Raw genomic sequence first — 107,669 nt, forward strand, 5'->3', positions numbered from 1 at the left:
GTGGTCGCGGTAGCGTTGTGCAAGCTGCGCCCGCTGTTGCAGCGGCTGCCATGGCAACTGCCGTATGCGGGCGTATGGCTGGTGATGGTGTTGATCGTCGCCAGCGCCAGCGCCATCGTCCATTGGCTGGACGGCGCGCTGGAAATGCAGCTGCTGGGCGACAACGCCCGCACCTTCGTGGCCTACAACAGCGCCATTGCCGCGCTGCTCGGGGCGGCGATGCTCCGCTACTTCTACCTGCAGGCCCAATGGCAGACGCGCCTGGCCGCCGTGGCTACCGCGCAGGTCGCCGCGCTGCAGGCGCGTATCCGCCCTCACTTTCTGTTCAACAGCATGAACACGGTGGCGGCGCTGGTGCGGGTGGACCCGGCCGCGGCCGAGCGCACGGTGGAGGACCTGTCTGAATTGTTCCGCGCCGCGCTGGGCGAGCACGGCACCCGCGACGGCACCCTGGGCGAGGAACTCATCCTGGTCGAGCGCTATCTCGCCATCGAACAACTGCGCCTGGGCGAACGCCTGCGCGTACGGCGCGAGCTGGATGACCTGCCGGCGGCGTTTCCGTTGCCGCGCCTGCTACTGCAGCCGCTGGTGGAGAACGCCGTGCGCCATGGCATCCAGCCGTCGCGCGAGGGTGGTGAAGTGATCCTGCGCGGCCATCGCGAGGGCGACGGCGTCGTCATCGAGATCGACAACCCCTGCCCGGCCGAGCCCGCTCCCGGCGGCCACGGGCATGGCCTGGACAATGTGCGCCAGCGCGTGGCCTATCGCTATGGGGCGCGCGCGCGCATGAACGCCGGCCCCGCCGATGGCCGCTTTATCGTCCGCCTGCAACTTCCGGAACCCGAGCATGCGCGTCCTGATCGTTGACGACGAACCCCTGGCCCGTGCACGCCTGGCCGCTTTGCTGGGCGAATGCGCCGAGGTGGAAATCGCCGGCAGCGTGGGTGACGCGGAAACCGCGCTGGGCCTGCTCGGCGACCTGTCGCCGGATGTGCTGTTGCTGGATATCAACATGCCCGGCATGAGCGGCACCACGCTGGCGCAACGCCTGGGTGCGCGCAAACGACCGCAGGTGGTGTTCTGCACCGCCTATGAGAACCACGCCTTGCACGCGTTTGAGCTTGGCGCCGTGGACTACCTGCTCAAGCCCGTGCGCCTGGAACGGCTGCAAGAGGCTTTGCAGCGCGCTCGCCAACGCCTGGCGCAAACACCGCGCGAGACGGTGAGCTACCTGCATGGCCGCCTTGGCGGCGAACAGGTGCGCGTGGCCTTGAGCGACGTGGTGTGCCTGCTGGCGGAGGAGAAATACGTGGTCGTGCAGCATCGTGGCGGCCAGTTGCTGCTGGAAGAGTCGCTGCGCCAGTTGGAGGAGGCGCACCCGCAGGAGCTGATCCGTCTGCATCGCAACTGCCTGGTGCCGTCGCAGCGCCTGATCGGCCTGAAATCCCTGTCCGACGGCCGCGTGCTCGCTCGCTTGAGCGGCACCGAACTCACCCCCGAAGTGAGCCGCCGCAACCTGCCCAACCTGCGCCGCCTGCTGCGCATGGGGTGAGTACACGCCGGTGCGGCATGCGACCTCATGTTGCATCCTCCCCCCTGTGCGTGGCCCGTATTTACGCGACAATGCAGCCCCCACGTCGCGCATGTGCGGCGCCCCTTGAGATATCCATGACCTCATCGATCCTGCGCATCGCCACCCGCAAAAGCGCGCTCGCCCTCTGGCAGGCCGAACACGTCGCCGCCGAGTTGCGCATCGCCCATCCCGGGCTGCAGGTGGAGCTGGTGCCGATGTCCACGCGCGGCGATGAGATCCTCGACAAACCGCTCGCCACCATCGGCGGCAAGGGGCTGTTCCTCAAGGAACTGGAAGTCGCCATGCTGGAAGGGCGCGCGGATCTTGCCGTGCACTCGCTCAAGGACGTGCCGGCCGAACTGGAACCAGGCTTTGCGCTGCCGGCGATCCTGCCGCGAGCCGATGCCGCCGATGCGTTCGTGAGCAACGACTACGCCCACCTCGGCGCGCTGCCGCTGGGTGCGCGCGTGGGCACCTCCTCGCTGCGCCGGCAGGCCCAGCTGCGCGCGGTACGTCCGGACCTGACCCTGCTCGACCTGCGTGGCAACGTGGGCACGCGCCTGTCCAAGCTCGATGCCGGCCACTACGACGCCATCCTGCTCGCCTGCGCGGGGCTGGAGCGCCTGGGCCTGGCCAGCCGCATCCGCAGCCGCCTCACCGCGCCGGACTGGCTGCCGGCACCGGGTCAGGCGGCCATCGCCATCGAAGCGCGTGCCGATCAACCGGCCGTACTCGAGCTGCTCGCCGCACTGGACGATGCACAGACACGCCTGGCCGTGACCGCCGAGCGCACCATGAACCAGGCGCTGGGCGGCAGCTGCACCGTGCCGGTGGGCGCGTGGTGCACGGTTACCGAGCGTGGCCTGCACCTGCGCGGCATGGTCGGCGACGTCAGCAGCGGCCGGCTGCTGCTGGCCGAAGCACAGGCCGACGGCGACCGCGCCACCACGCTGGGTCTGCAGGTGGCCGACGCGTTGTTTGCGCAAGGTGCGCGGGCGCTGCTCGATCATTGAGTGCCGCCCGTCGGGGCGCAACAAAAAGCCCCGCGTCGCCGCGGGGCTTTTTGCATATCAAGGGCGTGCTGCCTTGGGCAGCGCTGGGCAAAGCCAAGGCCCTTTCAACGCTTGTCTTAGAAGTTGTAGACCAGGTTGGTGGTCAGCAGCGTGTCGGTGTGCTTGGTGTTGATCTGCACATCGCTGTTGTAACGCACCTGATAGCCCAGCTTCAGCGCCATCTTGCGGGTCATGCTGACCGACAGGCCAATATCGTTCTGGTAGTACTTGTTCTTCGAACCCGCTTCGAGGAGCAGGGTGTCTTCCAGCGCGGTATTGTCGGTAATGCGGTACTTGTAGTTGATCAAACCGCGGCCGACGACTTCGCTCTGCGAATCCTGCTGCACCTTGACGGGAACGCCACCCACGTCCTCGGAGAGATCCGCCGGGCGATAGCGCTTGTAACCAGGACCGACTTCGAAAGACAGCTCCGTACGCTCGGTCTTCAGGGCGATGTAGCCGTAACCGACTGACACGATACCCTGCCACAGGTTGGCGCCGAAATCGTCATGCTCATAACGCGCGGCGGTCACGATGTAGCTGCGCGGGTCGAGCTTGTAGCCCACCGACGCGCCGGAGTCGTAGCGGTTGGCGGTGGTGGTGAGGCGGCCGACCTCGGCACCGGTGGACTGGTCCACCACCTGCACTTCACCCTTGGAACGCAGGCCGTTGAGGAAGAAGTTGTTCTTCCACAGGTCGTTTTCCTGGCTCAAGCCAAGCTTGGCATTGATGTTTTCCGAACGGGAGTTGCCGTAGGACGAGGCGAAACCGAACTCACCCGAACCCGTCCAACCGCCGTTGTCGGCCGGATTGGCAGCGGGCGCCGGAGCATCATCGGCCTGTGCGCCAAAACTCACCAGCGCGGCGAGCAGAGCGCCCGCCATCAGGGTCTTCTTCATGGGGATTTGTTCCTTTTTCGTTAAACAACAACAGGCCGCCACCTTAACGGGGCGGATTGAACTGCCTGTGAACGGGGCGGCCTTGGACCGGTGCGGTGGCGCCGGAAAGCCACGTCAGCGGTCGCTGGGAAGGGCCGCCAGGGCCTCATCATACAAACTCAGCTCGATCCCCATACCCCAAAGGCAGCTCAGGGCGGCCACGCCGGCCGCCAGCAGGCGACCATCGTCAAAGCTCGCCAGCAACAGGGCCGCACAGGGCACGGCGTACTCCAGCACCACCGCCAGGTAGCGTCGCGGCTGCAGCTCCATGCGTGGATGCAATCCCGGCAGGCGCATCAGAACGGACTGCCAGCGCAGGTTCTCCACCAGACCACGCAGCAGCGCCAGCATCAGCAGCAGGATGATCCAGTTCATGGAGGCATCATCAGTGCCGTCGCTGTCCTGACCGGCCACGCACAGCCACAGCCAAAGGCCGCCGCCGTAGGCCGCGGTAATGACGCGACTGAGCGGCAATTGCGTCGCGAGACGTAAGTCCATCGCCGGGACACGGCGTCGGGCATCGCCGAAGGCAGTGATGATCAGGCTGGTCAAACTGCAAACCGCCAGCGCTGTCGCCGCCAGCCGGGTGACCCAGAACGTATTGTCGCCGCGCGCCAGACCCGCCACTGCCAGCACCGGCAGGATGGTGGCCAGCGCGATCAGCGCATCGCGGGTGGGCCGCGAGCCCGCACCGATGCGCCAGCCATGCCAGTTCGGCATCCATGGCGCATGCAGGCACGCCGACAGCAAGCCCGTGCCAATCAGCAGCCCGCCCAGCGCCAGTGGCACCAGCACATCGCCCCGTCCCGCCGGGTACACCCCAATGGCCAGGGACAGCCCAAGCAACAGCCACACGCCAAAGCCACCCGAGGAGGCGACATGCAGCAACGTGGTCTGCAACGGCCGTGGTTGCACGGCCGAGGCGCGACGCTGTGCATCGTCGGTGCCCTCGGAATGGAGGTCGTTTGGCTGCTTCATGAGGGTTCTGTCGTCTGTGCGTGAAGGGCGGATCATGGGCGCATGACTACGGCGTGATGCCGTGTGCTTCCACCGTAGGTTGTACTTGCAGCGGCCGCCAACGGTGCGCATGCTACGCGGAGGCTGCCGTCGAAAAACATTTCATGGATCGTTACGAGCGCATTCTCACCTTGCACCGGCTGCTGAAGTCGGCGCATTACCCCGTGCCCCTGCCGCGTCTGATGGACGAGCTGGAGTGTTCGCGTGCGACGCTTTACCGCGATGTGGCGTTCCTGCGCGATGCGCTGGGCGCCCCGATCGAAAGCGCCGGTGGCGAGCACGCCGCGTTCCGCTACGCGGTGGGCGAGGGCGAGCGCTTCGAACTGCCCGGCCTGTGGCTGACCTCGGACGAGCTGGCCGCGCTGCTGGCCCTCAATGAGCTGATTGGACGCAGCGGCCCCGGCGTGCTGGCCGGTGCGCTCGCGCCGTTCAAGGCACGCATCGAGCATCTGCTGTCCGACCAGGGTAGCGGCAAGGCCCTGCCTATCGAGCGCATCCGGGTGATCGCCTGGGGCGAGCGCAAGCTCGACCAGCAGGTTTTCCGCGTGGTGGCCGGCGCCGTGCTGGAGCGCAAGCAGCTGCGCTTCCGCTATCGCGCGCGCACCACCAACGCCGACAGTCATCGCCGCGTGTCGCCGCAACGACTGACGCACTACCGCGACAACTGGTACCTGGATGTGTGGGATCACGATCGCGAGGCCCTGCGCAGCTTCGCGGTGGATCGCATCGCCGAGCCGCAGGCGCTGGACGACGCTGCGCGCGACGTGCCCGAAGGCGAACTCAACGATGCACTCGCCTCCAGCTACGGCATCTTCGCCGGCAAGCCCAAGGCCTGGGCCACCATCCGCTTCTCCCAGCACGCCGCGCGCTGGGTGGCGGACGAGCATTGGCATTCGCAGCAGAAGGGCGAGTGGTTGCCCGATGGCCGCTACGAATTGCAGGTGCCGTACTCCAACTCCAAGGAGCTGCTGATGGACGTGCTCAAGTACGGTCCGGATGCGGAAGTGGTCGCGCCGCTGTCGCTGCGCGAGGAAATGAAGATCCAGCTGCAGCTCGCCCTGAGCGACTACCAGTCGTCTCCGCGCTGAGTCATCGGCAAGGCTTGCCAATACGCCGTACCGGGGCGAGGCTAGGGCGGTTTCCCGTTGCCCAGGCACACGTTCCATGAGTACCACCGACATCGCCGAATCCTCTGCCTTGCCTGTCGAAAGCATCGCCACTCGGAAACCGACCGTGGCGCTCGCGCTTGGTTCCGGAGGTGCGAAGGGTTTGGCGCATATCGGTGCCATCGAAGAGATCCAGGCCCAGGGTTACGAGATCGTCGCCATTGCCGGCACCTCGATGGGCGCGCTGATCGGCGGCATCTACGCCGCCGGCAAGCTGGAGGTGTACCGCGACTGGGTGTCCGCACTGGCCAAGATCGATGTACTCCGGCTGGTGGACTGGACGCTCTCCGGTGGTGGCCTGATCAAGGGCGAGCGCATCATCGACACCTTGCGCACGCTAATCGGCGATGCCTTGATCGAGGAACTGCCGCTGGCCTTTACCGCCGTGGCGACCGACATGGAACGCGAGCGCGAAGTATGGCTTACGCGCGGCTCCCTGTTCGACGCCATTCGCGCCTCCATTGCCATTCCCACCGTGTTTCGCCCGCATACGCTGTCCGAGCGACGGCTGGTGGACGGCGGCCTGTTGAACCCGGTGCCGGTGACGCCGCTGATCCGCGAAACCGCCGACTACCTGTTCGCGGTAAGCCTGGATGGACCGCCCGACCTGGCCACGCCGGAGGAGTTGCCCCTGCCGGAAGCGCCTGCGCCAGACAGCTACCGTTCGCGCATCGGCGACTTCATCGGCAAGCTCATCCCGCATGGCGCCGAGAAGCCGCGCGAGCCGGGCATGCTGGAGTTGCTCACGCAATCGATGGACCTGATGCAGGCCAATCTGTCGCGCCTGCGCCTGGCCGCGTACGAGCCGGATCTGTTGATCCGCATGCCGCGCAACGTCGCCATGGTCTACGAGTTCTACCGGGCCCGCGAATTGATCGAACTGGGCCGCGAACAGGCACGCCGTGCACTGGGCAACTGGCAACCCGCGCACCGCAATCCCTGAGCCGGCCGCCTCGGCGCATTCACTACACGCCATGGGCCTTCAGCATGGCCTCCAGGTAGCTCTTCAGCGCCACCGCGTTGTTGTGCTCTTCATCGCGCGCGCCGTAGAGCAGTGTGACGCGATGACGCGATGCCTGGGTCAGCAGCGGCCGCCAGTGTTCGGCGGCCGCATCGAGCTCGCTGGCATAGCGATGACGAAAGCCCTCCCAGCGCGCGGGGTCGTGGTCGAACCATTTGCGCAGCGCAGCCGAGGGCGCCAGCTCCTTGCTCCAGGCATCGAGCGCGGCGTCTTCTTTCTTGAGGCCGCGCGGCCACAACCGATCCACCAGTACGCGATAGCCATCGCCTTCGCTTGCGGGTTCGAAGATGCGCTTAACGGCGATACTCATGAGACGGGCGGCCTCCGGCAAAGGAGGATCAAGAGCATACGCCGATGAAGACACCGTCGCGCAACGGGCCCGCGTGCGGCGCGGGCCACGCCATCAGATCTCTTCGACCTGGGTCACCTTGCCACGGCGCATCAGCCAGGCGACGCCACGCAGGTCGGCAAGGCCCACCCACAGGCGGTCGAGCATGCCGTACTTGGAACTGCCCGCCGTGCGCGGACGATGGCCCACCGGCACGCTGGTGCTCTGAAAGCCCGCACGCTTCACCAGCGCCGGCAGATAGCGGTGCATGTGGTCGAAGTAGGGCAGGCGCAGGAACACTTCGCGATCGAACAGCTTGAGGCCGCAGCCGGTATCGGGCGTGCTGTCCTTGAGCATGCGCGAGCGCACCGCGTTGGCGATCTTGGAGGAGATGCGCTTGTTGAAGCTGTCGCGGCGCGTGGTACGCCAGCCGGCGAACAGGCGCACGTTCTCCAAGGCGCTGGCGCGCGAGGCGAGCAGCTTGGGGATATCGGCCGGGTCGTTCTGGCCATCGCCATCCAGCGTGGCGATCCACGGCGAACGCGCGGCGCGCACGCCGTTCCACACGGCAGTGCTCTGGCCGCTGCGGGTGAGGTGGCGCACGATGCGCAGCTCCGGGTACTGCGGCTTCTCCGCAGCGAGCACGGCCACGCTGTCGTCGCTGGAATCGTCATCCACGTAGATGATCTCGAAATCGATCTTGCCGCGCAGGGCGGCCGCGATCTCGGCGAGCAACGGCGGAATGTTGTCGCGCTCGTTGAATACCGGCACGACGACGGACAGTTGGGGCATGGAGGGGGCCTTGTCTAAAACACGGGGCGTGTGGCGCCAGGGCGCCATTCTAGTGGGTGGAAGGCTTGGCGTCAGGGGCGCGCGTGACCCCGTGGGCCCGCCAGAGCCAGCGCGGCGAGCCCCCTCCGGGGAGAGGGGGTGGAAGGGCCGAGTCTGCCTCAGCCCCCGCGACATCCACTCAGCGGATCTTGCCGAGGATGCCTTCCAGCTCGTCGTTGCTGTGGTAGTGGATGACCAGCTTGCCCTTGCCGCCGCGGCCCTGGGCCAGTTCGACGCGGGTGGCAAAGCGATCGGCCAGTTCGCGCTCCAGCGCGTCCACATTGGGATCGCGGCCGGATGCGCTCTTGGCCTTGCCCTTGGGCGCGGTCTGCACGCGACGGGCGGCTTCTTCCAGCTCGCGCACGCTCCAGCCACGGCGCGAGGCTTCAAGCGCCAGGCCTTCGGCCAGGCTCTCGGGCAGGGTAATCAGGCAGCGCGCGTGGCCCATCTCCAGCTTGCCCTCGTCGAGCAGGCGCTTGATGGTTCCGGGCAGCTCGGTGAGGCGCAACAGATTAGACACGGCGGCGCGCGAGCGGCCGACGGCATCCGCTGCCTGCTGATGGGTCAGGTCAAAATCGTCGATCAGGCGCTTGAGCGCATCGGCCTCTTCCAGCGGGGTAAGGTCCTGGCGCTGGATGTTCTCGATCAGCGCCATGGCCGGCACGGCCACTTCCGGCACATCCTTCACCAGCGCCGGCAGCTCGGACAGCTGCGCGCGCTGGGCGGCGCGCCAGCGGCGCTCGCCGGCGATCAGCTCGTAGCTGTTCTTGCCGATGGCGCGCACCACCACCGGCTGGATCAGGCCCTGGGCGCGAATGGAGGCGGCCAGTTCGTCCAGCGCTTCATCGTTCCAGTGGCGGCGCGGCTGGTACTTGCCCGGCTGGATCTGCTGGATCGGCAACGTACGCAGCTCGCCTTCCTGCTCCAGCACCGAGGGCTTGCCCGGTTCGTCGGCACCACCACCCAGCAGCACATCGAGCCCACGTCCCAGGCCCCGTTTTTTCGCAGCGGACATGCTTACTCCTGATGGATGTCGACGGTGTCGTCGAGCGTCTCGTCGGCGTCGTCATGCAGCACCGCGCTGACATCGCCCGCGTGGTCGCTGGCGGCCGCCAGGTGCTGGCCGCGCTCGCGACGGATGATCTCGCCGGCCAGGCCAATGTAGGCAATCGCGCCGCGCGAGCTGCGATCGTAGAGATGAATCGGCTGGCCGTGGCTGGGTGCCTCGGCCAGGCGCACGTTGCGCGGAATGATCGAGCGCAGCACCTTGTCGCCGAAATGGTGGGTGAGCTGGGCCGACACCTCGTTGCCGAGGTTGTTGCGCACGTCGTACATGGTGCGCAGCAGGCCTTCGATCTCCAGGGAGGGATTGAGCCGCTGGCGCACGGCCTTGACCGTATCGAGCAGGCTGGAGAGACCCTCCAGCGCAAAGTATTCGCACTGCACCGGAATCAACAGGCCGTTGGCTGACGCCAACGCGTTCAGCGTGAGCAGGTGCAACGAGGGCGGGCAGTCGATAAGGATGGTGTCGTAGCGATCGGCCACCAGCGCCAGCGCATCCTTCAAGCGGGTCTCGCGGGCGATCGCGTCCATCAGCTTGAGTTCGGCGGCGGTGAGGTCGCCGTTGCCGGGGAGCAGATCGTAGTGCGCTTCGGTCTTGATGATGGCCTGGTCGATGGGCGCTTCATCCAGCAGCACTTCGCAGCCGTTGGGCTTGGCCACGCGCTTGTCCACGCCCGACGCCATGGTCGCGTTGCCCTGCGGGTCCAGATCCACCAGCAGCACGCGGCGCTTGGCGGCCGCCAGCGCGGCAGCGAGGTTGACGGCGGTGGTGGTCTTGCCGACGCCGCCCTTCTGGTTGGCGACAGCGATGATGCGGGCCATGGTGTCGTCGATACCGTGCGCGAATGTAAAGGGGGGCTAGATTAGCAGCCTGATCCGTGGCCTGTCCGGCCGATCACCACGAGATGACGCTCGCCGCCCACGTCGGGCACCTCTAGACGGTGGATCGCACGCACTTCGAAACCGGGCGGCACGCCGGCCAATTCCTCCTCCGGATGCTTGCCCTTCATGGCGAGCCAGGTGCCGTTGTTGGTCAAAAGATGACCACCCCAGGCCAACATGTCCGCCAGGCTAGCGAAGGCGCGCGCGGTGATGCAGTCGAACTGGCCTTCCACCTCTTCCACCCGCGATTGCGCGGCGCGCACGCCCTCCAGCTTGAGCGAGCGAATGGCTTCGCGCAGGAAGCGCACCTTCTTCCCGTTGGAATCCACCAGCAGGATCTCCCGACCCGGCGCCGCAATCGCCAACGGGATACCGGGCAGGCCCGGGCCGGTGCCCAGGTCAGCCAGGGTCTGGCCTTGTACGTAGGGCAGGATCGCCAGCGAATCCACCAGATGACGGCTGACCATGTCGGCCGGGTCACGCACGGCGGTGAGATTGTAAGTGGCGTTCCAACGGGCCAGCAGAGCCTGATAGTCGAGCAGGCGCTCCACCGACGCAGCCGGCAGTTGCAGGCCCAGCGAGGCGATGCCGCGTTCCAGCCGGGTTTGCAGTTCGTGGCGCGAGCTCATGGGAAAACACCTTGGAAAATCGAGGGTCGCAAGTATCCGGGCCAGCGGCCCGCGACGCCAGCGCGGACAAAGAAAAACCCGCCGTAGCGGGTTTCAAGGGACTCCCCTGTGGCGGGCGCTCTGAAGGCAGCCTTCGCCATGGCCTGACCAGCGCAACGTCGGTCAGGCAAATTCCAGTTCCACACGGGTAACCATCATGCCCCGCTCACGCAGCGCGCCATTCATGCTCTGCTTGAGGCGGCTGCTCAGGTCACGACGGTCGCTGGCATAGGCCTCCGGCTCCTGCCGCAGCGCCGCCAGGGCGCCGCCACGGATCAGCTGGTCAGCCTGCTCGATCACCGCGTCGGCGCGCTCGGGCTCCAGCACCTGCCAATACACGGTGCCGCGCACATCGTGGGCGTTGGGCAGCGGTTCCTCAAAGCGCAACACCTGACCGCTCAACTGGATGCGATGCTCCACCCGATCGATCAGCGGCAACGCCACATGCAGGCCAGGCTGCAGCAGGCGGTACGGCTTGCCTCGACGGTAGAGGCTATGCACCTGGTCGGCCGGCACGCGCTTGAGCGCGTTCGCGAGCATCGCGAACAGGGCCAGGACAACGAGCGTAATCAGGGCATTCATGTCATTTAATACAAGGACTTAGGGGTGAACTCTTGCAAGGAGCTGTAAGTTGATGATACAGCTGGTTGCACCCGTTTAGATTAATCCCAATTTAACGATGAACTAATGTCTTTTTACAAGGCGCTGCCGGGGCTACCTCGTTGATGGAGTGAACCTGGCGGCAGGCACGGATGGCGTTGCATCGATCGGGCCAGCCGTGCCGCCGCGCCGGATTCCCCCTACGGCAAACGGGTTAACGGCGGAGCAAGGTCGGGGCTTGAGCGAAAGCAATCAGTCGCGGGCCGAGGTAGCGCGTGGCCAAGCGGCGCCGGGCGAATGCCGGCACGGCACAACGCACGGGCCGCCCCGTGCGGGGCGGCCCTTGTAGGGCTAGAACTTGCCGGCGCGGAAGTCGGCAATGGCTTCGTGGATCTGCTCGGGCGTGTTCATCACGAACGGTCCGTAGCGGGTCACGCTTTCATTGAGTGGTTGACCGGCCACCAGCAGTACCCGGGCGGCGGTGTCGAGGCCGCGAATGTGCAGCGTTCCGCTGCGCGAGAGCACCGCCAGTTCGCTGCGCGCCAGCGGCTCGCCGGCCACCTCAGCCTCCTTGCCGTCGAACACGTAGGCAAAGCCCGCGTGACCCTCGGGCAGCGGCACGTTGAGCGAAGCCCCCGGCTGCACGGCGATATCCAGGTAGATCGGCTGGGTGAGAATCCCGGCCACCGGGCCGGTAACGCCGTCGAAGCCGCCAGCGATCACCTTCACTTCCACGCCCTCGGCCGGATGCACCACGGGGATGCGCTCCGGACCAATGTCCTGATAGCGCGGCGCGATCATCTTGTCCTTGGCCGGCAGGTTCACCCACAGCTGGAAGCCCCACATCAGGCCGTCTTCCTGCACCGGCATTTCCGAATGCAGGATGCCGCGACCGGCGGTCATCCACTGCACGCTGCCCGGCGTGAGGTCGCCGCTGTTGCCGTGGTTGTCGCGATGCTTCATGTGGCCGGCCAGCATGTACGTCACGGTCTCGAAACCGCGATGCGGATGCTCCGGGAAACCGGCGATGTAGTCACCGGCCTGATCGGAGCGGAACTCGTCCAGCAACAGGAAAGGATCGAGCATGTCCAGACCGGGCTGGCCGATGACGCGCTTGAGCTTGACGCCTGCACCATCGGAGGTGTCGGTACCGCGGATGCGGCGAAGAATGCTGCGTTCGGTCATGGGAGTCTCCAAAGGTTTGGACTGCCCAGCATGATGACGCCGCACGGCGGCGCACCCAAGACCCGAAACGGGAACGGATTGTTCGCTTGGCGACGGAAAACGCCTGACGCGGCGGCGTGGCCTTATCGCGCGCGCCGCGCCACGGCATTCATACCAACCTTCAATGCACCCAGTGACCGCTGCGATGACGCGGCGGCGGGGTATCGGAGCCGGTATCGCTGGCCACCTGCACGGCGGCTTCCAGCTCGGCCTGGGTAACGGGATGCGCTTGCCAGTATTGGTTCACGGCATTGAGAACGACGGGTACCTGGGTCAGGCACTCGTCGTATTCATCGTCGGTGAGTTTCTCGAACTCCGCATCCGCATTGAGTACGCCTTCGTCCACCGCCAGCGCCATCACCGGCCCCAACAGTTCCATCAGGTGCGGGTCATCGGCCAGACGCTTTTCCCACAGCCCGGCGTGCAGGTCGATGCCGCGGCTGAAGCCTTCGCACCAGCCCGCCGCCGACAGCACCGGCCCGGTTTCGGTATCGATTTCACCCAGGATGGGTTCGTACGCATCGACGTCGAGCTCGGCGCCGATGGAATCGTTGAGCTTGGCCAGCAGGGCGAGCACGCGGTTGCCTTCGTTTTCGTCGGCGAACGGCTCGTGCAGCACCTCCGGCAGCCATTCTTCCGGCAGCACCTGGATGGGGCCCACGGCCAGCGCGGAAAGCAGGCCGTGCACGCCATCGAGCAACAGATCGCCTTCGCCGACGTGAGCGCGCAGGTAGAGGTCCAATTCGTCGAGTTCGCTGTCGTCCAGCGAACTGGGCCAGTCGGTCTTGGGTGTATTCATCTGTTGCCTTGTTACTGGATATCCAGATCCACCGTCACCGGTGTGTGATCGGACGGTCGCTCCCAGGTGCGCGGCGTGCGGTCGATGGAAGCCGCGATCGCCTTGGACTTGAGTGCGTCGCCGATCAGGATCAGGTCGATACGCAAGCCCATGTTGCGCCGGAAAGCACCTTGGCGGTAGTCCCACCAGCTGTAGTGTTCGCCGCCGCTTTCGAATAGGCGGAAGCTGTCGTGCAGGCCCAGATCGGTGATGCGGCGAAGGGCTTCGCGCTCTGGCGGCGAGCACAAAATGTCCTCGCCCCAGGCGTCCGGATCGTGCACGTCGCGGTCGTCCGGTGCGATGTTGAAATCGCCGAGCACCACCAGCTTCGGATGGCGCGCGATCTCGCCCGCGAGGAACTCGCGCATCTTGGCCAGCCAGTCCAGCTTGTAGGCATATTTTTCATCACCCACGGCCTTGCCATTGACCACGTACAGATCCACCACGCGCACACCGCCAATGGTGGCGGCCAGGATGCGCCGCTGCGGATCGTCCAGGTTCGGAATGTCGGTGACCACGTCCGCAAACTCGCCATGCACGTCGGCGCGCGCCAGCAGCGCCACGCCGTTGTAGGTCTTCTGCCCGGAGTACACGGCGCGGTAGCCTGCCGCGGCGAGTTCATCGACCGGGAACTTCGCGTCCTCCAGCTTGGTTTCCTGCAGCGCGACCACATCGGGCTTGGCGTCGGCGAGCCATTGGGTGAGGTGCGGCATGCGCACCTTCAGCGAATTGACGTTCCACGAGGCGATTTTCATGCGGGCATTGTAAGCGATGAAGGCGCCGCCGCCCCGAAGGGAGCGGCGGCGGTCACGCTCAGGCCAGGCCGTGGCTCTTGAGCAGCGCATCCGGCTCCGGTGCGCGGCCGCGGAAGGCCATGAAGCTTTCCAGCGCGGGACGGCTGGCACCCACCGCGAGCACTTCGCGGCGGAAGCGATCGCCGGTGGCGCGATCGATCACGCCATGTTCCTCGAACTCGCCGAAGGCATCGGCGCTGAGCAACTCGGCCCACAGGTAGCTGTAGTAACCGGCGGCGTAGCCGCCCGCAAAGATATGCGAGAACGCATGCGGAAACCGCTGCCACGCCGGTGGATGCAGCACGGCGACGTCATGGCGCACGTCTTCCAGCACCTGCATGGTGCGCGCACCCTGGGCGGGGTCGTACTCCAGGTGCAGGCGGAAATCGAACATGGCGAATTCCAGCTGACGCACCAGGAACAGGCCGGCATGGAAATGCCGCGCCGCCAGCATGCGCTGGAACAACTCGTCGGGCAGGCGCTCACCGGTTTCGTAGTGGCGCGCGAACAGATCGAGCGCTTCGCGATTCCAGCCGAAGTTCTCCATGAACTGGCTGGGCAGCTCCACCGCATCCCACTCCACGCCGTCGATACCGCCGATGGAAGGCAGCGCGATTTCAGTGAGCAGGTGATGCAGGCCGTGGCCGAATTCGTGGAACAGGGTGAGCACGTCGTCGTGGGTGAGCAGCGCGGGACGGCCTTCGGTGGGGGGCGCGAAGTTGCAGGTGAGGAAGGCCACCGGCAGCTGTTCGTGCTCGCCATCGCGGAAGCGGGCCCGGCATACGTCCATCCACGCCCCGCCACGCTTGCCGTTGCGTGCGTAGAGGTCTACATAGGCCCCGGCAAACACGCGACCGTCGGCGTCGCGCACGTCGTAATAGCGCACGTCCGGATGCCACACATCCACACCGTCGCGCGCGCTGAGCGTGATGCCATACAGGCGCTGGGTCAGGCCGAACAGACCATCGATCACCGCCGGTAGGGGGAAATAGGGTTTGAGCTGCTCTTCGTCCAGGTCGTACTGCTGCTGGCGCAGCTTCTCCGAGGCGTAGCCGACGTCCCAGGATTCGAGGTTATCGAGCTTCAGCTCGGTGGCGGCGTACTCGCGCAGCTTGGCCAGCTCGGCGCGCGCCACCGGCTTGGCGCGGTTGGCCAGGTCACGCAGGAATTCCATCACCTGCGCGGGCGAGCCGGCCATCTTGGTCGCCAGCGATTCCTCGGCGGCATTGGCGAAGCCGAGCAGCTGCGCGGCCTCATGGCGCAGCGCCATGATGCGTTCGATGCGCGCGCTGTTGTCGTACTTGCCGGCCTGCGGGCCCTGATCGGAGGCACGCGTTTGATAGGCCCAATAGACGCGCTCACGCAGGCCGCGATTGTCGGCATAGGTGAGCACGGCCTGCACGCTGGGCTGCTTGAGCGTCACCAGGTAGCCGTCGAGATCCTGCTCCTTGGCGTACTGGCGCAGCACGGCCAGGCTGGATTCGGGCACGCCGGCCAGATCGCGCTCATCGGTGATGTGCTCGTGCCAGGCATCGGTGGCGTCCAGCACGGCATTGGAGAATTCGGTGGACAGGCGGCTCAGCTCCACGCCGATGTCGCGATAGCGCGACCGTGCCGGCTCTTCCAGCGCCACGCCGGACAAGCGGAAATCACGCAAGGCGTGTTCCACCAGCGCACGCTCGGGACGCGGCAGGCCGGCGAAATCCGGCGCATCGGCCAGCGCTTGCACCGCCTGGTATAGCGCTCGGTTCTGGCCCACCTCGATGGCGTGTTCGGTGAGTTTTTCTTCCGCCGGTCCATACACTTGGCGCAAGGCCTCGCTGTCGGCCACCGAATGCAGATGCCCCACCGGCGCCCAGGCGCGCGCCAGGCGTTGCTCCAGGCGTTCCTGGGTGAGCATCACGCTGGCGAAATCCTGCGCCGCACCGGGGGCGGTGAGTGCCTCGATGCCGGCGCGGTAGTCGGCCAGCAGGGTGTCGATGGCAGGCGTCACCTGTTCGGGACGGATTTGCGAAAACGCCGGCAAGGTGTCGTCGGCCAGCAGCGGATTGTGTTGTTCCATGAAATCTCCTCGAGTCGCCCGACCGGCCGCCTGCGGCGTTGCCTGCGGGTCGTGCGCCAGCGTGGCGACCGCCCCGGGTGAAATCAAGCCGCGCGCATCGGCCAACGCTCACGAATTGTCATCAGGCGCGCCGTACCATCGCCCCCATGTCGACACCTGATTTCTCCGCCCTGCTGCGTCGAAGCGACGTGTTTGGGCACCTGGGGGACGAGGCGCTGGCCGCGCTGCTCCCTGAACTGCAATGGTTTTCCCTGCCCGGCGGCCGCAGCCTGTTCCATCAGGGCGACCCGGCCGACGCGCTTTACCTGGTCGTCAGCGGCAGCCTTGGGATATTCGCCGGGCCGGCGCAGCGCGTACGCCTGGTGGCCGCCGGTGACAGCCTGGGCGAGATCGGCCTTATCACGGGCGAAGGCCGCCAGCACACCGCTCGCGCCCTGCGCGATTCGGAATTGTTGCGGCTGGACCTGGCCGCCTACGAGGCGCTGGCGCGACGTTATCCACAGGCCATGCTCGGGGTGGCGCGGGTAGCCATAGGCCGCCTGCAGGAGCGCATGCGCGGCGACGAAAGCCCCGGCACCGCGCGCACCTTCGCCCTGCTGCCGGTAAGCGCCGATGTACCGGCCCGCTCGCTGGCCATGCAACTGGCGATGGAACTGGAACACTGGGGCAGCTGCGCGGTGATCGATGCCGAGCACGGCGCCAACCGCGGCAGCGACTGGTTCGCCGAGCGCGAAGCGCAGGCGCGCTTCGTGATCTACCTCGATTGCATGGGCGACCCCGTGTGGCGGCAGCGTTGCCTGCGCCAGGCCGATGTTCTGCTGTTGCCGGCAATGGCATCGCAAACGGCACGCCCCTGGCCGGACGCCGCCCCCATGCAGCCCGAGCGCGCCGGTCACCGCCCGCGCCACCTGATTCTGCTGCACCCTGGTCGACAGCCCAGCCTGGGCGCCGCCCAACGCTGGCGGACGCAGTTCGAGGGCGACCTGCAGCACCATCATGTGGGCGGTCGCGACGACCTGGCGCGGCTGGCGCGGCTGGCAAGCGGCAACGCGCGCGGACTGGTGCTGGCCGGTGGCGGGGCACGCGGCGTCTCGCACCTGGGCGCACTGCGTGCCTTGCGCGAGGCAGGCCACACGTTCGACGCCGTGGGCGGCACCAGCATCGGCGCCATCATCGGTGCGGGCGTGGCGGCCGGCTGGGAGCTGGAAGCGATGGTCGAATCGTTTCGCCGCGATTTCGTGGAAGGGCGCCCGCTGTCGGACTGGACCGTGCCCGTGGTAGCGCTTACCCGTGGTCGACGCGCGGCGGCCATGCTGCGACGAACCTTCGGCGCACTCGATATCGAGGACCTTTCGCTGCCGTTCTTCTGCATCTCCACCAGCCTGTCGGGCGAGGGCATGGTGGTACACCGACGCGGTCCGCTCTGGCTGTGGCTGCGCGCGTCCAGCGCGATTCCGGGCGTGCTGCCGCCGGTGCTGCATCGGGGCGGGGTGTACGTGGATGGGGCCCTGGTGAACAACCTGCCCACCGATGTAATGACCGAGGATGGGGTGGCCCACGTAACGGCCATCGACATTCGAGCGGAGATTTCCCTGCTTACCACCGCCGAGGAATTCGCCACGCCGCCATGGTGGCGACTGCTGCTCGGACGCGGCGCGATCCAGCGGCCGGGGCTGATGTCCACCCTGGTTCGCGCGGCCATGGTGAACAGCGAAGGCCCCAGCGAGCACCGCCGCGAACGCGCCGATCTACTGATCACGCCGCCGCTGGAACATATCGGCATGCTGGACTGGAAGGATTGGCAGCGCGCCATCGAGGCCGGCTACCGGCATACGCTGAAGGTGCTGGAGACGCTGGCATGACGCCAGCGGCGTTAAACTCCAGCGATGGAACCCATTCGCAAGTACAAGGGCATCTGGCCCACCCTGCATCAGCGCGTCTATGTTGACCCCGCCGCCAGCGTGATTGGCGCCGTGGAACTGGCCGACGACGTCTCCATCTGGCCTGGCGCGGTGTTGCGCGGCGACGTGCACTACATCCGCGTGGGTGCACGCAGCAATGTGCAGGATGGCGCCGTCATCCACGTCACCCACGATGGTCCGTATTCACCCGGCGGCTTCCCCACCGTGATCGGCGAAGGCGTCACCATCGGCCACGGCGCGGTGATCCACGCCTGCACCATCGAGGATTACTGCCTGATCGGCATGCACGCCACCGTGCTCGATGGCGCGGTGGTGAAGAAGCATGGCTTTGTCGGTGCGGGCAGCCTGATTCCGCCGGGCAAGGTGGTGGGCGAGGGCGAGCTGTGGCTGGGCAATCCGGCCAAGCTGGTGCGCGTGCTCAGCGACAAGCAGATCGAGCAGCTGCACTATTCGGCCGATCAGTATGTGCGCCTGAAAGACGAGTACCTCGCCGCGCTGTGAGCACGCATCGCGTCCGTTTTCCGTGCAGCCGACACCAGCTGCACTAGCCAACGCGTCGATTCAGAGCATCGAACCGGTATTGGCGGAGTGCTGCTGCGCCTGCATTGCCGCCGCGCGTGCTTCGTCCTGGCGAATCTGGATCTGTCGTTGCGCATCCAGCTTGCCACCGAGCAACGAGAGAATGTAGTTGGTACTGTCGAATTCGCGCAGCAGCGACAGCTCGCGTTGCGCCTCATCGAGATTGCTGTCGTTGATGGCGCGCTCCACCTCGGCCGACGCGTTGGGGAACGACTCGTGCAGCTGCTCCAACGCGACAGCGTTGCTCGGGTCCAGCTGGAGCACGCTGAGATAGAACTCATACGCGTTGCTGCCGGCTGGCGCCACCAGGCGATGCTCGCTCACGGCGGTCTTGGCCAGATCCAGCAGGATGCCCACGCCACTATCGTCCTTGCCGCCGGCCGCCTGCGTGCTTGCGCTCGATGCGGCCGGCGCGCCATGCGAACCGAGCAGCCACCAGCCGGCCGCCACTGCCACGCATAACGCTACAACGGACACAGCCAAGAGCGCCCGCTTGCGCGGCGCGATAGATGCAAACCGAGACATGACACCCGCTGTCGAATGAGTACCGCACGCAGGAGTCTCTGTATGCAGCTCTCCCGGCGGGACTGTCACGCTATCGACATTTCATGTCAGGGATATGACTTGGAATGGCCGTCCAAACGGTGGCGCACTGTCAAATGTGATTCGCATCACACTTGACTCAAAGCCGGAACTCGATGCGCTGGCGCACCTGCGCGGTCACGGCCTTGCCATCCTGCGTGCTCGGGGTGAACTGCCAGCGCGACACCGCCGCCAGCGCCGCCCGATCAAACACATACTTGGGATCGGCATCGGCCACGCTGGCACCGCTCACGCTGCCATCGGGCTGCACGGTGAACACCACGTCCACCCAGCCCTGGCGACGGGCTCGTCGAGCCTCCGCCGGGTAGGCCGGCTCGACGCGACGCGTCAGCACCGGCGCGGCACTGCCCGTGGCATCGGCCAACGCGGGCGCGCGCGGCTTGGCGACCTGGCGAGGCGCAGCCTCCACCGATGTCGATTCGACATGCAGCTTGGCCAGCGGTGATTCCGCCGTTGCCTTCGCCGGCACCGGGTTCTGCACGATCGGCGCCGCCGTGGGCGCGGTCGCGACCGCCGGTGTCGGCACGGGTGCCGGTGCACTGGGCGATACCTCGTGCCTGACCGGTGCGGGCGCGGCCGCGCGCGGAGCGGATGTCTGTGCCTGCGCGTCCTGCTGCGCCTGCAACTTCGCTCGCAACAACGTAAGGGTGTAATTCTGCGGGTCGGCGCGCGTGAGCAGATCGATCTCGCGCTGAGCTTCCTCCGCGTTGCCGGCATCGATGGTCTGCTCGGCCGCCTGGGCGGCGAACGGGAACGTTTCACGCAGCGCATCCTGCGCGATGCGGTTGTCCGGTTCGCGCTTGAGCACGGCCAGATAGAACTCGAACGCATTGCTGCCGGCCGGCGCAAGCAGCCGTCGGCCCGCCATGGCGTCACGCGCGTGTTGCAGGAGTTCCTCGGTGCCGGCGCCTTCGCGCACCACCGGGCCGGAGGTTACCGCCGTCGTCGGTGCGGGCATATCCGCGTCGGCCAGTGCCCGCAGCCGCCAGTAGATGAACGCGCCACCCAGCACCATCAATACCAGCACCATCACAAACGTATAGCGGGCAATACCTTGGGTACGACGCGGAGCAGCGGAGGACATGGGCGGCGCAACTAATGAGGTGAACGCGGGCGCAGCCAAGCGCCCGCAGGGCGCGCCAGCATAGTGGGGCCATATTGCGAAGATGTTGCCCCGCAGCACTCCCTGTGAGGCGGATCACAGTCGCAGCCATCAGGGCGCTACGACTGTCATCCGCCGGTGCTGCTTAATGACCCTGCAGCAGGCTGCTATCAGGTGAACCATCGGGACGAGCGAACCACGACACACGGTTCTGCTGATCCGGACAGCCCTTGCCGGTGCGATAGCTGGCGAGCGCACCCGCTTGCGTGGTCAGGTCGGTGCGATAGCAACTGCCGCGCGTGTCATGGAACGCATAGGTCTGCGCACTCTGCTGCCCGCTGTGGCTGCTCAAGGCACCTGAGGCATCGAACACCAGGGTATCGGCGCTATCCATCTGGTTATGCACGTCGTAGCCATAGACCGGAAGACCAAACAGACGCTGCTCGCCGCGCTGCGTATAGCCCTGGTGGATGGTGCTGGCCGCGGTAGTGCTGCCATCGCTGCCGATGACCTGGTTGTAGTCGAGCGTGAAGGGATACTCATAGCGTTGGCGTCGCTCGACCGGCGGCAAGCCGCCGACGCGGCTCGCACTCACGCTTTCCACCCAGGTGCGCTGCCAGGTTTGTTGACGATACGTGCTGGTGTTGATGGTGAAGGTCTGACGATCGTCGAAGCCCACATTTTGCGTCACTGTGCTGGTCACACGGCCATGCGAAGTCTGTGCATAACCTTCGATGACGAAGCGGCGATCCAGCTTGGTGGTAATCGCACCGGTGGTATTGCCACTGCTATCGGTGGCCAAGGTGCTGCCGATGACCGGCGTGGGTGCCTGGCCTACCAGGGTGTTGCGCGTCACCTTGCCGGTTACCTGCTTGGCGTGCGCGTCGCGATACACCAGCAGGGCCGCGGTGGCCGAGAACGAACCGTTGGCACCGGCTACCTGCAGGGCGATCTGATGCGGCGCACCGTCGCTGAGCTGGCCGGCGAACGGACTGAGGTCCACGCGATACGGCATGAAATTCAGCGTCTGCACACCCGGTGTCGGGCGCCACAGATACGGATCGATGCCGCCGGTATAAACCCACGGATACACCGGGGCCACGCCGGCCGGCTGCCCGTCGATGCTGATTTCCGCTTCGCGGAAATTGCCGCCGCCGCATTCCTGCACCTGCGCGGCATACGTATTGGGCACGCAGGTGTACCAGAACTCATCGCCGCCCTGGCTCTGGGTAAATACATCCAGATACAGGCGTTCCACATTGAGCGGCAAAGTAAGCGTGCGCGTGAGCGTGTCGGTGGGCGTGTTGAGGCTCACGGTGCCGCCCACCGGGTCACTGCCCAGCGGAACCACGGCATCGGGTACCTCCGCCGCGCGAGCGCGCGCGGAAGCGGGGTAGAACAGCAGGCGCGCGCTACCGTGGATCACGCCGGTGTAGGTGCTGTTGACCAGGTTGCCGATGATCGCCTGACCCTGGCCGGTGCCCTTGAACAGATTGGCATAATCGGTGAGGTCGCGCTCCACATGCCACGCCGGCGAGACCGTGGAGGACGGCTCTTGCGTGGTGCCGAAATAGAGATTCACGCCATTGAGCCACACGGTGGCGGTGCGGTCGTACTGGCGACCGGCGGTCACCGAGAAATCCGCTTCCAGCACTACCTTGGCCCACGGTCCACCGCATGAAACAGGCGGTGTATAGCTGAAGGGTCGCGTACCGAAATCATCGAAGCTGTCGTTGGTGAACAAATTCACCACGCAAGGCTGTCCGGGCGGTCGCGGCACGCCAGGGTCGGCCACGACCAGATTGGTCGAACCCACCACCGGATCCGCGTTCGCCGGCGCGGCAACGCCGCCAGCCAACACACACAAAAGTACGGCAGCCGCCAGGCGATGGCGGACGAAACCCTCAGGCAACATGACGTTCACTCCCCGCAATGTGCCCCCTGTATCGCGCACGCTAACACGAGCGGAACACCGGTGAGCGTTCAGCCGTATGGATCGCCATTTCCGACCATCACGTCGGGACGAGTTCGTCAGCGCTAACACGTCGTGGTGGCGGCCGTGCGTGCCATGCACGTTGGTGCCGGGCTTGGCACGGTCGACGCAGAGTCTTGCGGCGGCAGTCGTGCGTCAGTTGTGCGCAAGGCGCCATGGCCAGCTTGCCGTAGGGCAGGCCGGGCATGGGGCAGAGGCGCGGCTACTGGTCAAACCGTTGCCGCGCCATGGCACTCAGCCGTACTGCTGGCGCAGTTCGGCGTAGACGGGGTCGGTATCCGGACGCTGGCCGTGCCACAGCTCGAAGGCATCGGCCGCCGTCTCCACCAGCATGCCCAGGCCGTCAAAGGCGTAGCGCGCACCGGCGGTGCGGGCCCAGGCCAGGAAATCGGTGGCGGCTTTGCCATAGGAGAGGTCGTAGCACAGCGCGCGATTGCCCACGATGGCGAACGGCAGCTCCAGCGACTTGCCCAACACACCGGCCGAGGTGGCGTTGACGATCAGATCGAACGCGCCAAGGCCGGGGAGGTCTTCCCAATAGCGCGTGTGCGCACGCGCGGGCTCGCCGATCGCATCGGCCAGTGCATCGGCCGCTTCCGGCGAGCGATTGACGATGGTGAGCGTTTCCACGCCGGCATCCATCAGTGCCCAGGCCACGCCGTGCGCCGCACCACCCGCACCGAGCAGCAGGGCGGTGTGGCCGCGCAGATCCACGCTATGACGCTCGGTGATGTCGCGCACCATGCCGTCGCCATCGGTGTTGTGCGCGGCCAGGCGACCATCGGCCAGCGCGGTCAGCACATTGGCGCTGCCTGCACGACGCGCCGCTTCGCTGCTTTCATGGGCCAGCGCAAACGCCGCGCCCTTGTGCGGCAGGGTGACGTTGGCGCCACGGCCACCGTCGGCAAAGAACTGGCGCACCGCCGCTTCGAACGCGGCCGGTGCGGCATCGATGGTGCGGTATTCCAGTTCCAGCCCGAACTGTCGGGCGAAAGCCTGGTGAATATGCGGCGACAACGAATGGCTGATGGGGTGGCCAAACACCGCGAACTGTCCTGCACTCATGCGAACTCCTTGGTGATGTCGATGCCCGCAGAGTGTGTCCCCGGGCCCGGCTGACCCACCATTTTACCCGGCCGCGCCAACTCATGCCGCCCCGCCAGGCCGCGTCGTTACGCCCATCGCAGCTTTTGAGATCGGCCGCCGGCAGGCTGTGCCCAACGCCACTCACCGGACTTTCGCCATGCGCCGCAGCACCGATGCCACCCACCACGAACGTCTGCTCGGCGGGGCCTTGCTGTGGCTGCTGGCTGGCACGTTGTTGCTGCTGACCACGCTGGTGCCGGCGCATACGCGCCTGCTGGGCTGGACACCCGCGTTCTGGCTGGTGGGTGCCCCTCTGGTGGTGCTGCTGGTGCTGGAACCGGGACTGCCACGACAACTGCTGACGCTGCTGCGCCCCCGGCGCCGACGTCATGCACGGCTGATCTGGAACTGAGTTTTTCCAACGAATTCACTTGGCAGTGGATGCCGCGGCCGGAGCGCCGCGGCGTGGGGCCCCGCGCGATGGCCTTGGATGGCTGGGCACCTCGCGGGGGTAGCGCGATGGATCGCGCTGGCGTGACGGCAGTCCATGGAAGGCCTGCCGGAATCACCCCACCACAGGTTTTCTCAATCGACCATGCCCGAGCGCTTGCGCTCCATGCGCCGCAGGAATTCCCGCATGATGCGTCGATACAGCTCATCGCCCAGGTGCTCGTCTTCGACGCCCGCATCGATTGAGGGGTTGTCGTTTACCTCGATCACCACCGGCTTGTCGCCCACGCGCTTGATGTCCACGCCATACAAGCTGTTGCCCACCGCCTGGGTGGCCTTGAGCGCCAGCTTGACCACGTCCGGCGGCGCTATTTCGATCGGGATGGTTTCCGAATCGCCGGTCTTGGACGCGCCCTTGGCGCCATGGTTGTAGATCTGCCAGTGGCCACGCGACATGAAATATTTGCAGGCGTATAGCGCTTCGCCGTTGAGCACGCCGATGCGCCAGTCGTATTCGGTGTAGACGAACTCCTGCGCCAACAACAGCGAGCTGTGCTGGAACAATTCGGCGCTGGCTTTGCCCAGCGCCTGTTCGTTCTCCACTTTCACCACGCCGCGCGAGAACGAACCATCGGGAATCTTCAGCACCAGCGGGTAACCGAGCCGGGCGGCAACGTCCTTCAGGCCCTTGGCATCGTCACGGTAGAGAATCTCGGTGCGCGGCACCGCCAGCTTGCGCGACACCATCAAATCATTGAGGAAGATCTTGTTGGTGCAACGCAGGATCGAGGTGGGGTCGTCGATCACCACCATGCCTTCGCGCTCGGCGCGATGCGCGAAACGATAGGTGTGGTTGTCGCTGGCGGTGGTTTCGCGAATGAACAGGCCGTCGTACTCGGCCAGCCGCTGGTAATCGTTCTTGCCGATGGGATCGACCTCGATGCCCAGCTCCTTGCCCGCCGCAATGAAGGACTTGAGCGCCTTCTTGTTGGACGGCGGCATCGCTTCGGAGGGATCGACCAGCATCGCGATGTCGTAGCGGAACTGCTTGCGTGCCTTGGGCTTGCGCCACAGCTTTTTGCTGAAGCGGTCCAGCTCCTCGGCAAAGGCGTCTTCCTGCTGATCGACCAGCGTATGCAGGCCCACCGGCTTGATCGCGCTCACCTGCCACATGCGGTCGCGCTCGAACTCGATGCGCAGCAGCGGGCAGGGAAACATTTCAAATACCTGGCGCGCGAGGTCCTGCAGCGCGGGGTAGGCGGTCTGGCCGAAGTACACCAGGATGCCGAAGTCGGTGGTGTCGCGTCCGCCCGCCGGCAGGAAGTGGGTCAGCTTGCTGCTGAGGTCTTCGATGTCCAGGCCATACAGCGAGCGGCGGCGCAGGTCGTTCACCGTGCGCACCGAAGGCATCACGCGGTGGCCGCGCGCCTCGGCCAGCAACGACACGTAGTAGCCGGTGCCCAGGTATTTGTAGCTGCGGCACAGGTTGATGACGTGCGTGCGCTCATCGTCCGCGCCGACCGGCTCGCGCAGGTAGTCCATCGCGGTAATCACGTCGACGGACGGATAGTAGGAACTCCAGTCGGAGGCCTTCTCGACGACAATGACGAGACGGGTCATGACACCTCTGTCGAAGCAAACCCAGGAGTGTCGTCACGCAGGGGAACGGGGCGGCACCGCACAAGGGCCGCAGTGTGGCACAGCCTGCGCGCGGTACAAGGCGTGGCACTGAAGCGCGCATAAATAAGCCCAAGATCGCGATTGCCCCCCGGGGGCTCGAGGACTAGAGTGCGCGCCTTGTCTCGCCTGCCCACGGGATGCTTCACCGATGACACCCCTGCCCGCGACCGCACCTGTGCGTGTGCGCCGTGCCGAACTCTCCGACCTCGACGATCTGGTGGCACTGGAGGAGCGCAGCTTCGCCACCGACCGCTTGAGCCGTGCGCAGTATCGCCGCCATCTGGATAGCGAAACCGCGCAGGTGCTGGTGGCCAGCGCCAACCATCGGCGCTTTCTCGGCACCGCGGTGGTGTTCTTTCGCAAGGGCACGCAGGTGGCGCGCCTGTATTCGATTGCCACGCACGCCGAGGCACGCGGCAAGGGCGTGGGTTCAGCGCTGCTGAATGCGGCCGAGCACGCCGCGCGCCGCCGTCGCTGCAAGGCGCTGAGACTGGAAGTGCGCACCGACAACGACACGGCGATCCGGCTGTACGAACGCCTGGGCTATCACCGCATCGGTCACTACACGCGCTACTACGGCGATGGCGCCGATGCCTGGCGCTATGAGAAAACGTTGGACTGAAGGCAGGCTGCGGGCGTTGTCGCCGGAGGTGCGCTGACCGCGCTCAGAATGGCTGCGCGATGCGCTGCTGGGTGGCATCGTCCGGACGTGCCACCAGTGCCCCGGTGCGCATCAGGCTGACCGAGTAGTGGCCCTGGTCCACCAGAGGCAGGTAGACGCCGCTGCCGAACAACGCGTCCACCGCCGGCACCCACGCCGGGTATTGCTTGTGCAGATCGAGCAGGTCAAAGTCGCCCGCTTCCTTGAAATCGACCACGGTGCGCGGCGCCTGGGTTTCCTGCGCGGCATCGTCATAGCGGCCGGACAGGCGATCGAGACGGTAGAGCGGCGGCAGGCCGGCGAGCAGGGCGCCGCTTTTCCACTTCAGCACCACCGCCTCCAGCCGCCAGGCGTCGCCGGCGACTTGCACCTCGCGCGTGGCGCCATCCGGCCAATGCAGGGTGAGCGCCCAGCGTTGCGGCGAGAGAATGCGGGCATCGATATCCACCACCGGCGATTCTTCCGACCATAGGCGGTAGCCGCGCAGCGCCACACCCATGCCGGCGAACATCAGCGTAAGCGCGAAGGCCACCAGCACCAGCACGGCGCGCGCGGCCACCGCCACGGGTTGGCCACCGTGCAGACGCTCGCGCAGCGCCACCAGTTGCACCAGGGTGAAGATCAGGGCAATCGCCGCCAGGATCAGCAGGATCGTCGTCGGCAGGCGCAGCAGGGCGGTCCATTCCATCGTTATGCTTCGTAACTTCTGTACCGCACCGGGGCGGCGACGGCCGCATGATAGCGGTTGCCTTGCCGCCTGCGGGGTGGGTGCGCAACTCGCGGCGCGTAGGTGGCTTGCCTATACTCCACCGGTCCCTGTCGGAAACCCTTTCCATGCGCCGAACCCTGCTCCTGCTCCCGCTGTGCTCCGTGGTCGCCCTGCTTGCCGGCTGCGGCAACAAGGGACCGCTGTACATGCCCAAACCGACCCCGGCACCCGCCGCCGCACCGGTGCAGCCGGCCACGCCCGTGCAGTCCGCCAGCCCGACCACGGCCATCGTGGTGCATGGCTTCGTCACCGACCTGAAGGCCTTCGATGCGTTCGTGGCCACGCATCCCACGCCCGAACGGTTCCGCGCCACTTATCCGGATGTCTTGCTGGTGACGCCGGGCATGCCGAGCACGCGCGAGCTGCGCAACAACAACAGCCGCTACTTCGCGGAGCTGGATGAGCAGGGCCGCATCGTCGGCGGCAAGTTCATGTAATGGCGCTGCACTTCACCAAGATGCATGGCATCGGCAATGACTTCGTCATGCTCGATTGTCGCCAGCAGCCGTTCGCGCTGGACGAGGCGCAGATCCGCGCAATCGCCGATCGCCACGCCGGCGTGGGGTTCGATCAGCTGATCAGTATCGAACCGCCACGCGATCCGTCGTGCGCGTTCTACTACGGCATCTGGAACGCCGACGGCTCGCCCTCGGGCCAGTGCGGCAACGGCGTGCGTTGCGTGGCGGCATGGCTGCACCGGGCGGGCGAGCTGTCCATCGGCGATACGGTGCGGCTGGAGAGCCCCTCCGGTCCCGTCACCGTGCGTCTGCTTGGGCCCTGCGAAGTCACCGTGGACATGGGCGTGCCGGTGTTCGAGCCGGCACGGATTCCGTTCCAGGCCGAGACCGAAGCGGAGCGCTACCCCCTGCTGGTGAACGGCCACACGCTGGAGATCGGCGCGGTGTCGATGGGCAATCCGCACGCGGTGGTGGTGGTGCCCGATCTGCAGGCACCTGAACTGGCCGCGCACGGCCCGGCCGTGACCAGCCATGCGCGTTTTCCACAGCACACCAACACCGGCTTCGTCCAAGTGGTGAGCCGCGACCAGCTGCGCCTGCGCGTGCATGAGCGCGGCGCCGGCTGGACCCGGGCCTGCGGCACCGGCGCTTGCGCGGCGATGGCGGTACTGCATCGGCGCGGGGTGGTGGGCGAGCGCGTGCGGGTGGCTTTGCCTGGCGGCGAGCTGACCATCGACTGGGCCGGCCCCGGCCACACGCTGTGGATGACCGGCCCGGCCGCCTTCGTGTTCGAAGGTGAATGGCTCGATTCATCCGCCGTACGTTGAAAGCCGGCGCGCGAACATCGACACTCGGCCCTGCAATGCACCGTTCCAGCCCACCGGTTTGAGGTAACGCGCATGTCCGACACCGCAATCGCCGACACCCTGAGCGCCAGCGATGTGGCGGCCTACCTGCGCCGCCACCCGGAGTTCCTCAGCGAATTTCCCGAGTTGGCGGCCCAGTTGAAGCTGCCGCGCGAGCAGGGGCCAGTGGCCTCGCTGGCGGTCTATCAGCTGCAAAGCCTGCGCGAGAAAAACACCGAACTGGAGCGCCAGCTGGCCAGCCTGGTGAGCATCGCCGCCGACAACGAGCGCCTGATGCAACGCGTGCACGACCTCAACGTGGCCGTGCTGCGCGCGACCACGCCGGCAGTCGCCGCACGCAGCGTGGTGGCGCGACTGGCGGAAGATTTCCAGACGGATCAGGTGCGCCTGCTGCTGTTCGGGCCGATCAGCCTGCCGCCCGCCGATTGGCTGGTGCACGTGCCGGCCGGACGCGCCTCGGTGCCGGAGTTCAGCGACTTTCTCGCCAACCATGAGCCCGTTTCCGGGCGGCTGTCGGCCGAGCGCCTGTATCGCCTGTTCGGCGACCATGCACCGGAGATCCGCTCCTCGGCGATCATGCCGCTGGGCGAGTTCGGCATCCTGGCGATTGGCAGCGGCGATCCCGACCACTTCCAGCCCGGTATGGGCACGCTGTTCCTGAAGATGATCGCCGCCACCGTCACCGCGGCGCTGCGGCGCTCGCACGAAGGCATCTAAGCCGGAGCCTTGGGATGTCTGCGCAGGCACAGGTCGACGCCTGGCTCGCCCGCCTGGCGGGCGAACGCCACGCTTCCGTGCATACGGTGGATGGCTACCGCCGCGACCTGACCAAGCTATTGCGCTGGATGGAAGCTCAGGGCGTGGATCGCTTCGACGCGCTCGATGCGCACGGCATGCGCGGCTTTGTGGCCACCCAGCATCGCGGCGGCCTGTCCCCCAAGAGCCTGCAGCGCCTGCTCTCCTCCTGCCGCAGCTTGTTTCGCCACCTCACCCGCGAAGGCCTGCTGGCACACGATCCGCTGGCCGGTGTGCGCGGCCCCAAGGTGCATCGCAAGCTGCCACAAGTGCTGGATGTGGATGAGGCCGCGCAACTGGTGGAAGCGCCGGGCGAAGGCGCCTTGAACCTGCGCGACCGCGCCATGCTGGAGCTGTTCTATTCCTCCGGCTTGCGCCTGTCCGAACTTACCGGACTGCACTGGCTGGACCTGAACCTGGAGGCAGGCGAGGTGCGTGTGCTCGGCAAGGGCGCCAAGACCCGCATCGTGCCGGTGGGCCGCCATGCCGTAGCCGCGTTGCATGCCTTGGGCGAAGCCGAGGGCATGACACCCGAGCAGCCGGTGTTCAAAGGGCGGGGCGGCGCGCCGATCAGCCAGCGCGCGGTGCAATTGCGCCTGAAAACCCTCGCGTTGCAGTTGGGCATGCCCAAGCGCGTGCACCCGCATCTGCTGCGCCACACCTTCGCCAGTCATATGTTGGAATCCTCCGGCGACCTGCGCGCCGTGCAGGAGTTGCTTGGCCACGCCGACATCGCCACCACGCAGATCTACACGCATCTGGATTTCCAGCATCTGGCGCGCGTCTACGACGCCGCCCATCCACGGGCGCGACGCAAGCCCTAGCACCAGCGGGTTCGTCGTCGATTAATGCGGCGGCGGCTAGCATCGCGGCTTCCCTTGCTCGCGCATTCACGACGGCACCCTTGGACCGGCGCGGAGTCTACGGGGATGCCATGCCGTGCCCCGAAGGTTTAGCGATGCTGCCCTGGTTCTTTTTGTTGATCGGCTCCGGCCTCGCCGCCTTCACCATCAGCGCGCTCAGCGGCGGCGGGGCGGGCTTGATGTTGTTGCCGATCCTGCGGCTGGGCCTGCCGGCGGCGCAGGTGCCCGCGGCCTTGTCGATCGGCACGGCGGTGAGTTCGGCGTCGCGCATCGCGCTGTTCTTTCGGCACATCCATTGGCCCGTGGTGCGCTGGTTCGTGCCGGCGGCGATGCCCTGCGTGTGGCTGGGCGCGTGGCTGCTTACCTATGTGGAACCGGCGTACCTGGAGGCGGCACTGGGCCTGTTCCTGCTCGGCAATCTGCCGATGCTGCTGCGCCGGACAGCACCGGTTGCCGTATCGCACGAGCAGCCGCGCTGGACACTGGCCTTGATCGGCGGCGCGGCAGGCTTCGTGTCCGGCCTTACCGGTGCGGTCGGATTGATCTTCAACCGCTTTTATCTCAGCTATGGCTTGAGCAAGGAGCAGGTGATCGCCACCCGCGCGGCCAACGAGATCATCCTGCACCTTATCAAGTTGCTGCTGTACGGCCTGTTCGGCCTGCTCACACCCGAGGTGCTTGGGGCAGGCGCGGCCGTGGCGCTGGCGGCGCTGATGGCGAGTTGGGTATCGCGTCGCGTGCTGCCTTACCTCAGCGAGGTGCTGTTCAAGCGCATCGGCTACGCAGCGATGGTGTTGTCCGGTGTGTTCATGTGCAGCAATGCGACAGCCGTGTTGGCCGATCGCCATCAAGTGGCGCTGACCGGCAGCGCCTCGCGCCAAGGTTTCCAGACGCGACTGGATTGGGCCGAAACCCGGCTCACCATGGAGTTCAAGTACCAGGAGGGCTTCGAGTTCGAGCAGGTGATCGACTGGAGCGAATTGCCGCTCGATCAGCAGCAGCGCGCGGCGTCGCTGATCAAAGCAGCCGATCGCGTGGTGGTGGAAGAAGTACGCACATTGCGCCAGCGCTCCTACGAGCTTTACGTGTACCGCGACGGTCAGCTCGACAAGTACAAGCTGTAACCCTTTCGATACATCCCCGCGGGGCCTCGCTGAATCGCATTCAGACGCTGCCGGGAATACGCGAACGACTTGGATTTGCCGGCAGCGGCCCCACCTCTGGCGGATTCACAGTCTGCGGAGCCCTCCATGGAATCCTTTCACGCCACCACCATCGTCTCGGTGCGCCGCCACGGCCGCGTCGTGATCGGCGGCGACGGCCAGGTCACTCTCGGCAATACGGTGATGAAGGCCAATGCGCGCAAGATTCGTCGCCTGGGCAAGGGCGACGTGCTGGCGGGCTTTGCTGGCGCCACCGCCGACGCCTTCACCCTGTTCGAGTTGTTTGAGCAGAAGCTCGACAAGCACGGCGGCAACCTTACCCGCTCAGCGGTGGAGCTGGCCAAGGAATGGCGCACCGATCGCCGCCTGGGCCGGCTGGAAGCCATGCTCGCGGTGGCCGATAAGGATGCTTCGCTGCTGATCTCCGGCAACGGCGATGTGCTGGAACCCGAGCACGGCCTGATCGCGATCGGCTCCGGTGGTCCCTACGCGCAGTCCGCGGCGCTGGCCTTGATGGAGAACACCGACCTCGATGCCCGCGCCATTGTGGAGCGCGCGCTGAAGATCGCCGGCGATATCTGCATCTACACCAACCACAACACGTCGATCGAAGAGCTGTAAGCGCCTAGCGCGACGGCTATTCCGGCGTCGTCCCGGCATCCGCTGGAATGACGACAAACCCCACTTTCCGGTGAACTCATGTCCGAACTCACTCCCCGCGAAATCGTCAACGAACTCGACCGCTTCATCATTGGCCAGCACGACGCCAAGCGCGCCGTGGCGATTGCCTTGCGCAACCGCTGGCGCCGCATGCAGTTGGAGCCGGCGCTGCGCGATGAAGTAACGCCCAAGAACATCCTGATGATCGGCCCCACCGGCGTGGGCAAGACTGAGATCGCGCGTCGCCTGGCCACGCTGGCCAATGCGCCGTTCGTCAAGGTGGAAGCCACCAAGTTCACCGAGGTGGGCTACGTGGGCAAGGACGTGGAGTCGATCGTGCGCGACCTCGCGGACGTGTCCTACAAGCTCACCCGCGAGCAGGCCATGAAGCGGGTGCGCACGCAGGCGGAAGACCGCGCCGAGGATCGCATCCTCGATGCCTTGCTGCCGCGCCGCCAGCAGCCCACCGACTGGACCCACGACGCCGCATCGCCCAACGACACGCAGAACGATACGCGACAGAAGTTGCGCAAGCAGTTGCGCGAGGGTGCGCTGGACGAACGCGAGATCGACCTGGATTTCTCCGCCAATGTGGGCGTGGAAATCATGTCGCCGCCGGGCATGGAGGAAATGGGCCAGCAGCTGCGCCAGATGTTCCAGAACCTGGGCGGGGCCAAGACCCAGCAGCGCAAGCTGGCGATCAAGGTGGCGCGTCCGCTGCTGATCGACGAAGAAGCGTCCAAGCTGCTCAACGACGAGGAAGTGCGCTCGCAGGCCATGCAGGCCGCCGAGCAGAACGGCATCGTATTCATCGACGAAATCGACAAGATCGCCCAGCGCTCCGATTGGGGCGGCGCTGGCGTCAGCCGCGAAGGCGTGCAGCGTGACCTGCTGCCGCTGGTGGAAGGCTCCACCGTGTCCACCAAGTACGGCCCGATCAAGACCGACCATATGCTGTTCATCGCATCGGGTGCGTTTTCGCTGGCCAAGCCGTCGGACCTGATCCCGGAGCTGCAAGGCCGCTTGCCGATCCGTGTAGAGCTGTCGGCGCTGTCGGTGGACGACTTCAAGCGCATCCTGCGCGAGCCGCACAACGCGCTGACCAAGCAATACGTCGCCCTGCTGGGCACCGAGGGTGTGACGGTGGATTTCACGGAGTCCGGCATCGACCGCCTGGCCGAGGTCGCCTTTCAGGTGAACGAAAGCACCGAGAACATCGGCGCCCGCCGCCTGCACACCGTGATGGAGCGCCTGCTGGAGAAGATCTCCTACGAAGCTGCTGACAAATCCGGCGAAAACTACCGTATTGACGACGAATATGTCGATAAAAACCTGGGAACCCTGGTCAAGGACGAGGATCTCAGCCGTTACATCCTGTAAACAAGGGGAAAGCCCCCAGCTGTTAAAATTCTACCCATGGGAAATGTGATTGAACTCAAGACGACCGGCCAGCGGGCTCAGTTGCGCGAAGCGCAGCAGCAGAACCAACTGGTGCGGTTGTGGCGCGGCGAACTCGAACACGGCAGCTTTTGCGGCTATGTGGGCGGGGTGGGCCGTGAATTCTTCCTGCTGTGGGTGGTCGGCGACGGCATCACCTATGACGGCATGTATGTGATGCGTCATCGCGACGTCTCCGAGCTGGAGGCGCCGGACAAGCACGCCAACTTCATGGAGAAGGCGCTGGCGCACAAACACCTGATGCCACGCACGCCGCGCGGGTTCCCGCTGGATGACATCCGCGGGGTGATCCAGGCCGCCGCCGCGCAGGCTCCGGTGATCGGCGTGCATGTGGACAGCGAGGACGAAGCCGAGGTGTGCTACATCGGCCGTCTGATCAGCGTGGAAGAAGATGGCTTCAACATGCAGGAGATCTCGCCGGATGCCGAATGGCTGCGCGAGGCCTCGTTCTTCTCCTGGGACGAAGTCTCCACCGTGAGCATCGAGGATGGCTATGCCACCTCGCTGCTCGCCGTGGCAGGCAGCCCGCCGCCGCTGGAGCAGGGCGACTCGGGTGTGGGTCACGCCAACTGATCCCATCCAATAAAAAGGCCGGCTGCGAAGCCGGCCTTTTTATTTACCCAGGCCTTTGCTTGCCCAGGGACGCTCCGATTGACTCAGCGCGTGGTGGCAGGCGCCGGTGCCGGCATCGGCACGGGTGCGGGCGCCTTGGCCTCGCGCACTGACAGCGGCGCGCCCTTCACCTGTTGCTGGAAGAAATTCTCGATCAGGTGATAGACGTGGCTGCGCTGGCCAGGCAGGTTCAGACCGTGCTTGGCACCCGGATACGCCATGAACTGGAACTGCGTGCCGCGCTTCTGCATTTCCGCCATCAACTCGGTGGAGTTGAGAAACAGCACGTTGTCGTCCGCCATACCGTGCGCCAGATACAACTTGGCGGTGAGGCCGTCCAGCCAGGCCAGCGGCGAGCTGCGCGTGTAACCGGCATCGTTGTCCTGCGGACGACCCAGGTAACGCTCGGTATAGAAGGTGTCGTACAAGCGCCAGTTGGTCACCGGCGCCACGGCCACGCCGCCCGCCAGCTGATCGGAGGCCTTGGCCAGCATCATGGTGGTCATGTAGCCGCCGTAGCTCCAGCCGAATACGCCGATGCGGCGGCCATCCACCCACGGCTGCGACTTAAGCCACTGGATGCCGACCAACTGGTCGTCCACCTCGGCCACGCCCAACTGCTGGTAGATCGGCGCTTCGAAGGCATGACCGCGACGCGCCATGCCACGGTTGTCCAGGGTGAACACCACAAAGCCCTGGTTGGCCATGTACTGGTTGAAGTAGTCGCCCCACGCATTGGTGACCAACTGCGCATGCGGACCGCCGTAGTACATGTCGAATACCGGGTACTTCTTGGTCGGGTCGAAGCCGGCCGGCTTGTACACGCGGTAGTACAAGGTCTGTCCATCGTCCGCCTTGAGCGTGCCGAATTCCGGCTTGATCAGGCTGTCGCGGTAGTTCCAGAACGGATGCTTTTCATCCAGCTTGTTCGGCTCGATCCAGGTGACGAAGCTGCCGTCGGGCTTGTGCACGCTGACCTGCGGCGGGGTATCCACGCTGGAGAAGTTGTCCAGGTAGAAACTGCCGTCGTGCGCGAACTCGGCCAGGTGCGTGCCCGCCCCCTGACTGATCCGCTGCGGCGTCTTGGCCGTGCTGCCATCCAGCTTCAGCGCATAGACCTGGCGCTCGGGCACGGCGTCTTTGTTGGAGCTTACGTAGACCACGCCAGCGCGCTCGTCCACCGCCAGCACGCCATCGATGGGCCAGTCGCCTTCGCTCACCGCGTGCTTGAGCTTGCCATCCAGGCCGTACAGATACAGGTGGTGATAGCCGCTGCGCTCGCTGCCCCACAGGAAGTTCTGGCCATCGGCGAGGAAGGTGAGGTCATCGTTGAGGTTGATCCAGTTGTCGCTGGTTTCGCTGAGCAGGGTGCGCTGGGCCAGCGTCCTGGCATCCACCAGGCGTAGGTCCAGTCGCTGCTGGTTGCGTGGCATGCGCTGATAGGTGAGGTGCTTGCCGTCCGGCAGCCAGTTCACGCGGGTGAGGTAGATGTCGCTGTCCTTGCCCAGGTCGATCCAGCGCGCCGCGCCGCCCGCAGGCGCCACCAGGCCCAGCTTCACCGCCACATTGGGCTGGCCCGCGCCGGGATAGCGCTGATCGACCACTTCGGTGTGATCGGCGTAAAGCTCGGTGCGCTTGGTGACCGGCACCTTGGCTTCGTCGTAGCGCTCAAAGGCAATGGCCGAATCGTCCGGCGCCCACCAGTAGCCGGCACTGCGATCCATTTCCTCCTGCGCAACGAACTCCGCCTCACCGTTGTGCACGGTGCCGCCGCCGTCACGGGTGAGCTGACGGGTTTCATTGGTGGTGAGGTCGATCACCCACAGGTTCTGGTCGCGCACGAAGGACACGTAGCGACCCTTGGGCGAGATCTTTGGGTCGATCACGTTATCGCCGGCGTCGAGCGGCCGGGGAGCGGCATCCGGCGTGGCCAGCGAGTACACGTACAGCTTGCCGTTGAGCGGAATCAGCAACTGCTTGCCGTCCGGCGACCACTGGTAGCTGACGATGCCGTGCAGGCCGGCGGTGCGCTCGCGCTCGCGGCGCGCCTTTTCCGCATCGGAAAGCTGCTCGCCGTTGGGTTCGAGCTTTTTCGAATCCACCAGCAGGCGCGTCTTGTTGCCCTTCAGCTGGTATTCCCACAGGTCGAGCTGGGACTGGTCGTCCGGCCGCGCGCGCAGGAAGGTGACACGGCTGCCGTCGGGCGATATCTGCAAACCGCGCGGCGCGGCACCGGCCAGGCCGCCGCCGTCGAAGATGCGTTCAATGGTGAGTTTTTCGGCCATGGTCGGCAGGGCCACCAAGCTGAGGGCGGCAAAGAAAAGGGCGCGCATGGGACTTCCTTGGGCGACGCGGCGTACGCAACTACATGCGGCGATTAGAACGCGTCGAGCGTAGGGATGCCAGCGTTTTCCACACGATAGAGCACAGCGAAGCGGGCAACGCGTGTGCCCGCTCGCACGGCCCGCTCACGCCGGAGCCCTGGTTTTCAGTGCTTTGCGCCCTGCCCAAACAGCACCTTGCGCGCCGCCTCATCGGTGGACAGATCGAACTTGCCCTTGATGTCCTCGCCCAGCGCATAGGCGCGCTGGGTGGCGGGCCGCTCGCGGATCGCTGCGAACCACTGCTGCAGATGCGGGAAATCCTCCAGGCGCATGCCCTGGTTCTCATAGGGCACGATCCACGGATAAGCGGCCATATCGGCGATGGTGTAGTCCTTGCCGACGATGAAGGCCCGCCCTTCCAGCCGCTTGTCCAGCACGCCATACAGGCGGCGCGTCTCGTTCACATAACGGTCGATCGCGTAGGGAATTTTCTCGGCTGCGTAGTGGCTGAAATGGTGGTTCTGGCCGAGCATCGGGCCCAGTCCGCCCACCTGCCAGTACAGCCACTCCAGCACGTTGTAGCGGCCACGCACATCGCTGGGCAGAAAGCGCCCGGTCTTTTCGGCCAGGTACTGCAGAATGGCGCCGGACTCGAACACGCTCACCGGCTCGCCGCCATCGGCCGGCTGGGTGTCGACGATGGCGGGCATGCGGTTGTTTGGCGAAATGGCCAGGAAACTCGGCGCGAACTGCTCGCCCTGGCCGATATTCACCGGCTTGATGGTGTAGGGCAGGCCCGATTCCTCCAGGAACAGGACAATCTTGTGGCCATTGGGCGTGGGCCAGTAATAGAGCTCGATCATGGCGACTTCCTTGGGGCGGATATGTCAAAGAGGTTCGGGGCAAAGCGCGGCGATTCAAGCCACACACCGCCAGCGCCCGTCAACGCGCCGCACCGCCGCCGCGTTCCCGGGCAGGAGTTCCCACCGGAGTGACGCCATGAATCGCCTTCCCCGCGTTGCCGCCCTCATGCTTGGCCTCGTCTTGGCTGGCGGAGCGCTGGCCCAGCAGACGTCGTCCCCTGAATCGGCCGCCAGCGAGAAGGGCGCACCATCACGCGCGCATGCACCCAACGCACAGCAGCAGTTGCAGCGCATGACCAAGCAGCTCCAGCTCAGCAGCGATCAGCAGGCCAAGCTCGGCCCGATCCTGCAGCAGCGCGACCAGCAGGTGCAGGCCTTGCGTAGCGACAGCAGCCTCAAGCCCGCCGATCGCCGCGCCAAGATGATGGGCCTGATGCAGGACACCAACGCCCAGGTCGACGCGGTGCTCACCCCGGCCCAACGCGACCAGCTCAAGGCCATGCGCGAGAAGGCCATGGAGCGCGCGGAGGAACGTCGCGCCCAACATGCGCCGGCGTCCTCGCGCAGCAGCGGCTGAAGCCGCTCGGCGGCAGCCCGCGTACCTTCGGCTGCCGCCTTCACGTATGCTCCTGCGCTTATGTCCAGCGCAAGAACGGAGCAGGTATGACGCGCGTCGTCGTGGTCGGCAGTATCAACATGGACCTGGTGACGCTGGCATCGCGTTTCGCCGCCCCCGGCGAAACCCTGCTCGGCGAACGCTTTCTCACCGTGCATGGCGGCAAGGGCGCCAATCAGGCGGTGGCCGCCGCGCGCCTGGGCGCGCAGGTAGCGCTGGTCGGCGCGGTGGGTGACGACGCCTTCGGCACGCAACTGCGTGAAGGGCTGACGCGCGAAGGCGTCTCGCTGGAACACGTGGCCACCATCCCCGACTGCGGCAGCGGCACCGCCTCCATCACCGTGGCCGAAGGCGACAATCACATTATCGTGGTGCCGGGCGCCAACGCACGAGTGACGCCCGCGCAGGTGGAAGCCGCGCAATCGGTACTCGCCAGCGCTGACGCCATCCTGGTGCAGATGGAAATTCCGCTGGAATCGGTGGAGGCCACGCTGCGCCTGGGCCAACGACTCGGCAAGCCGGTGATCCTCAATCCCGCACCGGCCCGGCGCGTGCCCACCGACTGGCTCACGCTGGCACGCTACCTCACTCCGAACCAGCACGAGCTGGCGATCCTGCTCGGCGCCGATACGCAGGAAGATTTCCGCACGCTGATGCAACGCGCGCCCGCGCCCGTCGTACTGACCCGCGGCGCCGAAGGCGCGTGGTATCGCGAGAGCGGCGAGCCCATCCATCAGGCGGGCTTTCCCGTGCAGGCCGTGGATACCACCGGCGCTGGCGATACTTTCAATGCCGCGCTTGCCGTGTTCCTGCCCGAAGGCTTGCCGCAGGCCGTACGCAAAGCCTGTGCAGCGGCAGCGCTGTCGGTTACCCGACTTGGCGCACAGGGCGGCATGCCGGCACGCGCGGAACTGGATGCGTTCCTGGCGCGCGCCGCGTAAGCAGGCTGATTACTCCACCGGCCCCGGCGCGATCACATCGCGCTGACCGTTGATACCCATCGGCGAAACCAGGCCCGCTGCTTCCATGGCTTCGACCAGGCGCGCGGCACGGTTGTAGCCAATGCGGAACTGGCGCTGCACGAACGAGATCGACGCGCGACGCGTGCGCAGCACGAAGGCCGCGGCTTCGTCATAGAGCGGATCGAGTTCGGCGTCCGTACCTTCCTCGGTAAACAACTCGCCCGAGGCTTCGCTGGGCGGACCGGCAAGGATTTCGTCCTTGTAATCGGGTTCGCCGTAAAGCTTGAGGTGCGCCACCACGCGATGCACTTCTTCGTCGGCCACAAAGGCGCCGTGGATACGTTGTGGATAACCGGTGCCAGGCGGAAGGAACAGCATGTCGCCCTGGCCAAGCAGGCTCTCCGCACCCATCTGGTCGAGGATGGTGCGCGAATCGATCTTGCTCGATACCTGGAACGCCACGCGGGTAGGAATATTCGCCTTGATGAGGCCGGTGATCACATCCACCGACGGCCGTTGCGTGGCGAGGATGAGATGGATGCCGGCGGCGCGCGCCTTCTGCGCCAGGCGGGCGATCAACTCCTCGATCTTCTTGCCGGCCACCATCATCAGGTCGGCCAGCTCGTCGATGACCACCACGATCATCGGCAGCGTATCGAGCGTCTCGGGTACTTCAGGATGAGTCGGAAACGGGTTCATCAACGGACGTCCAGACGCCTGCGCCTCGCGCACCTTCTGGTTGTAGCCCGCCAGGTTTCGCACGCGCAGATCCGACATCACGCGATAGCGGTTTTCCATTTCGGCCACGCACCACGCCAGCGCGTTGGCGGCGAGCTTCATGTCGGTGACCACCGGCGCGAGCAGGTGCGGAATGCCCTCGTAGACCGAGAGTTCCAGCATCTTGGGGTCGATCATGATCATGCGCACGTCGTCAGGCGTGGCCTTGTACAACATCGACAGGATCATCGCGTTCACCGCCACCGACTTGCCCGAACCGGTGGTGCCGGCGACCAGCATATGCGGCGCCTTGGCGAGATCCGCCACCACCGGCTCGCCGGTGATGCCCTTGCCCATCGCCAAGGTAAGCAGGGAATCGGAATCGCGGTAAGCCGTCGAATCGAGGATCTCGGACAGCGCAATCATCTGTCGCTGTTCGTTGGGCAGCTCCAGACCCATGCAGGTTTTGCCGGGAATGGTCTCCACCACGCGAATGGAGGAGCGCCCAAGACCACGCGCCAGATCCTTCATCAGCGCGACGATCTGGTTGCCACGCACGCCGACCGCCGGCTCCACCTCAAAACGTGTGATGACCGGGCCGGCCGAGGCACCCACCACGGTCACCGGCACTTTGAATTCACGCAGGCGTTGCTCGATCAACTCACTGGTTTCGGCCAGCTGTACTTCGTCGACCGCGGTGAATTCCATGCGCGGCGGCGCCAGCAGAGTCAGCGGAGGCAACGCCGCCGTCGACCGCGGGCGCGGCGGGGCCACTGAATGCAAGGATGTCGCGGGTGCGACCGGAGCCGCGAGCAGCGCATCGTCGTTGGCCGCGAACCGGCGCACCGGCGCAATCGCCGAAGTGGCGACAAGGGGGGCGGCAACGATGTCATCGAGCGGATCGACCTCGATCGTGTCGGTTTCGCCATCAAGCGCGGTGTCGAACGGCACAGTCTCCGACGGTGCCGCTTGCACGACCGGCGACGGCAATGGCGCGGGCACGATCCGTTCTTCCACGATCGGCACGGAGAAGGAGGGCACCATCGGCGCCGTCATCGCGTTCGTGGATGTTGCAAGCAACGGCGCGGACGCCACCCCCGATGGAGCGGCAGCAACAGGCGAAGGCGTGCTGATCGCCGGGCGCGTGGCTAAGCGCGTCGGCGCTAGCGGACGCCCGTGCTTGGGCGTGAGCCAAGGCTCGCGTATCACCTTTTCATGGCGGGCAGCGTGGCGCACTGAAGTGGGCGTGGCGGCCGCCGGCGCGATACGTTCGGAGGGTGCATCCACAACGGGCGCCACCGGTATCGCGGTGGCCGTGGTGCGACGCGGTGGGTTGGCCCCCTTGTAGCGAGGCGTGCGCGGGTTTCGCTCCACCCGCCGCACCGCGCCTTGCGGGCGTCGCGTACGGCGATAGCCGCCACCACCACGACGCGAGGCGATCCACTCGAGCAGGCGCTGCAACAGCGCGGCCAGGTTATCCACCGCGCCCGCCACACGCTTGAACATGTCCGGCCAACGCGCCCCCAGATACCAGGGCAGGCCGATCCCCAGCAGGCCGAGCATCAGCAAGCAGCTCAAGCCCGCACCGAACAGGCCGCCAAAAGCATGCGACAACGCGCGACAAACCACGCCACCCGCCTGCGCATCGTCGGTGTATTGATCGATAACCAGCCCCTCCAGCGTGGCGCTGCTCATCAGCACGAGCAACGCGCCCAGCCAGAACCGGATCGTGCGCGTGTGCGCCGCCTGGCCGCGTTTGGCCAACCGCTTGGCGACATGCCAGATAAGGGGAATCAACCAGAGCGTGGACAGGCCGAAGCCGCCGAAGAGAAAAGTGAGCATGCCGGAGTGCGCAATACCGTTGCTTGCAAACTCAGCATGTTAGCGCCAACAGGTCACCTTCGTCAGTAAACGATGCGGCAACGTCTTGTTATTACAGACAGTCCTCCAGCGCGCAGGGCATGGATGGCAAGGACGACTCCCACACCGACCCGCTTGTGGATAACTCTTACTTGCCGATGCAGAACGAGCTGAAGATGGCGCCGAGCAAGTCGTCGCTGGTGTAGGTACCGGTGATTTCGCCCAGGGCGTGTTGCGCCTGGCGCAGTTCTTCGGCGGCGAGTTCGCCCGCGCGGGTGGCGAGCAATACGTGCCTGGCGCGCTCCAAGTGTTCGCCCACCAGTTCCAACGCCAATACATGGCGACGACGTGCACTGAAAGCGCCTTCGCCGCTGTTGGCACCGGCCAGTTGCTTCAGGTGATCGCGCAGCACATCGAGGCCCTCGCCGGTTTTGGCCGAGGCCCATACCCAGATGGCGCCGTCACGGGTTTCGTAGCGCGCGCCGACATGGCCGAGGTCGATCTTGTTGATAAGTACCAAGCGCTCCACCGTCGGCGGCAGGTCGGCGAGCAGGGCCAGGTCGTGGTCGGCATGCAGCGCATCGGTCACCAACAAAGCGACGTCGGCGCGCGCCAGTTCACCGTGTGCACGGCGCACGCCTTCGCGTTCCACCGGATCATCGGTTTCGCGCAGGCCGGCGGTATCGGCCAGTTCCAGCGATACGCCGTCGAGGTTGAGCTGCTCGCGCAACACGTCGCGCGTGGTGCCGGCGATGTCGGTGACGATGGCGCGATCACTGCCGGCCAAGGCATTGAGCAGGCTCGACTTGCCGGCGTTTGGACGGCCAATGATGGCTACGCGCACGCCATCGTTGAGGCGCACACCGCGTTGCGCTTCGCGCAGCAGTTCGCCGTGTTGCGCAAGCAACGCATCGAGCTGCCGGAGAATCAGCGGATCGGCGAGGAAGTCGATTTCTTCCTCCGGAAAATCAATCGCGGCTTCGATATGCACACGCACGGCGATCAACGCGTGCAGTACCTCGTGCACTTTGTGCGAGAACACGCCCTCCATCGAACGCAGGGCGGCGCGCGCGGCCGTTTGTGATCGCGCGGCGATCAGGTCGGCGACGGCTTCGGCCTGCGCCAGATCCAGCTTGCCGTTGAGAAAAGCGCGCTCGGTGAATTCGCCGGGTCGCGCCAGGCGCGCGCCCATGGCGCACACGCGGCGCAGCAAGGCATCGAGCAACACCGGGCTGCCGTGTCCTTGCAGTTCCAGCACATGTTCACCGGTGTAGGAGGCTGGCGCCGGGAAGTAAAGCAGCAAGCCGCGATCGATCAGCTCGCCATCGCCTTCGCGAAAAGCGGAGAAGTGCGCCTGCCGCGCAGTGGGGGCGCGGCCCAGTAATTCACAAGCGATGCCCGGCACCGCCGGGCCCGAAAGGCGCAACACGCCCACACCGGCGGCACCCGGTGCGCTGGCGATGGCGGCGATGGTATCGGTGTGCGTCATGGCGGCGATTATGGCGGTTGACGGAAGCAGCGGGGAAACGGATGCCGTCGCCGCAACGATCCACAAGGCCGCGGCAGGCGTGGTGCCTGTGGATAAAAGCGGTGGATAAGAAAAAGGCCGCGTCAGCGGCCTTTTTCTCCGGTGCCTGGCGACACTCAGGCCGCCTTGGCGTTTTCTTCCGCGCGCTCGACGCTACGCGTGATAAGCCACTGCTGGGCCAGGCTGGTGAGACCATTCACTACCCAGTACAGCACCAGGCCGGCCGGGAAGAACAGGAACATGAAGCCGAACACCACCGGCATCACCTTCATCATCTTCTGCTGGGCCGGGTCCATACCCGCCGCCGACGGCGACAGCCACTGGGTGGCCAGCATCACCAGGATGTAGATCACCGGCAGCACGAAGAACGGATCGGGCGCCGACAAGTCGTGGATCCAGCCGAAGAACGGCGAGTGACGCAGCTCCACGCTCTCCATCAGCACGCGGTACAGGCCGAAGAACACCGGCATGGTGATCAGCACCGGCAGGCAGCCCGACATCGGGTTGACCTTCTCCTTCTTGTACAGCTCCATCATGGCCTGCTGCATCTTCATCTTGTCGTCGCCGTAACGCTCCTTGAGAGCGTTCACGCGCGGCTGCAGCTTGCGCATCTTGGCGCCCGAGCGGAACTGGGCGGCGGTGAGTTTCCACAGCGCGGCCTTCAGCAGCAGCACCAACAAGATGATGGCCACGCCCCAGTTGCCGCTGATCGCATGCAACTTGGACAACAGCCAATGCAGTGGCTGCGCCACCACGGTCAACATGCCGTAGTTGGTGGTGAGGTCCAGACCCGGAGCCACCTGATCGAGCGTGCCCTGCAGCTTGGGACCGATGTACAGGCGCGAAGCGGTGGTGAGGCTCTGGCCCGGGGCCACGTTCAACGACGGACCCACGGCGCGGATCAGGTAGATCGGCTGCGCCGTATCCGGGTTGATCACGCTGGTGGAATAGGTGTTGGCATCCTGCGCCTGCGGAATCCAGGCCACAAAGAAATAGTGCTGCAGCATCGACGCCCAGCCGCCGGTAATGGCGTGGTTGAGCGGCTTCTTGGCGAAGTCGGCGAAGGGCAGGGTGGCCAGCTTGTCTTCCGGGCTGTACCAGGCGGCGCCATAGAAGCTGTGCGAAGACGGGTCGCTGAAGTTCTGCCACCAGCTCTTCTGCTGGGCTGGCGCCACGCGCTGCAACTGCTCGTAGGCATTGCCCTGCCAGGCGTTGCCGCTGCCGTTCTCGATCTTCTGGTCCATGCCGACCACGAAGCTGCCGCGCTTGAGCACGTAGGTCTTGGTGACCTTGAGGCCGGCCTCGTTCTGCCAACTCAGGTCAACCTTCAGCTCGTCCTGGCCCTGAGTCAGCGCGTAGCTGGACTGAGCCGCCTGGAACACGGCGCGATGATCGGGCGCGCTGCCCTGGTTGCTCACCAAGCCACTCTGCGCCACGAAGTACTGGGCCTGTTCGTCGTCGAGCAGGCGCACGGGCGCCGGATCCGGCGTCTTCTTGGTGGCCGGTACCGACGGATAGGTCAGCAACTCCGAACGCACCACGCTGCCGCCGCGGGTGTCCACGGTGAGGCGCAGCACATCGCTGGACAAGGTGATCAGCTGCGCGGATGCCTCGTTGGGCGTGCCCGGTGCGGTGTTGGCCGGCACATTGGCGACTGCGCTACTGGCGGTGGCACCCGGAACACTGCCATCGGCGATGGCCGGCGTTGCAGCGGTGGACGACGAGGCCACGGCGGCCTGCGGCTGCGGGCCGTAGTCCTTCTCCCAGGCCATGAACAACAGGTAGCCCACGGCCAACAGGGCGAAGATGAGGAACGTACGCGTTTGATTCATCGCGGAGCAGATCCGGTGGATGCCGCGACACCGGGCCGCGGAGGAGGGTGGAAAAAGGTCAACGCACGATTGTGCCGGCCGCATCGCCCGGCTTCAATGTGGCGGCTGGCCTCACGGAGCGCAGCTTTCTCCACAAACCGTCGAGTTCGGCCAGCAGTTCCGGGCCGGGCAGGCCAGCAGCCTGCTCGCGTGCCATCACCATGAGGTCGATGGCCGGAAGCTCAAGTCGAATGCGCCGGAAGGATTCGCGCACCAGGCGCTTGATGCGGTTACGTTCCACCGCGCGCTTGGACACACGCTTGGAAATAGCCAAGCCCAGGCGCGGCTGGCCTAGTTCGTTGGCACGATAGCGCACAGAAAAACAGCGGCCGCCGAAGCGGCCGCTGGTATGACGCAGAGCAGCGAAATCACCGGCGCGGCGTAGCCGCGCCTCGCGCGGCAGGCCGGCAGCACGCATCATGAGCGTGCTGCTTACGGGATCAGGCGCTTGCGGCCCTTGGCGCGACGAGCGTTGAGGATCTTGCGGCCATCAGCGGTCGCCATGCGAGCGCGGAAACCGTGAGTACGGGCACGCTTGAGCTTGCTGGGTTGGAAGGTACGCTTCGACATGGCTGAGTCCGAAGTTAAGGTAATAAAAAGGTTGGAAATTATGACGTCTGTCAATAGCCGCTGTCAAATGGGGGGTTGGCAGGGTTGACAAAGGCCTGTTTACTTCCTGTGGATATCCATGTGGATATCCATGCCGACTGGAGGGGTTCGTGCTGCTAGACTTGCCGGTCCACCCCGCGCGTAAGCGCTCCTTCCAGTGGTTGAAGATCTCCCATGAGTGACCTGTGGCGGCGCTGTCTCGAGCGTCTCGAGGGCGAATTGAACGCCGAAGACCTGCATACGTGGCTGATGCCCCTGCAGGCACGCGACGACACCCATGGCCTGCAGTTGTTCGCGCCCAATCCGTACACGCTCGACACGGTACGCGAACGCTACCTGGCGCGCATCGAAACGGTGATCAGCCAGCTGACCGGCCATGATCTTACGGTAAAGCTCGAAGTGGGCTCCAGTTCCCCGCGCCAGACGGCCAGCGGCAAGGCGCCTGCGCCCGTCGTGGCCCCGAAACTGGTGCCCCAGATCGTGGCGGAGCCGGCGGCACCGGCGTTTGGCCACAATCTGGACCCGCATTACACCTTCGAAACCTTCGTCGAGGGCAAATCCAACCAGTTGGGCAAGGCCGCCGCCATGCAGGTGGCGATGAACCCGGGCCGCGCCTATAACCCGTTGCTGCTGTACGGCGGCACCGGCCTGGGCAAGACGCACTTGATGCACGCCGCCGGCAACCTGATGCGCGAGCGCAACCCGGAATTCAAGGTGCTGTACCTGCGCTCGGAGCAATTCGTCGGCTCCATGATCGAAGCGCTGCGCACCAAGAGCATGGACGAGTTCAAGCGCCGCTTCCGCTCGGTAGACGCGCTGCTGATCGATGACATCCAGTTTTTCGCCGGCAAGGACACCACGCAGGAGGAGTTTTTCCACACCTTCAACGCGCTGTTCGAGTCCAAGCAGCAGATCATCCTCACCTGCGATCGCTACCCGAAGGAAGTGGACAAGCTGGAGCCGCGGCTGAAGTCGCGCCTGGGTTGGGGCTTGTCGGTGGCGATCGAGCCGCCGGATTTCGAGACCCGCGCCGCCATCCTGCTATCCAAGGCCCACGACAAGGGCGTGGCGGTAGGGGAGAACGTGGCGATGCTGCTGGCCAAGCGCATCCGCTCCAACGTACGCGACCTGGAAGGCGCGCTCAACACGCTCGCCGCCCGCGCCAACTTCTATGGCAAGCCGATCACCATCGACTTTGCCGAGGAGACGCTGCGCGACCTGTTGGCTACCCACGCCCAGGCGGTGACGGTGCCCAACATCCAGAAGATCGTGGCGGACTATTACCAGGTGCGCCTGCAGGATCTGCTGTCCAAGCGACGTGTGCGATCGCTGGCTCGCCCTCGCCAGTTCGCCATGGCGCTGTCCAAGGAACTCACCGAGCACAGCCTGCCGGAAATCGGCGAAGCGTTCGGCGGCCGCGACCACACGACAGTGCTGCACGCCTGCCGCACCATCAAGAAGCTGTGCGAAACCGACACACGGATGCGCCAGGATTGGGAACAACTGATCCGTATCCTCACCGGCTAACCGGCGCCTGTGTACGGATCGCTTGAAAAGTACCGTGGCAAGCTGTGGATAATAGGTGGATGAATTGGACGGCCAAGTTATCCACAATTGGCCCACAGTGATCCTCCCATTTCGAACACAATGTGAGAATCGCCCAAGTTTTTGATTCTCATGGATAATTTTCGTTTTTTGAGTTATCCACGACCCCTACCACCACTACAGAACTTCTTTTAAAAACATAAAAGCAGAATTGGGGAAGCGCATACATGCAATTCAGCATTCAACGAGAAGCTCTGCTCAAACCGTTGCAGCAGGTCGTAGGCGTGGTCGAACGCCGCCAAACCCTGCCGGTGCTAGCCAACCTGCTGGTAAAGGTCGCAGACGGCAAAGTGTCGATGACCGGCACCGATCTGGAAGTGGAAATGATCGCGGCCACTACCGCCGATAAACTGTTGGACGGCGAGATCACCATTCCAGCGCGCAAGCTGTACGACATCGTTCGTGCGTTGCCCGATGGCGCGCAGATCGAACTGAAGCTCAACGGCGATCGCGTGGCCATGAACGCAGGACGCAGCCGCTTCACGCTGGCGACACTGCCCGCTACCGAATTCCCGACCATCGATGAAATAGAGCTGGTTGAGCGAGTCACGCTGCCGGAAGAAGTACTGCGCGATCTCATGGAGCGCACGGCCTTCGCCATGGCTAACCAGGACGTACGCTACTACTTGAACGGCATGCTGCTGGACGTCCAGGAGCACACGCTGCGCTGCGTCGCCACCGACGGACACCGTTTGGCGCTGAAGGAAACCAAGCTAGAGAGCAAGGTATCCGGACGTCGCCAGATCATCATTCCGCGCAAGGGTGTGAATGAGTTGATCGGTCTGTTCGAAGCCGGCGAAGGCGAGGTCGAACTGGAGTTTGGCCGTAACCATCTGCGCGTGCGTCGCGGCGATGTGGTGTTTACGTCCAAGTTGATTGACGGTCGTTTCCCGGATTACGAAGCGGTCATTCCGCTTGGTGCCGACAAACACGCATCGCTGGATCGCGAAGTGCTACGCGGTGCCTTGCAGCGCGCCGCGATTCTTTCCAACGAAAAGTATCGCGGCGTGAAACTGGAACTGTCGCCGGGCAAGCTGCGCATCGTGGCCCACAATCCGGAGCAGGAAGAAGCCGTGGAAGAGCTGGAAGCCGACACGGTGGTTTCGGATCTGGCCGTGGGCTTCAACGTGGGCTATTTGCTTGATGCGCTGGGTGCGCTGCGTGGCGAGCGGGCACGTTTGAACCTGCGTGATGCCCAATCGAGCTGTCTGGTGCAGGAAGACGACAACGACCAGGCACGCCACGTGATCATGCCGCTGCGTCTGTGATGTTGATGCTTCGTTTGTCCGTTTTGGGCAAGCCACACGGGAACGCCGGAGTCGTCGCAAGACACTCCGGCGTTCTTGCTTGCGGGACCCGGTGATATGCGACTGGAACGATTGCGCATCCAGGGTTTGCGCTGCCTCGACGACGTGTCCATACCGTTGGGGGAGGGCGTTACGGTGTTTGCCGGGGCTAACGGTGCGGGCAAAACCAGTGTGCTCGAAGCGGCGTTTTTGCTATCGCATGGCCGATCCTTTCGCAGCGGCGCAAAAGACGCCCTGATTCAGCGCGGAAAGCCCGCTTTGGCGGTGTTTGCGGAGCTTCGGCATGCCGATGGGCGATTGCGACGCGTGGGGTTGGGTCGACAAGGCCCGCGCTGGGAAGCACGCATCGATGGCGAAACGGTCACATTGAGTGAGCTGGTGGAGGAGTGCGCGGTTGTTTGCTTCGAACCCGGCTCTCACGCCTTGATTGCCGGCGGGGCAGAAGAGCGGCGGCGTTATCTCGATTGGGGCGTGTTCCACGTGGAACACGCCTTCATGCTCGCTTGGCGGCGCTATCAACGGGCTCTAAAGCAACGAAATTCCTTGCTGCGCGCCACCATCGCCAGCACAGACGCCCTGTTTCTGCCGTGGGAGGCCGAACTGGCTGCCGCCGCAGAGCTGATTGATCGGCAGCGCATGCTTTATCTCGATGCACTTCGCCCCCATCTACTAGAACACGTCCAGGCGCTACTGCCAGAACTTGGTGAGGTGGAATTGCGCTATCGACGCGGTTGGCCAGACGGAACATCGCTTGCGGAATTGCTGGCCAGCCAGCGCGGCCGAGATCTGGCGCGCGGACACACCACCCAGGGATCGCATCGGGCGGATTGGGTGATCGCCTTTGAACATGCACCGTTGCGCGAGCATTTGTCGCGAGGGCAGGAAAAATTGACGGCACTGGCCTGTGTGCTGGCCCAGGCGGCGCTTTATGCCGAGCGACGGGGCGAGTGGCCAGTGGTATGTCTGGACGATCTGGCTTCCGAGCTGGACAAGGAGCACCAGTCCGCCCTGGTTGGCCAACTGCGCGCCGTGGGCGCCCAGGTATTGATTACCGGCACGGAGGTGCCGGACGCCCTACAAGCCGGCCCAACCCACGTGTTCCACGTGGAACAAGGCCTTCTCGCCCCCCTGCTATAATCCTTCGATTGTCCCCCTCCCGGCCTTGTATGGCGCCGCTCCGGGCGGGAAAAGGCGCCCAGGAATCGGTCACCGAATGAACGCATCCTACGATTCGAGCAACATCAAGGTTCTGAAAGGTCTGGAAGCGGTGCGCAAGCGCCCCGGCATGTACATCGGCGATACCGATGACGGCACCGGCCTGCACCACATGGTGTTCGAAGTCGTCGATAACTCGATCGACGAAGCACTAGCGGGCTACTGTGACCATGTCACCGTGACTATCCTCGACGACGGCTCAGTCAGCGTCACCGACAACGGCCGCGGCATTCCCGTGGACATGCACCCGGAAGAGGGCCGTTCCACCGCCGAAGTGGTGATGACGGTGCTCCATGCGGGTGGCAAGTTCGACGCCAACTCCTACAAGGTTTCCGGCGGCCTGCATGGCGTCGGCGTGTCGGTGGTGAACGCCCTCAGCTCGCATCTATGGCTCACCATTTGCCGCGAGGGCAAGGAATACCAGCAGGAATACGCGCTGGGCGAGCCGCAGTACCCGGTGAAGGAAGTAGGCCCCTCCAGCAAGCGCGGCACCACCGTGCGCTTCCTGCCGAGCACGCAAACCTTCACCAATACCGAATTTCACTACGACATCCTGGCCAAGCGCCTTCGCGAGCTGGCCTTCCTCAACTCGGGCGTCACCATCGACCTGAAGGATGAGCGTGGGGAAGGGCGTAGCGACCGGTTTGCCTACGAGGGCGGCATCCGCTCCTTCGTACAGCATCTGGCGCAGCTGAAGACCGCGTTGCACCCCAACGTGATCAGCCTGAGCGCTCAGCAGGACGGCATTTCGGTGGAATTGGCGATGCAGTGGACCGACTCCTACCAGGAGACGATGTTCTGCTTCACCAACAACATTCCCCAGCGCGACGGCGGCACCCACCTCACGGGCTTCCGTGCCGCGCTGACCCGTTCGCTGCAGGGCTACATCGAGAAGGAAGGCCTGGCCAAGAACGCCAAGGTCGCGCTGTCGGGCGACGACATGCGCGAAGGCTTGATTGCCGTGCTCTCGGTGAAGGTGCCGGACCCCAAATTCTCCTCGCAGACCAAGGACAAGCTCGTTTCCTCCGAGGTGAAGACCGCGGTGGAGCAGGCCGTCAACGAAAAGCTGGGTGAATTCCTGCTGGAGCACCCGGGCGAAGCCAAGGCCATTGCCTCCAAGGTGGTGGATGCTGCCCGCGCCCGCGAAGCCGCCCGCAAGGCGCGCGAAATGACCCGCCGCAAGGGCGCGCTGGATATCGCCGGCCTGCCGGGTAAGCTGGCCGACTGCCAGGAAAAGGATCCGGCGCTGTGCGAACTGTTCCTGGTCGAGGGTGACTCCGCAGGCGGCTCGGCCAAGCAGGGCCGCAACCGCAAGACCCAGGCCGTGCTCCCGCTGAAGGGCAAGATCCTCAACGTGGAGAAGGCCCGCTTCGACAAAATGCTGTCCTCGGCGGAAGTGGGCACGCTGATCACTGCGCTCGGCACCGGCATCGGCAAGGAGGAGTACAACCCGGACAAGCTCCGCTACCACCGCATCGTCATCATGACCGACGCGGACGTGGACGGTTCGCATATCCGCACCCTGTTGCTGACGTTCTTCTATCGTCAGATGCCGGAACTGATCGAGCGTGGCCACGTCTACATCGGCTTGCCGCCGCTCTACAAGATCAAGCAGGGCAAGCAGGAGCTGTACCTGAAGGACGACGCGGCGCTCAACAGCTACCTGGTTTCCAGTGCCGTGGATGGCGCCGAGCTGCAGTATTCCAAGGATGCGCCCGGTATCAGCGGCGAAGCGTTGGAAAAGCTGCTGCGTGACTACCAGGCCGCGCTGGATCAGATCGAGCGTCTGGGTCATCGCTTTGACGCCTCCGTGCTCACCGCGCTGCTCGAACACACGCCGCTGGAACCGGCACTGTGGACCGACGCCAGTGCGATGCAGGGCTGGCTGGCGGGCGTCGAACTTCGCCTCGCGGCGAGTGGCCTGGGCAAACCGCGTTATCGCCTGGCCCTGCGTCCCGCGGTGGACGAACAGCCCGCCGCCGTCGAAGTGGTGCGTGACCAGCATGGTCTGAGCCACACCTGGCTGCTGCCGCAACCGTTCTTCAGCAGTGCGGAGTTCCGCCCGATCCTGCAGGTGAGCCAGCAGCTCGCCGGCCTGGTGCAGGCGGAGGCCGTGGTTCGCCGCGGCAACGGTTCGCGCGGCATCAACAGCTTCGCCGAAGCGCGCCACTGGCTGCTGGAAGAAGGCAAGAAAGGCCGCACCATCCAGCGCTTCAAGGGTCTGGGCGAAATGAATCCGGAACAGCTGTGGGAAACCACCGTGAATCCGGAAACGCGCCGCATGCTGCAGGTAGGCGTCGAGGATGCCTTCGCCGCGGACCAGATGTTCTCGATGCTCATGGGTGAGGCGGTCGAGCCGCGTCGCGACTTCATCGAAGCGAACGCGCTCAAGGTGGCCAACCTGGACATCTGATGTTTCGGGACGGTGTTGGCGGTTGTCATGCGATGACCGTCACACCGTCCTTTCCTTTGCCTCCGCGTACTACTGTATTAGCGCATTAATACAAGGAGCGGGGGAACCCAAAAGGCCGTTTTCCAGGGTGGAAAGTCACGATACGTCTGACTTAGCTGATTGCAAATCATGCCCAGTCGCTGGCGTATGTTTCAACTTATTGATTCTTAACAATCTTTGTTGTCGCATTGCGACTTGTTATCTGACTCCCAGTCAGGTTACGCTCAGCGATCCCCCACGCCGTGTGCGTGAGAAATCCCAACACCTGAGGACTGCCATGAAGCGTGTTCCCCTGATCAAGATGCTCGCTGGTTCGGCGCTGGCCCTGGCCGTGGTGAGCACCCCGGTCATCGCGGGCGATAGCTCTTCCAAGGACAAGAAGGAAGCGCTGTATCCGAACGCTACCCGCAAGGAACCCAAGCTCGATCTGAGCAGCGACAAGGATCAGAAGGCGATCAACGCCGGCCTCGACGCTGTCAACGATCAGGAAAAGGACAAGGCAGTCCAGTTGCTCCAGCCCATCGCGGACGGCAGCAAGAGCAAGTACGCCCAGGCACTGGCCCTGCAGGGCCTGGCCAACCTGCGCTACAACGACGGCGACGTAAAGGGCGCCATCGACCTGCTCAAGCGCGCGCTCGACAACGGCGTGCTGCCGAACGACACGTACTTCCAGCTTGAGTACGAACTGGCCCAGTTCTACGTGGCCGACGAGCAGTACCAGCTAGCCCTGGACACCATCGCCAAGTGGCGCGCCGAAGGCCGCAAGGAAACCGCTGACTCCTACGCGCTGGAAGGCAACGCCTACTACCGCCTCGAGAAGTTCCCGGAAGCCATTGCCGCCATCAAGAAGGCACAGTCGCTCACCGACAAGCCGAACGACAGCTGGAACCAGATCCTGATGGCCAGCTACTCCGAGTCCGGCCAGGCCGACCAGGCCGCTCAGCTCGCCCAGCAGCAGTTGGCCTCCAACCCGAACGACCCCAACGCGCTCAACAACGCCGTGTCCGTGCTGATGCAGGCCCAGAAGTATCCGGAAGCCATTGCGCTGATGGAGAAGGCCAAGGCCGCCGGTTCGTTCAAGCAGGAAAAGGACTATGTCAATCTGGCCAAGCTCTACCTGATCACCGGTCAGGACAGCAGCGACCAGAAGGGCCCGGCCAGCAAGGCCATGGCGACCCTCGACGAAGGTCTAAGCAAGGGTGTCGTGCAACCCACCGCGGAAAACTACATGCTGCTCGGCGCGGCCTCTTACCTGGCCGACAACAGCAGCAAGGCGCTGGATGCCTATAAGAAGGCTATCCCGGAGGCGAAGGACGGCGAGCCGAACATTCGTGCCGGCCAGCTGCTGCTCGCCGACAACAAGTACAGCGAGGCCAAGGGCCTCCTCCAACAGGGCATCGACAAGGGCGTGCAGCACAAGGGCACTGCTTATATGTTGCTGGCCGAAGCGTGCCGTGGTCTGAAGGACAAGCCGGGCACGATCGCAGCCATGGAAAAGGCCGCACAGGACCCCGAAACCTCTGCAAAAGCAAAGGCTTGGCTGAAGGCGCAGGGAGCGAGCAAGTAAGGCAGAACGTGTAACACGAGTGAGGCGGATAGACGTCTATTTCGCTGCCTCATGAGTGCTATACAAATGCCATGTGCTGTTGTACCGTTGAACCCTTTCCGTGCTCTCGTCCAGTGGCAAATGTCATCCCCCGTTCGGATCGATATTGCCACCAGGCGCTGTGACCACGACTCACCGATTGATTAGCTCCAGATAGTGACAGATGGCCTCAAGTAACGAAGCAACCGGCCAAGGGCCGTTTAATTGGAGGCGTACCTGGGCGCTGGCCGTAGCCATCGCGCTGCATGCGTTCGCGTTCCTGTTGCTGGTGGCGCCTATGGCACCGCCGAAGCAGGTGCAGAAAGAGAAAGAACGCACTGTCCAGGTGAACTTCATCGAGCCACCGCCGCCGCCGCCGCCACCGCCGCCGCCGCCGCCGGAGCCGCCGAAGCAGCCGCCGCCGAAGATCATTCAGCAGGTCAAGCCGCCGCCGACACCGCCGCCGCCGGCTCCGCCGCCGGCTGTCGAGGAAGCGTCGACCAATGCGATCCCGGCTCCGCCGCCGGCTCCGCCTGCTCCCCCGGCTCCGCCAGCGGACATCACCGCCAGTCAGGACATTAGCTACAACAGCCGTATTCAGCCCAAGTATCCGCCGCAGGCTATTCGCCAGCGTCACGAGGGCACGGTCACGCTGATGATCCTGGTGGGTGTGGACGGTTCGCCGAAGGACATCAAGGTGGAAGCGTCCAGCGGTTTCCGCGAGCTGGATCAGGCAGCGATTGAAACGGCACGCAAGTGGCGCTTCAATCCGAACATCAGGAACGGGACCAAGACAGAAGGCTATGTTCGCGTTCCGATCAATTTCAATCTCAATCAGCTGTAACTTCGGTTACGGTCAATTAGTTCACGCTTGACTTTCCAAGGGTAGCGTTATGTTCCTGCAAACTTCTCCGGCCCCCGCGGGCGGTACCACCAACGCCGAAGCCATGAAGTCGATGGGCTTCGACCACCTTATCCACAACTTCGATGCCCTCGGCTGGATCGTGTTCGTGGTGCTGGTGGTGATGTCCTTCTCCTCCTGGTACTTCATCGTCGCCAACGCGATCCGCAACGCTATGGTTCGCGGCCGCGCCGACAAGGTCATCAACGGTTTCTGGACCAACGGCTCCACGCAGGACGCGATCCGTGAGCTGGAAGCTCAGCCCAAGGGCGAACCGTTCTCCAAGATCGCCCTCGACGCCGCTTCGGCCGTCGCTCACCACCAGCAGGCTTCGTCGGGCGGTGGTCGCCTGGCCGAGTCGCTGAGCCGCTCCGAGTTCATCGATCGCGCCCTGCGCCAGGCTGTTGCTCGCGAGAGCCTGCGTCTGGAAGGCGGCCTGACCCTGCTCGCCACGGTCGGTTCGTCGGCACCGTTCATCGGTCTGCTTGGTACCGTGTGGGGCATCTACCACGCGCTGATCAAGATCTCCGCGTCGGGCAATGCTTCGATGGAAGCCGTGGCCGGTCCGGTGGGTGAAGCTCTGATCATGACCGCCTTCGGTCTGTTCACCGCTATCCCGGCCGTGCTCGCCTACAACTTCTTCAACCGCTCCAACCGCCTGACCTACGCTCAGTTCGACGAGTTCGCGCACGACCTGCACGACTTCTTCGCCACCGGCGCGCGCGTCGAAGGCAAGTGAGGATCTGACCCATGGCAATGAGCACCGGAGGCAATGCCGGCGGTCCGATGTCGGAGATCAACGTCACGCCGCTGGTCGACGTGATGCTGGTGTTGCTGATCATCTTCATGATCACGGCACCGCTGATGTCCCATCGAATCACGGTGGATCTGCCGACTGCCAATCCGAAGGTTTCGGATTCGGAGCCGGTGGAGCCGATGGACTTGGCCGTAAAGCCGGATGGCACGATGTACCTCAGCGATATCGAAGTCACTGAGGCCGAGCTGAAGGCGCAGTTTGCGGTTGCGGCGGCGAAAGCCCCGCAGCCGGAGCTGCAGATCCGTGCGGACAAGACCACGGAATACAAGGTCGTGAAGAAGATTCTGGCCGACGCCAAGGAACAAGGCATGGTCCATGTCGGTTTCATTACGACCGGCAAGGAGTAACAGTCATGGCATTCAGTTCTGGAAGTGGTAAGGGGCCAATGGCTGACATCAACGTCACGCCGCTGGTCGACGTGATGCTGGTGCTGCTGATCATTTTCATGATCACCGCGCCGATGCTTACTCACAAAGTGAAGATCGATCTTCCGCAGCCGAACCCAAACATCGTGCAGCCGGAGAACCCGCCGGAACCGGTCCGTCTGAAGATTGACCAGTCGGGCGCGCTCTACTGGAACGATACGCCGGTGGACGAGCTGGGCCTCAAGGCACAGCTGGCGGTGATCGGTGGTCTGGGCGATCCGGCGAAGCAGCCGGAAGTGCAGATCAACGCGGACGATGGCGTGGCTTACGAGCACGTGGCCCGCGTGTTGTCCGATGCCAAGAGCTACGGTCTGACCAAGATCGGCTTCACCGAAGGTCAATGATTCCCACAAGGAATCATCGCAACACTACCCTTAGAACCCCCGCTCACGCGGGGGTTCTTTTTTGGGATTGTTGCAGCTTGGACAGAAAGCCGTTTAGACGTCCAAATGACAGCGCTACCGGCACCGGAACACTAATGCGTGGACAACCCTGGCCGCTGGCCGACGGGATGCGGCCAAGGGCGCGTCCCAACGCGCCCCGCTCGCCGATCAGCGCAGGATTTGCAGGTAGTTGCGCACCGTCGTGGCCAGCCCTTCGTACAGGGCTTCACCGATCAGCGCGTGGCCGATGGAAACCTCAGCCAGCCCCGGAATGGCCGCCTTGAACGTACCCAGGTTGGCCTGACTGAGGTCATGGCCGGCATTGACGGCGAGACCCGCCTGCTGGGCTCGGCGTGCAGTGTCCGCGCAACGCTCCAGCTCCTCCTGCACGTCGCCTTCGGCGAACGCGTGGGCATAAGGGCCGGTATAGATTTCAATGCGCTGCACGCCGATGCCGAGGGCGGCTTCGAAGCCATTCGCGCCGGAATCGACAAAGAGGCTCACGCGGCAACCGATGTCGCGCAGCTCCGCCACCAGTGGTCGCAGCACGTCGATGTCGCGCTGCAGGTCAAAGCCATGATCGGAGGTGATCTGGCCGTCACTGTCAGGTACCAATGTCACCTGGCTCGGACGCACTTCGCGTGCGAGTTCGATCAGGCCAGGGTAACCGCCCCGCGCCGGTGCGAAAGGGTTGCCTTCGATGTTGTATTCCACTCGTCCACGCAACATGGCGGCAAGCGCGCGAACGTCGTCGGGACGCACGTGGCGCTGGTCCGGCCGCGGATGCACGGTAATGCCGCCGCAACCCGCTTCGATGCAGGTTTGCGCGGCGCGCAGGATGTCTGGTTCGGTGCCGCCTCGCGAATTGCGCAGTACGGCGATCTTGTTGAGGTTGACGCTGAGCAGGGTCATGAGGAGAGCGATACTCGCTGGCAGAACAAGAACCCGCGCCTGTCCTGGCGGCGGGTTGCACACAGTGCGCCGATCAATCGGCGTCGGCAAGTGTCCATAGCCGCACCCGGCGTGGAGCGCCGTGCCACGCCAGGGTACCCACGTGTGCATCGTCCAGCGCTACGCGATGCAGTTGCCATTGTTCGGCGGGATGACCTTCCAGGTAATCGAGCACCGGCTGTTCGCTCGAGCCGCCGATGCTTAGCCGATGCAACCCGAACGCGATGCCGCGCCCAACCGCCTTGAGCACGGCCTCTTTCGCCGTCCATAGTTCGAGAAAGGCGCGATCGCGTCGAGCTTCCGGCTGGCCGGCCAATGCCTTTGTCTCAGAGGGGCTGAAATACCTCTGGGCAATGGTCAGCGCCCGCGGATGCGGCCGTAGCCGCTCCAGATCGACCCCGGGCACCACGCCCCGGGCGATGGCGATCAGTGCCTGGTCGTGGCTGTGTGACCAGTTGAACGAAAGCGCCTCGCCGTGCGCGGGAGCCAGGGAAGGACGCCCGTGGGCGGCCTCCTCCAATTGCACGTCGCTCGCGGGCACGCCGAGATAAGCGGCCAGCATGGCGTACAACGGCGCCCGCCCCTGGTGATGGTCATAGCGGAGCCGCCACACGTGTATCTCGTCATCACCTAGCCGCTCTGCTACTTTCGCTGGCATCTGGCCGTCTGTCGTCCTCATCCCTGCATGGTGCCGGGTGGGTGGCGCGAGTGACAAGCGTGGCGGGTACCGAACCGCCCGGCCACGGTCCATTGCTGGGATGCACACTTGGCGGAGTAACGCGTTTGATCGCCGGTTGGCTGTTGTTGTTGGTTTCCCTGCTCTATGTGGGCCTGCTGTTCGTGGTGGCTTACGCGGGGGATCGGCGTCCCTTGTATCCGCGCCAGCCGCGTTTGCGCCCCTTGGTCTACAGCCTCGCCCTGGCGGTGTATTGCTCGTCATGGACGTTCTATGGCGCAGTGGGCACCGCTGCCCGCGATGGGCTGGGCTATCTGCCGATCTACCTCGGCCCGATCCTGCTGTTCGTGTTCGGCTTCGGCCTGTTACGCCGGCTGGTGCTGGTGGCGCGTCATCGCAATATCACCTCGATCGCCGATTTCATCGGCGCGCGTTTTGGCAAATCGCATGGACTCGCCGCGTTGGTCGCGATCATCGCGGTGATTGCCGTGGTGCCCTACCTCGCCTTGCAGTTCAAGGCAGTGGCGATGTCGTATGCCGTATTGGGCGGCTTTGGCGTGCCGGGCACGGCGCAATTGGGCGACAGTGCGCTGTGGTGCGCCATCCTGCTGGCGACCTTCGCCATTCTGTTCGGCACCCGAACCATCGATGCCACCGAACATCACCACGGCATGATGTTGGCGATCGCCGTGGAATCGCTGATCAAGCTGCTCGTGTTCATCGTGCTGGCCGCTTATGCGTTGTGGCGCGGACCGGGTCTGCAGGAAACCGTGCAACTGCCGCTCCAGCAGCTTTCCCAGGGTGTATCGCCCGGCTTCATGGCGCAGACCCTGCTCGCCTTCTGCGCCATGTTCTGCCTGCCCCGGCAGTTCCAGATTGGCGTGGTCGAGTGCGAAGACCCGCGTGACCTCGGTCGCGCGCGCTGGTTGTTCCCCATCTATATGGCGATCGTCAGTCTGGCGGTGCTGCCGATCGTTGCGGCCGGCCTGGGCATACCGCAGGTGCAGATGGGCAACAAGGATGCCTGGGTGCTGAATCTGCCGATGGCGCACGGCGATCGCGGCATCGCGCTGTTGGCCTTCCTCGGCGGCTTTTCCGCGGCCACCGGCATGGTGATCGTTTCGTCGGTGGCGCTGTCCACCATGATCAGCAACGACCTGGTCATGCCGATGCTGTTACGCATTCGCCGGCTGAAATTGGAACAGCGCGCCGACCTCTCGCAGTTGGTACTGCTGGTGCGACGCATCGCGATCATCGCGCTGGCGGCGATGGCCTATGTCTATCACCGCGTGGTGGCCGATACCGCCAATCTTGCCGCCACCGGCCTGCTTGCGTTCGCGGCCGTGGCGCAGTTTGCGCCGGCCATCGTCGCCGCGCTGTACTGGCGCAGCGCGAGTCGCAAGGGCGTGGCCGTAGGCTTGGCCGCGGGTTTCATCGTGTGGGCTTACACCTTGCTGTTCCCGGCCATGGATCGCACCGCGCCGTGGCTCAGCACGGGGCCGATGGGCCTGAGTTGGCTGGAGCCACAGGCGCTGTTTCACCTCAGTGGGTGGGACCCGGTGATGCACGGCACCTTCTGGTCGCTGCTGGTCAACGTGTCCTGCCTGATCTTTGTATCGCTGCGTTTTCGTCCCAGCCTGGAGGAGCGGTTGCATGCGGCCATGTTCATCGATCCGTATGCGATCGATAGCCGAGGTGCCGGCGATTGGCGCGGTCGCGTGGCCGTGGCGGATCTTCGCACCATCGCCGAACGCATCGTGGGCGAACGCACCAGCCAGCGTGCCTTCGACGAGTACGCCGAGCGCCGCGGGCGTCCATTGCAAGCGGGCGAAGCCGCCGATCGCGCTTTGATCCAATACACCGAACGCCTGCTGGCGTCGGCGGTGGGCGCGGCCAGTGCGCGACGCATCCTGATGGGGGCATTGTCAGGCTCAGGCCTCGATATCGCCGAAGCCATGGCCCTGATGGACGAGGCCTCGCAGGAGCTTCGCTTCAATCGTGAATTGCTTTCCACCACGCTGGAGAATGTCTCGCAAGGGATCAGCGTGGTCGATGCCGGCATGCGCCTGGTGGCGTGGAATCGCCGCTACCTGGAGCTGTTCGACTACCCGGACGGCATGGTCTATGTGGGGGTGCCAGTGGCGGATCTGATCCGCTGGAACGCCGATCATGGCGAATGCGGCCCAGGCGAAGTGGAATCGCACGTTGCCAAACGCATCGGCCACATGCATGCGGGTTCGCCACATCTGTTTCAGCGCGTGCGCCCCGACGGTACGGTAATCGAGATGCGCGGGCGTGCGTTGCCGGGGGGCGGCTACGTCACCACCTATACCGATGTCACCGCGTACAAACATGCCGAACAGGCGTTGATCGAAGCCAACGAGAACCTGGAACAGCGCGTGGAACTGCGTACCGCGGAACTCAGCGAAGCGTTGAGCGCGACGGCACACGCCCGGCGCGAGGCGGAAACCGCCAATGCCTCCAAATCACGTTTTCTTGCAGCCGCCTCGCACGACCTGCTGCAGCCCTTGAATGCGGCGCGCTTGTTCACGGCTGCACTGCGCCAACACCCGGGCCTCGATGCGGAGGCCAGTCTATTGGCCGAGCGTATCGACGCCTCGTTCCGCGCGGCGGAGGATCTACTCGACGCCCTGCTCGACACCTCGCGTCTGGACGCGGGGAGTTATCGAGCCGATATCAACAACTTCGCGCTCGCCGATCTATTCGATTCGTTGAAGGCCCAGTTCGCGGTGATCGCGGAGCGTCGTGGCCTGCGTTTACGCGTGGTGCCGACCAAATTGGCCGTACGCAGCGACCCGCAGCTGGTACGCCGTGTATTGCAGAATTTCATTTCCAACGCGCTGCGCTACACGCGCGAAGGCGCGATTCTGCTCGGCGCGCGGCGCATCGGTGACGAGGTGCGGATCGAGGTGTGGGATACCGGTCCAGGCATTGCTGCCGGGCAGCGTGCGCGCATCTTCGGAGAGTTCCAGCGGCTGGATCGACCTTCACCCTGGGGCGAGAAGGGGCTGGGGCTAGGCCTGTCGATCTGCGAGCGCATTGCCGGCATCCTGCATCATCGGCTCGAACTGGAATCGCGCGAAGGCAAGGGCAGTCGTTTTGCCATCCGTGTTCCGCGTGTGGAAACCGCGGTGCCGCGTCGTCGCCAACCATCGCATCCGGTATCGAACGAGCAATTGCCACTGACGGTGCTGTGCCTGGATAACGATCCGGCCATCCTCGATGGCATGCGCGCGCTGTTGCAGCGCTGGGGCGTGGATTGCCGTACCGCGCTCGATGTCGGGCAGGCCGAGCAAGAGCTGCGTCGTGGGCGCATCGACCTGATCCTGGCCGATTATCACCTCACCGACGACTTCGATGGTTTGCAGGCGTTGCAGCAATTGAGCCATGTGCTGGGCGCGTTGCCACCGGTGGCGATGATCACCGCCGATGGCAGCAGCGAACTCAAGCAACGCGCGCGCGCGCTGGGTTATCCACTGCTGCACAAGCCCGTGCGTCCGGCTGCCCTGCGCGCGCTGCTGAGTGCGTTGCTGCGACGGCAGACACCGGCCTGAGTCGCGCCATGAAGCGAACGGCGGGGTCTTGCTGAGCTACTCGTCGTCGTCCGGCAGCGGAGGCATGCCTTCCTGATCGATCGCCAGATGGCTGGCGGCCAGGGCGACCTGCGTGCGGTTGTTCACGCCCAGCTTGCGCATGATCGCGGTCATATGCGCCTTCACCGTGGCTTCGGACACGCCCAGGTCATAGGCGATCTGCTTGTTGAGCAGACCCTCGGCGATCATGGTGAGCACGCGGAACTGTTGCGGTGTCAACGTGGCGACGCGATCGGCCACGGCCGCTTCGTCGGGCTTGAGTTCCATGCCGCCGCCGACCAACTGGTGCGGCAGCCACACATCGCCGTCGAGCACCTTGCGGATGGCGGTGATGATCTCCTCGCCCGGCGTGGACTTGGGAATGTATGCCGACGCGCCATGCGCCAGCGCGCGCCGTGCCACCTGCACGTCCTCATGGCCGGAGACCACGATGGTAGGGAGGCCGGGGTATTGGCCGCGGATATGCGCCAGCGCCGAATAACCACGCGCGCCTGGCATATGCAGGTCGAGCAGGAGCAATTCGGCATCCGGGTATTGCTCGATCAAGCTGAGCAGGCTGAACACGCTGTCCGCACAGCGCACGCTGGCAGTGGGAACCGCCGCCAGCACGGCGCGTTGCAAGGCGTCGCGAAAGAGCGGGTGGTCGTCGGCAATCAGTACGTCGGGCATGGGCTGGAGAATCGCGAAGAGGATGAAAACGCTGAGCAGCGTAGCGTGCTCACGTCGTTACATCCTCCGCGCTTATTCCTCGTTATTTGATGAGACGTTCGTCGACAAGGTTCTTCACCACGCTCGGATCGGCCAGCGTGGAGATATCACCCAACTGTTCGGGCTGGTTCTCGCCGATCTTGCGCAGGATGCGGCGCATGATCTTGCCCGAGCGGGTCTTGGGCAGGCTCGGCGCCCACTGCAGGTAATCGGGCGTGGCGATCGGACCGATCTCCTTGCGCACCCAGGCAATCAATTCCTTGCGCAATTCGTCGCTGCCGGTTTCGCCCGCGATCAGCGTGACATAGGCGTAGATACCCTGGCCCTTGATCTCGTGCGGGCAACCCACCACGGCGGCCTCGGCGACCTTGGGGTGCGCCACCAGCGCGCTTTCCACTTCGGCGGTGCCGATGCGATGCCCACTCACGTTGATCACGTCATCGACGCGGCCGGTGATCCAGTAGTAGCCATCCTCATCGCGGCGCACGCCGTCGCCGGTGAAGTAGTTGCCGGGATAAGCGCTGAAATACGTGTCGATGAACCGCTGGTGGTCGCCGTACACCGTGCGCATCTGGCCCGGCCAGGAATCGGTGATCACCAGGTTGCCCTCGGTGGCGCCTTCCAGCACGGTGCCGCCGGCATCCACCACCGCCGGCACCACGCCGAAGAACGGCAAGGTGGCCGAACCGGGCTTGGTATCGGTGGCGCCGGGCAGCGGCGTGATGAGGATGCCGCCGGTTTCGGTCTGCCACCAGGTATCCACGATCGGACAGCGTTCGTCGCCCACCACGCGGTAGTACCACTCCCAGGCCTCGGGGTTGATCGGTTCACCCACCGAACCGAGCACGCGCAGGGACGCGCGCGAGGCCTTCTTCACCGGGGCCTCGCCTTCGCGCATCAGCGCGCGGATGGCCGTGGGCGCCGTATAGAACAAGCTGACCTTGTGCTTGTCGACCACGTTCCAGAAACGGCTGGTATCCGGGTAGTTCGGCACGCCGTCGAACATCAGGGTAGTCGCGCCGTTGGCGAGCGGGCCGTACACCACATAGCTGTGGCCGGTGACCCAGCCCACGTCGGCGGTGCACCAATACACATCGTCTTCGCGCAGGTCGAACACCAGCTCGTGCGTGTAGCTGGCATACACCAGGTAGCCGCCGGAGGTGTGCAGCACACCCTTGGGCTTACCGGTGGAGCCGGAGGTGTAAAGGATGAACAACGGGTGCTCGGCTTCGATCGGCGTGGGCGGGCAATCGGCCGATTGGCCTTCCATCAGCGTGTGGTAGTAGCGGTCGCGGGGAGACTGCATGGGCACGGCGCTGCCGGTGCGGCGCACCACGATCACGGTTTCCACGCTGTTGGTGCCCGGTCGCTCCAGCGCGGCGTCCACATTGACCTTCAGCGGAATCTTCTTGCCGCCGCGCACGCCTTCGTCGGCGGTGATCACCACCTTGGCGGTGGAGTCGGCGATGCGGCCAGCCAGCGAGTCGGGCGAGAAGCCGCCGAAAACCACCGAGTGCACCGCGCCGATGCGCGCGCAGGCCAGCATGGCCACGGCGGCCTCGGGGATCATCGGCAGGTAGATCGCCACGCGATCGCCCTTGGTCACGCCCAGGTGCTTGAGCGTGTTGGCGAACTTGCACACCTCGGCGTGCAGTTCCTTATAAGTAATGTGGCGCGACTCGTTGGGGTCGTCGCCTTCGAAGATGATGGCGGTCTTGTCGCCGCGCTCGGCCAGGTGGCGGTCCAGGCAGTTGGCCGATACGTTGAGCTCGCCGTCCTCGTACCAGCGGATGTGCAGGTTGTGCGGGTCGAAGGAGACGTTCTTGATCTTGGTCGGTGCCTTCATCCACGCAAGGCGCTGACCCACCTTGCCCCAGAACCCCGCCGGATCGTTGACCGATTCGGCGTATAGCCGCTGGTAGTCCTCCTTGCGGATACGCGCCTTGGCGGCGAAATCGGGCCTGACGGGGTAGAGCTTGGTCATCGCGTGGCTCCTGCGGCCTCTGGGCCGGCATCCTCATACGTTGTAAGTGCCGCAGCGTTCATGGCGCCGGCGGTAGCCATCGAGTGTAGCGGTTGGCCGGTGAGCGGGATGTTGCCGTTCGCTTTCGACTTTGGTCGAGGTTCGACCAATGGGGAATAGGCGCTCGCATTGCAGCATCGACAAGCTCGACCTGTCATCGACCTGGGGAGGCACGCCATGACACGTCCTACCACCGCACGACATCATCGGTTGCTGGCGCTCAGCATAGCCTGCGCACTGGCTTTGCCGCTGGGCGTGCATGCCCAAAGCGCACCGACCAAGAGCACGGCCAAGAGCGGCACGCGCGAGGCGCAACTCGAGCAGCGCGTGAACCAGCTGGAACAGGAACTGGCCGAGCTGAAGGCCATGATCCAGGAGCAGAAGAGCGCCACCACGCAGGCCGCGCAAACCGCCCAGGCGGCGCAGGTTACCGCCGAGCAGGCCAACACCACCGCGCAGGCCACGTCCACCAAGGTGGAGGCCGCGCCCAAGCCGCAGTTTGTCACCGCCAGCGGCCTCACCGTGGCCTTGCATGGCTTTATCAGTGCCAGTGCCTTCGGTCAGGACAAGACCTTCGCCAACTACGGCAACGGCCAGAACGCCCTGATCCCGGCGCCGCCCACCGCGGCCAACAAGGAGAACGGCTATACCGGCTCGCTCAGTGGCTTCGATGTGCGCAACACCCGGTTCTGGCTCGACTTCACCGGCGCCAAGCTCAACGACAGCTGGAACGGTGGTGGCCGTATCGAGATGGACTTCTTCGGTGGCAACAACGGCACCGGCGCCTATTCGCAGCAGCAACCGCTGCCGCGCCTGCGCCAGGCCTACATGGATCTGGTCAATCCGGATATCGGCGCCACCGTGCGCATCGGCCAACAGTGGGATCTGATGTTCCCGCTGGAGAACACGGCCACCTCGCTCAACCATATCGCCTTCCCGCTGGGTTATGGCGCCGGCTTCGTCGGCTGGCGTTATCCGGGCGTGGTGTGGATGCAGGATCTCAACCACGGTTCCGATGGCGTCAAGTGGCGCCTGGACCTCGGTGTGTTCGAGGGTAACTGGAGCGGTCCGCAGAACGTGGCGGGCACCTCCAACACCAACTACCTCAATGCCGGTTCCGCCAACTTCCATCCACAGGTGGAAGCGCGCCTGCATGCACAGGGTTCGGATTGGCTGGCCTACTTCGTGGCGCACTGGTCGCAGATCGACCTCAAGGGCGTGGGCGACATCGCACCCAAGCCAATCAAGGATTCGCTGCAAAGCGTGGGCTACGAATTGGGCGGCCAGTGGAAGCCCGGACCGTGGACCTTCAAGGGCCTGGCCTACTCCGGCAAGGCGCTGGGCGAGCTGTTTGGCGCCATGTCGCAGTTCGGCGACATCAAGGAATCGGGCGGCTATGTGCAGGCGGGCTACAACTTCACGCCCAAGTGGAGCGTCAACGCTTTCTACGCCATGGGACGCCCGAACAACAACGACGTCGTGCGCTGGACCACCACCAGTGCCATCGCCGGCACTGCGCTGTTGCGCAACGACCAGTCGGCGCTGAGCCTGCAATACGCCTCGGGCAACTACGAGCTGGGCGTGGAGTGGATGTACGACAAGCTTCGCTACCAGGTGGGCTCGGCCGGCCAGCGTCAGAACACCGACGGCAACCAGGTCAGCTTGAACGGTTTGTACAAGTTCTAAAGCACCCAAGCGGCGGCGCCGGGGGGCGTCGCCGCCTGCGATATCGGGAAAGTGGTGCCGAGAGGCCCCGGACCCGACGACGGAGAGGGAAGCCGAAAGGTGGCATTAGCCTGCGGCTGTTTGCGCCCCGACATCACCTTCCAACGTCCTGACCGGGCACGACCTCAGAGGGCAACATCATGGCAACGACTGCAGTGGATATGCGCGGGCCGCTCGATACCAACCACCGTCGCGTCATCCTGGCTTCCAGCCTGGGTACGGTGTTCGAGTGGTATGACTTCTACCTTTACGGCTCGCTTGCCGCCCTGATCGGCAAGCACTTCTTCAGCGGCCTCAACGAAACCAGCCAATTCATCTTTGCGCTGCTGGCCTTTGCCGCGGGCTTCGCCGTGCGACCGTTCGGAGCCATCGTATTCGGCCGCCTGGGCGACATGATCGGCCGCAAGCACACCTTCCTCATCACCATCGTCATCATGGGCTTGTCGACCTTCCTGGTCGGCGTGCTGCCCAGCTACACCACCATCGGCGTGGCCGCGCCCGTCATCCTGATCGCCTTGCGCCTGCTGCAAGGCCTGGCGTTGGGCGGCGAGTACGGTGGCGCCGCCACCTACGTGGCCGAGCACGCGCCGCAAGGCAAGCGTGGCCTGTACACCAGCTTCATCCAGATCACCGCCACCTTCGGCCTGTTCCTGTCCCTGCTGGTGATCCTGGGCACGCGTCTGGGCCTGGGCACGGAAACCTTCGAGGCATGGGGCTGGCGCGTACCCTTCCTGATCTCCTCGCTGCTGTTGATCGTGTCGGTGTACATCCGCTTGCAGCTGCATGAGTCGCCGGTATTCCAGCAAATGAAGGCCGAGGGCAAGCAGTCCAAGGCGCCGCTCACCGAGGCTTTTGGCCAGTGGAAGAACCTCAAGCTGGTGATCCTCGCGCTGCTCGGCGCCACCGCCGGCCAGGCGGTGGTGTGGTACACGGGCCAGTTCTATGCGCTGTATTTCCTTACCCAAAGCCTCAAGGTCGAGGGCACCACGGCCAATCTGCTGATCGCGGCCGCGCTGGCCATTGGCACGCCGTTCTTCGTGTTCTTCGGCTGGCTGTCCGATCGCGTGGGGCGCAAAGGCATCGTATTGACGGGTTGCCTGCTCGCGGCGCTGACGTACTTTCCGATCTTCAAAGGCCTGACCCACTTCGGCAATCCGGCGATCGAGCAGGCTGCCGCGACATCACCAGTGAACGTGGTGGCCGATCCGCAGGCCTGCAGCTTCCAGTTCGATCCGGTCGGCAAGAGCAAATTCACCAGCTCCTGCGACGTGGCCAAGAGTGCGCTGGCGAAAAAGGGCATTCCGTATTCAAACGTAACCGCCGAACGCGGCGCCGTGGCCGAAGTGAAGATCGGCGACCAGACGATCTCCTCGTTCGAAGGTACCGCGCTGGATAGCAAGGCATTCGGCGAACAGAGCAAGGCCTTTGGCACGCAATTGAGCGCGGCGCTGAAGACGGCCGGCTATCCGGAGAAGGCCGATCCCGCGCAGAGCAACTATCCGATGCTGGTGGCGCTGCTGGCGATCCTGGTGATCTACGTAACCATGGTCTACGGTCCGATCGCCGCGTGGCTGGTGGAAATGTTCCCCACGCGCATCCGCTACACCTCGATGAGCCTGCCGTACCACATCGGCAACGGCTGGTTCGGCGGCTTCGTGCCCACCATCGGTTTCATGCTGGTGGCGTGGAAGGGCGATATCTACTACGGCCTGTGGTATCCGATCATCGTGGCGGTGGCGACATTCTTCATCGGCTTGCTGTTCCTGCGCGAAACCAAAGACGTCGACATCAATCACTGATCACCACGCACGGTTGAAGTGCAGGGGTGCGGCGTGGTTCAGCCGCACCCTTTCTTTTGCACGCTGCCTACGGTCTATGATGTTCGCGGCCCGGTCCCCGCGAGGAAGGCATGCCGATGCGTGCGCGCGATAGAACAATGTCCCGTCCCACGGTGCGCCGTCATTGGCGACGCGTGATCGGCTGGACCGCGTTGCTGCTCGACCACCTCAAGCCAATACGTGTATCGCTGCTGGTGCTTGGCATCGCCAGCGCAGTGACCATCGGCGTGGACCAGGCCGCCGAGTTGTTCCTGATCGCGCTGTGGACCGATCCCAGCGAAGGCCGCTACCTCGCCTTGCTGGCCAGTAGCGCGCTGGCCGGATTGTCGATCTGGTATGCCGCGCGCAATGCCTACCGTTTGCGCTATCCGCGCTGGCCCGCCCTGCAGGAGCGTCGCGCCGCGATGCTGCGCGACTGGCTGCCGCGCGTGCTCGGTGCGGCGGTGCCCTTGCTGGTGTGCGTGGGCTTCGTGATCGCGTTGGCCAAGTTGCCGCATGGCGCATGCCCGGCGGTGGGCCAGTCCTGCGGCGAGCGCGGCTGGCGTGCCATCGGTTTGCTGCTGGAATCCGCGGTGATGGTGGTGTTCTTTGTCACCCGTCGTCGCTTGTGGAATGTCGCGGCACGCCGGCTGCCTCGACACCTCACGCCGCTCGGTCGCACGCCCGGCGAAGCACGCGTGTGGCGCGTGCGCGACCTGGGCAGGGCGCCGTGCGTGTTCTACGCCGTGGTAGTGGTGCTCAATATCGTGGCCACCGTGCTGATCGCCGTGCGACCCGAAGCACTCGATGGTATCGGCCCATTGGCCATGCTGTTGATCGCCGAGGCGTTCTACTGTTCCACCGGAAGCCTGCTGTGCATGGTCGGCGATCGTCGCGGCGTGCCTTTGCTCAGCAGCCTGTTATTGCTGGCGGCGGCGCTGCACTGGCTGCATCTCAACGACAACCACAAAGTGCGCCAGTACGCGGACATGGCGACTTATCAACAACCCACGGCGGCGCCTGTGGATAACCGTGTGCGTTTCGACGACTACATGGACGCTTGGCTGGATGATCGCTGTGCGCAACGCGATCCTTGTCCGGTGCTGTTGGTATCGGCCGAAGGCGGTGGCATCCGCAGCGCGGCGTGGACCGCGCTGGTGCTCAGCCGCCTTACCGCACAGCTGGATGCGTTGCAGCCGCAGGCTGGCGAACCCTTGTTGGCGCGTTACCTGTTCGCTGCCAGCGGCGTTTCCGGAGGCGGCCTTGGGCTGGCCACCTATGCGGGCATGCTGCACGAGCCGGATGCAGCGGGCACTGCAGGCATGGCTGCGCGCGCGCAAGCCATGCTCAGTCATGACTTTCTCGCGCCGACGCTGGCCAATGCGTTGTTCGTCGACTTCACTCAACGGTGGCTGCCGGGTGCCTGGCTCAACGATCGTGCCCGCGCCTTGACGCGTGCGTGGGAAGCGGCCGCGCGCACGCAGGGCATGACGAGTTTTCCACAGCCATTCGCCGATCTCTATCGCGACGCCGATGGCAAAGTATCCACGCGGTTGCCGGCGTTGTTTATCAACAGCGCCACGGTGACCGAGGGGAAGCGCTTCGTGCAGCATCCCTTTCAGCCGATCGCCACACCGCAGCGCCAAGCATGGACGGCCGGCTTCGATGGTTCGAGCTGGCTCGATCCGCGCGTGCCCCTGAGCGAGGTGGTGCTCAACGGTGCGCGCTTTACCTATATCAATCCGGCCGGAACCTTGCTCGCCAACGCCGCCAATCCTCCCGTGCCTGCGCGCGTGCAACTGGTCGATGGAGGCTATTTCGAAAATTCTGGCGCCACGACCTTGCTGGAGGTGATGAGGCTGCTGCGTGAGCGCGCCACGCAGCGCGGCAAGACCCTGCGCTTCCTGGTGATCCACCTCAGCAACGATCCACAGATGACCGACTTCGTGGTTCAACACGACGCGCAGAAACCGTGGCCGTTGTACACCGCCGTCTGTCCGGCCGAGCCCGGACGCGTGCGCGACAGTGTGCGCGGCGAAGCGATTGCGCCGCTGTACGCTTTGCTGGCCACCCGCGTGGCGCGGGGCGAGTACGCGCGAGTGCAATTGCTGCGTGCCCTGCATCCGGACCTGGCGAACCCGATGCGGGGCGATAGCTTGTGGCACTTCCGGCTATGCCCCGGCGACTATCCGATTCCACTGGGCTGGACCATCTCCGAACCGGCATTCGCCGAGCTCGATCGCCAGCTTCGCCAGCACTATCCGCTGGCCACGATGGCGCGCGCGCTGCAGGCGCAGCTAGCTCCCACGCCCTGACCGGCGCGGTGTCGCGAGCGCTGAGACTTTGCCGGCGCACACTGGCGGCATGGACGATATTCCCCTGCCGCTGCAGGCCCTCAAGGGCCGCGGCGCCGCTTCCAATCCGGAAGGGCGCTTCGAGTCGATACGCCATCACGCCGAAGACGATGGCTGGCAAAGCCGGCTGCTGGACGAGGCCGCGCCGCGTCCGCGCACCGAAGTGACGGAAGAACAGGCGCGCAGCGTCATCACCCGCAACGATTCGCCCGATATCCATTTCAGCCAGGCACTCAACCCGTATCGCGGCTGCGAGCACGGCTGCATTTATTGCTTCGCACGGCCCTCACACAGCTACCTCAACTTGTCGCCGGGCCTGGATTTCGAAACCAAGCTGCGCGCCAAGAGCAATCTGGCGGAAGTGCTGCGCCACGAGTTGGCGCGTCCGGGTTACACGGTCAGCCCGATCAACATCGGCAGCAACACCGACCCCTATCAGCCGGTGGAACGGCGTTGGAAACTCACCCGCGCGGCACTGGAGGTGCTGGCCGAATGCCGGCATCCGTGCACCATCGTCACCAAGAACGCCATGGTGGAACGCGACCTGGATATTCTCGCGCCGATGGCACGCGCCAACCTGGTGCAGGTGTTCGTCTCGGTGAACTCCTTGGACAACCACCTGGCGGCCAAGCTGGAGCCGCGCGCCAGCGCACCGCATCGTCGCATCCAGGCGATCCGCGCACTCGCCGATGCCGGCGTGCCGGTAGGCGTATTGGTGGCGCCGATCATTCCGGCGTTGAACGATAGCGATATGGAAGCGGTGCTGGAGCAGGCGGCCGATGCGGGCGCCCGTTGCGCGGGCTACACCACGTTGCGCTTGCCGTACGAGTTGAAGGCATTGTTCCGCGAGTGGCTGGCGCTGCACGTGCCGCAGCGCGCCGCGCATGTGATGAGCCTGGTGCAGCAAATGCACGGCGGTAAGGATTACGACAGCAACTTCGCCACGCGCATGCGCGGGCAAGGCGTGTTCGCCGAATTGATCCGTCGTCGTTTCGATGTGGCTTGCCGCAAGCACGGCTTCAGCCGAACGCGCGAGCTGTGGATGGATACCACGCAGTTCGTGCCGCCCCGCAAGCCCTCTCCGCAGGGGCAGTTGTTCTGAGGGTGTCGGCCGCCTCCCGAAGGTGGCGGCCGTATCGCATCAGTTCGACGCCGGCAGATATTTCTCGAACCACATCAGTGCGCGCTGCAACACATCACGCTGATGCTCGGGATCGACGAAGTGGTGACCTTCGTTCGGATAGACCACCAGCGAGGTCGGCACGCCCTGCGCGCGCAGCGCATGCCAATACTCGTAGGACTGCGGCGCCGGGCATTCCGCGTCGCGATCACCCACTACCACCAGGGTCGGTGCCTTCGCCTGCTTGATGTAGTTGATGGCCGAGCTCTTGGCGTAGGCCGCCGGGTCGTCATACACCGAGGCGCCGAAGTACGGAATCATCCACTGGTCGATCAGATTCTGGCCGTAATAGCTCTGCCAGTTGGCGATGCCGGCACCGGCCACCACCGCGCGAAAGCGTGCGGTCTGCGTGGGCACGAACATGCTCATGAAGCCACCGTAGCTCCAGCCGGTCAGACCCAGTCGCTGATCGTCCACCGGCAGCATCTTTTCGATAGCGTCGATGCCCGCCAGCGTGTCGCGCAGATCTCCATGGCCAAAGTCTTTGCGGTTGGCCTGCACGAATGCCTCGCCCTGGCCAAAGCTGCCGCGCGGGTTGGGCATGAACACGAAATAGCCCAGCGTGGAGAACGGTACACCGCCGAAACCCACGCTCGGCCAGCGCGGCAGTACCGCAGCGGCGGGGCCACCGTGCACGGCCACGATCATCGGGTAGGTCTTCTTGGGGTCGTAGTCGGCCGGATACAGCAACCAGCCCTGCACGGGGTGGCCATCGTTGTTCCACTCCACCGACTCGGCCTTGCCCCAGCCCGGCTTGAGTGCCGCATTGAAACGAGTGACCGCAGCGGGTGCCTGCGTGCCGAGCGTACCGGCGTGTACTTCCGGTGCCTCGGTGTACGAGCTGTGGATAAATGCCAGCCTGGTGTGATCGGCCGATAGCGACAGCGCCATGCTCTCGCTGCCGTCGCCGATGCTGGTGGGCAGCGTGAACAGCGTGCGCGTGGCGCTGGCCTTGCTGTTATCCACCGCGTACTCGGCCACTTCGCTGTGGCCGCGATTCACCTGGCTCACCAGCAACTGCTGCGCACCGGTCCAGGCCAGCCACACCGGCGTAACGCCGATGCCAGGCGTGAGATTCACCGCGTCACCACCGTTGGCCGACACCGCATAAATATCGCCACCGGTGGAACCCTGGTCGCTCATCAAGCCACCGATGAGGGCGATGCGCTGGCCATCGGGGGAGAACCGCGGCAGCGCGATCTGCAGGCCATGCAGCGCACCCTTGGCGGTGACCGGGTCCAGCACCATCGTGGCGCGGGCGTCGGCCTTGGCGTCCTGCACGTAGAGCTTGGCGAGCCACCAGTTGTTGTCGCCCGGCGGTGGCGCGCCCACGTAGGCGGTGCGCTGGCTGTCCGGCGCCCAGGTGAATTCGTAGACATACGTGTCGGGCGCGGTGAGCAGGCGCACATCGCCGCCGCTGGCGTCCACGCTGGCCACGCGTTGCACTTCCAGGCCATCCACGCCGATCTCGCCGGCGGCGGGCTTGGCGGCGTACAGGGCACTGGCGCGGCGCGTGCCATTGGGCACGTAGAGGAAGCCCAGCGACTTGCCATCCGGCGACCAGCGCAGATCATCGGAGACGCCGGGCAGGGCCGCAACGCGCTTGGCGCTGTCCTTGCCCAGCGCATCGGCCAGCAGCAACTCGCGTTGCTTGCCGCCACTGGCGCAGGTGGAGAAGAACGCGACGCGCTGTGAATCGGGCGACCATGCCGGGTTGGCTTCACTGCATTTGGCATCGGCGTCGGCGTGGGTCAGGCGATGCGCCTGGCTGCCATCGAGGTTGGCGACTTCGACACGGCCCCGGCCCGTGGTGCGCACTACCCACGCCAGCTGGCGGCCGTCGGGCGAGATCTGCACGCTCTCGATCGAACGCTGCTTGCCCAACTCGGTGAGCAGGTGGTCGATACGCGGATCGACATGCGGCGCATCCGCGAATGCGGCAGGCGCCAAAGTCGCCACCAGCAGAGGCAGCAGCAGACGGGGGAGGCGGGGCATGACGGTGTTGCCTGATGATGAAATGGACTACGCACGCTAACAGCGGCTTGGATCGATCGCCACTGCTGGCCCCTTACCCGGGGAATGCGGCATAGGTCTGCGCGCTGGCTGATGCGCTAGTGCGCCACTACCGGCGTGGCGGGCGTCTGGCGCGCGGCCTGCGCCGCCGCCAGCTTGGCCTTGATGCTGGGCATGGCCGCCAGCGCGGCGCGCTCGCCTTCCAGAATGGCCTGGTTCTTCTGCTCGAAATCGGCGGCGCCGATCTGGTTCACCTTGGGCCGGATCACGATGTCCGCGCGGGCCAGCTCCTGCTCACCGAGCTTCTGGCCCATGATGCTGATGGACTGCCCGACGATGTTGAGCATGCCCTGTGGATTCTTTCCGTCCGCCTTGCTCGAGATATCCACAGCAATCACCACATCGGCGCCCAGTTGGCGCGCGGCATCCACCGGCACCGGGCTCACCACGCCACCGTCCACATAGTGCTTGCCGTTGATCTCCACCGGCTCGAACACGCCCGGCACGCTGCTGGAGGCGCGCACCGCCTGGCCGGTGTTGCCGCGTACGAACACCGTGCGCTGGCCGGTTTCCAGCTGGGTCGCCACCGCCGCAAACGGCACGTTGAGCTTGTCAAGGGAGCGGTTCTTCACCAGCTGGTTCACGTAGTCCTGAAGCTTTTGGCCCTGCACCACGCCGCCGGAGAACAGGCGCACGTCGCGGATGTTGTTCTGGTCCAGGGTGAAGGCGGTTTCCTGCAGCTGGAACGGGTCCATGCCGCTGGCATACAGCGCGCCGACCACGCTGCCGGCACTGGTGCCGCTGACCACATCCGGGTGGATGCCATTCGCTTCCAGCATCTTGATCACACCAATGTGCGCAAAGCCCTTGGCCGCGCCGCCACCCAGCGCCAGGCCGATACGCAGCTTGGCCGGCGGCGTCACCATTACCGGCGCGGGCGGCGTGGGCTTGGTGGAGCCAAAGCAGGCACACAGCACCAGGCTGGCGAGCAAGGGCAGGAGCGGGCGAAAACGGCGGGTGGCGGTCATGATGTCGGCGCGTGGAGAGAGGTGGTCGCCACCGCGGCATATTCCGGGGCGACTGGCGCGCGAGTGTAAGGCCGCCAAAGGGCGCCGGTATGTCGGTATCGAGCGCGCCGTTGGGCGGCGCTCAGCAAACTGTGGATAACTGCCGTGATATCCACCGGTGTGGATACCACGGCATGCCGTTTAGACGGCCGCGTCGGCCGCGACGTGGTAGTGCGTGGCCACTTCCACTTCCTTCTTCGAACCCAGGAACACCGGCACGCGCTGGTGCAGGCCGGTGGGTTGCAGGCCCATGATGCGTTCGCGGCCGGTGGTGGCGGCGCCGCCTGCCTGCTCGATGATGAAGGCCATCGGGTTGGCTTCGTACATCAGGCGCAGCTTGCCGCCCTTGGACTTGATCTTGGCGTCCAGCGGATAGAAGAACACGCCGCCACGAGTGATGATGCGGTGCACGTCGGCCACCATCGAGGCGACCCAGCGCATGTTGAAGTCCTTGGCGCGCGGGCCGTCCTTGCCGGCCAGCAGCTCGCCGATATAGCGCTGCATGGGCGCTTCCCAGTGGCGCTGGTTGGACATGTTGATGGCGAACTCGGCGGTTTCCTCGGGGATGAGGATGTCGCGGCGGCTCAGGATGAAGCTGCCCACTTCGCGATCCAGGGTGAATTCGTGGGTGCCGTGGCCAAAGGTCAGCACCATGACGGTGGCCGGGCCATACACCACGTAGCCCGCGGCCAGCTGGGTGGTGCCCGGCTGCAGGAAGTGCTCGGCCTTGGGCTCGGTGACGCCGTCCGGGCAGCGCAGGATCGAGAAGATCGTGCCGACCGAAATGTTCACGTCGATGTTGGAGCTGCCATCCAGGGGATCGAACAACAGCAGGTGGTGGCCCTTGGGATACATGTCGGGGATGGGCTGCGGGTCTTCCATCTCTTCCGAGGCGCAGGCGGCGAGCTGGCCGCCCCAGGCATTGGCTTCCAGCAGGATCTCGTTGGAGATCACGTCCAGCTTCTTCTGCGCCTCGCCCTGGATGTTGCCGGTGCCGGCTTCGCCCAGGACGCCGCCCAGGGCGCCCTTGTTGGTGGCCACGGCAATGCGCTTGCACGCGCGGGCGACGACTTCGATCAGCAGGGACAGCTCGGCGTTGATATGGCCGGCGCGGCGTTCCTCGATGAGGAACTGGATCAGCGAGATGGACTTCATGGCAAACCCGCAAGCAAAGGGACGCCTATTGTCCCGGGTGACCCGGTCGCTTGTCAGCACCACAGCTGACCAGTGGGTTCATCTATCCGCCATGAAAACCTTTTCGGATAAGCCACCCCGGCCCGACCGGCTGCCGCGATGCCAACCGCCCGCGCCCTGCTGACAACACGTTGGCAGCAGGGGGGCCGCAAGCTGGGCACCATCACAAGGAGGGGTACTCATGCGCGATACGGTGTATTTCCTGGCGTTCGACGGCTACGCCGATTGGCACGCGGCACACGCCCTGTGCGAGATCCGTCGACCGGGCGAATGGCAGCTACGGACGGTGGGCTTCTCGATGCAGCCGGTGCTGTCCATGGGCGGCTTGCGGGTGGTGCCGGAGCTGACGCTGGCGCAGATCGAGCTGGACCGCGCCGCCCTGTTGATCGTGCCCGGCGGCTACCTGTGGGAACACGGCCTGGGTGAGGAGGCCGTGGACGCGGTCGCGCGTGTCCATGCGGCCGGTGCCACCGTGGCCGGCGTGGATAGCGGTGTGCTGGTGCTGGCCCGGGCCGGTCTGCTGGATGCCTGCCGTCATACCGGCAGCTGGCTCGGCCACATCGGCTTGCATGTGCCTGGCTATCAGGGCGCCGAGCGCTTCGAGGCCGGCACGCTGGCGGTGAGCGACGGTGGCGTGATCACCGCCAGCCAACTGGGCAGCGTGGAGTTCGCCCGCGAGGTGATCCGCGCGCTCGATCTCTACAACCCCAGCGATCGCGAACACTGGTTTCGCTTGTTCAAACACGCCGTGCCGCCGCCGTGGTGTGCGGGCGATGTCGCCGCGGCGGCTTGAGGAGAACGCTATGCCGTTTCCGCTCGGAAAAATCCTGATGGCCTATCGCCCGCTGTATTTGCGCGGGTTGCTGATGGATGGCCAATACCGCGTGCCGGCGCAACCGGCACCCATGCCCGCACCGGCCAAGCCGGCATCCACCGAAGTCCCCACCACGCGCGCGGCCACCACGCTGCTCAACAAACCCTTGCAAGGAACCACCCGATGAATCGTCTCTACCAAGGCAGCTGCCATTGCGGCGCCGTGCGTTACCAGGTCGAGCTGGATCTTGCCGCAGGCAGCGGTCGCTGCAATTGCTCGATCTGCCGCAAGCTGCGTTTTTGGGGGGCGATGGCCAAGCCGGACAGCTTTCAACTGCTCAGTGGCGAAGACGCACTCAGCGACTATCAATTCGCCACCCACAGCGCGCACAACCTGTTCTGCAAGCACTGCGGGGTGCATGCGTTTCATCGCGGCTACGTGGAGCAGATCGGCGGCGCCTATGTGTCGATCAACGTGGCCTGCCTGGATGATGTCAGCGACGAGGAATGGGCCGCCTCGCCCGTGCGCTTTGCCGATGGCCGCGCCAACCAGTGGCACGAGACCCCGGTTATCCACAGCTACCTGTGAATAAGGAGCCGACCATGAGCGCCACCGGCATCACCTTCTACCACGCACCCAACACTCGCTCCGGCGGCACGCGCGCCTTGCTTGAGGAACTGGGTGTGCCGTACGACTTGCACATGCTGAATTTCCGCAAGAACGAGCAGCGCGATGCGGCGTATACCGCCATCAACCCCATGGGCAAGGTGCCGGCTATCTGGCATCGCGGCCAATTGGTGACGGAGCAGCCAGCCATCTATCTCTATCTGGCGGATCTCTACGCCGACAAAGGCCTGGCCCCGGCGCTGGACGATCCGCTGCGCGGGCCGTATCTGCGCTGGATGGTGTTCTACGGCTCCTGCTTCGAGCCGGCCGCGGTGGATCGCGCGATGAAGCGGGAGCCGGTGCCGCCGTCGACCTGTGCTTACAGCGACTGGGACACCATGTTCAACACCCTCGTGGGCCAACTGGAGCGGGGTCCTTACCTGTTGGGCGAACGCTTCAGCGCGGTAGATGTGCTGTGGGGTAGTGCATTGAACTGGATGACGATGTTCAAGCTGGTGCCGGAACTGCCGGTGGTACGTGCCTATGTGGATCGCCTAATGGCACGTCCGGCGATCCAGCGTGCTCAGGCGCTGGATGCCGCATTGGCGGCGGAACAGGCGGCTTGAGTCAGGTGTGAGGTCGATGTGATTGGCAGCCTTTCCTACCCGTCGTCCCGGCGAATGCTGAGAGCCAGCGCTTTTGCGGCTTGGCGAGCGCGCGAAAATCGCTCGATCCCGGCGTTCACCGGGATGACGGTGAGGGGCACGGGGAAGGGGGTGGCGACCCTCATCGCGGCGATGGATGGCGAGACCGCCATCACGACATCTCCGCACCATGACTCCCGACGCTGGCCGCCACGCATCGCCTCCGCCATCATGCAGCGATGCGTCGTGCCGACCGGCTGTTCCTCATCATTCACGCCCTGCGCGGGCGTCGTACCGCGTTGCAGGCGCGCCAGCTCGCGGCGACGCTGGGCGTGTCGCTGCGTACCGTCTATCGCGACGTGGCCGACTTGCAGCTGTCGGGCGTGCCCATCGAAGGCGAGGCCGGCGTGGGCTATCTGCTGCGCAAAGGCTCGGACATCCCGCCGCTGATGTTTACCGCCGACGAGCTCGAATCGCTGGTGGTGGGCACGCGTTTCGTACGCGCCTTTGCCGGGCAGAAGCTGGCGGAAAGCGCGCAAGCCGCCTTGCTCAAGATCGAGGCGGTACTGCCGCCCGAGCTGCGCGAAAAGGCTACGCGCACGCGCATCTACGCACCGATATGGCGTGACCAGACCAAGACCGACTTCGCCGCGCTGATCGATCGCCTCAATGCGGCCATTACCGATGGCCAGGTACTGCGCCTGGATTACAGCGACGAAGCCGGTCGCACCTCCACGCGCGAGGTCGAGCCGCTGTGCCTGGCGTTCTGGGGCGGCGCATGGACGCTGGGCACCTGGTGCAGGTTGCGCGTGGGCTTTCGCAACTTCCGGCCCGATCGCATTGCTCAGTGCACCATCACCGGCGAGCGCTTTGGCGAAGCCCAGGGCCGCAACCTGGAGGCCTACCTGCAGGCCATGCGTGGTTACTACGAAGGCATCGATGGCTGATCTGGCGTGACTGCCGCCGTCCGGGCAGCGCGGGGCTGCGAGGCGCGGCGCAACATCGGCTAACCTCGGGGCGCCTTCCGCACCGGAGCGATCGATGTCAGCCACCGTGTCCGCCACCCCTGCCTGGCATAGCGACCTGGTCGCCGGCCTGTCCATCGCAGGCCTGCTGATTCCCGAAGCAGTGGCCTATTCCGGCATCGCCAACCTGCCGCCGCAGGCGGGCGTGATCGCTCTGTTCGTGGGCCTGGCGACGTATGGGCTGCTGGGGCGCAGCCGCTACGCCATCGTGTCGGCCACCTCGTCGTCCGCCGCGGTGCTGGCGGCCGGTACGTTGGCGTTGGCCGGTGGCGACCTGGTGGCGCGCGCGGCGGTGGCCGCCACCTTGGTGTTGCTGGCGGGCCTGTGCTTTCTGATTGCCGGCGCGGCGCGCCTGGGCGGGCTCTCGCACCTGATCGCGCGCCCGGTGTTGCGTGGCTACACCTTCGGCCTGGCCTGCGTGATTGCGCTCAAGCAGTTGCCGCACTTGATGGGCATCGCCGACGTGCATGGCGATTTCGTGCCGCTGTTGATCCTGCAATTGGCGCGCGAACTGGGCCAGCTTTCGCCGGCGGCACTGGGCGCCGGTGTGATCGCGCTGGCGTTGCTGTTTGCGGGCGAGCGCCTGCGGCGTGTGCCCGGCAGCCTGGTGGTGATTGCGCTGGGCGTCGCCGCTTCCGGCTGGCTGGCCCAGCGGGGCGTGGCGCTCACCGGTGAAATCCGCCTCGACGCGGGCCTGGGTTGGCCGCGCTGGCCCAGCAGTGACCAATGGCTGCCCAGCGTGGAATTGGCCGCCGCCTTGCTGCTCATCCTGTATGCCGAGTCGTACAGTTCCATTCGCGGCTTTGCGCTCAAGCATGGCGATGCGGTGAACCCCAATCGCGACCTGTTGGTGCTCGGCGTGGCCAACGTCATATCCGGCGCCCTGCATGGCATGCCGGTGGGCGCGGGCTATTCCGGCACCTCGGCCAACGAAGCGGCGGGCGCGCGTTCGCGCTTGTCCGGGCTGATCGGCGCCGCCAGCGTGCTGGTGCTGGTATTGCTGGCGCTGCATTGGATCGAGCGCATTCCGCAGCCGGTGCTGGCGGCCATCGTGATCCATGCGGTAAGCAAGTCGCTGCGCCTGGGCACGTTCGCCCCGTACCTGCGCTGGCGGCGCGACCGTCTGGTGCTGCTCGCCTCGGTGCTGGCGGTGTTGTCCTTGGGCATCCTCAATGGCTTGCTGGTTGCCATCGCCTTCAGCCTCGTCATGTTGCTGCGCCAGTTGGCAACGCCGCGCCTGAGCGTGCTGGGACGCCTGGCCAACGGCCACGACTTTGTGGATATCGCCCAGCACCCCACGGCGGTGCCGGTGCCGGGCATGCTGATCGTGCGGCCGGAGGAACCGCTGTTCTTCGCCAATGCCGAGGCCGTGCTGGCCCAGCTGCGACATCGTGTGGAAGCCAGCCCGGGCTTGCATTGGGTGGTGCTGAGCCTGGAGGAGTCGCCCGACCTGGACGGCACCGCGCTCGAATCGATCGGCGATTTCGTCACCTGGCTGGCCGCTCGTGGGATCGCGCTGCGCGTGGCACGATTGAAGGACGGCGCCCGCGACGCACTCTCCCGCCTGGCCTCACCCCAGCTTCCGCCACAGGCACTGGATGACTGGAGCGTGGAGGATGCGGTAGCCGCCACTACTTCGCCCAAGGGAACCACGCAGTGAACAAAGCTCAACGCATCACCTGGCTGGCGCTGGCCGCCGTTTCGCTGGCCGCGCCGGCGTGGGCCGATCAAAGCGTGGACGCGCGCTTCAAGCAGATCTACGAGCAGGAATGGGCATGGCGCAACGGCCAGTCCGGCATCGCCACCTCGGGCGAAGCGCAGCCCAACGGCTCGCGCCTGGACAACGTGGACGCGGCCAACCAGCAAAGGCGCCTCGATTACTGGCAGAAGGTGCTGACCAGCCTGGACGGCATCAACCCCAAGCAGCTCTCGCCGGAAGAACAGGTCAACTACGCCGTTTACCGCGCGCAGATCCAGAACCTGCTGGCGGCGCAGCAGTTCAAGCAGTGGCAGATGCCGTTCAACAGCGACTCCGCCTTCTGGAGCGACCTGGGCTACGTACTGGAAAGCGACAACCTGCGCACCGTGCAGGACTACCAGCGCTATCTCGATCGCCTCGGCGACGTGCCGGCGTACTTCCAGCAGCAGATCGACAACATGCGCGATGGCCTGGCGCGCGGTTTCAGCGTGCCGCGCGAAGTGCTCAACGGCCGCGACGTGTCCATCGCTTCCGTGGCGGACTTGAAAGACCCGACCAAGAGCAGCTTCTACGAACCGTTCGCCACGCTGCCCGCCAGCATCCCGGCCGCCGATGCCGCCAAGCTGCGCGAGCAGGCCAAGCAGGTGATCGGCGGCAAGGTGATTCCCGCCTACGTCAACCTGCTCACGTTCTTCCGCAACGAGTACGTGCCCAAGTCGCGCACCACGCTCGCGGCCGAGGCCATGCCCGATGGCAAGGCGTGGTATCGCCAGCAGATCGTCGAATACACCACGCTGGACCTGGACCCGGACACCATCCACAAGGTGGGCCAGGAGCAAGTGGCGAAGATCCATGCCGAGATGCTCAAGACCATGCAGGAGACCGGCTTCAAGGGCGATTTCCCGCAGTTCCTGCATTTCCTGCGCACCGACCCGCAGTTCTATGCCAAGACGCCGGACGAACTGCTGATGCGCACCGCGTGGGTGGCCAAGCAGGTGGATGCGCAACTGGGCAAGGAATTCGGTCGCCTGCCGCGCCAGCGCTTCGCCATCGTGCCGGTGCCGGCGGATATCGCGCCGTACTACACCTCCGGTCGCGGCGGCGCCAGCACCTACCTGGTCAACACCTACGACCTGCCCTCGCGCCCGCTCTACAACATGCCGGCGCTGACCCTGCACGAATCGGCGCCGGGCCACTCGTTGCAGCTGGCGCTGGCGGCCGAACAGCATGGCCAGCCGGCGTTTCGCCGCGAGGGCTACATCTCGGCCTACGGCGAAGGCTGGGGTTTGTATTCGGAATACCTCGGCAACGAAATGGGCATCTACAAGACGCCCTACGATCGCTTCGGCTACCTCACCTACCAGATGTGGCGCGCCTGCCGCCTGGTGGTGGATACCGGCATTCATCACCTGGGCTGGACGCGCCAGCAAGCGATCGACTTCATGACGCAGAACACCGCGCTGTCCGATCGCGAGATCGCCAACGAGGTGGATCGCTACATCAGCTGGCCGGGCCAGGCGCTGTCGTATGAGCTGGGTTACCTGAAGATCCTGGAGCTGCGCCGCAAGGCCGAGCAGGAACTGGGCGCCAAGTTCGACATCCGCCACTTCCACGACACCGTGCTGCAAATCGGCTCGGTGCCGCTGCCCGTGCTGGAGCAGCGCATCGACCGCTTCATCGCCGATGGCGGCCCGGCGCCGGATTTCGGTTGCGATTGCGGCAAGGACAAAGACGCCAAGAAGTAAGCGGTATCCGCTTAGGGCCGATGCGCGTCGTCTGGCGACGCGCATCGGTGGCTTCAGGGCCTGGGCGGCTTGGCCGTGCTTTCGGCAAAGCGCTGCAAACGCTGCAGTTGATCCATCAGCACATCGTTGATCGTGGGCGCCAGCGCATCCAGGCCGCTGGCGGTTACGCCATTCACGCGGTACTCGAACGTCAGTGTGCTGCCCTTGGGCGCGGGTTTGAGGCTGAACGTCATCACGCCCTGAACGGCCATGCCCTGCAACGGCCCCAGCGCCGTATCCAGCCGCAGCAGGTGGCCGGGCGCGGCCCAGATCACCCGGCCGTGCGCCACGCTCTGGTTGGCCCACCGTTCGCAGAAACAACCGCCGGCCTCGGCCGCGAGGCTCACGTGCGCGGCATCGCCGGAATAAGTGTGCTCACGGTTCCACCAGTGGCCGATATCGATCAGCGCCGCATAAAGCTGATCGGGCGTGGCAGCCACCTCGCGGCTGTCCTGAATCACCAAGTGATCGGCCGCCGCCTCCTTGACGGCGGCGTGGGCGCTGGCACATGCCAGCAGGCCAGCGGCTACGGCCATGAACGGCTTGCGCATGACGGTTCTCCCGATGCGAACGCCCGGAGTATGCGTGGCGCCATGTGCCGCGTGCACTGGCCAAAAGAGAGAGCGGCATGCTCGCTGGCGAAAAATTCACCAGTAAAGTAGAATGGCCACGAACTTCACTGGGAGAGTTACGCCATGGCCGCTCACCTCCTGCCTGAAAGCCTTCCCGCCGCCGACCTTGGCGGCCCCGCGCTGCGCGCCTTCTTCCAGCTGGCCGAGCGCTGGAACCTGCGCATCGCCGACCAGCGCCGCCTGCTGGGCGATCCGCCGGAATCGACCTTCTACAAGTGGAAGCGCCTGCAAAGCGGCACGCTGGGGCGCGACACGCTCGAACGCATCAGCTATCTGCTGGGCATGTTCAAGGATCTGCAGATTCTGTTCCCCGACGCCGAGCAGGCCGACGGCTGGGTGCACCGCCCCAACCAGGCCACGCTATTCGGCGGGCAGTCTGCCTTGCAACGCATGCTGTCGGGCAACGTGGCCGATCTCTACGTGGTGCGCCAATACCTCGACGCCCAACGCGGCTGGGGCTGATTTGACCGCACGACTCGGGCTAACGCGCGCCGTTGCCACGGTCGCAGCCAGCGATACCGATCCTGTGCATACTCGCCGTCCCTGGTGAACGATCGGGATCGAGCACGTCATGGCAGACCTTCCACCGCTCAAACGCATCCGCTGGAGCCACGCTTATCGCATCGTGCCCAGCCGCTTTCCCCCGGTGGGCGTATTCGACCGCATCGCGACGCCTGCGGATCTGGAAGCCTTGTACGCCATCGAGGCGATGACCAACCCGCGCCTGCGCGATGAACTGGGCGACTTGCGCCTGGTACCCAAAGAGCGACGCGTCAGCGGCCCCGGCACCACGCCGGTCATGGCCGCCTTCACCCATCTCAATCCCGAAGGCAGCCGCTTCTCCGATGGCAGCTGGGGCGTGTTCTACGCCGGTCACAGCGTTGCCACGGCCGTTGAAGAAACCGTCTATCACCGCGAGCGTTTCCTGGCCGCCACCGCCGAGTCGCCGTGCAACATCGAAATGCGCTGCTACCGCACCACCATCCACGCCAAGCTGCACGACCTGCGCGGCGGCTGGAAAGCCGCACACGATCCAAACGACTACAGCGCTGGCGTGGCGCTGGCGCGGCGGCTGCGCAGCGAAGGCTCCGACGGGCTGGTCTACGACAGCGTGCGCCATCGCGGCGGCGAATGCGTGGCGGTGTTCTACCCCGACCGCGTGGGACCCTGCACCCAGGCGCAGCACCTGATGTATCGCTGGGATGGCGCGCACATCGCACAGGTGCTCACCGTGGACGAGTGGAAGCGCAGCTAACCCGCGCTTCGCGGCCTTGCGCCATACGTCCGCCCTGTTGGCGAAGCAGAAAAACGGGCTGCCCACGCAGCCCGTTTTCGTATCCAAGCAAACAATGCTTGCTTCAGCTTGGCATCGGCGCGCGGCGCTTGCGTCTTGGCGGTTCTCATCCAGAGGGCGCCAGGCGTACTCATCACGGCGGCAATGGCCGGCTGACCGCCGATGGCTCCGAATGATTCGCTTGGTAACTAAGGTGCTTTCGCACCGGCGTCACCCTATTCGGAGTCCGGACCATGACCAAGCGCAAAGGCATTACCTGCTGTTCCAAAGTGGTCCACGACGGTGTGGAAGGCTACGTACTCAATGGCTACCGGCTGTTGAGCCATCGCGGGCACGCGGTGGCCGGGCGCGGCCACCTGGTGTACTGCGGCAAGTGCAAGGGCATTTTCCCCATCGAGGAATCCATCCAGTCCTTTCTTACGTTTGCCCCCGCGGTGGAAGGCATGCGCGCCAGTTGCGGCGCGCGCCTGATCGGCACGCACGAGGATCTGTTGTACGAGGATGACAGCGGCTTGCCGTTGGACACCCGCGACGCCCCGCCCGTTACCGCCAAGGGCGCGGCCGAAACCAAGGCTCCTGCAGCCACCGCATCACTCAGCAGCGGGCAACTCGCGGGCCTGGCTACCAGTGCGCTCGCCGCCATTCGGCGCCCTGCCGTGCACGTGGTCTTTCGCATTGCCGTGTTCAACGAGGGCACCGGCAACAACATAGACAACAGCCGGGCCTTCCACGCCAAGTGCGCGCCTGCTGCCGTGGATATGGACAAGCACCCGGACACCGTCGCCAAGATGGCGCGCGACTGTGGCAAGGCCAATGGCATGGAAGGCGCCAGCTTTGAGGGCGGTGAAACCAATGTGCATCGGTTGTTTGATCTCTATCCCGTGACCGAGAAGGTGAAGCAGGCGGCGAGCGGCAAGGATGGTCGCCTCACCATCCATCGCAGCGTGTATGTCCCTGGCATCGGAACCGACACCGGCAAGAAGGACAGCCTTCTCGGGAGTGCCTTTGGCTATGCGAGTACCGGCGTCGCGGATCGCGCCATGGCGGGATTGCGCGCTGTTATCGAGGACATCCAAGAATTTGTCAGGGTGAATCCGGGCCTCATTATCGATGCCATCGAATTCGATCTTTTTGGCTTCAGTCGTGGCGCGGCCGCTTCGCGTCATCTGGCGTGGTTGATTCATCACGGAGAGGAGAGCCTGTTCAACCACTCGTTGCGCAATGCGCTGTCTTCGCTCGCCTGGGTGGCGGATGCCGCCCAGGCGGGTCCTGGCCCCATGGGCTATGGAGCACCATCCACACCTGGCAGCAGCAGCGCCATGGACCAGGCGCTGTCCGATGGTGGCCTGCCGCTCAAGCCCGGCTGGAGCAAAAAGGATCTGCGCATCCGCTTTATCGGCCTGTTCGATTGCGTGGCCGCCATCGGCATTCCCGACAATGCGGACAACGATCCGGTGCACCTGTATCTGCCGCGCGATATCGCCGACAAGGTGGTGCACCTGGCCGCGCGCGACGAATGCCGGCTCAACTTCGCCAGCAACCCGGTGGGCTTCCACACCACCATCTGGCTGCCCGGCGTGCACTCCGATCTAGGCGGCGGCTACGCCATGTGGGGCTGGGAGCATCTGCTGCTGGGCCAGCCCTTTGTGCACACCTGCCCCAAAACCGTGCGCAACCCGCTGGCGCGCCCCAGCGAAAACCCGGCCTGGAAGCAAGCGTTCAAGGACATGATGGACAACGGCTGGCACGACTACGTGCTGTTCGACGCGCCAGCCAAGGGCGGCCAGAGCGACAACCGCCTGCGCATTCAAATGTGGAACACCGAGAACGCGGCCAGCAAGGTCGCCTTGGAAACCACCACGGCGGCAGTGACCCTGCAACGCTGGGTGCGCGGCGAATACCAGTTGGTGACACTGCGCATCATGCATGCGCTGGCGGTGGAGGCGGGCGTGCCGCTCGACTTTATCGACGACAACGATCCCAAGTATAGGGTGCCGGGCGAACTGAAGCCCATCCACGCCAAGCTGCTCGCCTACGCCCGCAACGAGGGACGCGGTAAGTGCCCGTTGTCGGACGAGGAAGAAGCCCTGCTCAAACGCCGCTACCTGCATCACTCCTCTCATTGGAATCCGCAAGGCTGGGTGCCGGGCGTGCCGCAAGGCCGCGACGAGGTGAGCCGCGATCCGGAGCCCAGCATGCCCATTGAACTGGGTTTCCCCATGCGCCCCGCGCCCAAGCGCAAGCGCCTGGTTTTTGATCCGCTGCCGGGGCATTGAACATGAGCCCGATCATTCCACGGTGTGCACTCATGCTATGCCTGTTGCTAGGCGTAACGGCATGCTCCATGCCGCCCGGTGGTGCGGGTCCTGACAACTGCTTGCATTGGAGCATCGGCATGGTGGCGCCTGAGCATATGGAAGCCTGGGCCGAGGCGGTCTACGTGAAGGACGTGCAGGATCGTTGGGTGCGCATGGGTGCCGGTGTGGTTGGCGAACTGGGCCAAACGGAAGGCTGGGACAGCGGCCCCTGGTTGGCACGTCGCGACAGCAACCCACAGGCGGATGCACCCAAGGAAATCTATATCCGCTGGCAGTCGCTGGTGGAACCGCAAGCGTATTACTGGCACTTCGAAGTGCCCGAGACCATGCGCCAACAGCTGGTGAAACGCGAGCCGGCCGTGTGGCAAGGGCGGGCGGAGCGGGTATGTCGCAGCAATATCGCCGTGGGTGTGGCGCCGGGTGGACGCACCGTGGTGTGGCTGGCCGGTGGTGGGCTGCCACGCGTGGAAATCCAGCGAGGCCAAGCCACCGTGGTGCCCGAGGGCCCCTATCAAGGGCAATCGGGCGGCAAGTTTCGCCCCATGCACGACGCAGCCAAACAGTACGTCGAAGCCCACCGCATCCCCTACGGTAGCTGGTAAACCGATGGCTGTGCTTCGCGCTACCGAATATGACCCGCCTAGGGTTCGATCCGTTGCCGGGGCGTGGAGGGTGGTGGCAATGAAGTTTCGCGCAGCGCTTCTGCTGTTACTCGTGATGAGCGTGGTGGGTTGCTCCTCGCCACTTAGCGAAGTTGCGACTAACGAATGCGAACGGTGGAGCATTGGTCTGGTAGCACCCAAGCATATGGAAGCCTGGGCCGAGGCGCTCTACGTCAAGAACGAGCGCGACCAGTGGGTGCAGATGGGGGCTGGCGTGGTAAGCGAGCTGGGCCAGACCGAGGGCTGGGATCCGGACGTATGGATGGCTCCGCGCGATAGCAGGGCATCGGTTCGCTCACCCAAGGAGATCTACGTCCGCTGGCAATCGTTGGTCGAACCGCAGGCGTATTACTGGCATTTCAAGGTGCCTGAATCCATGCAGCAAGCACTGGTGAAGCGTGAGCGCGTGATCTGGCGTGGACGTGCCGAGTGGGTGTGTCGCAGCGACATCGCCATCGGTATCGCACCGGGAGGGCGTACCGTGGTGTGGATCGACGGTGGTGGGCTGCCACGCGTGGAAATCCAGCGAGGCCAGGCCACCGTGGTGCCCGAGGGCCCCTATCAAGGGCAATCGGGCGGCAAGTTTCGCCCCATGCACGACGCAGCCAAACAGTACGTCGAAACCCACCGCATCCCCTACGGCAGCTGGTAAACCGATGGCTGTGCTTCGCGCTACCGAATATGACCTTCCCAGGGTTCGATCCGCTGCCGGGGCATGGAGCGGAGGCATGGCGATGATCCAACGTCTCACGGTTCTTCTCGTTCTACTGCTGGCATTGGCTGGCTGCGATAGCGGCGGCTCTTATGGTGGCGCCTCGGGTTGCCCTCACTGGGCTATTAGCGTGGCAGCGCCGCGCCATATGGAAGCCTGGGTCGAGGAACTCTACGTACTAGACGCGCACGGCAACTGGTATCACGTGCCGCAAGGCGTGGTGGGCGAACTGCGCGACACCGCCGGATGGAGCAACCTGGATGGCGGCGGCGGGGGTCCGCGTCTCAAACAAGCCGGCGCACCCATGCGGGTGTATGTGCGCTGGCAATCGCTGGCAGAGCCGCAAGCGTACGCCTGGGAGTTCGAGGTACCTGAAGCCATGCGCAAGACGCTCACCCATCGCGAAATGGGCAAGACCTGGTACGGGCCGCCGCAAATGAGTTGCCGCAGCGATATCACCGTGGGCGTGGCGCCGGGCGGACGCACCATTGTGTGGGTCGATGGCGATGGTCTGTCCAGCCAGGAAATGGGACGAGGTCAAGCCACCGTGGTACCCGAGGGGCCATGGCTAGGCAAAGGTAAGGAATACGCTTACCCCCTTTCCGACAAAGCCAAGCAATACCTTGAAACCCACAGCATCCCCTACGGCAGCTGGTGAACCCATGCTTGAGGTTCGGCGGCAAAGTAAAAGGCCTCCCTCGCGGGAGGCCCACCCGGCTTCCGTGCCGGTAACCCCTGGGATGTAAGGGCTTGGCGCGGCAACTCAGAAGCGATAGCCGAGGCTGACGCCGTAGGCCAGCGGATCGATCTTCGCGGTGCCGACCTTGGCGCCGTTGACCTTCACGTCGCTCTCGATATTCATCCAGCGCAGATCGGCGGTGAAGATCCACTTGGCGTTGATCTTCACGTCGATGCCGGCATGCGCGGCCACGCCCCAGCTATTGGCGATGCTCACGCTATCGCCGGCGAGCGCACCGGTGCCCTTGGTATCGAAGAAGTTGGTGTAGTTCAGGCCGATGCCGACGAACGGCGATACCGTGCGGTCGGGCATGAAGTGGTAGTTGACGCCCAGCGTCGGCGGCAGCTGCTTGGTCTGCGCTACCTTGCCCAGACCCGAGAGCTTCACGTCATGCTGGAACGGCCACGCGGCCAGCAGATCCACGCCTAGGTTGGGCGTGAACATGTACTCGATGCTGCCGGTGGGGCGCACATTGCTGTCGACACTGGCGCGAGCACCGGCGAGGGTGCCGTTGTTGCTCTTGGGATCGACCGCGTGCACGCCAAAGCGCACGACCCAGTTGTCGTCGTTGGTGTCGGCGTGCGCGGCGGGGGCGATGGCAGCGGCGCCGAACGCGGCGGCGATGGCGAGCGGAAGCAGTACTTTCATGGGAGTCATCCCTTGTGGGTGTGTCTTCGGGGTGACGCCATGGTCGTGAAGAAGTTGTTGGCCGCGCTTGATCTGGATCATGCGGACCTGGGGCATACGGACGCAGGTGCGAACGCTCACCAACGCAAACGGCCCGCCAGTGGCGGGCCGTGGTGCAAGATCACCAACGCCGTGTGCGGCTTGTTTCAGGTGTCTGCGTCGGTGGACCAGCCTTCGCGATTGCCACGGGTGAATACGCGGTCGCGGTCGAGCACGTCGCCGGCCGCATGCGGCGATTCCTCGCGCAGCTTGGCGTAGATCGGCGTGAAGTCCGGGTGCGTGGCCTCGAACAACTGCTCGAAGCTGTCGATCACGAAGTAGGTTTGCTGGAACGTGTCGATGCGGTAGCGCGTGCTCATCACGCGCTCCAGGCCAAAGCCGATGCGGTTGGGCGAGGGCGAATCCAGCGAGTAGATGGATTCACCCTTGGAGCTGACGATGCCCGCGCCGTAGATGCGCATGCCGTCCTTGGTGTTGATAAGGCCGAACTCCACGGTGTACCAGTACAGGCGCGTGAGGTTCATCAGCGCCTCGGGGCCAATCGCGAACGCCTTCATGCCGCCACGGCCATACGCCTGCATGTAGTCGGCGAATACCGGGTTGAGCAGCAGCGGCACATGGCCGAACAGGTCGTGGAACAGGTCCGGCTCGCTCAGGTAATCGAGTTGGTCGGGCTTGCGGATCCACCAGCTCACCGGGAAGCGGCGATGGGCGAGGTGATCGAAAAACACCTCGTCCGGCAGCAGGCCTTCCACTGCCACCAGCTCCCAGCCGGTGGTAGCGCCGAGCACCTTGTTGAGATCGGCGAACTTGGGAATGCCGCCATCGCCCAGGCCAAAGCGGGCGACGCCATCCATGAATTCCTGGCAGGCCCGGCCCGGCAGCAGCTCGCACTGGCGCTTGAACAAGGTGTCCCACACCTCGTGATCGGTGCGGCTGTAATTCGCCCAGGGCTGCTCCACCACGCCGGTGGCGTACACCGGCACGTAGCCTCGGTCGGTCTGTTGGTGCTCGACGCGGCGGGGCGTGACGTTCATGGCGGGCTCCTGGCGCAACGGCCGTGGATGGCTGGATAAGCCAGCATAGGCCGATTGCCGCGCACGATGATTGCTTTGTTGCTCCCTTCACAAGTCATTGAGCAATAATCATGTGAGTAATAACTCATTGTGGATACTTTATTGCCATGTCAGCCCTGGACCGCACCGATTTGCGCATGCTGGCCGTACTCCAGGCCGATGGGCGCATCACCAATGCGGAGCTGGCCGAGCGGGTGAGCTTGTCGCCCTCCGCCTGTCTGCGCCGCCTGCAACGGCTGGAGGCCGACGGCATCCTCACCGGCTATACGGCCCAGGTGGACCCGCAGGCGGTGGGGCTGGGCCTGCAGGCCTTTGTGCGCGTGCAGTTGAGCAAGCACGAGAGCGCGGCGGTGGAGCGCTTCGTAGACCTGGTCAACGGCTGGGACGAGGTGATCGATTGCTACGCCCTCACCGGCGACATGGACTACCTGCTGCACGTCTATGTGGCGGATCTGCAGGACTTTTCCCGCTTCCTGCTGGACCGCCTGTTGAACGCCACCGGGGTGGCCGATGTCAATTCCAGTTTCGTGCTGCGTACCGTCAAGCACTCGGCGGCCTTGCCCCTGCGCCAACTGGAACGTTGATCGTTGCGACATGGGGACGCAGGGCACCCGACTAACGCTAAACTAACTGGACGAATGAACACCCACACCGTTTCCGCCCCGGCCCGTCGTGATCTGATGCGTCCCCTGCGTTACGCCTGGCGCGTACCCTTGCTGCTGCTGCATGTCGTACTGGGCGTGCTGCTGTGCTCCCTGATCCTCAGTTGGGGCCGTCATGCGGTGATGAAGGACGGCCGCGAGCCGTTCCCCCATCGCACCATTCGCTGGTGGTCCACGGCACTGCTGCGCATCTTCGGGTTGCGCTCGGTGCGCTTTGGCAAGCCGCTGGCCGATCCGGTGCTGTTTGTCGCCAATCACACCTCGTGGCTGGACATCGAGCTGCTGCACAGCCAGCGCGCGGCCTGCTTCGTGGCCAAGGCCGAGATCGCCGGCTGGCCGCTGGTGGGTTGGCTGGCCGCCAGCGGTGGCACCATTTTTCATCGTCGCGGCAGCAACCATTCGCTGGCGGCGGTGATGCAGGTGATGGTCGAGCGCCTGCGCGGCGGTCGTTCGGTGGCGGTGTTCCCCGAGGGCGGCACCGGTCACAACGGGGTGTTGCGCGTGTTCCATGCGCGCATCTTCCAGGCCGCGCTGGATGCGCAGGTGCCGGTGCAGCCGGTGGCGCTGCGTTTCGCGCGCGACGGCCGCCGCGTGATCGACGCAGGTTTTCGCGAGCACGAGAATTTCATGCAGAACTTCCTGCGCCTGCTGGGCGACGCGCCGCTGGACGCCGAGGTGCATTTCCTCGAGGCGGTACCGGCCACGCCCGATGCGCGTCGCCGGATGGCTGAACTGTCGCGCGAGCGCATCGCCGCGGCGCTGGACGATCAACCCGATCCCGCCCCACACGCATGAATTTGCCCAAGGGAAAGGATTTCCTGCCACCGTGGCCGCTGCGTAGCGGCCACGTGCAAACCATGCTCTCCTCCAGCGGCGTGCGTCGCCTGCTGTTGCCCAGGGCCGCGCAGACGGTGCTGCAGGGTGCCGAGGTGGTTACGGTCGATGGCGGCGATGGCGTGCGCCTCACCGGCGCCTACACCGCGCAGCGCGCGCAGCCGCAGTCGCGCGGCCTGGCGGTGTTGTTCCACGGCTGGGAAGGCAGCGTCGATTCCACCTATGTGCTGCAGACCGGCAGCCGCCTGCTGCGCGATGGCTGGGATGTCTTCCGGCTGAACTTCCGCGATCACGGCGATAGCCATGACCTCAACGAAGCGCTGTTCCACTCGTGCCGCATCGATGAAGTGGTGCACGCGCTGGGCGATATCGCGCAGCGCTATCCCGGTCGGCCGATGGTATTGGCCGGGTTCTCGCTGGGCGGAAACTTCGCGCTGCGGGCGGCACTGCACGCGCCGGCCGCCGGCTTGCCGTTGAGCTACGCGTTGGCCGTGTGTCCGATCATCGACCCCAGCGAAGGCCTGTTCTCGCTGGAGGAAATCGCGCCATGGATCTACCAGGCGTACTTCATGCACAAGTGGCGGCGCTCGCTGAAGGCCAAGCAGGCGGCGTTCCCGCAGCATGAATATTTCGAGTTGGCCGAGCTCAAGCAGAATCTGCGCGGACTCACCGCCTCGCTGGTGGCGCGGCATACCGATTTCGGTTCGCTGGAAGCGTATCTGAACGGCTATTCCGTGGCGGGCCGCGCGCTGGATGCGCTGCACATTCCGGCCACCATCCTCACCGCGCGCGACGATCCCGTGATTCCCGTGGATGCGTTCGAGCGGCTGGAGCTGCCGGCCAACGTCGAGCTGGATATTGCCCCTTACGGCGGCCATTGCGGTTTCATTCGCAGCTGGGACATGACCAGCTTCACCGACGATTACATCGCCGCGCGCTTCAATGCCGTGGCGGCCAGCGCCTGAACCGGCGCCAGCGCCGTTGACAGTGGCAGGGGGCGCATCGAGGATGCGCCTTTCATCGCGGCATGGCGCCGCCCGTGGGGGAGAATGCGCAGATGAGCACGCAGGCCAAGGGCAGCTTCGAAGTCACTCTCTCGCCACAACCGCCGCAGGACGGCGTGGGCGACCCCAGCGTGGGACGCATGGCGATCCATAAGCGCTTTCACGGTGACCTTGACGGTGAGGGCAACGGCCAGATGCTGGCGGTGGGCACCGCCGTGGACGGTTCGGCCGGCTACGTGGCGATGGAGCGGGTCAGCGGCAGCCTGCATGGCCGTCGTGGCAGTTTCGCGCTGCAACATAGCGGCACCTTGAATCGAGGCGCTGCGCAGCTGTTGGTTACCATCGTGCCCGACTCGGGCACCGACGCATTGGCCGGCATCAGCGGCCAGTTGCAGATCATCATCGACAAGGGCGAGCACGCGTATGTGCTCGACTACACCTTGCCGGACCAACCCTGATCTTTTCCCCGAGGGAGCGGCGGCGCTACGCTTTCGTCCTCCCTCACGGAGCCCCGCCATGCGCAAGCTTATTTTCGCCCTGATCGGACTCGTTGCCACGCATGCGGCTTGCGCCGCACCGCAGCTGGAGCTATTGAGCCTGCCCAAGGGCTTTCATATCGCCGTGTACTCCGATCAGGTACCGAATGCGCGCGAGATCGCGCTGGGCGCCAAGGGCACGGTATTCGTCGGCTCCAATAGCGCGGGTAAGGTCTATGCGCTGACCGACAGCAAGGGCGCGGGGCGCGCCGACAAGGTACGCGTAATCGCCAGCGGCTTGCAGTTGCCGGTGGGCGTGGCCTTTCGCAACGGCGACCTGTACATCTCGGCGGTGAGCAAGATCCTGGTGCTGCGCGACATCGAGAATCACCTCGACAAGCCGCCGACCCCGGAAGTGGTGTACGACAAGTTTCCCACCGAGCAGCATCACGGCTGGAAGTTCATCGCCTTCGGCCCGGACGGCAAGCTCTACGTACCCATCGGCGCGCCTTGCAACGTCTGCGACAAAGGCAAGGACTTCGCCAAGATCACCCGCATGAACGCCGACGGCAGCGGTCTGGAGGATGTCGCCTACGGCATCCGCAACACGGTGGGTTTCGACTGGCAGCCCGGCAGCAGGCAACTGTGGTTCACCGACAATGGCCGCGACCTGATGGGCGACGACATGCCCAGCGACGAACTCAACAAGCTCACCCGCATCGGCGAGCATTTCGGCTTCCCCTATTGCCACCAGGGCGACACGCTCGATCCGGAGTTCGGCCAGGGCAAGAGCTGCAAGAACTACACGCCGCCGGTACTCAAGCTGGGTGCGCACGTGGCTTCGCTGGGCATGCGCTTCTACGAAGGCGCCATGTTTCCGCCGAGTTACAAAGGCGCCATCATCATTGCCGAACACGGTTCGTGGAACCGCACCACCAAATCGGGCTACCGGGTGATGACGGTGCGCCTCAGCGGCGACAAGGTCGTGTCCTACGAGCCGCTGCTCGATGGTTTCGAGCAGGACGAAAAGGCCTGGGGACGCCCTGCCGACGTGCAGCCACTGCCCGATGGCAGCCTGCTGGTGAGCGACGATCTGGCCGGCGCGGTCTATCGCGTCACCTATGCCAAACCTTGAGGTGGCGCCTTGCGTGGCGCCGCTTGTTTTCTTTCGATGATGTACCAGGAGAATCGCCTTGCAACTGCGCAGTGACAACTTCGAGCATGGTCAGCCGATACCGGCCAAGTTGGCCTTCGGCAAGCCGGGGTCGCCGGTCGCGCTATCGGACAACCTGAGTCCGCATCTGGCATGGAAGGACGCCCCGCGCGCCACGCGTTCGTTCGTGCTCACCTGCATCGACTTCGACGTGCCCAGTAAGCCCGATGACGTCAACCAGGCCGGGCGCACCGTGCCGGCGGATCTGCCGCGCGTGGAATTCGTCCACTGGCTGATGGCCAATATTCCACCCGAATGCGGCGAGCTGGCCGAAGGTGCGTGCAGCGACGGCATCGTGGCGCGCGGCAAGCGCGCACCCTATGGTCCGCCGGGCAGCGTGCAAGGCATCAACGATTACACCGGCTGGTTCGCGGGTGACGCCGATATGCGCGGCGAATACCTGGGCTATGACGGTCCGTGTCCGCCGTGGAACGACTCCATCGTGCATCACTATCACTTCCGCCTGTATGCGTTGGATGTGGACAACCTGCGGCTCGCCGACGGATTCACCGTGGCGGAACTGCGCGCGGCGATGGACGGCCATGTGCTGGCCGAAGCGGAAGTAATGGGTACCTATGCCATCAACGCCGCGGCCGCCTGAACGGTTCATCGACGAAGCGTGAACAGGGCACAACGGAGTGGGATTGTCAGTCTTTCTTCACGCTCACAAGGCATGGCCTGTGGGTGAATGGGTTGAGGCGAAACGCTGCCCCGACCTAGAGGAATGTATCCATGCTCCACTACGCCCTGGTATTTCTGGTCATTGCCATCATTGCGGCATTGTTCGGGTTCACCGGTATTGCCGGTACCGCGGCAGGCATCGCGAAGATTCTGTTCATCATCTTCCTGATCCTTGCGGTGATCGCGTTCTTCCGGCGCGCGAGCTGAGTGGTGGCGCAGCGAAGCGGAAACGCTTCGCTGCGCGCCCAACGGGTGATATTGGCTACAGTGGAATCCTTCCACTGCCGCATTGGAGATCGACATGAGTAAGCAAGTCCAGGCGCACGAAGAAAACGGCGCCGCCGAACGCATCGAGGAGCGCGCCGAGCGCATCAAGCAGGCAACCTCCAGTGCGGTCAATACCACCAAGGACGCCGTGGACCGCGCCGCCGATCACGTCGAGGAAGGCTTGCACCGTGCCACCGACAAGGCTGCCGACGCGGCGACCCGCGCCTCCGCCAAAGCCGAGGAATACCGCGAGCGTTCGCGTGAGGTTTATGACGATGCGGTGGACCGCGCCGACGAATGGCTGGAACGCGCACGCGACTACGTTCGCGAAAAGCCAGTGCAGTCGGTGGCCATCGCCCTTGGCGCTGGCTGGCTGTTAGGCCGCATACTTCGTCGCTGACGCTAGCGACGAGGACAGCGGATGGACCAGACCGGACGCGACGACGCGCCCGCCTCCCCCGGGGAGACGCCGGCACCGCCTCCGCCGCCCGGCCTGCTCGACGATGTCGGCCGCCTCGGGCGAGCCGTTCATACGTTGTTTGGCGCCCAGTTGCGCCTGCTGGCGGCCGAGCTGGGTCTGGCCCGCGCGGCGGTGCACTGGATGCTGGCCGCGGCCCTGGTGGCCATGGTCGCTGGCGTGGGCCTGGGCCTGACCTTGCTGGGGTTGATCGGCTGGCTGCTGGCGCAATGGTTCCACTCCTGGACCTGGGCGCTGGTGGTGTTGGCGCTGATGGAACTGGGTTTCCTGTTAGGCGCGATCCTGCTGTTCCGCCGTTGCATGCATTGGCTGAGTTTGCCCGCGACGCGAAGCGAGTGGAGTGCGATGATGCGCGAGACCCTGCATCGTCCCGAGCCGCAGGGCGAGTCCCGTCCGGAGGACAACCCATGAGTCTGCTCAAACAGCGGCATGCGGTGCGCATGGCGCAGAGCCGCGTGCAAAGCGCCCGCCACGCGGTAGCCGAGCCGGCGCAGGCGTTGCTGTCGCGTGGCGAGCGCAACCCGCTCACCACGGTGGGCCTGGCGGCCGGCGCTGGCTTTGTGTTGGGCAAGCTCAACGTCCATCCGCTGCGGGTGCCTGGCCTCGGCGCGCTGCTCAGCGGCACCGCGGCCGAAATCGTGGGGCAGGCGGTGAATTTGGTGGCCGAATTCGCGCAGGACAGCGTCGACCCCTCATGATCCAGCCTGGACCCTCCGACACGCCCGCCACCTCCGGTGACGCGGTGGGCACGCCGATACCTGCGGTTCCTGGCCTCGGCCTGCGCGAACCGCGCGGCACTCACGTGCGCGTGCAGCGCACGCGCAGCGCCCACCGCCATCTGCGCGCCATCCGCGTGATGCTTGGCCTGCTGCTGATGCTGGCGCTGATGTACACGGTGACCCTGACCAAGGGCTTGTTGATTCCGCTGGTACTGGCGGCATTCATCGGCCTGGCGCTCAACCCCATCGTGGCCAGCGGGGCGCGCATCGGTTTGCCGCGCTGGCTGTGCGCGAGTGTATTGATGCTGGGCCTGATCGCAGGCATCGGCAGCGGTATTGGTTTGCTGAGCCAACCCGCGTTGGGCTGGTTCCACGAAGCGCCATCGGCCATACGCGGCTTCCTGCCCAAGCTCAAGGCCATCATGCAGCCGCTGGAAGCGGCCAGTCGCGCCACGCAAAGCCTGGTGGCGGGGCAAAACCTGCGCGCGCCGCAGCCCAATCCCAGTGCCATGGCCATCAGTGCATGGGATGTGGTCGCCACCACACCCAAGGTGCTGGCGGCCGTGCTCACCGTGGTCTTGCTGGTGTTTTTCTTTCTGGTGTACGGCGACCTGTTGCTGCGGCGGCTGGTCGAGGCCTCGCCCGGTTTTGGCTATAAACGCCATGCAGTGGCGATCGTGCGCAGTATTCAGAGCGAGGTTTCGCGCTACATCCTCACCACCACGCTCATCAATCTGATGTTGGGCAGCATCACCGCCTGCATGCTGTGGCTGTATCACATGCCCGATCCGCTCCTGTGGGGCGCGGTAGCCATGCTGGCCAATTTCATTCCCTACGTCGGCGCCATCACCACCACCACGGTGCTCGCCCTGGTGGGCCTGATGAACTTCAACGATGCCGGCTCCGCGCTGCTCCCCGCGTTGACCTTCGCCGGAATCACCGCCGTGGAGGGCAACCTCATCACCCCGATGATCCAGGGTCATCGCATGCGCTTGAGCCCGATCGCGATCCTGTTGTGGCTGCTGATCTGGGGCTGGCTATGGGGTATTCCCGGCGCATTGCTGGCGGTGCCGATGCTGACCAGCGCCAAGCTGGTCGCCGAACGCGTGCGTGGCTGGCGCTGGTTCGCGCTGATGGTGCAGCGATGAGCACGCAGGTGACGGTGCGTGCGCTGCGCAAGCGTGACCACGACGCCTGGAAATCGCTATGGGATGGTTACAACGCTTTCTATGGCCGCAGTGGCGCCACCGCGTTGCCCGACGACATCACGCAAACCACCTGGGCCCGTTTCTTCGACGATGACGAACCGGTGCACGCACTGGTGGCCGAGAGCGAGGGCGTGCTGCTCGGGCTGGCGCACTACCTGTTCCATCGCAGCACCACCAGCATCGCGCTCAGTTGTTATATGCAGGACCTGTTTACCGTGGCCGCCGCACGCGGCCGTGGCGTAGGCCGCGCGCTGATCGAGGCGGTATATGCGCGTGCCGCCCAAGCCGGCTCGCCGCGCGTGTACTGGCAGACGCACGAGAGCAACGCCGTGGCCATGCGGTTGTACGACCGCGTGGCCGACCGATCCGGCTTCGTCGTGTATCGGAAGCTGTTGGCGGGTTGATGGTGGCGAGACGCGGCGATCAGTGATCGATGCCGTGTGCTTTCAACACCTCGCTGATGTCGAAGCGCCAGATATTGCGTGAGCCGTTGAGCGGATCGGCCAGGCGTCGCTGCAACGATTGAAGGTCATCGCGCGGCTTGGGAAACGACACGGCATCTCGGCGATTGCTGGAGAGGAACAGTTCGCCAAAGTGACGGCCCAGCGATGGCGCATTCTCCAACTGCGGGCTATTCACATCGCCGTCCACATGGATCGGTTTGCCCCAATGACCATCGGCGTCGCGAAAGGCGATATAGATATCGGCGCTGCCCAGCGAATCGCCTTCGTTGCCGGCGAACAAAAGAAAGCGTTGCTCGGGATCGATCGCCGGGTCCATGCGATTGCGCGATACGTCGCCCAGATCCACGCGCTCCGGCGCGGCATAGCCGTGGGTTGTGCGGCGTGCCACATAGATCTGGTACGCCTTGCCCGAATCCTCGCGATGCGCGGAGAAATAGATATCACCATTGGCGGCGATGGATGGGTTGTAGATCATCGCGCCGTCGTTGAGCGCGCCGTCCACATGCACCGGCTCGCCCCAGCGGCCATCGCGCTGGCGTTCCACGTACCAGAGATTCTTGCCGGGGAAATGCTGTCCGCTCATTTCCGCTACCAGCGGTGCGTCCCCCGGATGCGGCGGCCGGTTGGAGACAAAGTAGAGCCGTTGACCGTCCGGCGACAGGGACGGTTCGGAGTCGTGCCATTGCCCGGAGAAGGGCGCCACTTCCGGCGTGGACCACTGCGCGCCCTGACGATGTGCAACCAGGATGGTGTCATCCCGCTCGGCAAAGTCCGAGCGCATGAAATACAGCGTGTTGCCATCCGGCGTGAGCGTGGCGGAGGTTTCCTGTCCGCCGGTGGATATCACCCCGGGGCCGACCAGTTCGCCGGCGCTGGCGCCCGTAGCGATCAAGGCAAGGGCGCAGGCCAGGCTGCGGGCAAGCAGGTTCGACGACATGAGTCATGCTCCTTATCGACACGTCGGATCGGAAGTGCCGCAGTCTGAGCAGGGTGTCGCGTGCCAAACAGTGCCTGAAGACACCATGCCAATCGGGCTAACTCACCAATCGATGCGCTGCCGGTCGCGGAAGAATCCACCGCTGATCGAGGGTCGCGACGGCAGCGTAGCCGCCCATACGATGCCGGCGGCACCTTCGGCCACCGGCCGACCGCCGTGTCCGCCCATATCGGTGGCGACCCAGCCCGGACACACCGCATTGATAAGGATGCCGCTGCCGGCCAACTCCGCCGCGAGCATGCGCGTGTGGCTGTTGAGCGCCGCCTTGGACACGCGATACGCCGGACAATCGCTGCCTTCGCTGGCGATGGCGCCGCAACCGCTGGAGACATTCACGATGCGTCCGTAGCCGTGTCGCTGCATCAACGGAAGCATTGCTTCGGTGAGTCGCCACGCACCGAGCAAGTTGGTCTCCAAGGCCTGGCGCACCAGATCCAGGCTTACGGACGACGGCTGGTCATCGATATCGAAATACGCGCCCGCGTTGTTGATAAGGATATCCAAGCGACCGAACTCGCCCTGGATGCGCGCGGCGAGTTCCGCTACATCCTGCGCGGAGGTCACATCCAGCGATACCGGCACCACCACGCCGCCTTCGCGTCGCAGGGTGCGCGCAGCCTGCTCGCCGCGCAGGCTGTGACGCGCGCCCAACAACACGGTGATGCCCTGGGCGGCGAGCTGGCGCGACACTTCGAAACCCAGGCCACGGTTGCCGCCGCTGACCAGCGCGATGCGCTGGGCCAGCACCGGCTCGGCTGCCACTCCGCGGCGTCGCGCGGGCCGACCCGGAAACGCCACGGCATTCATGGTGCCGTGGCCAGTTGATCGCAACGCTCGCTGGCGCAGGCTTGCCAACCACCGCCCAGCGCCTTGTACACCGCCACCGCGCGCAGATTGATCGACGCCTGCGCGTCGGCCAGTGCATCTTCCGCGGCCAATTGCGTGCGCTCGGCATCCAGCAACAGCAGGAAGTCGGCCGCGCCTTCGTTGTAACGCACGCGCGCAAGGTCCGCCGCTCGACGACTCTGCGTCACCTGATCGGTCAGCTTGAGCACGCGCTCGCGTTGCAGGTTGTAGCCGACGATGGCGTTGTCCACATCCTCCACCGCCTGCAACACGCTGCGCTGGTAGTTCGCCAGCGCGGCATCCGCGCGGGCTTCGCTGGCCTTCACGTTGGAACGCACGCGCTGTACGTTCAGGCCCGACCAGCTGATGCTGGGCGCGATCGACCACGCCCGCGTGGAAGCGCCGCCAAAGTCGTTGCTGCGACCGGCCAGGAAGCCAAGGAAGCCGCCGAGCGTGATATGCGGGTAGTAGTCGGCCTTGGCGACGCCGATGCGCGCGTTGGCCGCAGCCAGTTCGCGTTCGGCGATGCGCACGTCGGGGCGGCGCTGCAACACATCGCCAGCGTTGCCGATGTCCAGCGCCACATCGATCGGCTTAAAGCCTTGCGGCGACAGATCGATATCCAGTTCACCCGGACGTTCGCCCAGCAACACCGCCAGTCGCGCGGTGTCGTTCTGCGCCAAGGTCTGCAACGCCGGCAGCTGCGCTTCGACCGAACTCAGGCGAGCGCTGGCGCTGGCGACATCCTGCTCCGAACCGGTACCGACATCGGCGCGGGCACGAATCAGGCGCAGCGACTGGCGCTGGTTTTCGATATCGCGATTGGCCACGTCGATGCGCAGCTGCACGCCACGCAGGTCAAAGTAATAACGCGCCACTTCGGCGAACAGCGTCACTTGCGCGTCCTGCAACGAGGCTTCGCTGGCTCCGGCGTCGGCACGCGCGGCCTCTACCGAGCGACGCACGCCACCGAACAGGTCCAGCTCCCAGCTGGCGTCGAAGCCGGCCTGGTAGCTGGTGATGGTGGTGCGCTGATCGGTGAAGCCCGGTTGCTGTTCACGGCTGCGCGAATAATTCGCCACCGTTTCCACGTCCGGAATCTGCTGCGACTTCGCCACGCCCAGCATGGCGCGCGATTCGCGCAGGCGCGCATAGGCGATCTTCAGGTCCGGGCTGTTCGCCGCCGCGCGCTGGATCAGTGCGTCCAGCGTCGCGTCATTGAACTGCTTCCACCACTGGGCCTGGAAGTTCTGCGTGGATTCCTGCTCGGCGTTGACGTTATGCAGGGCAAGCGGCTTCTCCTGCGGCGCGTGATAGTTCGGCCCCACGCTGGCACAGCCGGCCAGCAGCAGGGAAGCCATGAGTACGGTGAGTTTGCTCATCTCAGTGGTTCTCCAGGGCAGGTGCCGCCGCGGCGAGGCGCGCGGCCTTGCGGGCGCGGCGGCGTTCGCTTGCGCGTTCGCCCCAACCGCGCACCAGCACGTAGAACAGCGGCGTAAAGATCAGGCCGAAGAAGGTCACGCCCAACATGCCGGCGAATACCGCCACGCCCATGGCATGACGCATTTCCGCGCCTGCGCCGTGCGAGGTCACCAGCGGCACCACGCCCATGATGAAGGCGAACGACGTCATCAGGATCGGACGCAGACGCAGGCGAGCGGCTTCCAGCACGGCCTGGGTGCGATCCATGCCTTCGAGGATCTGCGCTTCGCGGGCGAACTCCACGATCAGGATCGCGTTCTTGCAGGCCAGGCCCACCAGCACGATCAGGCCGATCTGGGTGAAGATGTTGTTGTCGCCACCGGACATCCACACGCCGGTGATGGCGGACAGCAGCACCATCGGCACGATCAGGATCACCGCCAGCGGCAGCAGCACGCTTTCATACAGCGAGGCCAGCACCAGGAACACCAGCAGCACGCACAACGGGAAAACCAGTACCGCGGTATTGCCAGCGAGGATCTGCTGATAAGTCAGCTCGGTCCATTCGAACGTCATGCCGTTGGGCAGGTTCTCCGCGGCGAGTTTTTCCATGGCCGCCTGCGCCTGGCCGCTGCTGAAGCCCGGCGCCGCGCCACCGTTGATCTCGGCGGTCGGATAGCCGTTGTAGTGCTGCACACGGTCCGGGCCCACGGTCTGCTTGACCGTGAGGAACGAACCCAGCGGCACCATTTCACCGGAGGCGCTGCGCGTCTTCAGTCCCAGGATGTCCTGCGGCTCGTGACGGAAGCCGGGCTCGGCGGAGACGTTCACCTGATAGGTACGGCCGAAGCGGTTGAAGTCGTTGACGTAGAGCGAACCGAGGTAGGCCTGCATGGTCTGGTACACATCGGCCAGATCCACGCCTTCCGCCTTAGCCTTCTCGCGATCCACGTCCGCATCGATCTGCGGCACGCTTACCTGGTAGCTGGAGAACAGGCCGGCCAGGGTCGGCACCTTGGTGCTGGCCTGAACCAGGTTCTGCGTTTGCTTGTACAACTCTTCGAAGCCCGCATCCGAACGGTCTTCCACTTGCAGACGGAAGCCGCCGATGGTGCCCAGGCCATTCACTGGCGGTGGCGGGAAGATCGCGATGTAAGCGTCCTGGATACCCGCGTACTTCTGTTGCAGCGCGGCGGTGATCGCAGCGGCCGACAGCGACGCATCGCGGCGTTCTTCAAACGGCTTGAGCGTCACGAACACGATGCCGGAGTTGGTGCTGTTGGTGAAACCATTGATCGACAGGCCCGGGAACGCCACGGCGCTTTCCACGCCCGGCTGCTTGAGCGCGATATCGCTCATGCGGCGAATCACGTCTTCCGAACGGTCGAGCGAGGCGGCATCCGGCAACTGCGCGAACGACACCAGGTACTGCTTGTCCTGCGCCGGCACGAACCCGGTCGGCACGTGCGCAAAGCCGAACAAGCCCAGCAGTACCAGACCGCCGTAGATCACCAGGGCGATGGAACCCGAACGAAGGATGCGCTTGACCCCGCCGACGTAGCGGTTCGCGCTGCTCACGAACAGGCGGTTGAACGGGCGGAACACCCAGCCGAACGCGCGATCGATCAGCAGGCTCAGCTTGTCCTTGGGCGCACCATGTTCCTGCAGCAGCAGGGCGGCCAGCGCGGGGCTCAGGGTGAGCGAGTTGAAGGCGGAGATCACCGTGGAGATGGCGATGGTCAGCGCGAACTGACGATAGAACTGGCCGGTGAGGCCGCTGATGAACGCCGCCGGCACGAACACCGCACACAGCACCAGCGCCGTTGCCACAATGGGGCCGGTGACTTCGGTCATCGCCTTGCGGGTGGCTTCCTTGGGCGACAGACCGTGCTCGATATGCCGCTCCACGTTTTCCACCACCACGATGGCGTCGTCCACCACGATGCCGATGGCCAGCACCAGGCCGAACAGCGACAGCGCGTTGAGCGAGAAGCCGGCGATCAACATGACCGCGAATGTGCCGATCAACGACACCGGTACGGCGACCAGCGGAATGATCGATGCGCGCCAGGTCTGCAGGAACAGGATCACCACGAGCACCACCAGGGCGATGGCTTCGAACAGGGTATGCACCACCGCTTCGATCGAACCGCGCACGAATACGGTCGGGTCGTAGACGATCTGGTAATCCACGCCCTGCGGGAAATCCTTCTTGAGGCTCGCCATCAGTGCGCGGACTTCATCGGAGATCTGGATAGCGTTGGAACCCGGCCGCTGGAAGATCGGCAGTGCCACCGCCGGCTGGTTGTTGAGCAGGCTGCGCAGCGCGTAGTTGTTGGAACCCAGCTCCACGCGAGCGACATCGCGCAGATGCGTGAAGGAGCCATCGGCATCCTTGCGCACGATGATGTTGAGGAAGTCTTCCTCGGTAATCAGTCGACCCTGCGTGTTGATGTTGAGCTGGAACGCCGCGTTGTTGGGTCCCGGGGGCGCGTTGAGCGCACCGGCCGCCACGGTGATGTTCTGCTCCTGAATCGCGTGCACCACGTCGCCGGTGGTGAGCTGGCGCGCGGCCAGGTGCTGCGGGTCCAGCCACACGCGCATGCTGTATTCACCCGCGCCGAAGATCTGCACGTCGCCGACGCCGTCCAGGCGGGCCAGCTGATCCTTGATGTGCAGGCGCGCATAGTTGGACAGGTACAGCATGTCGTAGCGCTGATCGGGCGAGATCAGGTGCACCACCATGGTGAGGTCGGGTGAGCTCTTTTGCGTGGTCACGCCCAGGCGCTGCACTTCCTCGGGCAGGCGCGGCAGCGCCTGCGACACGCGGTTCTGTACCTGCACCTGCGCGTTGTCCAGGTCGGTGCCCAGCGCAAAGGTGACGGTGAGCGTCATCGCGCCGTCGCTGGTGGATTGCGAGCTGGTGTAGAGCATGCCTTCCACGCCGTTGATCTGTTCTTCCAGCGGCGTGGCGACGGTTTCGGCGATCACCTTGGGGTTGGCGCCGGGGTAGCTGGCACGCACCACCACGGTGGGCGGCACCACTTCGGGGTATTCGCTGATCGGCAGCTTGAACAGCGCAATGCTGCCCGCGATGACGATCAACACGGAGAGGACGCCGGCCAGGATGGGCCTGTCCACGAAGAATTGGGCGATTTTCATTGCGTTCGTCCTGGTTGCTCTAGGCACCATTCCCGCGCGAGGCGGGGACTTTCGACGCTTTGCTCCCGTAATGCGAAGACAAAGCGTCCCTGACCCCCGGCTCAAACGAGCGGGGGCTTGCATGGCATTTCGTGTCGCTGAATGTCTTGCTCGTCATCCCTGCGCAGGCAGGGATGCCTTTATCCACAACAGCGCAAGTCATTGGATTCCCGCTTTCGCGGGAATGACGAGCAAAAGCCGGTTACTTCTGTTGCGCGGCGGTCTTGCCGTTGCCACCACCCGCCAGGGCCACTTGCTTGTTCGGGTCGAGGCTGCGCGTTTCCATGGCTACCTTGGTGGGATTCACTTCCACGCCGGGGCGCACATGCTGGATGCCGTTGACGATCACCACGTCGCTGGCGGCCAGGCCTTCATTGACCACCCGCAGGCCGTCGAGCAGCGGGCCGGTGACCACGCGGCGGTATTCCACCTTGCGGTCCTTATCCACTACGTAGACGTACTTGTTGCCGAGATCGGTGCCCACGGCGCGGTCATCCACCAGCGCACGCGGCTCGCGGCTGTCGCTGCGCAGCTGGATGCGTACGTAGAGGCCCGGCGTGTAGCGCGCATCGGCGTTGTCGAACACGGCGCGCAGGCGGATGGTGCCGCTGCCGGCGCGCAACTGGTTGTCGACGAAGTCCACGCGACCCACGTGCGGGAAGCCGTTTTCGTCGGCCAGCGCCATGGCGATCTGCGGCGAGGCGCCGTGCTCGCGACGCTGGCGGTCGAACTTCAGGTAGCTGTGCTCGTCCACATCGAAGTAGGCGTAGATCGGGTCGGTGCTCACCACGCTGGTCAGCACGTCGTTGCTGGTGACCAGGTTGCCGGGCGTTACCAGGGCGTTGCTGACGCGGCCATCGATGGGCGCGCGTACCTCGGTAAAGCTGAGATTGAGGCGGGCGGCATCGAGGGCGGCGGTGGTGGACGCCACCTGTGCCTTGGCGCTCTGTGCGGCGGTTACCTGACGATCGGCCTCTTCCTTGGCGACGGCGTGCTGGTCCAGCAGGCGCTGCGCGCGTTCGGCGTTAGCCTGGGCCAGCACCTGTTCGGCCTTGGCCTGGCTGAGGTTGGCGGAGAGGCGGTCCACCTCCGCCTGATAAGGGCGCGGATCGATGCGGAACAGCAGGTCGCCCTTGCGTACCGCCGCGCCTTCCTTGAAGTGCACCGAGTCCACGTAGCCATTCACGCGCGGACGCAGCTGGATGGTGTCGACGGCCTGCAGGCGGCCGGTGAATTCATCCGCATCGTCCACTGGACGCACCAGTACCTGGGCTACGGTAACCGCGGGCGGCGGGGTCGGGCCGGCCTGGGCGTGGGTGTCGGCGCCGTGACCGAGCAGGGCCCAGCTACCGCCCACCACGGCCAGGGCGAGTAGGGCGAGGGTCCATCGTTTGTTCATGTCGGGCTCCCAGAATGATCTCGCTGGAGTGGGGCTACCCCAGCTGACAGGGCCGAGAGATTAGGTATACCATCGGGTTCAATAAATACCTCCTTGTGCAATGCAATAGTGACTCTGAGTCACGAATGGGGCGAGAATCGACGCTATGGAAGACTTTGCCGCAATCTCCGCGTTCGTCCGCGTGGTCGAGGCCAAGAGCTTTGCCGCCGCGGCCACCCAGCTGGGCATGACCCCTTCCGGGGTGAGCCGGGCCGTTTCCCGCCTGGAGGAACAGCTTGGCGCCCGGCTGCTGTTCCGTTCTACCCGTTCCTTGCGATTGACCGACGATGGGGCCGCGTTCCATTCACGTTGCAAGGAGATCCTTGCCGACCTGGCCGAGGCCACCGAGGCCCTGGGCTACGCCAGCCGCAAGCCCACCGGCAAGTTGCGCATCGGTGCGCCGGCCGCGTTGGGCCGCACCATGCTGATTCCCCGGCTGGCCGAGTTCGAGCAGCGTTACCCGGATATCCGGCTGGAGCTGGCGATGTGCGATTACCCCTACGACCTCAACGAGGAAGGCATCGACTGCGCCATTCGCGGCGGCCCGCTGGAGGACTCCAACCACATCGCGCGCAAGATCGGTTACCTGCGTAACGTGGTGCTGGCCTCGCCCGACTATCTGGCCCGCCACGGTGCGCCGCAGAGCATCGAGGATCTCAAGCAGCATCGCTGCATCAATTACGTGCAGCCCAACGGCCGCCCGCGCCAATGGCAGTTCGACACGCCCAGCGGCCAGGTGACGGTGGATATCGATGCGCACATGCTCATCAACGATGCCGAGTCGGTGATCCAGGCGGTGGTGGCGGGGCTGGGTATTACCCAGGCGCCGCACATCATCGCGGCCTGCATGCTGGATATCGGCAAGCTCGAGCTGGTGATGACCGACACCATTTCCACCGGCAAGCCGGTGTGGATCGTCTACCCGCAGAAGCGGCACCTCTCCGCACGCGTCCAGGCCTTTATCGAATGGGTGCGCGAGGTGTTCGAGCAGACCAACGAGCCGGGCCTGAAGAAGCTGCACAAGCCCATCGCCGCCGTATCCGAGCAACGCCTAAGCGCCTGATCGAGCGGGCTTCATAATTCTTCATTGGCATTTCAGGCGCTTCATTTGGCGCACTGCTGAGCTACGTCGCACCTATTCGCGGAGTAGCTCCCATGCCTGTCCGGTCATCCCGTTGGTTGCTTGCCAGTCTGCTGGCTGTCGTCGCGCTACCGCTGGCGGCGGCCGGCTACCAGACGCCGGCCAAAGGCGCCGATGGCTGGGCGGTGGCGGACGCGCGCCCGGCGCATTGGGACAGCACGCGATTCGATGCGCTGGAAGTCAGGCTGGCCGACCAGACCTATAAGGGCATCACCAGCATCGTGGTGGCCCAGGACGGCAAGCTGGTCTACGAGGCGTACTTCAACGGCGGCAGCGTCGATCAGCTCAACGACATCCGCTCGGCCAGCAAAAGCATCACCGCGTGGCTGGTCGGCGCCGCGATCGATCGCGGGCTGATTCCCGGCGTGGATACCAAGGTCTACGACTACTTTCCGGACAAGCAGCCGGTGCAGCACGCGGACCCGCGCAAGCAGGCGATCACCCTGGAAGACCTGCTCACCATGAGTTCGCTGTGGGAGTGCAATGACGACAACGAGTTCTCCTCGGGGCACGAGGAGCGCATGTACGTCACCGAGGATTGGCTGCAATTCGCACTCGACCTGCCCATCAAGGGCTTTGCGCCGTGGATGACCAAGCCCGCAGACAGCCCGCATGGTCGCGCGTTTTCGTACTGCACGGCCGGCGCCTTCGTGGCGGGCGCGGTGGTGGAACGGGCCACCCACCAGCCGCTGGCGCGTTTCGCCGCCGAGGTGTTGGAGCGTCCGCTGGGCATCACCCAATCGCACTGGAACACCTCGCCGCTGGGTGTCGGCATGGGCGGTGGCGGC

General features: G+C 65.0%; 99 protein-coding genes and 2 pseudogenes. 60 read left to right on the top strand and 41 right to left on the bottom strand.

The features are described 5' to 3' along the window. The 3 genes from JHD67_RS04345 to hemC all read left to right on the top strand — a co-directional run. On the top strand, positions 1 to 867 hold an 867-nt coding region (locus tag JHD67_RS04345; RefSeq protein WP_199097689.1), incomplete at its 5' end, for a histidine kinase. Beyond that, entirely contained in the window at positions 848 to 1,552 is a 705-nt protein-coding gene (locus JHD67_RS04350; RefSeq protein WP_199097691.1) for a LytTR family DNA-binding domain-containing protein, read from the top strand. The genes JHD67_RS04345 and JHD67_RS04350, both read left to right, overlap by 20 nt. Positions 1,553 to 1,668: 116 nt before the next feature. Continuing rightward, positions 1,669 to 2,586 (top strand): hydroxymethylbilane synthase, encoded by a 918-nt coding sequence (hemC, locus tag JHD67_RS04355; protein WP_199097693.1) that lies wholly within the window; start codon positions 1,669 to 1,671, stop codon positions 2,584 to 2,586. A 116-nt stretch (positions 2,587 to 2,702) separates the two neighbouring features. Here hemC and JHD67_RS04360 read toward each other — a convergent pair whose 3' ends face one another. Continuing rightward, entirely contained in the window at positions 2,703 to 3,524 is an 822-nt protein-coding gene (locus JHD67_RS04360; protein WP_199097695.1) for a DUF481 domain-containing protein, read from the bottom strand. A gap of 114 nt (positions 3,525 to 3,638) precedes the next feature. Then, a complete protein-coding gene (locus JHD67_RS04365) occupies positions 3,639 to 4,541 on the bottom strand; it encodes a hypothetical protein (protein ID WP_199097697.1) in 903 nt (300 codons plus the stop codon). A 143-nt stretch (positions 4,542 to 4,684) separates the two neighbouring features. On the opposite strand from JHD67_RS04365, the gene JHD67_RS04370 reads away from it, so the two are divergent. Further along, on the top strand, positions 4,685 to 5,668 hold the full coding sequence (locus JHD67_RS04370; RefSeq protein WP_199097699.1) for a YafY family protein: 984 nt from the start codon (positions 4,685 to 4,687) through the stop codon (positions 5,666 to 5,668). Positions 5,669 to 5,744: 76 nt separating this feature from the next. Continuing rightward, positions 5,745 to 6,689, top strand: coding sequence for a patatin-like phospholipase family protein (locus JHD67_RS04375; RefSeq protein WP_199097701.1), 945 nt, complete (start codon positions 5,745 to 5,747; stop codon positions 6,687 to 6,689). A 22-nt stretch (positions 6,690 to 6,711) separates the two neighbouring features. Here the strand turns inward: JHD67_RS04375 and JHD67_RS04380 are convergent, their stop codons facing one another. The 10 genes from JHD67_RS04380 to JHD67_RS04425 form a co-directional block, all read right to left on the bottom strand. Continuing rightward, positions 6,712 to 7,077, bottom strand: coding sequence for a DUF488 family protein (locus tag JHD67_RS04380; RefSeq protein ID WP_199097703.1), 366 nt, complete (start codon positions 7,075 to 7,077; stop codon positions 6,712 to 6,714). Positions 7,078 to 7,170: 93 nt separating this feature from the next. Beyond that, positions 7,171 to 7,887, bottom strand: coding sequence for a glycosyltransferase (locus JHD67_RS04385; protein WP_199097705.1), 717 nt, complete (start codon positions 7,885 to 7,887; stop codon positions 7,171 to 7,173). Between the two features lie 178 nt (positions 7,888 to 8,065). After that, entirely contained in the window at positions 8,066 to 8,941 is an 876-nt protein-coding gene (locus JHD67_RS04390) for a ParB/RepB/Spo0J family partition protein (RefSeq protein WP_199097706.1), read from the bottom strand. Positions 8,942 to 8,943: 2 nt separating this feature from the next. Beyond that, positions 8,944 to 9,810, bottom strand: coding sequence for a ParA family protein (locus JHD67_RS04395; RefSeq protein ID WP_199097708.1), 867 nt, complete (start codon positions 9,808 to 9,810; stop codon positions 8,944 to 8,946). A 41-nt stretch (positions 9,811 to 9,851) separates the two neighbouring features. Next, entirely contained in the window at positions 9,852 to 10,499 is a 648-nt protein-coding gene (rsmG, locus tag JHD67_RS04400; RefSeq protein WP_199097710.1) for a 16S rRNA (guanine(527)-N(7))-methyltransferase RsmG, read from the bottom strand. 162 nt (positions 10,500 to 10,661) lie between these two features. After that, positions 10,662 to 11,120 carry an SPFH domain-containing protein gene (locus JHD67_RS04405; protein WP_199097711.1) on the bottom strand — a complete coding sequence of 153 codons (459 nt, stop codon included), beginning with the start codon at positions 11,118 to 11,120 and terminating at the stop codon, positions 10,662 to 10,664. A 369-nt stretch (positions 11,121 to 11,489) separates the two neighbouring features. Continuing rightward, entirely contained in the window at positions 11,490 to 12,323 is an 834-nt protein-coding gene (locus JHD67_RS04410; protein WP_199097713.1) for a pirin family protein, read from the bottom strand. A 160-nt stretch (positions 12,324 to 12,483) separates the two neighbouring features. Beyond that, a complete protein-coding gene (locus JHD67_RS04415; RefSeq protein ID WP_199097715.1) occupies positions 12,484 to 13,161 on the bottom strand; it encodes a YecA family protein in 678 nt (225 codons plus the stop codon). A gap of 11 nt (positions 13,162 to 13,172) precedes the next feature. Next, positions 13,173 to 13,955, bottom strand: a complete 783-nt coding sequence (gene xth, locus JHD67_RS04420) for an exodeoxyribonuclease III (RefSeq protein WP_199097717.1) — start codon at positions 13,953 to 13,955, stop codon at positions 13,173 to 13,175. A gap of 58 nt (positions 13,956 to 14,013) precedes the next feature. Then, positions 14,014 to 16,056, bottom strand: a complete 2,043-nt coding sequence (locus tag JHD67_RS04425) for a M3 family metallopeptidase (protein WP_199097719.1) — start codon at positions 16,054 to 16,056, stop codon at positions 14,014 to 14,016. A 146-nt stretch (positions 16,057 to 16,202) separates the two neighbouring features. Here JHD67_RS04425 and JHD67_RS04430 point away from each other — a divergent pair, with 146 nt between their 5' ends. Both JHD67_RS04430 and JHD67_RS04435 read left to right on the top strand, forming a co-directional pair. Continuing rightward, complete coding sequence (locus tag JHD67_RS04430) at positions 16,203 to 17,918, top strand: patatin-like phospholipase family protein (RefSeq protein ID WP_199097721.1); 1,716 nt, start codon at positions 16,203 to 16,205, stop codon at positions 17,916 to 17,918. A gap of 24 nt (positions 17,919 to 17,942) precedes the next feature. Continuing rightward, the gene (locus tag JHD67_RS04435; protein ID WP_199097723.1) at positions 17,943 to 18,479 is read left to right on the top strand and encodes a gamma carbonic anhydrase family protein; all 537 of its coding nucleotides are present in this window, start codon (positions 17,943 to 17,945) and stop codon (positions 18,477 to 18,479) included. 60 nt (positions 18,480 to 18,539) lie between these two features. On the opposite strand, the gene JHD67_RS04440 is transcribed toward JHD67_RS04435, so the two are convergent. The 4 genes from JHD67_RS04440 to aroE form a co-directional block, all read right to left on the bottom strand. After that, positions 18,540 to 19,034 (bottom strand): hypothetical protein, encoded by a 495-nt coding sequence (locus JHD67_RS04440; protein ID WP_343214308.1) that lies wholly within the window; start codon positions 19,032 to 19,034, stop codon positions 18,540 to 18,542. A gap of 205 nt (positions 19,035 to 19,239) precedes the next feature. Then, positions 19,240 to 20,244 carry an energy transducer TonB gene (locus JHD67_RS04445; protein ID WP_199097727.1) on the bottom strand — a complete coding sequence of 335 codons (1,005 nt, stop codon included), beginning with the start codon at positions 20,242 to 20,244 and terminating at the stop codon, positions 19,240 to 19,242. Between the two features lie 163 nt (positions 20,245 to 20,407). Continuing rightward, on the bottom strand, positions 20,408 to 22,177 hold the full coding sequence (locus JHD67_RS04450; protein WP_199097729.1) for a peptide-N4-asparagine amidase: 1,770 nt from the start codon (positions 22,175 to 22,177) through the stop codon (positions 20,408 to 20,410). Positions 22,178 to 22,489: 312 nt separating this feature from the next. Beyond that, positions 22,490 to 23,320, bottom strand: coding sequence for a shikimate dehydrogenase (gene aroE / locus JHD67_RS04455; RefSeq protein ID WP_199097730.1), 831 nt, complete (start codon positions 23,318 to 23,320; stop codon positions 22,490 to 22,492). Between the two features lie 178 nt (positions 23,321 to 23,498). Here aroE and JHD67_RS04460 point away from each other — a divergent pair, with 178 nt between their 5' ends. Continuing rightward, the gene (locus tag JHD67_RS04460) at positions 23,499 to 23,753 is read left to right on the top strand and encodes a hypothetical protein (protein ID WP_199097732.1); all 255 of its coding nucleotides are present in this window, start codon (positions 23,499 to 23,501) and stop codon (positions 23,751 to 23,753) included. Between the two features lie 173 nt (positions 23,754 to 23,926). Here the strand turns inward: JHD67_RS04460 and JHD67_RS04465 are convergent, their stop codons facing one another. Further along, positions 23,927 to 25,411, bottom strand: a complete 1,485-nt coding sequence (locus JHD67_RS04465) for a RimK family protein (protein WP_199097734.1) — start codon at positions 25,409 to 25,411, stop codon at positions 23,927 to 23,929. A gap of 208 nt (positions 25,412 to 25,619) precedes the next feature. On the opposite strand from JHD67_RS04465, the gene JHD67_RS04470 reads away from it, so the two are divergent. Next, positions 25,620 to 26,093: a GNAT family N-acetyltransferase gene (locus JHD67_RS04470; RefSeq protein WP_199097736.1), complete on the top strand. Its 474-nt coding sequence runs from the start codon at positions 25,620 to 25,622 to the stop codon at positions 26,091 to 26,093. A gap of 43 nt (positions 26,094 to 26,136) precedes the next feature. Here the strand turns inward: JHD67_RS04470 and JHD67_RS04475 are convergent, their stop codons facing one another. After that, on the bottom strand, positions 26,137 to 26,820 hold the full coding sequence (locus JHD67_RS04475; RefSeq protein WP_199097738.1) for a hypothetical protein: 684 nt from the start codon (positions 26,818 to 26,820) through the stop codon (positions 26,137 to 26,139). Positions 26,821 to 26,966: 146 nt separating this feature from the next. Here JHD67_RS04475 and JHD67_RS04480 point away from each other — a divergent pair, with 146 nt between their 5' ends. The 8 genes from JHD67_RS04480 to JHD67_RS04515 all read left to right on the top strand — a co-directional run bounded on the left by JHD67_RS04480 (position 26,967) and on the right by JHD67_RS04515 (position 33,737). Further along, complete coding sequence (locus JHD67_RS04480) at positions 26,967 to 27,338, top strand: lipoprotein (RefSeq protein WP_199097740.1); 372 nt, start codon at positions 26,967 to 26,969, stop codon at positions 27,336 to 27,338. Then, positions 27,338 to 28,186 carry a diaminopimelate epimerase gene (dapF, locus tag JHD67_RS04485; protein ID WP_199097742.1) on the top strand — a complete coding sequence of 283 codons (849 nt, stop codon included), beginning with the start codon at positions 27,338 to 27,340 and terminating at the stop codon, positions 28,184 to 28,186. Before JHD67_RS04480 ends, dapF begins: the two co-directional genes overlap by 1 nt. Before the next feature lie 72 nt (positions 28,187 to 28,258). Further along, positions 28,259 to 28,942 (top strand): DUF484 family protein, encoded by a 684-nt coding sequence (locus tag JHD67_RS04490; RefSeq protein ID WP_199097745.1) that lies wholly within the window; start codon positions 28,259 to 28,261, stop codon positions 28,940 to 28,942. Between the two features lie 14 nt (positions 28,943 to 28,956). Next, positions 28,957 to 29,844, top strand: coding sequence for a tyrosine recombinase XerC (gene xerC / locus JHD67_RS04495; RefSeq protein ID WP_199097747.1), 888 nt, complete (start codon positions 28,957 to 28,959; stop codon positions 29,842 to 29,844). A gap of 134 nt (positions 29,845 to 29,978) precedes the next feature. Continuing rightward, complete coding sequence (locus JHD67_RS04500) at positions 29,979 to 31,007, top strand: sulfite exporter TauE/SafE family protein (protein WP_199097749.1); 1,029 nt, start codon at positions 29,979 to 29,981, stop codon at positions 31,005 to 31,007. Between the two features lie 126 nt (positions 31,008 to 31,133). Then, entirely contained in the window at positions 31,134 to 31,667 is a 534-nt protein-coding gene (gene hslV, locus JHD67_RS04505; RefSeq protein WP_199097751.1) for an ATP-dependent protease subunit HslV, read from the top strand. Positions 31,668 to 31,745: 78 nt separating this feature from the next. Further along, complete coding sequence (hslU, locus tag JHD67_RS04510; protein WP_199097753.1) at positions 31,746 to 33,086, top strand: ATP-dependent protease ATPase subunit HslU; 1,341 nt, start codon at positions 31,746 to 31,748, stop codon at positions 33,084 to 33,086. A 36-nt stretch (positions 33,087 to 33,122) separates the two neighbouring features. After that, complete coding sequence (locus tag JHD67_RS04515) at positions 33,123 to 33,737, top strand: hypothetical protein (protein WP_199097755.1); 615 nt, start codon at positions 33,123 to 33,125, stop codon at positions 33,735 to 33,737. 83 nt (positions 33,738 to 33,820) lie between these two features. Here the strand turns inward: JHD67_RS04515 and JHD67_RS04520 are convergent, their stop codons facing one another. Both JHD67_RS04520 and JHD67_RS04525 read right to left on the bottom strand, forming a co-directional pair. Beyond that, complete coding sequence (locus tag JHD67_RS04520; protein ID WP_199097757.1) at positions 33,821 to 36,109, bottom strand: S9 family peptidase; 2,289 nt, start codon at positions 36,107 to 36,109, stop codon at positions 33,821 to 33,823. A 155-nt stretch (positions 36,110 to 36,264) separates the two neighbouring features. Continuing rightward, on the bottom strand, positions 36,265 to 36,963 hold the full coding sequence (locus JHD67_RS04525; protein WP_199097759.1) for a glutathione binding-like protein: 699 nt from the start codon (positions 36,961 to 36,963) through the stop codon (positions 36,265 to 36,267). A 136-nt stretch (positions 36,964 to 37,099) separates the two neighbouring features. On the opposite strand from JHD67_RS04525, the gene JHD67_RS04530 reads away from it, so the two are divergent. Together JHD67_RS04530 and rbsK are read left to right on the top strand one after the other, a co-directional pair. Beyond that, the gene (locus JHD67_RS04530; RefSeq protein WP_199097761.1) at positions 37,100 to 37,540 is read left to right on the top strand and encodes a hypothetical protein; all 441 of its coding nucleotides are present in this window, start codon (positions 37,100 to 37,102) and stop codon (positions 37,538 to 37,540) included. Between the two features lie 86 nt (positions 37,541 to 37,626). Beyond that, positions 37,627 to 38,520, top strand: a complete 894-nt coding sequence (gene rbsK / locus JHD67_RS04535) for a ribokinase (protein WP_199097763.1) — start codon at positions 37,627 to 37,629, stop codon at positions 38,518 to 38,520. Positions 38,521 to 38,529: 9 nt separating this feature from the next. Here the strand turns inward: rbsK and JHD67_RS22270 are convergent. The 6 genes and pseudogenes from JHD67_RS22270 to rpmH all read right to left on the bottom strand — a co-directional run. Further along, positions 38,530 to 40,011: pseudogene (locus tag JHD67_RS22270) on the bottom strand (DNA translocase FtsK); the annotation flags it as partial. A 750-nt stretch (positions 40,012 to 40,761) separates the two neighbouring features. Further along, positions 40,762 to 41,100: pseudogene (locus tag JHD67_RS22275) on the bottom strand (DNA translocase FtsK 4TM domain-containing protein); the annotation flags it as partial. A 166-nt stretch (positions 41,101 to 41,266) separates the two neighbouring features. Then, a complete protein-coding gene (gene mnmE / locus JHD67_RS04545; protein ID WP_199097768.1) occupies positions 41,267 to 42,607 on the bottom strand; it encodes a tRNA uridine-5-carboxymethylaminomethyl(34) synthesis GTPase MnmE in 1,341 nt (446 codons plus the stop codon). Positions 42,608 to 42,762: 155 nt separating this feature from the next. After that, positions 42,763 to 44,478: a membrane protein insertase YidC gene (gene yidC, locus JHD67_RS04550; RefSeq protein WP_199097770.1), complete on the bottom strand. Its 1,716-nt coding sequence runs from the start codon at positions 44,476 to 44,478 to the stop codon at positions 42,763 to 42,765. Positions 44,479 to 44,536: 58 nt separating this feature from the next. Further along, positions 44,537 to 44,938, bottom strand: a complete 402-nt coding sequence (gene rnpA / locus JHD67_RS04555; RefSeq protein WP_233171639.1) for a ribonuclease P protein component — start codon at positions 44,936 to 44,938, stop codon at positions 44,537 to 44,539. 11 nt (positions 44,939 to 44,949) lie between these two features. Beyond that, a complete protein-coding gene (gene rpmH, locus JHD67_RS04560; RefSeq protein WP_019464789.1) occupies positions 44,950 to 45,087 on the bottom strand; it encodes a 50S ribosomal protein L34 in 138 nt (45 codons plus the stop codon). Positions 45,088 to 45,300: 213 nt separating this feature from the next. Here rpmH and dnaA point away from each other — a divergent pair, with 213 nt between their 5' ends. The 9 genes from dnaA (at position 45,301) to JHD67_RS04605 (ending at position 55,777) form a co-directional block, all read left to right on the top strand. Beyond that, positions 45,301 to 46,653, top strand: a complete 1,353-nt coding sequence (gene dnaA, locus JHD67_RS04565; protein ID WP_199097772.1) for a chromosomal replication initiator protein DnaA — start codon at positions 45,301 to 45,303, stop codon at positions 46,651 to 46,653. 245 nt (positions 46,654 to 46,898) lie between these two features. Then, complete coding sequence (gene dnaN / locus JHD67_RS04570) at positions 46,899 to 47,999, top strand: DNA polymerase III subunit beta (protein ID WP_199097774.1); 1,101 nt, start codon at positions 46,899 to 46,901, stop codon at positions 47,997 to 47,999. A 96-nt stretch (positions 48,000 to 48,095) separates the two neighbouring features. Further along, positions 48,096 to 49,175: a DNA replication/repair protein RecF gene (gene recF / locus JHD67_RS04575; protein WP_199097775.1), complete on the top strand. Its 1,080-nt coding sequence runs from the start codon at positions 48,096 to 48,098 to the stop codon at positions 49,173 to 49,175. 76 nt (positions 49,176 to 49,251) lie between these two features. Then, positions 49,252 to 51,666, top strand: a complete 2,415-nt coding sequence (gene gyrB / locus JHD67_RS04580; RefSeq protein WP_199097777.1) for a DNA topoisomerase (ATP-hydrolyzing) subunit B — start codon at positions 49,252 to 49,254, stop codon at positions 51,664 to 51,666. A 316-nt stretch (positions 51,667 to 51,982) separates the two neighbouring features. Next, the gene (locus JHD67_RS04585) at positions 51,983 to 53,272 is read left to right on the top strand and encodes a tetratricopeptide repeat protein (RefSeq protein WP_199097778.1); all 1,290 of its coding nucleotides are present in this window, start codon (positions 51,983 to 51,985) and stop codon (positions 53,270 to 53,272) included. A 202-nt stretch (positions 53,273 to 53,474) separates the two neighbouring features. Then, entirely contained in the window at positions 53,475 to 54,134 is a 660-nt protein-coding gene (locus tag JHD67_RS04590; RefSeq protein ID WP_199097780.1) for an energy transducer TonB, read from the top strand. Between the two features lie 49 nt (positions 54,135 to 54,183). After that, positions 54,184 to 54,930 carry a MotA/TolQ/ExbB proton channel family protein gene (locus JHD67_RS04595; RefSeq protein WP_199097782.1) on the top strand — a complete coding sequence of 249 codons (747 nt, stop codon included), beginning with the start codon at positions 54,184 to 54,186 and terminating at the stop codon, positions 54,928 to 54,930. Positions 54,931 to 54,941: 11 nt separating this feature from the next. Further along, a complete protein-coding gene (locus JHD67_RS04600) occupies positions 54,942 to 55,355 on the top strand; it encodes a biopolymer transporter ExbD (RefSeq protein WP_199097784.1) in 414 nt (137 codons plus the stop codon). Positions 55,356 to 55,360: 5 nt separating this feature from the next. Further along, the gene (locus JHD67_RS04605; protein ID WP_199097786.1) at positions 55,361 to 55,777 is read left to right on the top strand and encodes a biopolymer transporter ExbD; all 417 of its coding nucleotides are present in this window, start codon (positions 55,361 to 55,363) and stop codon (positions 55,775 to 55,777) included. A gap of 207 nt (positions 55,778 to 55,984) precedes the next feature. Here JHD67_RS04605 and JHD67_RS04610 read toward each other — a convergent pair whose 3' ends face one another. Further along, a complete protein-coding gene (locus tag JHD67_RS04610; RefSeq protein ID WP_199097788.1) occupies positions 55,985 to 56,728 on the bottom strand; it encodes a pyridoxine 5'-phosphate synthase in 744 nt (247 codons plus the stop codon). 73 nt (positions 56,729 to 56,801) lie between these two features. Further along, a complete protein-coding gene (locus JHD67_RS04615) occupies positions 56,802 to 57,380 on the bottom strand; it encodes a 4'-phosphopantetheinyl transferase superfamily protein (RefSeq protein ID WP_343214304.1) in 579 nt (192 codons plus the stop codon). Between the two features lie 170 nt (positions 57,381 to 57,550). On the opposite strand from JHD67_RS04615, the gene JHD67_RS04620 reads away from it, so the two are divergent. Further along, positions 57,551 to 61,018: a PAS domain-containing hybrid sensor histidine kinase/response regulator gene (locus tag JHD67_RS04620; RefSeq protein WP_199097881.1), complete on the top strand. Its 3,468-nt coding sequence runs from the start codon at positions 57,551 to 57,553 to the stop codon at positions 61,016 to 61,018. A gap of 36 nt (positions 61,019 to 61,054) precedes the next feature. Here the strand turns inward: JHD67_RS04620 and JHD67_RS04625 are convergent, their stop codons facing one another. Together JHD67_RS04625 and acs are read right to left on the bottom strand one after the other, a co-directional pair. After that, the gene (locus tag JHD67_RS04625; protein WP_199097792.1) at positions 61,055 to 61,726 is read right to left on the bottom strand and encodes a response regulator transcription factor; all 672 of its coding nucleotides are present in this window, start codon (positions 61,724 to 61,726) and stop codon (positions 61,055 to 61,057) included. A gap of 82 nt (positions 61,727 to 61,808) precedes the next feature. Continuing rightward, positions 61,809 to 63,749 (bottom strand): acetate--CoA ligase, encoded by a 1,941-nt coding sequence (acs, locus tag JHD67_RS04630; RefSeq protein WP_199097794.1) that lies wholly within the window; start codon positions 63,747 to 63,749, stop codon positions 61,809 to 61,811. 216 nt (positions 63,750 to 63,965) lie between these two features. On the opposite strand from acs, the gene JHD67_RS04635 reads away from it, so the two are divergent. From JHD67_RS04635 to JHD67_RS04650, 4 genes are all read left to right on the top strand, one after another. Further along, the gene (locus tag JHD67_RS04635) at positions 63,966 to 65,474 is read left to right on the top strand and encodes a carbohydrate porin (protein WP_199097796.1); all 1,509 of its coding nucleotides are present in this window, start codon (positions 63,966 to 63,968) and stop codon (positions 65,472 to 65,474) included. Between the two features lie 179 nt (positions 65,475 to 65,653). Then, on the top strand, positions 65,654 to 67,312 hold the full coding sequence (locus JHD67_RS04640) for an MFS transporter (protein ID WP_199097798.1): 1,659 nt from the start codon (positions 65,654 to 65,656) through the stop codon (positions 67,310 to 67,312). A 137-nt stretch (positions 67,313 to 67,449) separates the two neighbouring features. Beyond that, positions 67,450 to 69,645 carry a hypothetical protein gene (locus tag JHD67_RS04645; protein WP_199097801.1) on the top strand — a complete coding sequence of 732 codons (2,196 nt, stop codon included), beginning with the start codon at positions 67,450 to 67,452 and terminating at the stop codon, positions 69,643 to 69,645. Positions 69,646 to 69,694: 49 nt separating this feature from the next. Then, positions 69,695 to 70,786 carry a PA0069 family radical SAM protein gene (locus JHD67_RS04650; RefSeq protein WP_199097803.1) on the top strand — a complete coding sequence of 364 codons (1,092 nt, stop codon included), beginning with the start codon at positions 69,695 to 69,697 and terminating at the stop codon, positions 70,784 to 70,786. A 39-nt stretch (positions 70,787 to 70,825) separates the two neighbouring features. Here JHD67_RS04650 and JHD67_RS04655 read toward each other — a convergent pair whose 3' ends face one another. The 3 genes from JHD67_RS04655 to JHD67_RS04665 form a co-directional block, all read right to left on the bottom strand. Then, complete coding sequence (locus JHD67_RS04655) at positions 70,826 to 72,859, bottom strand: S9 family peptidase (RefSeq protein WP_199097805.1); 2,034 nt, start codon at positions 72,857 to 72,859, stop codon at positions 70,826 to 70,828. 116 nt (positions 72,860 to 72,975) lie between these two features. Further along, positions 72,976 to 73,905 (bottom strand): patatin-like phospholipase family protein, encoded by a 930-nt coding sequence (locus JHD67_RS04660; protein ID WP_199097807.1) that lies wholly within the window; start codon positions 73,903 to 73,905, stop codon positions 72,976 to 72,978. A gap of 180 nt (positions 73,906 to 74,085) precedes the next feature. Then, positions 74,086 to 75,099, bottom strand: a complete 1,014-nt coding sequence (locus JHD67_RS04665; RefSeq protein WP_199097809.1) for a class 1 fructose-bisphosphatase — start codon at positions 75,097 to 75,099, stop codon at positions 74,086 to 74,088. Between the two features lie 220 nt (positions 75,100 to 75,319). On the opposite strand from JHD67_RS04665, the gene JHD67_RS04670 reads away from it, so the two are divergent. The 7 genes from JHD67_RS04670 (at position 75,320) to JHD67_RS04700 (ending at position 81,671) form a co-directional block, all read left to right on the top strand. Next, positions 75,320 to 75,931: a DJ-1/PfpI family protein gene (locus JHD67_RS04670; protein WP_199097811.1), complete on the top strand. Its 612-nt coding sequence runs from the start codon at positions 75,320 to 75,322 to the stop codon at positions 75,929 to 75,931. Between the two features lie 10 nt (positions 75,932 to 75,941). Further along, positions 75,942 to 76,139 carry a hypothetical protein gene (locus JHD67_RS04675; RefSeq protein ID WP_199097883.1) on the top strand — a complete coding sequence of 66 codons (198 nt, stop codon included), beginning with the start codon at positions 75,942 to 75,944 and terminating at the stop codon, positions 76,137 to 76,139. Continuing rightward, positions 76,136 to 76,540 carry a GFA family protein gene (locus JHD67_RS04680; protein ID WP_199097813.1) on the top strand — a complete coding sequence of 135 codons (405 nt, stop codon included), beginning with the start codon at positions 76,136 to 76,138 and terminating at the stop codon, positions 76,538 to 76,540. Before JHD67_RS04675 ends, JHD67_RS04680 begins: the two co-directional genes overlap by 4 nt. Before the next feature lie 14 nt (positions 76,541 to 76,554). Then, positions 76,555 to 77,184: a glutathione S-transferase family protein gene (locus tag JHD67_RS04685; protein WP_199097815.1), complete on the top strand. Its 630-nt coding sequence runs from the start codon at positions 76,555 to 76,557 to the stop codon at positions 77,182 to 77,184. A 257-nt stretch (positions 77,185 to 77,441) separates the two neighbouring features. Further along, positions 77,442 to 78,149, top strand: coding sequence for a YafY family protein (locus JHD67_RS04690; protein ID WP_199097817.1), 708 nt, complete (start codon positions 77,442 to 77,444; stop codon positions 78,147 to 78,149). 94 nt (positions 78,150 to 78,243) lie between these two features. Then, entirely contained in the window at positions 78,244 to 79,887 is a 1,644-nt protein-coding gene (locus JHD67_RS04695; protein WP_199097819.1) for a SulP family inorganic anion transporter, read from the top strand. Then, positions 79,884 to 81,671: a DUF885 family protein gene (locus JHD67_RS04700; protein ID WP_199097820.1), complete on the top strand. Its 1,788-nt coding sequence runs from the start codon at positions 79,884 to 79,886 to the stop codon at positions 81,669 to 81,671. The genes JHD67_RS04695 and JHD67_RS04700 overlap by 4 nt, the downstream gene beginning before the upstream one ends. Before the next feature lie 53 nt (positions 81,672 to 81,724). Here JHD67_RS04700 and JHD67_RS04705 read toward each other — a convergent pair whose 3' ends face one another. After that, positions 81,725 to 82,261 carry an SRPBCC family protein gene (locus tag JHD67_RS04705; RefSeq protein WP_199097822.1) on the bottom strand — a complete coding sequence of 179 codons (537 nt, stop codon included), beginning with the start codon at positions 82,259 to 82,261 and terminating at the stop codon, positions 81,725 to 81,727. A gap of 144 nt (positions 82,262 to 82,405) precedes the next feature. On the opposite strand from JHD67_RS04705, the gene JHD67_RS04710 reads away from it, so the two are divergent. From JHD67_RS04710 to JHD67_RS04735, 6 genes are all read left to right on the top strand, one after another. Next, positions 82,406 to 82,804 (top strand): MbcA/ParS/Xre antitoxin family protein, encoded by a 399-nt coding sequence (locus JHD67_RS04710; protein ID WP_199097824.1) that lies wholly within the window; start codon positions 82,406 to 82,408, stop codon positions 82,802 to 82,804. A gap of 109 nt (positions 82,805 to 82,913) precedes the next feature. After that, complete coding sequence (locus JHD67_RS04715; protein ID WP_199097826.1) at positions 82,914 to 83,597, top strand: RES family NAD+ phosphorylase; 684 nt, start codon at positions 82,914 to 82,916, stop codon at positions 83,595 to 83,597. A 272-nt stretch (positions 83,598 to 83,869) separates the two neighbouring features. Then, the gene (locus JHD67_RS04720; protein WP_199097828.1) at positions 83,870 to 85,912 is read left to right on the top strand and encodes a DUF2235 domain-containing protein; all 2,043 of its coding nucleotides are present in this window, start codon (positions 83,870 to 83,872) and stop codon (positions 85,910 to 85,912) included. A 2-nt stretch (positions 85,913 to 85,914) separates the two neighbouring features. Then, the gene (locus JHD67_RS04725; protein WP_199097830.1) at positions 85,915 to 86,556 is read left to right on the top strand and encodes a DUF2931 family protein; all 642 of its coding nucleotides are present in this window, start codon (positions 85,915 to 85,917) and stop codon (positions 86,554 to 86,556) included. A 79-nt stretch (positions 86,557 to 86,635) separates the two neighbouring features. Next, a complete protein-coding gene (locus tag JHD67_RS04730) occupies positions 86,636 to 87,268 on the top strand; it encodes a DUF2931 family protein (RefSeq protein WP_199097832.1) in 633 nt (210 codons plus the stop codon). A 76-nt stretch (positions 87,269 to 87,344) separates the two neighbouring features. Then, positions 87,345 to 87,986, top strand: a complete 642-nt coding sequence (locus tag JHD67_RS04735; RefSeq protein WP_199097834.1) for a DUF2931 family protein — start codon at positions 87,345 to 87,347, stop codon at positions 87,984 to 87,986. A 105-nt stretch (positions 87,987 to 88,091) separates the two neighbouring features. On the opposite strand, the gene JHD67_RS04740 is transcribed toward JHD67_RS04735, so the two are convergent. After that, positions 88,092 to 88,715, bottom strand: coding sequence for an OmpW family outer membrane protein (locus JHD67_RS04740; protein ID WP_199097836.1), 624 nt, complete (start codon positions 88,713 to 88,715; stop codon positions 88,092 to 88,094). Between the two features lie 185 nt (positions 88,716 to 88,900). Then, positions 88,901 to 89,791, bottom strand: a complete 891-nt coding sequence (gene phhA, locus JHD67_RS04745) for a phenylalanine 4-monooxygenase (RefSeq protein WP_199097838.1) — start codon at positions 89,789 to 89,791, stop codon at positions 88,901 to 88,903. 146 nt (positions 89,792 to 89,937) lie between these two features. Between phhA and JHD67_RS04750 the strand changes: the two genes are divergently transcribed. The 12 genes from JHD67_RS04750 to JHD67_RS04805 all read left to right on the top strand — a co-directional run bounded on the left by JHD67_RS04750 (position 89,938) and on the right by JHD67_RS04805 (position 97,776). Continuing rightward, positions 89,938 to 90,414, top strand: a complete 477-nt coding sequence (locus JHD67_RS04750; RefSeq protein ID WP_199097840.1) for an Lrp/AsnC family transcriptional regulator — start codon at positions 89,938 to 89,940, stop codon at positions 90,412 to 90,414. 54 nt (positions 90,415 to 90,468) lie between these two features. Continuing rightward, positions 90,469 to 91,287 (top strand): lysophospholipid acyltransferase family protein, encoded by an 819-nt coding sequence (locus JHD67_RS04755; protein ID WP_199097842.1) that lies wholly within the window; start codon positions 90,469 to 90,471, stop codon positions 91,285 to 91,287. Beyond that, positions 91,284 to 92,291, top strand: a complete 1,008-nt coding sequence (locus JHD67_RS04760; RefSeq protein WP_199097844.1) for an alpha/beta fold hydrolase — start codon at positions 91,284 to 91,286, stop codon at positions 92,289 to 92,291. The genes JHD67_RS04755 and JHD67_RS04760 overlap by 4 nt, the downstream gene beginning before the upstream one ends. Positions 92,292 to 92,383: 92 nt before the next feature. Continuing rightward, positions 92,384 to 92,788 carry a DUF3224 domain-containing protein gene (locus JHD67_RS04765; protein ID WP_199097846.1) on the top strand — a complete coding sequence of 135 codons (405 nt, stop codon included), beginning with the start codon at positions 92,384 to 92,386 and terminating at the stop codon, positions 92,786 to 92,788. 58 nt (positions 92,789 to 92,846) lie between these two features. Continuing rightward, on the top strand, positions 92,847 to 93,941 hold the full coding sequence (locus tag JHD67_RS04770) for a PQQ-dependent sugar dehydrogenase (RefSeq protein WP_199097849.1): 1,095 nt from the start codon (positions 92,847 to 92,849) through the stop codon (positions 93,939 to 93,941). A 58-nt stretch (positions 93,942 to 93,999) separates the two neighbouring features. Next, entirely contained in the window at positions 94,000 to 94,620 is a 621-nt protein-coding gene (locus tag JHD67_RS04775) for a YbhB/YbcL family Raf kinase inhibitor-like protein (protein WP_199097851.1), read from the top strand. 131 nt (positions 94,621 to 94,751) lie between these two features. Continuing rightward, entirely contained in the window at positions 94,752 to 94,907 is a 156-nt protein-coding gene (locus JHD67_RS04780; RefSeq protein ID WP_114240942.1) for a DUF1328 domain-containing protein, read from the top strand. 94 nt (positions 94,908 to 95,001) lie between these two features. After that, complete coding sequence (locus tag JHD67_RS04785) at positions 95,002 to 95,367, top strand: DUF883 family protein (protein ID WP_199097853.1); 366 nt, start codon at positions 95,002 to 95,004, stop codon at positions 95,365 to 95,367. Positions 95,368 to 95,388: 21 nt separating this feature from the next. Then, complete coding sequence (locus JHD67_RS04790) at positions 95,389 to 95,856, top strand: ABC transporter ATP-binding protein (RefSeq protein WP_199097855.1); 468 nt, start codon at positions 95,389 to 95,391, stop codon at positions 95,854 to 95,856. Then, a complete protein-coding gene (locus JHD67_RS04795) occupies positions 95,853 to 96,143 on the top strand; it encodes a hypothetical protein (protein WP_199097857.1) in 291 nt (96 codons plus the stop codon). Before JHD67_RS04790 ends, JHD67_RS04795 begins: the two co-directional genes overlap by 4 nt. 158 nt (positions 96,144 to 96,301) lie before the next feature. Next, the gene (locus tag JHD67_RS04800) at positions 96,302 to 97,312 is read left to right on the top strand and encodes an AI-2E family transporter (protein ID WP_233171641.1); all 1,011 of its coding nucleotides are present in this window, start codon (positions 96,302 to 96,304) and stop codon (positions 97,310 to 97,312) included. Further along, positions 97,309 to 97,776: a GNAT family N-acetyltransferase gene (locus JHD67_RS04805; protein ID WP_199097861.1), complete on the top strand. Its 468-nt coding sequence runs from the start codon at positions 97,309 to 97,311 to the stop codon at positions 97,774 to 97,776. The genes JHD67_RS04800 and JHD67_RS04805 overlap by 4 nt, the downstream gene beginning before the upstream one ends. Before the next feature lie 19 nt (positions 97,777 to 97,795). Here JHD67_RS04805 and JHD67_RS04810 read toward each other — a convergent pair whose 3' ends face one another. From JHD67_RS04810 to JHD67_RS04830, 5 genes are all read right to left on the bottom strand, one after another. Beyond that, positions 97,796 to 98,773: a PD40 domain-containing protein gene (locus JHD67_RS04810; RefSeq protein WP_199097863.1), complete on the bottom strand. Its 978-nt coding sequence runs from the start codon at positions 98,771 to 98,773 to the stop codon at positions 97,796 to 97,798. A gap of 102 nt (positions 98,774 to 98,875) precedes the next feature. Then, complete coding sequence (locus JHD67_RS04815; protein WP_343214307.1) at positions 98,876 to 99,595, bottom strand: SDR family oxidoreductase; 720 nt, start codon at positions 99,593 to 99,595, stop codon at positions 98,876 to 98,878. A gap of 41 nt (positions 99,596 to 99,636) precedes the next feature. Further along, complete coding sequence (locus JHD67_RS04820; RefSeq protein WP_199097868.1) at positions 99,637 to 101,061, bottom strand: efflux transporter outer membrane subunit; 1,425 nt, start codon at positions 101,059 to 101,061, stop codon at positions 99,637 to 99,639. Between the two features lies 1 nt (position 101,062). Then, positions 101,063 to 104,263, bottom strand: a complete 3,201-nt coding sequence (locus JHD67_RS04825; RefSeq protein ID WP_199097871.1) for a multidrug efflux RND transporter permease subunit — start codon at positions 104,261 to 104,263, stop codon at positions 101,063 to 101,065. 241 nt (positions 104,264 to 104,504) lie between these two features. After that, complete coding sequence (locus tag JHD67_RS04830; RefSeq protein WP_199097873.1) at positions 104,505 to 105,701, bottom strand: efflux RND transporter periplasmic adaptor subunit; 1,197 nt, start codon at positions 105,699 to 105,701, stop codon at positions 104,505 to 104,507. 145 nt (positions 105,702 to 105,846) lie between these two features. On the opposite strand from JHD67_RS04830, the gene JHD67_RS04835 reads away from it, so the two are divergent. Together JHD67_RS04835 and JHD67_RS04840 are read left to right on the top strand one after the other, a co-directional pair. After that, positions 105,847 to 106,803: a LysR family transcriptional regulator gene (locus tag JHD67_RS04835; RefSeq protein WP_199097875.1), complete on the top strand. Its 957-nt coding sequence runs from the start codon at positions 105,847 to 105,849 to the stop codon at positions 106,801 to 106,803. Positions 106,804 to 106,895: 92 nt separating this feature from the next. Then, positions 106,896 to 107,669: serine hydrolase domain-containing protein (locus JHD67_RS04840; protein WP_199097877.1), on the top strand; the 774-nt coding region annotated here is incomplete at its 3' end.

The sequence above is a fragment of the Dyella sp. ASV21 genome (assembly GCF_016428975.1).
GTDB lineage: Bacteria > Pseudomonadota > Gammaproteobacteria > Xanthomonadales > Rhodanobacteraceae > Dyella.

What these genes read in the sequence shown, in the direction of transcription:
- JHD67_RS04690 (WP_199097817.1), top strand. Translation starts at nt 77,442, where the DNA reads ATGCGTCGTGCCGACCGGCTGTTCCTCATCATTCACGCCCTGCGCGGG.
- hslU (WP_199097753.1), top strand. Translation starts at nt 31,746, where the DNA reads ATGTCCGAACTCACTCCCCGCGAAATCGTCAACGAACTCGACCGCTTC.
- JHD67_RS04425 (WP_199097719.1), bottom strand. Translation starts at nt 16,056, where the DNA reads ATGGAACAACACAATCCGCTGCTGGCCGACGACACCTTGCCGGCGTTT.
- JHD67_RS04445 (WP_199097727.1), bottom strand. Translation starts at nt 20,244, where the DNA reads ATGTCCTCCGCTGCTCCGCGTCGTACCCAAGGTATTGCCCGCTATACG.
- JHD67_RS04650 (WP_199097803.1), top strand. Translation starts at nt 69,695, where the DNA reads ATGGACGATATTCCCCTGCCGCTGCAGGCCCTCAAGGGCCGCGGCGCC.
- JHD67_RS04790 (WP_199097855.1), top strand. Translation starts at nt 95,389, where the DNA reads ATGGACCAGACCGGACGCGACGACGCGCCCGCCTCCCCCGGGGAGACG.
- JHD67_RS04785 (WP_199097853.1), top strand. Translation starts at nt 95,002, where the DNA reads ATGAGTAAGCAAGTCCAGGCGCACGAAGAAAACGGCGCCGCCGAACGC.
- JHD67_RS04735 (WP_199097834.1), top strand. Translation starts at nt 87,345, where the DNA reads ATGGCGATGATCCAACGTCTCACGGTTCTTCTCGTTCTACTGCTGGCA.
- JHD67_RS04635 (WP_199097796.1), top strand. Translation starts at nt 63,966, where the DNA reads ATGACACGTCCTACCACCGCACGACATCATCGGTTGCTGGCGCTCAGC.
- JHD67_RS04410 (WP_199097713.1), bottom strand. Translation starts at nt 12,323, where the DNA reads ATGACCGAACGCAGCATTCTTCGCCGCATCCGCGGTACCGACACCTCC.
- recF (WP_199097775.1), top strand. Translation starts at nt 48,096, where the DNA reads ATGCGACTGGAACGATTGCGCATCCAGGGTTTGCGCTGCCTCGACGAC.
- JHD67_RS04450 (WP_199097729.1), bottom strand. Translation starts at nt 22,177, where the DNA reads ATGTTGCCTGAGGGTTTCGTCCGCCATCGCCTGGCGGCTGCCGTACTT.
- JHD67_RS04405 (WP_199097711.1), bottom strand. Translation starts at nt 11,120, where the DNA reads ATGAATGCCCTGATTACGCTCGTTGTCCTGGCCCTGTTCGCGATGCTC.
- JHD67_RS04705 (WP_199097822.1), bottom strand. Translation starts at nt 82,261, where the DNA reads ATGCGCAAGCCGTTCATGGCCGTAGCCGCTGGCCTGCTGGCATGTGCC.
- JHD67_RS04530 (WP_199097761.1), top strand. Translation starts at nt 37,100, where the DNA reads ATGAATCGCCTTCCCCGCGTTGCCGCCCTCATGCTTGGCCTCGTCTTG.
- JHD67_RS04350 (WP_199097691.1), top strand. Translation starts at nt 848, where the DNA reads ATGCGCGTCCTGATCGTTGACGACGAACCCCTGGCCCGTGCACGCCTG.
- JHD67_RS04435 (WP_199097723.1), top strand. Translation starts at nt 17,943, where the DNA reads ATGGAACCCATTCGCAAGTACAAGGGCATCTGGCCCACCCTGCATCAG.
- JHD67_RS04625 (WP_199097792.1), bottom strand. Translation starts at nt 61,726, where the DNA reads ATGCCCGACGTACTGATTGCCGACGACCACCCGCTCTTTCGCGACGCC.
- JHD67_RS04595 (WP_199097782.1), top strand. Translation starts at nt 54,184, where the DNA reads ATGTTCCTGCAAACTTCTCCGGCCCCCGCGGGCGGTACCACCAACGCC.
- JHD67_RS04680 (WP_199097813.1), top strand. Translation starts at nt 76,136, where the DNA reads ATGAATCGTCTCTACCAAGGCAGCTGCCATTGCGGCGCCGTGCGTTAC.
- JHD67_RS04725 (WP_199097830.1), top strand. Translation starts at nt 85,915, where the DNA reads ATGAGCCCGATCATTCCACGGTGTGCACTCATGCTATGCCTGTTGCTA.
- yidC (WP_199097770.1), bottom strand. Translation starts at nt 44,478, where the DNA reads ATGAATCAAACGCGTACGTTCCTCATCTTCGCCCTGTTGGCCGTGGGC.
- JHD67_RS04820 (WP_199097868.1), bottom strand. Translation starts at nt 101,061, where the DNA reads ATGAGCAAACTCACCGTACTCATGGCTTCCCTGCTGCTGGCCGGCTGT.
- rbsK (WP_199097763.1), top strand. Translation starts at nt 37,627, where the DNA reads ATGACGCGCGTCGTCGTGGTCGGCAGTATCAACATGGACCTGGTGACG.
- JHD67_RS04770 (WP_199097849.1), top strand. Translation starts at nt 92,847, where the DNA reads ATGCGCAAGCTTATTTTCGCCCTGATCGGACTCGTTGCCACGCATGCG.
- JHD67_RS04460 (WP_199097732.1), top strand. Translation starts at nt 23,499, where the DNA reads ATGCGCCGCAGCACCGATGCCACCCACCACGAACGTCTGCTCGGCGGG.
- JHD67_RS04390 (WP_199097706.1), bottom strand. Translation starts at nt 8,941, where the DNA reads ATGTCCGCTGCGAAAAAACGGGGCCTGGGACGTGGGCTCGATGTGCTG.
- JHD67_RS04720 (WP_199097828.1), top strand. Translation starts at nt 83,870, where the DNA reads ATGACCAAGCGCAAAGGCATTACCTGCTGTTCCAAAGTGGTCCACGAC.
- dapF (WP_199097742.1), top strand. Translation starts at nt 27,338, where the DNA reads ATGGCGCTGCACTTCACCAAGATGCATGGCATCGGCAATGACTTCGTC.
- JHD67_RS04810 (WP_199097863.1), bottom strand. Translation starts at nt 98,773, where the DNA reads ATGTCGTCGAACCTGCTTGCCCGCAGCCTGGCCTGCGCCCTTGCCTTG.
- JHD67_RS04520 (WP_199097757.1), bottom strand. Translation starts at nt 36,109, where the DNA reads ATGCGCGCCCTTTTCTTTGCCGCCCTCAGCTTGGTGGCCCTGCCGACC.
- xerC (WP_199097747.1), top strand. Translation starts at nt 28,957, where the DNA reads ATGTCTGCGCAGGCACAGGTCGACGCCTGGCTCGCCCGCCTGGCGGGC.
- JHD67_RS04600 (WP_199097784.1), top strand. Translation starts at nt 54,942, where the DNA reads ATGGCAATGAGCACCGGAGGCAATGCCGGCGGTCCGATGTCGGAGATC.
- xth (WP_199097717.1), bottom strand. Translation starts at nt 13,955, where the DNA reads ATGAAAATCGCCTCGTGGAACGTCAATTCGCTGAAGGTGCGCATGCCG.
- JHD67_RS04715 (WP_199097826.1), top strand. Translation starts at nt 82,914, where the DNA reads ATGGCAGACCTTCCACCGCTCAAACGCATCCGCTGGAGCCACGCTTAT.
- phhA (WP_199097838.1), bottom strand. Translation starts at nt 89,791, where the DNA reads ATGAACGTCACGCCCCGCCGCGTCGAGCACCAACAGACCGACCGAGGC.
- JHD67_RS04825 (WP_199097871.1), bottom strand. Translation starts at nt 104,263, where the DNA reads ATGAAAATCGCCCAATTCTTCGTGGACAGGCCCATCCTGGCCGGCGTC.
- JHD67_RS04830 (WP_199097873.1), bottom strand. Translation starts at nt 105,701, where the DNA reads ATGAACAAACGATGGACCCTCGCCCTACTCGCCCTGGCCGTGGTGGGC.
- acs (WP_199097794.1), bottom strand. Translation starts at nt 63,749, where the DNA reads ATGACCAAGCTCTACCCCGTCAGGCCCGATTTCGCCGCCAAGGCGCGT.
- JHD67_RS04490 (WP_199097745.1), top strand. Translation starts at nt 28,259, where the DNA reads ATGTCCGACACCGCAATCGCCGACACCCTGAGCGCCAGCGATGTGGCG.
- JHD67_RS04590 (WP_199097780.1), top strand. Translation starts at nt 53,475, where the DNA reads ATGGCCTCAAGTAACGAAGCAACCGGCCAAGGGCCGTTTAATTGGAGG.
- dnaA (WP_199097772.1), top strand. Translation starts at nt 45,301, where the DNA reads ATGAGTGACCTGTGGCGGCGCTGTCTCGAGCGTCTCGAGGGCGAATTG.
- JHD67_RS04740 (WP_199097836.1), bottom strand. Translation starts at nt 88,715, where the DNA reads ATGAAAGTACTGCTTCCGCTCGCCATCGCCGCCGCGTTCGGCGCCGCT.
- JHD67_RS04585 (WP_199097778.1), top strand. Translation starts at nt 51,983, where the DNA reads ATGAAGCGTGTTCCCCTGATCAAGATGCTCGCTGGTTCGGCGCTGGCC.
- JHD67_RS04430 (WP_199097721.1), top strand. Translation starts at nt 16,203, where the DNA reads ATGTCGACACCTGATTTCTCCGCCCTGCTGCGTCGAAGCGACGTGTTT.
- JHD67_RS04415 (WP_199097715.1), bottom strand. Translation starts at nt 13,161, where the DNA reads ATGAATACACCCAAGACCGACTGGCCCAGTTCGCTGGACGACAGCGAA.
- JHD67_RS04370 (WP_199097699.1), top strand. Translation starts at nt 4,685, where the DNA reads ATGGATCGTTACGAGCGCATTCTCACCTTGCACCGGCTGCTGAAGTCG.
- JHD67_RS04655 (WP_199097805.1), bottom strand. Translation starts at nt 72,859, where the DNA reads ATGCCCCGCCTCCCCCGTCTGCTGCTGCCTCTGCTGGTGGCGACTTTG.
- JHD67_RS04380 (WP_199097703.1), bottom strand. Translation starts at nt 7,077, where the DNA reads ATGAGTATCGCCGTTAAGCGCATCTTCGAACCCGCAAGCGAAGGCGAT.
- JHD67_RS04395 (WP_199097708.1), bottom strand. Translation starts at nt 9,810, where the DNA reads ATGGCCCGCATCATCGCTGTCGCCAACCAGAAGGGCGGCGTCGGCAAG.
- JHD67_RS04515 (WP_199097755.1), top strand. Translation starts at nt 33,123, where the DNA reads ATGGGAAATGTGATTGAACTCAAGACGACCGGCCAGCGGGCTCAGTTG.
- mnmE (WP_199097768.1), bottom strand. Translation starts at nt 42,607, where the DNA reads ATGACGCACACCGATACCATCGCCGCCATCGCCAGCGCACCGGGTGCC.
- JHD67_RS04475 (WP_199097738.1), bottom strand. Translation starts at nt 26,820, where the DNA reads ATGGAATGGACCGCCCTGCTGCGCCTGCCGACGACGATCCTGCTGATC.
- JHD67_RS04610 (WP_199097788.1), bottom strand. Translation starts at nt 56,728, where the DNA reads ATGACCCTGCTCAGCGTCAACCTCAACAAGATCGCCGTACTGCGCAAT.
- JHD67_RS04755 (WP_199097842.1), top strand. Translation starts at nt 90,469, where the DNA reads ATGAACACCCACACCGTTTCCGCCCCGGCCCGTCGTGATCTGATGCGT.
- hslV (WP_199097751.1), top strand. Translation starts at nt 31,134, where the DNA reads ATGGAATCCTTTCACGCCACCACCATCGTCTCGGTGCGCCGCCACGGC.
- JHD67_RS04500 (WP_199097749.1), top strand. Translation starts at nt 29,979, where the DNA reads ATGCTGCCCTGGTTCTTTTTGTTGATCGGCTCCGGCCTCGCCGCCTTC.
- gyrB (WP_199097777.1), top strand. Translation starts at nt 49,252, where the DNA reads ATGAACGCATCCTACGATTCGAGCAACATCAAGGTTCTGAAAGGTCTG.
- JHD67_RS04780 (WP_114240942.1), top strand. Translation starts at nt 94,752, where the DNA reads ATGCTCCACTACGCCCTGGTATTTCTGGTCATTGCCATCATTGCGGCA.
- JHD67_RS04375 (WP_199097701.1), top strand. Translation starts at nt 5,745, where the DNA reads ATGAGTACCACCGACATCGCCGAATCCTCTGCCTTGCCTGTCGAAAGC.
- JHD67_RS04835 (WP_199097875.1), top strand. Translation starts at nt 105,847, where the DNA reads ATGGAAGACTTTGCCGCAATCTCCGCGTTCGTCCGCGTGGTCGAGGCC.
- rsmG (WP_199097710.1), bottom strand. Translation starts at nt 10,499, where the DNA reads ATGAGCTCGCGCCACGAACTGCAAACCCGGCTGGAACGCGGCATCGCC.
- JHD67_RS04795 (WP_199097857.1), top strand. Translation starts at nt 95,853, where the DNA reads ATGAGTCTGCTCAAACAGCGGCATGCGGTGCGCATGGCGCAGAGCCGC.
- dnaN (WP_199097774.1), top strand. Translation starts at nt 46,899, where the DNA reads ATGCAATTCAGCATTCAACGAGAAGCTCTGCTCAAACCGTTGCAGCAG.
- JHD67_RS04695 (WP_199097819.1), top strand. Translation starts at nt 78,244, where the DNA reads ATGTCAGCCACCGTGTCCGCCACCCCTGCCTGGCATAGCGACCTGGTC.
- aroE (WP_199097730.1), bottom strand. Translation starts at nt 23,320, where the DNA reads ATGAGTGCAGGACAGTTCGCGGTGTTTGGCCACCCCATCAGCCATTCG.
- JHD67_RS04640 (WP_199097798.1), top strand. Translation starts at nt 65,654, where the DNA reads ATGGCAACGACTGCAGTGGATATGCGCGGGCCGCTCGATACCAACCAC.
- JHD67_RS04660 (WP_199097807.1), bottom strand. Translation starts at nt 73,905, where the DNA reads ATGACCGCCACCCGCCGTTTTCGCCCGCTCCTGCCCTTGCTCGCCAGC.
- JHD67_RS04360 (WP_199097695.1), bottom strand. Translation starts at nt 3,524, where the DNA reads ATGAAGAAGACCCTGATGGCGGGCGCTCTGCTCGCCGCGCTGGTGAGT.
- JHD67_RS04710 (WP_199097824.1), top strand. Translation starts at nt 82,406, where the DNA reads ATGGCCGCTCACCTCCTGCCTGAAAGCCTTCCCGCCGCCGACCTTGGC.
- JHD67_RS04675 (WP_199097883.1), top strand. Translation starts at nt 75,942, where the DNA reads ATGCCGTTTCCGCTCGGAAAAATCCTGATGGCCTATCGCCCGCTGTAT.
- JHD67_RS04765 (WP_199097846.1), top strand. Translation starts at nt 92,384, where the DNA reads ATGAGCACGCAGGCCAAGGGCAGCTTCGAAGTCACTCTCTCGCCACAA.
- JHD67_RS04750 (WP_199097840.1), top strand. Translation starts at nt 89,938, where the DNA reads ATGTCAGCCCTGGACCGCACCGATTTGCGCATGCTGGCCGTACTCCAG.
- JHD67_RS04385 (WP_199097705.1), bottom strand. Translation starts at nt 7,887, where the DNA reads ATGCCCCAACTGTCCGTCGTCGTGCCGGTATTCAACGAGCGCGACAAC.
- JHD67_RS04665 (WP_199097809.1), bottom strand. Translation starts at nt 75,099, where the DNA reads ATGAAGTCCATCTCGCTGATCCAGTTCCTCATCGAGGAACGCCGCGCC.
- JHD67_RS04800 (WP_233171641.1), top strand. Translation starts at nt 96,302, where the DNA reads ATGCTTGGCCTGCTGCTGATGCTGGCGCTGATGTACACGGTGACCCTG.
- JHD67_RS04760 (WP_199097844.1), top strand. Translation starts at nt 91,284, where the DNA reads ATGAATTTGCCCAAGGGAAAGGATTTCCTGCCACCGTGGCCGCTGCGT.
- hemC (WP_199097693.1), top strand. Translation starts at nt 1,669, where the DNA reads ATGACCTCATCGATCCTGCGCATCGCCACCCGCAAAAGCGCGCTCGCC.
- JHD67_RS04605 (WP_199097786.1), top strand. Translation starts at nt 55,361, where the DNA reads ATGGCATTCAGTTCTGGAAGTGGTAAGGGGCCAATGGCTGACATCAAC.
- JHD67_RS04525 (WP_199097759.1), bottom strand. Translation starts at nt 36,963, where the DNA reads ATGATCGAGCTCTATTACTGGCCCACGCCCAATGGCCACAAGATTGTC.
- rpmH (WP_019464789.1), bottom strand. Translation starts at nt 45,087, where the DNA reads ATGTCGAAGCGTACCTTCCAACCCAGCAAGCTCAAGCGTGCCCGTACT.
- JHD67_RS04670 (WP_199097811.1), top strand. Translation starts at nt 75,320, where the DNA reads ATGCGCGATACGGTGTATTTCCTGGCGTTCGACGGCTACGCCGATTGG.
- JHD67_RS04480 (WP_199097740.1), top strand. Translation starts at nt 26,967, where the DNA reads ATGCGCCGAACCCTGCTCCTGCTCCCGCTGTGCTCCGTGGTCGCCCTG.
- JHD67_RS04805 (WP_199097861.1), top strand. Translation starts at nt 97,309, where the DNA reads ATGAGCACGCAGGTGACGGTGCGTGCGCTGCGCAAGCGTGACCACGAC.
- JHD67_RS04365 (WP_199097697.1), bottom strand. Translation starts at nt 4,541, where the DNA reads ATGAAGCAGCCAAACGACCTCCATTCCGAGGGCACCGACGATGCACAG.
- JHD67_RS04470 (WP_199097736.1), top strand. Translation starts at nt 25,620, where the DNA reads ATGACACCCCTGCCCGCGACCGCACCTGTGCGTGTGCGCCGTGCCGAA.
- JHD67_RS04465 (WP_199097734.1), bottom strand. Translation starts at nt 25,411, where the DNA reads ATGACCCGTCTCGTCATTGTCGTCGAGAAGGCCTCCGACTGGAGTTCC.
- JHD67_RS04685 (WP_199097815.1), top strand. Translation starts at nt 76,555, where the DNA reads ATGAGCGCCACCGGCATCACCTTCTACCACGCACCCAACACTCGCTCC.
- JHD67_RS04730 (WP_199097832.1), top strand. Translation starts at nt 86,636, where the DNA reads ATGAAGTTTCGCGCAGCGCTTCTGCTGTTACTCGTGATGAGCGTGGTG.
- rnpA (WP_233171639.1), bottom strand. Translation starts at nt 44,938, where the DNA reads ATGATGCGTGCTGCCGGCCTGCCGCGCGAGGCGCGGCTACGCCGCGCC.
- JHD67_RS04645 (WP_199097801.1), top strand. Translation starts at nt 67,450, where the DNA reads ATGTCCCGTCCCACGGTGCGCCGTCATTGGCGACGCGTGATCGGCTGG.